Origin of the sequence: Pseudomonas sp. TE50-2 (assembly GCF_040813665.1) — a bacterium.
Classification (GTDB): Bacteria; Pseudomonadota; Gammaproteobacteria; order Pseudomonadales; family Pseudomonadaceae; genus Aquipseudomonas; species Aquipseudomonas soli.
Map to the genome: position 1 here is coordinate 5124817 of NZ_JBFNXN010000001.1, position 109644 is coordinate 5234460.

The 109644-nt window shown below is 65.9% G+C and carries 111 protein-coding genes and 2 pseudogenes (2 of these 113 cut by a window edge); 58 read left to right on the plus strand and 55 right to left on the minus strand.

Annotated features, from left to right (window positions below; translation table 11 throughout):
* On the plus strand, positions 1-1129 hold the 3' portion of the coding sequence (gene paaZ, locus AAHK21_RS23425) for a phenylacetic acid degradation bifunctional protein PaaZ (RefSeq protein WP_367858488.1). 920 nt of this gene lie to the left of the window's left edge; the window shows 1129 of its 2049 coding nt (coding positions 921-2049); its start codon lies off the left edge, out of view; it ends in the stop codon at positions 1127-1129.
* 201 nt (positions 1130-1330) lie between these two features.
* Positions 1331-1642, plus strand: a complete 312-nt coding sequence (locus tag AAHK21_RS23430; RefSeq protein WP_367858489.1) for a hypothetical protein — start codon at positions 1331-1333, stop codon at positions 1640-1642.
* Between the two features lie 17 nt (positions 1643-1659).
* Here AAHK21_RS23430 and AAHK21_RS23435 read toward each other — a convergent pair whose 3' ends face one another.
* The gene (locus AAHK21_RS23435; RefSeq protein WP_367858490.1) at positions 1660-3279 is read right to left on the minus strand and encodes a hybrid sensor histidine kinase/response regulator; all 1620 of its coding nucleotides are present in this window, start codon (positions 3277-3279) and stop codon (positions 1660-1662) included.
* A gap of 106 nt (positions 3280-3385) precedes the next feature.
* Here AAHK21_RS23435 and AAHK21_RS23440 point away from each other — a divergent pair, with 106 nt between their 5' ends.
* A complete protein-coding gene (locus tag AAHK21_RS23440; RefSeq protein ID WP_267302742.1) occupies positions 3386-4000 on the plus strand; it encodes a response regulator transcription factor in 615 nt (204 codons plus the stop codon).
* Positions 4001-4146: 146 nt separating this feature from the next.
* Positions 4147-4314 carry a hypothetical protein gene (locus tag AAHK21_RS23445; RefSeq protein WP_160291368.1) on the plus strand — a complete coding sequence of 56 codons (168 nt, stop codon included), beginning with the start codon at positions 4147-4149 and terminating at the stop codon, positions 4312-4314.
* Positions 4315-4390: 76 nt separating this feature from the next.
* Here the strand turns inward: AAHK21_RS23445 and AAHK21_RS23450 are convergent, their stop codons facing one another.
* Positions 4391-4612, minus strand: coding sequence for a DUF6555 family protein (locus AAHK21_RS23450; protein ID WP_046855649.1), 222 nt, complete (start codon positions 4610-4612; stop codon positions 4391-4393).
* 103 nt (positions 4613-4715) lie between these two features.
* A complete protein-coding gene (locus tag AAHK21_RS23455; RefSeq protein WP_046855650.1) occupies positions 4716-4925 on the minus strand; it encodes a general stress protein in 210 nt (69 codons plus the stop codon).
* Between the two features lie 324 nt (positions 4926-5249).
* Here AAHK21_RS23455 and AAHK21_RS23460 point away from each other — a divergent pair, with 324 nt between their 5' ends.
* A complete protein-coding gene (locus AAHK21_RS23460) occupies positions 5250-9380 on the plus strand; it encodes a CheR family methyltransferase (protein WP_367858491.1) in 4131 nt (1376 codons plus the stop codon).
* Between the two features lie 46 nt (positions 9381-9426).
* Here the strand turns inward: AAHK21_RS23460 and AAHK21_RS23465 are convergent, their stop codons facing one another.
* From AAHK21_RS23465 to AAHK21_RS23475, 3 genes are read right to left on the minus strand one after another with little or no spacing between them, the layout of a single operon-like run.
* Positions 9427-9978, minus strand: coding sequence for an ATP-dependent Clp protease proteolytic subunit (locus AAHK21_RS23465; RefSeq protein ID WP_367858492.1), 552 nt, complete (start codon positions 9976-9978; stop codon positions 9427-9429).
* Positions 9979-9992: 14 nt separating this feature from the next.
* On the minus strand, positions 9993-10388 hold the full coding sequence (locus AAHK21_RS23470) for a low affinity iron permease family protein (protein WP_367858493.1): 396 nt from the start codon (positions 10386-10388) through the stop codon (positions 9993-9995).
* Positions 10389-10401: 13 nt separating this feature from the next.
* On the minus strand, positions 10402-10533 hold the full coding sequence (locus AAHK21_RS23475) for a hypothetical protein (RefSeq protein WP_367858494.1): 132 nt from the start codon (positions 10531-10533) through the stop codon (positions 10402-10404).
* Between the two features lie 258 nt (positions 10534-10791).
* Here AAHK21_RS23475 and AAHK21_RS23480 point away from each other — a divergent pair, with 258 nt between their 5' ends.
* The 4 genes from AAHK21_RS23480 to AAHK21_RS23495 are packed head-to-tail and all read left to right on the plus strand — an operon-like array spanning position 10792 to position 14179.
* Entirely contained in the window at positions 10792-11565 is a 774-nt protein-coding gene (locus tag AAHK21_RS23480; RefSeq protein ID WP_367858495.1) for an endonuclease/exonuclease/phosphatase family protein, read from the plus strand.
* Positions 11562-12764 carry a cardiolipin synthase ClsB gene (gene clsB / locus AAHK21_RS23485; RefSeq protein ID WP_367858496.1) on the plus strand — a complete coding sequence of 401 codons (1203 nt, stop codon included), beginning with the start codon at positions 11562-11564 and terminating at the stop codon, positions 12762-12764. Before AAHK21_RS23480 ends, clsB begins: the two co-directional genes overlap by 4 nt.
* Entirely contained in the window at positions 12764-13723 is a 960-nt protein-coding gene (locus tag AAHK21_RS23490) for a lysylphosphatidylglycerol synthase domain-containing protein (protein WP_217869658.1), read from the plus strand. Before clsB ends, AAHK21_RS23490 begins: the two co-directional genes overlap by 1 nt.
* A gap of 27 nt (positions 13724-13750) precedes the next feature.
* On the plus strand, positions 13751-14179 hold the full coding sequence (locus AAHK21_RS23495) for a hypothetical protein (protein WP_023631785.1): 429 nt from the start codon (positions 13751-13753) through the stop codon (positions 14177-14179).
* A 339-nt stretch (positions 14180-14518) separates the two neighbouring features.
* On the opposite strand, the gene AAHK21_RS23500 is transcribed toward AAHK21_RS23495, so the two are convergent.
* The 4 genes from AAHK21_RS23500 to AAHK21_RS23515 form a co-directional block, all read right to left on the minus strand.
* Positions 14519-15697 (minus strand): integrase core domain-containing protein, encoded by a 1179-nt coding sequence (locus AAHK21_RS23500; RefSeq protein ID WP_367856464.1) that lies wholly within the window; start codon positions 15695-15697, stop codon positions 14519-14521.
* A gap of 174 nt (positions 15698-15871) precedes the next feature.
* Positions 15872-17235 (minus strand): IS3 family transposase gene (locus AAHK21_RS23505; protein ID WP_367856463.1). Its coding sequence is split into 2 segments (ribosomal slippage): positions 15872-16770 and positions 16770-17235, totalling 1365 coding nucleotides; the frame shifts between segments, so codons are not numbered across the junction.
* A 608-nt stretch (positions 17236-17843) separates the two neighbouring features.
* Positions 17844-18074, minus strand: a complete 231-nt coding sequence (locus tag AAHK21_RS23510) for a metallothionein (protein WP_367858497.1) — start codon at positions 18072-18074, stop codon at positions 17844-17846.
* Complete coding sequence (locus AAHK21_RS23515; protein ID WP_094012203.1) at positions 18074-18535, minus strand: phosphotransferase system, HPr-related protein; 462 nt, start codon at positions 18533-18535, stop codon at positions 18074-18076. The genes AAHK21_RS23510 and AAHK21_RS23515 overlap by 1 nt, the downstream gene beginning before the upstream one ends.
* A gap of 157 nt (positions 18536-18692) precedes the next feature.
* On the opposite strand from AAHK21_RS23515, the gene ligD reads away from it, so the two are divergent.
* Genes ligD through AAHK21_RS23540 form a run of 5 tightly spaced genes read left to right on the plus strand, consistent with a single transcriptional unit; the run spans position 18693 to position 24253 of the window.
* Positions 18693-21164, plus strand: a complete 2472-nt coding sequence (gene ligD, locus AAHK21_RS23520) for a DNA ligase D (protein WP_367858498.1) — start codon at positions 18693-18695, stop codon at positions 21162-21164.
* A 27-nt stretch (positions 21165-21191) separates the two neighbouring features.
* Positions 21192-22232, plus strand: a complete 1041-nt coding sequence (locus AAHK21_RS23525) for an acyl-CoA dehydrogenase (RefSeq protein ID WP_367858499.1) — start codon at positions 21192-21194, stop codon at positions 22230-22232.
* Entirely contained in the window at positions 22229-22984 is a 756-nt protein-coding gene (locus AAHK21_RS23530; RefSeq protein WP_367858500.1) for a PIG-L deacetylase family protein, read from the plus strand. The genes AAHK21_RS23525 and AAHK21_RS23530 overlap by 4 nt, the downstream gene beginning before the upstream one ends.
* A 10-nt stretch (positions 22985-22994) precedes the next feature.
* The gene (locus AAHK21_RS23535) at positions 22995-23594 is read left to right on the plus strand and encodes a class I SAM-dependent methyltransferase (protein WP_367858501.1); all 600 of its coding nucleotides are present in this window, start codon (positions 22995-22997) and stop codon (positions 23592-23594) included.
* Positions 23591-24253 carry a glycosyltransferase gene (locus AAHK21_RS23540; protein ID WP_367858502.1) on the plus strand — a complete coding sequence of 221 codons (663 nt, stop codon included), beginning with the start codon at positions 23591-23593 and terminating at the stop codon, positions 24251-24253. Before AAHK21_RS23535 ends, AAHK21_RS23540 begins: the two co-directional genes overlap by 4 nt.
* 13 nt (positions 24254-24266) lie before the next feature.
* Here AAHK21_RS23540 and AAHK21_RS23545 read toward each other — a convergent pair whose 3' ends face one another.
* The 4 genes and pseudogenes from AAHK21_RS23545 to AAHK21_RS23560 all read right to left on the minus strand — a co-directional run bounded on the left by AAHK21_RS23545 (position 24267) and on the right by AAHK21_RS23560 (position 25702).
* On the minus strand, positions 24267-25103 hold the full coding sequence (locus AAHK21_RS23545; protein WP_217869649.1) for a Ku protein: 837 nt from the start codon (positions 25101-25103) through the stop codon (positions 24267-24269).
* Positions 25104-25112: 9 nt separating this feature from the next.
* A complete protein-coding gene (locus tag AAHK21_RS23550) occupies positions 25113-25250 on the minus strand; it encodes a PSPA7_2676 family Cys-rich small protein (protein ID WP_177182941.1) in 138 nt (45 codons plus the stop codon).
* 81 nt (positions 25251-25331) lie between these two features.
* A pseudogene (locus tag AAHK21_RS23555) lies at positions 25332-25427 on the minus strand (NAD(P)-dependent dehydrogenase); the annotation flags it as partial.
* A 68-nt stretch (positions 25428-25495) separates the two neighbouring features.
* A complete protein-coding gene (locus AAHK21_RS23560; RefSeq protein ID WP_367858503.1) occupies positions 25496-25702 on the minus strand; it encodes a general stress protein in 207 nt (68 codons plus the stop codon).
* A gap of 255 nt (positions 25703-25957) precedes the next feature.
* Between AAHK21_RS23560 and AAHK21_RS23565 the strand changes: the two genes are divergently transcribed.
* Positions 25958-27166, plus strand: coding sequence for a multidrug effflux MFS transporter (locus AAHK21_RS23565; RefSeq protein WP_367858504.1), 1209 nt, complete (start codon positions 25958-25960; stop codon positions 27164-27166).
* A 5-nt stretch (positions 27167-27171) separates the two neighbouring features.
* Positions 27172-27768 (plus strand): TetR/AcrR family transcriptional regulator, encoded by a 597-nt coding sequence (locus AAHK21_RS23570; protein WP_367858505.1) that lies wholly within the window; start codon positions 27172-27174, stop codon positions 27766-27768.
* A gap of 31 nt (positions 27769-27799) precedes the next feature.
* Here the strand turns inward: AAHK21_RS23570 and hpaR are convergent, their stop codons facing one another.
* Together hpaR and hpaA are read right to left on the minus strand one after the other, a co-directional pair.
* Complete coding sequence (gene hpaR, locus AAHK21_RS23575) at positions 27800-28222, minus strand: homoprotocatechuate degradation operon regulator HpaR (RefSeq protein WP_023632900.1); 423 nt, start codon at positions 28220-28222, stop codon at positions 27800-27802.
* Between the two features lie 170 nt (positions 28223-28392).
* Positions 28393-29295 carry a 4-hydroxyphenylacetate catabolism regulatory protein HpaA gene (gene hpaA / locus AAHK21_RS23580; protein ID WP_367858506.1) on the minus strand — a complete coding sequence of 301 codons (903 nt, stop codon included), beginning with the start codon at positions 29293-29295 and terminating at the stop codon, positions 28393-28395.
* Between the two features lie 163 nt (positions 29296-29458).
* On the opposite strand from hpaA, the gene AAHK21_RS23585 reads away from it, so the two are divergent.
* From AAHK21_RS23585 to AAHK21_RS23620, 8 genes are all read left to right on the plus strand, one after another.
* Positions 29459-30133 carry a fumarylacetoacetate hydrolase family protein gene (locus AAHK21_RS23585; protein WP_367858507.1) on the plus strand — a complete coding sequence of 225 codons (675 nt, stop codon included), beginning with the start codon at positions 29459-29461 and terminating at the stop codon, positions 30131-30133.
* Complete coding sequence (locus AAHK21_RS23590; RefSeq protein ID WP_367858508.1) at positions 30130-30909, plus strand: fumarylacetoacetate hydrolase family protein; 780 nt, start codon at positions 30130-30132, stop codon at positions 30907-30909. The genes AAHK21_RS23585 and AAHK21_RS23590 overlap by 4 nt, the downstream gene beginning before the upstream one ends.
* Positions 30906-32366, plus strand: a complete 1461-nt coding sequence (gene hpaE / locus AAHK21_RS23595; protein ID WP_367858509.1) for a 5-carboxymethyl-2-hydroxymuconate semialdehyde dehydrogenase — start codon at positions 30906-30908, stop codon at positions 32364-32366. Before AAHK21_RS23590 ends, hpaE begins: the two co-directional genes overlap by 4 nt.
* A 141-nt stretch (positions 32367-32507) precedes the next feature.
* Positions 32508-33431 (plus strand): 3,4-dihydroxyphenylacetate 2,3-dioxygenase, encoded by a 924-nt coding sequence (gene hpaD / locus AAHK21_RS23600; protein WP_217869637.1) that lies wholly within the window; start codon positions 32508-32510, stop codon positions 33429-33431.
* A gap of 11 nt (positions 33432-33442) precedes the next feature.
* On the plus strand, positions 33443-33853 hold the full coding sequence (locus tag AAHK21_RS23605; protein WP_367858510.1) for a 5-carboxymethyl-2-hydroxymuconate isomerase: 411 nt from the start codon (positions 33443-33445) through the stop codon (positions 33851-33853).
* A 7-nt stretch (positions 33854-33860) separates the two neighbouring features.
* On the plus strand, positions 33861-34664 hold the full coding sequence (gene hpaH, locus AAHK21_RS23610; RefSeq protein WP_367858511.1) for a 2-oxo-hept-4-ene-1,7-dioate hydratase: 804 nt from the start codon (positions 33861-33863) through the stop codon (positions 34662-34664).
* 9 nt (positions 34665-34673) lie between these two features.
* Positions 34674-35474, plus strand: coding sequence for a 4-hydroxy-2-oxoheptanedioate aldolase (hpaI, locus tag AAHK21_RS23615; protein ID WP_367858512.1), 801 nt, complete (start codon positions 34674-34676; stop codon positions 35472-35474).
* A gap of 143 nt (positions 35475-35617) precedes the next feature.
* Positions 35618-36577 carry a ribonuclease Z gene (locus tag AAHK21_RS23620; protein ID WP_367858513.1) on the plus strand — a complete coding sequence of 320 codons (960 nt, stop codon included), beginning with the start codon at positions 35618-35620 and terminating at the stop codon, positions 36575-36577.
* A 31-nt stretch (positions 36578-36608) separates the two neighbouring features.
* Here AAHK21_RS23620 and AAHK21_RS23625 read toward each other — a convergent pair whose 3' ends face one another.
* The gene (locus AAHK21_RS23625) at positions 36609-38177 is read right to left on the minus strand and encodes a diguanylate cyclase (protein ID WP_367858514.1); all 1569 of its coding nucleotides are present in this window, start codon (positions 38175-38177) and stop codon (positions 36609-36611) included.
* A gap of 211 nt (positions 38178-38388) precedes the next feature.
* On the opposite strand from AAHK21_RS23625, the gene AAHK21_RS23630 reads away from it, so the two are divergent.
* Positions 38389-38889, plus strand: coding sequence for a DUF4142 domain-containing protein (locus AAHK21_RS23630; RefSeq protein WP_367858515.1), 501 nt, complete (start codon positions 38389-38391; stop codon positions 38887-38889).
* A 28-nt stretch (positions 38890-38917) separates the two neighbouring features.
* A complete protein-coding gene (locus AAHK21_RS23635) occupies positions 38918-39169 on the plus strand; it encodes a hypothetical protein (protein ID WP_367858516.1) in 252 nt (83 codons plus the stop codon).
* Positions 39170-39217: 48 nt separating this feature from the next.
* Here the strand turns inward: AAHK21_RS23635 and AAHK21_RS23640 are convergent, their stop codons facing one another.
* On the minus strand, positions 39218-40096 hold the full coding sequence (locus AAHK21_RS23640; RefSeq protein ID WP_367858517.1) for a LysR family transcriptional regulator: 879 nt from the start codon (positions 40094-40096) through the stop codon (positions 39218-39220).
* Between the two features lie 104 nt (positions 40097-40200).
* Here AAHK21_RS23640 and AAHK21_RS23645 point away from each other — a divergent pair, with 104 nt between their 5' ends.
* Positions 40201-41175: a polysaccharide deacetylase family protein gene (locus AAHK21_RS23645; protein ID WP_367858518.1), complete on the plus strand. Its 975-nt coding sequence runs from the start codon at positions 40201-40203 to the stop codon at positions 41173-41175.
* A 149-nt stretch (positions 41176-41324) separates the two neighbouring features.
* On the opposite strand, the gene AAHK21_RS23650 is transcribed toward AAHK21_RS23645, so the two are convergent.
* On the minus strand, positions 41325-41879 hold the full coding sequence (locus AAHK21_RS23650; RefSeq protein ID WP_367858519.1) for an ester cyclase: 555 nt from the start codon (positions 41877-41879) through the stop codon (positions 41325-41327).
* 129 nt (positions 41880-42008) lie between these two features.
* On the opposite strand from AAHK21_RS23650, the gene AAHK21_RS23655 reads away from it, so the two are divergent.
* A complete protein-coding gene (locus tag AAHK21_RS23655; protein ID WP_046855686.1) occupies positions 42009-42392 on the plus strand; it encodes a helix-turn-helix domain-containing protein in 384 nt (127 codons plus the stop codon).
* A gap of 61 nt (positions 42393-42453) precedes the next feature.
* Here the strand turns inward: AAHK21_RS23655 and AAHK21_RS23660 are convergent, their stop codons facing one another.
* The 19 genes from AAHK21_RS23660 to AAHK21_RS23750 form a co-directional block, all read right to left on the minus strand.
* Positions 42454-43305, minus strand: a complete 852-nt coding sequence (locus AAHK21_RS23660) for a CsgG/HfaB family protein (RefSeq protein ID WP_367858520.1) — start codon at positions 43303-43305, stop codon at positions 42454-42456.
* A 33-nt stretch (positions 43306-43338) separates the two neighbouring features.
* Positions 43339-43758: a curli assembly protein CsgF gene (locus AAHK21_RS23665; protein ID WP_023632251.1), complete on the minus strand. Its 420-nt coding sequence runs from the start codon at positions 43756-43758 to the stop codon at positions 43339-43341.
* Positions 43755-44150 (minus strand): curli production assembly/transport protein CsgE, encoded by a 396-nt coding sequence (gene csgE / locus AAHK21_RS23670; RefSeq protein ID WP_038706102.1) that lies wholly within the window; start codon positions 44148-44150, stop codon positions 43755-43757. Before csgE ends, AAHK21_RS23665 begins: the two co-directional genes overlap by 4 nt.
* Positions 44147-44668 carry a type II secretion system protein gene (locus tag AAHK21_RS23675; protein ID WP_267302724.1) on the minus strand — a complete coding sequence of 174 codons (522 nt, stop codon included), beginning with the start codon at positions 44666-44668 and terminating at the stop codon, positions 44147-44149. Before AAHK21_RS23675 ends, csgE begins: the two co-directional genes overlap by 4 nt.
* Positions 44643-45017: a type II secretion system protein gene (locus AAHK21_RS23680; protein WP_038706100.1), complete on the minus strand. Its 375-nt coding sequence runs from the start codon at positions 45015-45017 to the stop codon at positions 44643-44645. Before AAHK21_RS23680 ends, AAHK21_RS23675 begins: the two co-directional genes overlap by 26 nt.
* Positions 45018-45022: 5 nt before the next feature.
* A complete protein-coding gene (locus AAHK21_RS23685; RefSeq protein ID WP_046855689.1) occupies positions 45023-45496 on the minus strand; it encodes a type II secretion system protein in 474 nt (157 codons plus the stop codon).
* On the minus strand, positions 45493-47370 hold the full coding sequence (locus tag AAHK21_RS23690; protein ID WP_046855690.1) for a secretin N-terminal domain-containing protein: 1878 nt from the start codon (positions 47368-47370) through the stop codon (positions 45493-45495). The genes AAHK21_RS23685 and AAHK21_RS23690 overlap by 4 nt, the downstream gene beginning before the upstream one ends.
* Entirely contained in the window at positions 47367-47873 is a 507-nt protein-coding gene (locus AAHK21_RS23695) for a hypothetical protein (RefSeq protein WP_367858521.1), read from the minus strand. Before AAHK21_RS23695 ends, AAHK21_RS23690 begins: the two co-directional genes overlap by 4 nt.
* Positions 47873-48424 (minus strand): type 4a pilus biogenesis protein PilO, encoded by a 552-nt coding sequence (pilO, locus tag AAHK21_RS23700; protein WP_367858522.1) that lies wholly within the window; start codon positions 48422-48424, stop codon positions 47873-47875. The genes AAHK21_RS23695 and pilO overlap by 1 nt, the downstream gene beginning before the upstream one ends.
* Complete coding sequence (locus AAHK21_RS23705; RefSeq protein WP_046855693.1) at positions 48411-48953, minus strand: pilus assembly protein; 543 nt, start codon at positions 48951-48953, stop codon at positions 48411-48413. Before AAHK21_RS23705 ends, pilO begins: the two co-directional genes overlap by 14 nt.
* Before the next feature lies 1 nt (position 48954).
* On the minus strand, positions 48955-49737 hold the full coding sequence (locus AAHK21_RS23710; protein ID WP_367858523.1) for a hypothetical protein: 783 nt from the start codon (positions 49735-49737) through the stop codon (positions 48955-48957).
* Positions 49718-51436, minus strand: a complete 1719-nt coding sequence (locus tag AAHK21_RS23715; RefSeq protein ID WP_367858524.1) for a GspE/PulE family protein — start codon at positions 51434-51436, stop codon at positions 49718-49720. Before AAHK21_RS23715 ends, AAHK21_RS23710 begins: the two co-directional genes overlap by 20 nt.
* 54 nt (positions 51437-51490) lie before the next feature.
* Positions 51491-52024 carry a response regulator gene (locus AAHK21_RS23720; RefSeq protein ID WP_023631301.1) on the minus strand — a complete coding sequence of 178 codons (534 nt, stop codon included), beginning with the start codon at positions 52022-52024 and terminating at the stop codon, positions 51491-51493.
* A gap of 240 nt (positions 52025-52264) precedes the next feature.
* A complete protein-coding gene (locus AAHK21_RS23725) occupies positions 52265-52906 on the minus strand; it encodes a SurA N-terminal domain-containing protein (RefSeq protein WP_367858525.1) in 642 nt (213 codons plus the stop codon).
* Between the two features lie 19 nt (positions 52907-52925).
* Positions 52926-54407 (minus strand): ABC transporter substrate-binding protein, encoded by a 1482-nt coding sequence (locus AAHK21_RS23730; protein ID WP_367859023.1) that lies wholly within the window; start codon positions 54405-54407, stop codon positions 52926-52928.
* A 34-nt stretch (positions 54408-54441) separates the two neighbouring features.
* Positions 54442-55098: an SCO family protein gene (locus AAHK21_RS23735; RefSeq protein ID WP_046855698.1), complete on the minus strand. Its 657-nt coding sequence runs from the start codon at positions 55096-55098 to the stop codon at positions 54442-54444.
* Entirely contained in the window at positions 55095-55748 is a 654-nt protein-coding gene (locus AAHK21_RS23740; RefSeq protein WP_367858526.1) for an SCO family protein, read from the minus strand. Before AAHK21_RS23740 ends, AAHK21_RS23735 begins: the two co-directional genes overlap by 4 nt.
* Positions 55745-57724, minus strand: coding sequence for a cytochrome D1 domain-containing protein (locus AAHK21_RS23745; RefSeq protein ID WP_367859024.1), 1980 nt, complete (start codon positions 57722-57724; stop codon positions 55745-55747). The genes AAHK21_RS23740 and AAHK21_RS23745 overlap by 4 nt, the downstream gene beginning before the upstream one ends.
* A 190-nt stretch (positions 57725-57914) precedes the next feature.
* Positions 57915-58853 (minus strand): alpha/beta hydrolase, encoded by a 939-nt coding sequence (locus AAHK21_RS23750; protein ID WP_367858527.1) that lies wholly within the window; start codon positions 58851-58853, stop codon positions 57915-57917.
* Between the two features lie 586 nt (positions 58854-59439).
* Between AAHK21_RS23750 and AAHK21_RS23755 the strand changes: the two genes are divergently transcribed.
* The 7 genes from AAHK21_RS23755 to AAHK21_RS23785 all read left to right on the plus strand — a co-directional run bounded on the left by AAHK21_RS23755 (position 59440) and on the right by AAHK21_RS23785 (position 65708).
* The gene (locus AAHK21_RS23755; RefSeq protein WP_367858528.1) at positions 59440-60372 is read left to right on the plus strand and encodes a hypothetical protein; all 933 of its coding nucleotides are present in this window, start codon (positions 59440-59442) and stop codon (positions 60370-60372) included.
* Positions 60373-60628: 256 nt separating this feature from the next.
* A complete protein-coding gene (locus tag AAHK21_RS23760; protein ID WP_367858529.1) occupies positions 60629-61405 on the plus strand; it encodes an ABC transporter substrate-binding protein in 777 nt (258 codons plus the stop codon).
* A 24-nt stretch (positions 61406-61429) separates the two neighbouring features.
* Positions 61430-62119, plus strand: a complete 690-nt coding sequence (locus AAHK21_RS23765) for an ABC transporter permease (RefSeq protein WP_094012169.1) — start codon at positions 61430-61432, stop codon at positions 62117-62119.
* Positions 62120-62131: 12 nt separating this feature from the next.
* Positions 62132-62830: an ABC transporter permease gene (locus AAHK21_RS23770; RefSeq protein WP_367858530.1), complete on the plus strand. Its 699-nt coding sequence runs from the start codon at positions 62132-62134 to the stop codon at positions 62828-62830.
* A gap of 9 nt (positions 62831-62839) precedes the next feature.
* Positions 62840-63952, plus strand: a complete 1113-nt coding sequence (locus AAHK21_RS23775) for a succinylglutamate desuccinylase/aspartoacylase family protein (protein ID WP_367858531.1) — start codon at positions 62840-62842, stop codon at positions 63950-63952.
* A 19-nt stretch (positions 63953-63971) separates the two neighbouring features.
* On the plus strand, positions 63972-64736 hold the full coding sequence (locus AAHK21_RS23780) for an ABC transporter ATP-binding protein (protein WP_102685258.1): 765 nt from the start codon (positions 63972-63974) through the stop codon (positions 64734-64736).
* A gap of 66 nt (positions 64737-64802) precedes the next feature.
* Positions 64803-65708, plus strand: coding sequence for a MurR/RpiR family transcriptional regulator (locus AAHK21_RS23785; RefSeq protein WP_038706087.1), 906 nt, complete (start codon positions 64803-64805; stop codon positions 65706-65708).
* A gap of 4 nt (positions 65709-65712) precedes the next feature.
* Here AAHK21_RS23785 and arfB read toward each other — a convergent pair whose 3' ends face one another.
* Together arfB and AAHK21_RS23795 are read right to left on the minus strand one after the other, a co-directional pair.
* Positions 65713-66126 (minus strand): alternative ribosome rescue aminoacyl-tRNA hydrolase ArfB, encoded by a 414-nt coding sequence (gene arfB, locus AAHK21_RS23790; RefSeq protein ID WP_367858532.1) that lies wholly within the window; start codon positions 66124-66126, stop codon positions 65713-65715.
* 46 nt (positions 66127-66172) lie between these two features.
* On the minus strand, positions 66173-67399 hold the full coding sequence (locus AAHK21_RS23795) for an NADH:flavin oxidoreductase/NADH oxidase family protein (protein ID WP_367858533.1): 1227 nt from the start codon (positions 67397-67399) through the stop codon (positions 66173-66175).
* Between the two features lie 204 nt (positions 67400-67603).
* Here AAHK21_RS23795 and AAHK21_RS23800 point away from each other — a divergent pair, with 204 nt between their 5' ends.
* On the plus strand, positions 67604-68557 hold the full coding sequence (locus AAHK21_RS23800; protein WP_367859025.1) for an acetoacetate decarboxylase (ADC): 954 nt from the start codon (positions 67604-67606) through the stop codon (positions 68555-68557).
* A 42-nt stretch (positions 68558-68599) separates the two neighbouring features.
* On the opposite strand, the gene AAHK21_RS23805 is transcribed toward AAHK21_RS23800, so the two are convergent.
* Positions 68600-69025 carry a MerR family transcriptional regulator gene (locus AAHK21_RS23805; RefSeq protein ID WP_367858534.1) on the minus strand — a complete coding sequence of 142 codons (426 nt, stop codon included), beginning with the start codon at positions 69023-69025 and terminating at the stop codon, positions 68600-68602.
* Positions 69026-69147: 122 nt separating this feature from the next.
* On the opposite strand from AAHK21_RS23805, the gene AAHK21_RS23810 reads away from it, so the two are divergent.
* From AAHK21_RS23810 to AAHK21_RS23845, 8 genes are all read left to right on the plus strand, one after another.
* Positions 69148-69978: an alpha/beta fold hydrolase gene (locus AAHK21_RS23810; protein ID WP_367858535.1), complete on the plus strand. Its 831-nt coding sequence runs from the start codon at positions 69148-69150 to the stop codon at positions 69976-69978.
* 121 nt (positions 69979-70099) lie between these two features.
* Positions 70100-71110 (plus strand): ligase-associated DNA damage response exonuclease, encoded by a 1011-nt coding sequence (locus AAHK21_RS23815; RefSeq protein ID WP_367858536.1) that lies wholly within the window; start codon positions 70100-70102, stop codon positions 71108-71110.
* Entirely contained in the window at positions 71110-72765 is a 1656-nt protein-coding gene (locus tag AAHK21_RS23820) for an ATP-dependent DNA ligase (protein ID WP_367858537.1), read from the plus strand. Before AAHK21_RS23815 ends, AAHK21_RS23820 begins: the two co-directional genes overlap by 1 nt.
* The gene (locus AAHK21_RS23825) at positions 72762-75359 is read left to right on the plus strand and encodes a ligase-associated DNA damage response DEXH box helicase (protein ID WP_367858538.1); all 2598 of its coding nucleotides are present in this window, start codon (positions 72762-72764) and stop codon (positions 75357-75359) included. The genes AAHK21_RS23820 and AAHK21_RS23825 overlap by 4 nt, the downstream gene beginning before the upstream one ends.
* A gap of 4 nt (positions 75360-75363) precedes the next feature.
* Positions 75364-76044 carry a ligase-associated DNA damage response endonuclease PdeM gene (gene pdeM, locus AAHK21_RS23830; protein WP_367858539.1) on the plus strand — a complete coding sequence of 227 codons (681 nt, stop codon included), beginning with the start codon at positions 75364-75366 and terminating at the stop codon, positions 76042-76044.
* 366 nt (positions 76045-76410) lie between these two features.
* The gene (gene cprA / locus AAHK21_RS23835) at positions 76411-77568 is read left to right on the plus strand and encodes a cationic peptide resistance protein CprA (RefSeq protein WP_367858540.1); all 1158 of its coding nucleotides are present in this window, start codon (positions 76411-76413) and stop codon (positions 77566-77568) included.
* Between the two features lie 380 nt (positions 77569-77948).
* Positions 77949-79247 (plus strand): FAD-binding oxidoreductase, encoded by a 1299-nt coding sequence (locus tag AAHK21_RS23840; RefSeq protein ID WP_046855715.1) that lies wholly within the window; start codon positions 77949-77951, stop codon positions 79245-79247.
* Positions 79248-79277: 30 nt separating this feature from the next.
* Entirely contained in the window at positions 79278-79643 is a 366-nt protein-coding gene (locus tag AAHK21_RS23845; RefSeq protein ID WP_023631207.1) for a cupin domain-containing protein, read from the plus strand.
* 84 nt (positions 79644-79727) lie between these two features.
* Here the strand turns inward: AAHK21_RS23845 and feaR are convergent, their stop codons facing one another.
* The 5 genes and pseudogenes from feaR to AAHK21_RS23870 all read right to left on the minus strand — a co-directional run bounded on the left by feaR (position 79728) and on the right by AAHK21_RS23870 (position 85075).
* Positions 79728-80699, minus strand: coding sequence for a transcriptional regulator FeaR (feaR, locus tag AAHK21_RS23850; protein WP_367858541.1), 972 nt, complete (start codon positions 80697-80699; stop codon positions 79728-79730).
* Positions 80700-80806: 107 nt separating this feature from the next.
* Positions 80807-81370 carry a DUF3156 family protein gene (locus AAHK21_RS23855; protein WP_367858542.1) on the minus strand — a complete coding sequence of 188 codons (564 nt, stop codon included), beginning with the start codon at positions 81368-81370 and terminating at the stop codon, positions 80807-80809.
* Positions 81351-82850 carry an APC family permease gene (locus tag AAHK21_RS23860; RefSeq protein ID WP_367858543.1) on the minus strand — a complete coding sequence of 500 codons (1500 nt, stop codon included), beginning with the start codon at positions 82848-82850 and terminating at the stop codon, positions 81351-81353. The genes AAHK21_RS23855 and AAHK21_RS23860 overlap by 20 nt, the downstream gene beginning before the upstream one ends.
* Before the next feature lie 502 nt (positions 82851-83352).
* Positions 83353-83835: pseudogene (locus AAHK21_RS23865) on the minus strand (flavin reductase family protein); the annotation flags it as partial.
* Positions 83836-83905: 70 nt separating this feature from the next.
* Positions 83906-85075 carry a p-hydroxyphenylacetate 3-hydroxylase oxygenase component gene (locus tag AAHK21_RS23870; RefSeq protein ID WP_367858544.1) on the minus strand — a complete coding sequence of 390 codons (1170 nt, stop codon included), beginning with the start codon at positions 85073-85075 and terminating at the stop codon, positions 83906-83908.
* Positions 85076-85318: 243 nt separating this feature from the next.
* On the opposite strand from AAHK21_RS23870, the gene AAHK21_RS23875 reads away from it, so the two are divergent.
* From AAHK21_RS23875 to AAHK21_RS23895, 5 genes are all read left to right on the plus strand, one after another.
* Positions 85319-86806 carry an aldehyde dehydrogenase family protein gene (locus tag AAHK21_RS23875; protein WP_367858545.1) on the plus strand — a complete coding sequence of 496 codons (1488 nt, stop codon included), beginning with the start codon at positions 85319-85321 and terminating at the stop codon, positions 86804-86806.
* A gap of 128 nt (positions 86807-86934) precedes the next feature.
* Positions 86935-87753 (plus strand): molybdenum cofactor biosynthesis F family protein, encoded by an 819-nt coding sequence (locus AAHK21_RS23880; RefSeq protein ID WP_367859026.1) that lies wholly within the window; start codon positions 86935-86937, stop codon positions 87751-87753.
* On the plus strand, positions 87750-88541 hold the full coding sequence (locus tag AAHK21_RS23885) for an SDR family NAD(P)-dependent oxidoreductase (RefSeq protein ID WP_367858546.1): 792 nt from the start codon (positions 87750-87752) through the stop codon (positions 88539-88541). Before AAHK21_RS23880 ends, AAHK21_RS23885 begins: the two co-directional genes overlap by 4 nt.
* Positions 88538-89305 (plus strand): SDR family oxidoreductase, encoded by a 768-nt coding sequence (locus AAHK21_RS23890; protein WP_367858547.1) that lies wholly within the window; start codon positions 88538-88540, stop codon positions 89303-89305. Before AAHK21_RS23885 ends, AAHK21_RS23890 begins: the two co-directional genes overlap by 4 nt.
* Before the next feature lie 168 nt (positions 89306-89473).
* The gene (locus AAHK21_RS23895) at positions 89474-90760 is read left to right on the plus strand and encodes a hypothetical protein (protein WP_367859027.1); all 1287 of its coding nucleotides are present in this window, start codon (positions 89474-89476) and stop codon (positions 90758-90760) included.
* Positions 90761-90838: 78 nt separating this feature from the next.
* On the opposite strand, the gene AAHK21_RS23900 is transcribed toward AAHK21_RS23895, so the two are convergent.
* The gene (locus AAHK21_RS23900; RefSeq protein WP_367858548.1) at positions 90839-91717 is read right to left on the minus strand and encodes a Dyp-type peroxidase; all 879 of its coding nucleotides are present in this window, start codon (positions 91715-91717) and stop codon (positions 90839-90841) included.
* Between the two features lie 173 nt (positions 91718-91890).
* On the opposite strand from AAHK21_RS23900, the gene AAHK21_RS23905 reads away from it, so the two are divergent.
* The gene (locus AAHK21_RS23905; protein ID WP_367858549.1) at positions 91891-92781 is read left to right on the plus strand and encodes a bile acid:sodium symporter family protein; all 891 of its coding nucleotides are present in this window, start codon (positions 91891-91893) and stop codon (positions 92779-92781) included.
* Between the two features lie 116 nt (positions 92782-92897).
* Here the strand turns inward: AAHK21_RS23905 and AAHK21_RS23910 are convergent, their stop codons facing one another.
* Entirely contained in the window at positions 92898-93917 is a 1020-nt protein-coding gene (locus tag AAHK21_RS23910) for a LacI family DNA-binding transcriptional regulator (RefSeq protein ID WP_102685268.1), read from the minus strand.
* 206 nt (positions 93918-94123) lie between these two features.
* On the opposite strand from AAHK21_RS23910, the gene AAHK21_RS23915 reads away from it, so the two are divergent.
* The 3 genes from AAHK21_RS23915 to AAHK21_RS23925 all read left to right on the plus strand — a co-directional run bounded on the left by AAHK21_RS23915 (position 94124) and on the right by AAHK21_RS23925 (position 96538).
* Entirely contained in the window at positions 94124-94663 is a 540-nt protein-coding gene (locus tag AAHK21_RS23915) for a gluconokinase (protein WP_102685267.1), read from the plus strand.
* Positions 94664-94777: 114 nt separating this feature from the next.
* Positions 94778-96130 (plus strand): GntP family permease, encoded by a 1353-nt coding sequence (locus AAHK21_RS23920; protein ID WP_038706074.1) that lies wholly within the window; start codon positions 94778-94780, stop codon positions 96128-96130.
* A gap of 108 nt (positions 96131-96238) precedes the next feature.
* Entirely contained in the window at positions 96239-96538 is a 300-nt protein-coding gene (locus AAHK21_RS23925; protein ID WP_367858550.1) for a hypothetical protein, read from the plus strand.
* A gap of 80 nt (positions 96539-96618) precedes the next feature.
* Here AAHK21_RS23925 and AAHK21_RS23930 read toward each other — a convergent pair whose 3' ends face one another.
* The 4 genes from AAHK21_RS23930 to AAHK21_RS23945 form a co-directional block, all read right to left on the minus strand.
* Positions 96619-98046 carry a sigma-54-dependent transcriptional regulator gene (locus tag AAHK21_RS23930; protein WP_367858551.1) on the minus strand — a complete coding sequence of 476 codons (1428 nt, stop codon included), beginning with the start codon at positions 98044-98046 and terminating at the stop codon, positions 96619-96621.
* Positions 98015-99508, minus strand: coding sequence for a sensor histidine kinase (locus tag AAHK21_RS23935; protein WP_367858552.1), 1494 nt, complete (start codon positions 99506-99508; stop codon positions 98015-98017). The genes AAHK21_RS23930 and AAHK21_RS23935 overlap by 32 nt, the downstream gene beginning before the upstream one ends.
* A 293-nt stretch (positions 99509-99801) precedes the next feature.
* Positions 99802-101247: a PAS domain-containing sensor histidine kinase gene (locus AAHK21_RS23940; RefSeq protein WP_367858553.1), complete on the minus strand. Its 1446-nt coding sequence runs from the start codon at positions 101245-101247 to the stop codon at positions 99802-99804.
* A 108-nt stretch (positions 101248-101355) separates the two neighbouring features.
* Positions 101356-101955, minus strand: a complete 600-nt coding sequence (locus AAHK21_RS23945; RefSeq protein WP_094012142.1) for a lytic transglycosylase domain-containing protein — start codon at positions 101953-101955, stop codon at positions 101356-101358.
* A 186-nt stretch (positions 101956-102141) separates the two neighbouring features.
* Between AAHK21_RS23945 and gspG the strand changes: the two genes are divergently transcribed.
* Together gspG and AAHK21_RS23955 are read left to right on the plus strand one after the other, a co-directional pair.
* A complete protein-coding gene (gene gspG, locus AAHK21_RS23950; RefSeq protein ID WP_038706070.1) occupies positions 102142-102567 on the plus strand; it encodes a type II secretion system major pseudopilin GspG in 426 nt (141 codons plus the stop codon).
* An 11-nt stretch (positions 102568-102578) separates the two neighbouring features.
* A complete protein-coding gene (locus tag AAHK21_RS23955) occupies positions 102579-103757 on the plus strand; it encodes a type II secretion system F family protein (RefSeq protein WP_367858554.1) in 1179 nt (392 codons plus the stop codon).
* Positions 103758-103779: 22 nt separating this feature from the next.
* Here the strand turns inward: AAHK21_RS23955 and xerC are convergent, their stop codons facing one another.
* On the minus strand, positions 103780-104694 hold the full coding sequence (xerC, locus tag AAHK21_RS23960; protein ID WP_367858555.1) for a tyrosine recombinase XerC: 915 nt from the start codon (positions 104692-104694) through the stop codon (positions 103780-103782).
* A 216-nt stretch (positions 104695-104910) separates the two neighbouring features.
* On the opposite strand from xerC, the gene AAHK21_RS23965 reads away from it, so the two are divergent.
* On the plus strand, positions 104911-106092 hold the full coding sequence (locus tag AAHK21_RS23965; protein ID WP_367858556.1) for an NnrS family protein: 1182 nt from the start codon (positions 104911-104913) through the stop codon (positions 106090-106092).
* Between the two features lie 69 nt (positions 106093-106161).
* The gene (locus tag AAHK21_RS23970; RefSeq protein WP_102683921.1) at positions 106162-106818 is read left to right on the plus strand and encodes a DUF1345 domain-containing protein; all 657 of its coding nucleotides are present in this window, start codon (positions 106162-106164) and stop codon (positions 106816-106818) included.
* Here AAHK21_RS23970 and AAHK21_RS23975 read toward each other — a convergent pair.
* Complete coding sequence (locus tag AAHK21_RS23975) at positions 106735-107964, minus strand: pyridoxal phosphate-dependent aminotransferase (RefSeq protein WP_367858557.1); 1230 nt, start codon at positions 107962-107964, stop codon at positions 106735-106737. The two genes, AAHK21_RS23970 and AAHK21_RS23975, sit on opposite strands and share 84 nt — an antisense overlap.
* 292 nt (positions 107965-108256) lie before the next feature.
* Here AAHK21_RS23975 and AAHK21_RS23980 point away from each other — a divergent pair, with 292 nt between their 5' ends.
* The gene (locus tag AAHK21_RS23980) at positions 108257-108520 is read left to right on the plus strand and encodes a DUF1652 domain-containing protein (protein WP_367858558.1); all 264 of its coding nucleotides are present in this window, start codon (positions 108257-108259) and stop codon (positions 108518-108520) included.
* Here AAHK21_RS23980 and AAHK21_RS23985 read toward each other — a convergent pair whose 3' ends face one another.
* On the minus strand, positions 108521-109644 hold the 3' portion of the coding sequence (locus AAHK21_RS23985) for a putative bifunctional diguanylate cyclase/phosphodiesterase (RefSeq protein ID WP_367858559.1). It continues 964 nt past the right edge of the window; the window shows 1124 of its 2088 coding nt (coding positions 965-2088); the start codon falls outside the window, past its right edge; it ends in the stop codon at positions 108521-108523.

Sequence of the window (109644 nt, forward strand, 5' to 3'; positions counted from 1 at the left end):
CAGGCACATCGACGCGGTGGCCACCCGCCTGCGCGAACGCCTGCGCAAGGTGGTGGTGGGCGATCCTTCGGTGGAAGGCGTGCGCATGGGGGCGCTGGCCTCCCATGACCAGCAGCGTGATGTCGCCGAGCGCGTGCACCAGTTGCTGGCCACCTGCGAGCAGCTGCTGGGCGCCAGTGACGGTTTCACCCCGGTCGGCGATGGCGTGGCCGAGGGCGCGTTCTTTGCCCCGACCCTGCTGCTGGCCCGCGACCCGCATGCCGAGGGCGGTGCCCATGATATCGAGGCGTTCGGCCCGGTCAGCACGCTGATGGCCTACGACGACCTCGACGAGGCCTTGGCCTTGGCCGCCCGCGGCAAGGGCAGCCTGGTGGCGAGCCTGGTCACCGCCGACTGCGCCGTGGCGGCCAAGGCCATCCCGGTGGCGGCGGCCTGGCACGGGCGGTTGCTGGTACTCGACAGCGAGGCGGCCAAGGAGTCCACCGGGCATGGTTCGCCATTGCCGCAGCTCAAGCACGGCGGCCCCGGTCGTGCCGGCGGCGGCGAGGAGCTGGGCGGCCTGCGCGCGGTCAAGCACTACCTGCAGCGCGCCGCGGTGCAAGGTTCGCCGAGCATGCTGATGGCAGTGACCGGCGAGTACGTGCGCGGCGCCGAGGTGATCGAAACCGAAGTACACCCGTTCCGCCGCCATTTCGACGACCTGCGCATCGGCGAGTCGCTGCTGACCCACCGCCGCACGGTGACCGAGGCCGACCTGGTCAACTTCGGCTGCCTGTCGGGCGATCACTTCTACATGCACTTCGACGAGATCGCCGCCAGACAGTCGCAGTTCGGCAGGCGCATCGCTCATGGCTACTTTGTGCTGTCGGCGGCCGCCGGGTTGTTCGTCAGCCCCGGCGAAGGGCCGGTGCTGGCCAACTACGGGCTGGACACGCTGCGCTTCATCACCCCGGTGGGCATCGGCGACACCATCCAGGCGCGCCTGACCTGCAAGCGCAAGATCGACCAGGGCAAGACCAGCCCGTTGGGGCAGGCGCAAGGGGTGGTGGCCTGGGATGTAGAGGTGACCAACCAGCTGGGTGAGCTGGTGGCCAGTTATGACATTCTGACCTTGGTGCTCAAGCGCTGACTGCGAATGGGCGGCGAGATGCCTGCATGCAGTCAGATGGCAGGCATCCCGCAACCCGATCAAGGCAAAATGCCACCTCGCACATCCGCCCTACATCGCGCAACGTTTCCCTGGCGCTATAGTCGGCCCAGCGTCCCACCGCCAGCCCCCTTCCTGGCGGCGCGGGCGCGGTACCGAGAACAATGCCAAGGAAGCAACGCGATGATCCTCAAGTCCTTCTCCTTCAAGTCCCTCGTCCTGCTCGCCGGCCTTGCCGCCGTGGCTGGCTGCCAGACCGCCAGCCCCAGCGCCGACACCCTCAAGCAACGCACCGAGGTCACCCTGGGCGTGCCCGTGAGCAAGGTCAGCAACCTGCGCAGCGACTCCAACACCACCTACTTCACCGCCAGCACCAGCAAGGGCCAGTACGACTGCCAGGTGCCCAGCGGCGGCCTGGTGGCCGTGGCCGGCATGGGTATCTACACGCCATCCCCCACCTGTTGGAAAGAAGGCCAGGCGCCGGTATTCCAGTGATGGTCGACGGCGCCGGCCTAGACGACCGGCGCCGCCACGCTCTCACGCAAACCCCGCAGCGCCGCGCGCAGCTCCGCCGGTCGCACCGGCTTGGCCAATACCGCGATACCCCGTGCCTGCAGGGCGCCCTGCAGCCTGTCGATATCATGGCCGGTCATGATCAGCGCCGGCACTTCGGCGCCGCGTTGCGCGCGCAACTGGTCGATGCAGTCGATGCCGGTGGCCTGTGGGCCCAGGTCGTAGTCGGCAACGATCACATCGCAGTCACTGGCCAGGCCAAAGGGCGAGCTCTCGGCCTGAACCTCGCAGCCCCAGCGTTGCAGCAAGGCACTGGTGGCCTGCAGGACGTTATGGTCATCCTCCACCAGGCACACCCGCAAACCGGTGAGCATGCCGGCCTGCACGGCCTGGTCGGCAACGGCCCGTGGCACCTGTGCCGGCACCTTGGGCAACCCTTGCAAGGTCAGCGTGGTGCCATGCCCCTGGCGCGAGCGCAGGCTGACCGTCAAACCCATCAGTTGCCCCAGTCGCTTGACGATGGCCAGCCCCAGGCCGACGCCCTCGACGTCCTTGTCACGTGCCTCGCGCACCCGGTAGAACTCTTCGAACACGTGACCCTGGTGCTCCTCGGCAATGCCCCGACCCTGGTCGCAGACGACGATGGCCAGCCCCTCGCCGCGTGGCCGCACGCCGATCAGCAACGGGCGCCCGGCGGCGTACTTGAAGCTGTTGGACAGCACGTTCTGCACCATGGTCGCGAGCATCCCCGGGTCGGCGCGTGTCCAGTGGCGGCTGGGCACCAGGCGTATCTCGACCCCAGCCCAGCGCGCCGCCTCGCTGTTCTGGCGCAACAACTCGCGCAGGAAACCGTCCACGGCGAAGGTTTCCCACTTCGGCTGCACCCGGCCGTTGTCCAGGGTGTACAGGTCGAGGATCGAGCGGAACAACTGCGAGACGTTGAGCAGGGAGCGGTCGATGCTGTCCACCAGGCGCCGCTCCTCCTCGCCCAGCCGCGCTTCGCGCAGGCAGGCGGTGAACAGGCCGATGGAGTGGATCGGCTGGCGCAGGTCGTGGCTGGCCTGGGCCAGGAAGCGCGACTTCTCGCGGGTCGCCGCCTCGGCCAGGGCCGTGGCCTTGCGCGTGCGCTCCAGCAGCAGGTGGGCATAGAACGGAATCAGGGTGCTGGTGGTCAGCAGCATCGGCAGCAGGAACGGCTGTTCCTGCCAATAGGGGGTCAGTTGCCACACCACAACCAGCGCGGCCAGGGCCAGCACGGTGGCGATGGCCAGGTAGCGCGAGCCGAAGCGCATGCCGTTGCCCAGGTTGATCCAGACCATCACCGCATACAGCGGCAGCGCGGTTTCACCGCCGACCACCAGGCCGAAACTGGTGCCGGTGTAATCGCCCAGCATGCCGAAGATGCGTCGCGCCGGGTAGTGCCCGGGCCAACGCTTGATGGCCTGGCGCATGCCGATCGACACCACCACGAACCCCGCGTAGTAGAGCAGTACCGGCAGGTAGGTGGCAGGCGAGCGGCCCGGCAGGAAACCCAGCAACGCCACGTAGGTTATCGCACAGGAGGCGACGATGATGCGCAGGTTGGCCTGGTCCAGCTCGTTGTTCTTCTCGAACTTCATGGGTAACGTCCTTGTGCGCCAGTCGGCATTTGCGGCACGCTGCGTGGGAAAAAACCGCAGGTGACTGCTAAATTAGCATGTGTCGGCTGACAGGGAGTTCCACGACGTGAGTTGCCGCATCATCGTGGCGGATGACCATCCGCTGTTCAGGGAGGCCATGGTCAACACCGTGCGGCGCATCCTGCCCGAGGCGCGCCTGGAGGAAGCCGGCAGCCTGGCCGATGTGCTCAGGCTGGCCAGCATGGGCGAGACGCCCGACACCCTGATCCTCGACCTGCGCTTCCCCGGCCTCACCTGCATCGGCCGCCTCGCCGAACTGCGCCGCCAATTGCAGCGCACCACGCTGATCGTCGTGTCGATGGTCGACGACCCGGAGGTGATCTGCGAAGTCATGGCCGCCGGCGTCGATGGTTTCATCGGCAAGAGCGTCAGCCCCGAAGCCATCGGCGCGGCCATCCTCGCCATTCGCGACGGCGAAGTGGTGGTCGACTACGCGCCCAGCGGGTTGCTGCCACAGCTGGATGCCCCCAGCGAGCTGGAACAGCTCACCCACCGCCAGCAGGACGTGCTGCGCCTGATCGCCCAGGGCAAGACCAACAAGGAGATCGCCCGGGCACTGGACATCTCGCCATTCACCGTGCGCATCCATGTGTCGTCGCTGCTCAAGACCCTCAATGTGCCGACCCGCACGGCCGCTGCGGTGAAATATTCCGGAAACTGAGCGACCGCTGGTCGGCGCACCGTGGCATGCAATCGACCCTTCAAGTGCTTTGCAACCTCCCAATCCATGAGGGTGGCGATGTTCACTCCTGTGTTCGGCCTGCCCGAGCGTGGGCCGTTTTTTCACTCTGAGGAGAGGATGACGACATGAGCACGAAACACTGGATGGGCGGTGGCGATGTGCAGAGCGACTGGCCGGAACTCGAGCCAGACCGCCGCAACGATCAGGCCGACGACCCGGATGCCGACCCGAACCTGACCGAGGAAGAGAACCGCCCCGCGGTTCCGGCCAGCGACCCGGAGTCAGGCGCCTGAGTGTGCATGGCAGTGAAAGAGCGGGCCAGGCCCGCTCTTTCACTGAAGTCTATTGCCTGCCCAGATCCACGCCGCTTCAGACCCGCCAGCGCACATCGGTTATCCCATGCCGTTCGGCCATGGGCCGGCTGACTTTCTTGATGCGCTCGCGTCCGAACTTCGGAATGATCCCCAAACCCGCGTCGCAACTCGCCCAATGCCAGGCCTCGGCATTGTCCATGTGTTCCTGGCGGATGATGAAACGCCGTGGCTGACCGTGCAGCAGGTATTCGATGGTAAACAGCTGGGGACTTGGCATTGACGCAGGCCCTCCTCTTCTCCATGGATGACTTTCTGACAGATCACGTCGTTCCATGAAAATTCAAAAAATGTCCGGCAACAGCAAGGGAGGGCCCGTAAGGTCACGAACCGCTGGCGCTCCCGTGGCTGTTGCGGCCACCCTTGCGGCCGGCCTCGGAGGCGCGGGCGCGGTCATTGGCGAAGTTGCCGCCAGAGTTGCGGCCACCCTTCTGGCCCGCCCGCGAGGCCCTTTCACGGTCGTTGGCGAAGTTGCCGGGGTTGGTTTCCTTGGTGCCGCCGCGTTGTCCGGTCTGATCCTGGTCACGAGCCATGACGTTTCTCCTTTACGCTGGGTTGGACGTGCCGCGCGAAGATGCCGTGCACTTAATTACGAACAGGGGCGCAGGCCAACGGCTCATTTGTTGTACCGAGGTTCTGACCGACGGCACTTATCCGCCTGGCCAAGGGTCACAGCTCTGACTACTGACGGTGGACGAAGGAGACGCCCCCATGCACCTTGCTTGCCGACCGCTTAGCCTCGTATACCGGCCCTTGCTCGGCGCCAACCGCTCGTCGCCGGGATGAACAGCAGCCTATAATCTGCGCCCAGTGCCCGACCAAGCGGGCCATTTCCAGGTCCGTACAAGGCTGATGCCATGAAGTCCTCCAGCAAAACGTCCCTTGCCTCGCCGCACAATCCGGCACTCAGCCCGAGCCACCTGGATTTCCCCGTGGTCGGCATCGGCGCCTCGGCCGGCGGCCTGGAAGCAATCCGCACCTTCTTCCGCCACACCCCGCAGGACTGCGACATGGCGTTCGTGGTGGTGCTGCACCTGTCGCCGGATCACCAGAGCCAGGCCGACCGGATCATCCAGGCGGTGACCGGCATGCCGGTGCGCCAGGTCAGCGAACCGGTACCGATCGAACGCAACCATGTCTATGTGATTTCGCCGGCCAATCGCCTGTCGACCAACGACGGTTACCTGCGCGTCAGCCCGGCCAAGCGCAGCCGTGGCGACCATGTTGCCATCGACCTGTTCTTCCGTGACCTGGCCGATGTGCACAAGGACCATGCGTTCTGCGTGGTGCTGTCGGGCACCGGCAGCGACGGCGCCGTGGGCCTGTCGCGGATCAAGGAACAGGGCGGCGTGACCCTGGTACAAGCCCCCGAGGACGCCGAATACCCCGAGATGCCGCGGGCGGCGCTGGCCACCGGCATGGTCGACCTGGTGCTGCCGGTGGCCGAGATGCCCGCCCGCCTGGTCGAGCTGTGGCGCACCGCCCGCCAGGTGACGTTGCCGCGCATCGACGACGACAGCCTGCCGCCCGCGCTGGGCGAGCGCGAGGGCGACCCGGCGGCGTGCGACCCGCTGCTTGACGAAATCCTGTTGTCGCTGCAGGACAACACCGGCCACGACTTCAGCCATTACAAGCGCGCCACCGTGCTGCGCCGCCTGGAGCGGCGCCTGCACGTCACCGGCCAGACCGACCTGGCCGGCTACCGCGACTACCTGCAATGCCACCCGGAAGAGTCCCGGGCGCTGCTGGCCGACATGCTCATCGGCGTGACCAATTTCTTCCGCGATCGCGAGGCCTTCGAGGCTCTGCAGCGCCATGTGATGCCAGGCCTGGTGAACCGCGAAGGCAACGAAGAGCCGGCCCGCGAGGTACGCGTGTGGTCGGCTGGCTGTTCGACCGGCGAGGAGGCCTACAGCCTGGCCATGCTGGTGAGCGAACAGCTGGCGATCGAACGACGCAGTGCCCAGGTGCAGATCTTCGCCACCGACCTTGACGACCGCGCCATCGGCATCGGTCGCGGCGGGCAGTATCCGGACGCCATCGCCACCGATGTGTCGCCGGCCCGGCTGCGCCAGTTCTTCCTCAAGGAGGACCAGCATTACCGGGTGCGCAAGGAGATCCGCGAAAAAGTCCTGTTCGCCCGCCACAACCTGCTGTCCGACCCGCCGTTCTCGCAACTGGACCTGATCGTCTGCCGCAACCTGCTGATCTACCTCGACCGGGATGTGCAGCGCGACATCCTGCGCCTGTTCCACTTCGCGCTGCGCCCAGGCGGCTATCTGTTCCTGGGCAGCTCCGAGTCCGCCGACCTGGCGGCCGATCTGTTCGTCGCCGTGGACAAGCGCAACCGTATCTTCCGTGCCCGTGAAGTGGCGGCCGTGCGTCATCCGGCGCGCCTGCAAGCCCCCGAGCCTGCGCTCGCCCCGGCGCCGGCCCGGGCACGCGCCGCCCGCAAACTGTCCTATGCCGAAATCCATCACCGCGCCCTCGCCCGCTGCACGCCGCCGAGCCTGGTGGTCGATACCGAGGGCAATATCCTGCACATGAGCGAGGGCGTGGGGCGCTATCTGCGCCATGCCGGCGGCGAGCTCAGCCACAACCTGCTCAACCTGGTCCTCACGCCGCTGCGTCCGGCCCTGCGCAGCACCTTGCTGCAGGCCCAGGGCAGCGGCCAGGCTGTAACGTCGCGCACAGTTGCCCTCGACCTCGACGAGCATACCGAAGGGGTACGCATCCTGGTCCAGCCGCACCAGGACGAACCCAGTGGCAGCGAGTGCCTGCTGGTGGTCTTCCAGAGCGGCGAAGCCGACAGCGCGATCACCCGGGCACCCGCCGTCGAACAGACCGAAGGGATGCTGTTGGGCAACCTGGAGCGCGAACTGCACCGCACGCGCCTGCAGTTGCAGGAAACCATCGAGCAGTCGGAGTTTTCCAGCCAGGAGCTGACCGCCTCCAACGAAGAGATGCAGGCGATCAACGAGGAGCTGCGCTCGGCCAGCGAAGAGCTGGAAACCAGCAAGGAAGAGCTGCAGTCGATCAACGAAGAACTGCTGACGGTCAACTACGAACTCAAGACCAAGGTCGAGGAAACCGACAAGGTCAACGACTACCTGAGCAACCTCATCGCCTCCACCGACATCGCCACGGTGTTCGTCGACCGCAACCTGTGCATCCGCTGGTTCACCCCGCGCGCCACCGATATCTTCAGCATGCTGCCGGTGGACACCGGGCGCTCGCTGCTCGACATCACCCACCGCCTCGATTATCCGGGCCTGGCCGATGACGCCCGGGCCGTGGTCGAGCGCGAGACCACCATCGAGCGCGAAGTGGTCGGCCACAACCAGCACTGGTACCTGGCCCGCCTGCTGCCGTATCGGGCCAGCGAGCGCAACGTCGACGGCACCGTGCTGACCTTCATCGACATCAGCCAGAGCCGCGCCGCCGAGGAACGCCTGCGTCAGGGCGAGGAGCGCATGCGCCTGGTCGCCGAGAGCACCCACGACTTCGCCATCATCCTGCTCGACGAGCAGGGCCTGATCACCGACTGGAACACCGGCGCCGCGCTGATCTTCGGCTATGGCAAGGACGAAGTGCTCGGCCACCATTACCAGCTGATCTTCACCGAGCAGGACCAGGCGAGCGGCGTGCCAGAGCGCGAGCTGCGCAGCGCCCGCCTGCACGGTCGCGGCCAGGACGAGCGCTGGCATGTGCGCAAGGACGGCAGTCGCTTCTACTGCAGCGGCGAAGTGTCACGGCTCAAGGGCAGCAGCCTGCGCGGCTACGTCAAGATCGCCCGCGACCTCACCGGGCACAAGCGCCTGCACGACGAGCAAAGCAAGCAGCTGGCCGAATCGCAGAACACCAGCCACATGAAGGACGAGTTCTTCGCGGTCATGTCCCATGAGCTCAAGCACCCGCTGAACCTGATCCAGCTGAATGCCGAAATCCTCCGTCGCTCCCCGTCGGTGAAGAGCAACGGTGTCGCCAGCAAGGCAGTCGGCACCATCTGCGACGCAGTCTCCAGCCAGGCGCGGATCATCGATGACCTGCTCGATGTAGCGCGTATCCGCACCGGCAAGCTCAAGCTCAAGACCCAGGTGCTCGACCTGTGCGCGGTGCTGCAGGCCATCCAGGCCGTGCTGGCCAACGAGCAGCACGCCTGCGAGGTGCGCCTGGCGCTGCCCGCCGACGGCGCCCCGGTGTATGTCGAGGCCGACAGCACCCGGCTCGAGCAGATCGTCTGGAACCTGCTCAACAATGCGCTGAAATTCAGCCCTGCCGGCAGCGAGATCCGCCTGGCGCTGGCCCGCCACGGCAACCAGGCGCGCCTGGAGGTGATCGACCAGGGTATCGGCCTGACCGACGAAAGCCTGGAAAGCATCTTCGACTTGTTTTCCCAAGCCGCGCCACAGGCCTCCGGCAACCACCGCGACGGGCTCGGTATCGGCCTGTCGCTGGTGCGCCAGCTGGTGGAAGCGCATGGCGGCACGGTCAGCGCGACGTCCGCCGGCCTGGGTTGCGGCGCCACCTTCACGGTATGCCTGCCGTTGTCCGACCCCGGCCAGCAGGCCCAGCCGGATACCAGCGACGACAACATCGAGGGCCGCTTGAACGGCGTCAGGGTGTTGCTGGTGGACGACTCGGTGGAAATCCTCGAGGTAATGCAGCAACTGCTGGAGATGGAAAGCGCCGAAGTCGAGGCCTACAGCGACCCGCAGGCCGCACTCGAGGCGGCCGCCCAGGGCCGCTATGACATCATCCTCTCCGATATCGGCATGCCGGTCATGGACGGCCACGCCCTGATCAAGGCCCTGCGGGGCCTGGAGCACCTGCGCTACACCCCGGCCATCGCCCTGACCGGCTACGGGGCCAGCGCCGACCAGTACCGCTCGCGCCAATCGGGCTTCGACCGGCACCTGAACAAGCCGGTGGGCTACGACGAGCTGATCGAGGCGATCGAGGGTCTGAGCGGCTCGCTACCCTACTGACGCCCTACCCGCCCCGGCCTGGCTATGGCCGGGGCGCCGCCACGCCTCAGGCATGGACGCTCCACTGCACGGCATCGGCCTCGATCGGCAGTTCGTCCACGGCATGGATCATCCCGCTGTCGAGCGCTTCTTGGGGCCCCAGGATCCGCGGATAGGCCATCAGATAGCGCGTCACATCGAGCCGCTCGCTGGCACCCTCGGTGCGCTCGGCGACAATCTGCGCATACAGGCGCAGGTCATAGTCCAGGCTCATGGCGTACTCGGCCATCCGTGCATGGTCCACCGACCCGTGCAGGGTCCAGTGGAACGGGTGGAACAGGAACTTGCTGTAGGCGCAGGCGGTACGGTGGCTGCCGGCCAGGAACAGGATGTTGCCCATCGATTCGACCGTGCCCAGGTTGTGGGTGTGCACCGGCACCGGCAGTGAGCGCAAGAAGTTATACAGGGTGAAACCGTAGCTGCATTCGCCGCCCATGGTGGCGATGTTGATCTGCAGCACCTCGGCGCCCTGTTGCAACGCCTTGGAACAGGTGTTGATGAGGTTGCCGCAAGTCGCGGAATTGATCGGGCCGGTGTAGTGGATGATGTGTCTGGCCATGCCGTCCTCCAGGGTCAGTCAGGGGTGTCCTTGGCCGGTGCATCTTTGCCCGGCGCCGCTTGGTCGTGCTCGCCCAGTTGCTGGTACTGCTTGCGCAGCGCATGCAGTTCGGCCGGCCCCATGTCCTCGAGGTCGAGCAGGGCCTTGTGCGCTCGCTGGGTGGTGCGCAGCAGTTCGTCGATCTTGATGTGCAGTTCGTCGTTGTCGCGGTTCTGGGTGTTCTGGATCAGGAACACCATGAGGAAGGTGATGATGGTGGTCGAGGTGTTGATCACCAGCTGCCAGGTATCGTTGAAATCGAACAGCGGTCCGCTCACGCCCCATACGATGATCAGCAGCAATGCCACGGCGAAAGTCAGTGGACGTCCGCTGCGGTTGGCCAGCCATTGGGCGAAACGATCGAATTTCATGGCTAGCGCTCCCTCAGGCCGGCTGCCGGGTTTCTCCGGGCAGGCCCTCGATGTCAGGGTCGTCCGGGAGCACCTCGGGTTCTTCGTCGTCTGCCTCGGTCGGTGCTGGCGGCTGCACTTCTCGCGGTTCTGTCTCGCTGTTCATCGGCGTTGCCTCCATTGGCTGCTTCCCTCTGTGGTGGAGGGCCGCAGGGCAGGCAAAGTTCCAGGTTTTGCGCCACTGGCCACTCGTCATTCCTGCTGAACCCTGACACCGCGATGCCGGTCGCTAGTCAAGAGTGCACGAACGAAAGGGAGCCCTCGTGAGCGAGATCCGCATTGGTATTTCCGGTTGGCGCCATGGCCCATGGCGCAAGGACGATGAGCTGGTGACCGAACCCGGCGTCGAGCCCCGGGAGCCACTATGAACGGCACCCTGCCCGCCCCAGACTGCATCATCGCCAAGGCGACCGCCGTACACCGTCTGACGGTGCTAACCCTTAACGTGCACAAGGGCTTCACCCTGTTCAACCGCCGTTTCATCCTGCCGGAACTGCGCGAGGCGGTGCGTGCCACCGGCGCCGACCTGGTGTTCCTGCAAGAGGTGCACGGCAGCCATCAGCGCCATGCCGAGCGCCATCCGACCTGGCCGCAGACTCCGCAGTACGAGTTCCTCGCCGACAGCATGTGGCCGCAGTTCGCCTACGGACGCAATGCGGTCTATCCCCATGGCGACCATGGCAACGCGTTGCTGTCCAAGTTCCCCATCCGCGCCTACGACAACCTCGATGTGTCGATCCATGGCAACGAGGAGCGCGGCCTGTTGCACTGCCAGCTCGAAGTGCCCGGTCATGAGCAGGTGCATGCGATCTGTGTGCACCTGGGCCTGCGCGAGGAGCACCGCCAGCGTCAGGTCGATCTGTTGCTGGCCTTGCTCGAACGCCTGCCGCCGGAGGAGCCGGTCATCGTCGCTGGCGACTTCAACGACTGGCGCCTGAAGGCCGATGCGCGGCTGTCGGTATCACTGAGCGAAGCCTTCGGCACGCCGGCGCGCAGTTTCCCCGCGCGCCTGCCGCTGCTGCGCCTGGACCGTATCTACCTGCGCAATGCCCAGGCGAGCGAGGCACGGGTGTTGTCCAGGTATCCATGGTCGCACCTCTCCGACCATGCTCCACTGGTAGCGCAGGTGACGCTATGAAGCAGGCCTGGAGCGACGGCAACCACGTCGAACTGCTGATCAATGGCGAGCAGTACTACCCGCGCGTGTTCGAGGCGATAGCCCAGGCACGGCAGGAGATCCTCCTGGAAACCTTCATCATCTACGACGACAAGGTTGGCCAGCCGCTGCGCCTGGCGCTTATCGACGCGGCGCGGCGTGGCGTGCGGGTGGAGGTGGCGGTTGACGGCTACGGCACCGCCGACCTGCCTGACGAGTTCATTGCCTCGATGACCGAGGCCGGGGTGCGCTTTCATGCATTCGACCCGCAACCGCGCCTGGCTGGCATGCGCACCAACCTGTTCCGGCGCCTGCACCGCAAGATCCTGGTGATCGACGGCCAGCGCGCGTTCATTGGCGGTATCAACTACAGTGCCGACCATCTCGGCGACTTCGGCCCGCAGGCCAAGCAGGACTATGCCGTGGAAGTCACAGGCCCAGTGCTGGCCCAGGTGCACGCCTCCAGCTGCCGCATGCTCGCCCCCGTGCTGGACGGCCCAAGCGCGGTAGTGCCGGGCGGTGACGCCGCAGGTTCGGCCAGCGCCGTGCTGGTGGAACGCGACAACCGTCGCCATCGCACCGACATCGAGGCGTGCTACCTGCAAGTCTTCCGTGAAGCCCGGCAACGCATCGTCGTCGCCAACGCCTATTTCTTCCCCGGCTACCGCTTGCTGCGCGAGCTGCGCAACGCTGCCCGGCGTGGCGTGGCGGTGACCCTGATCCTCCAGGGGCAACCGGACATGCGCTGGGTACGCGCGTTGTCGCGCCTGCTCTACAACTACCTGTTGCGCGACAATGTGCAGATCCATGAGTACTGCCAGCGCCCGTTGCACGGCAAGGTGGCACTGGTGGACGACGAATGGTCCACCGTGGGCTCGAGCAACCTCGACCCGCTGAGCCTGTCGTTCAACCTCGAAGCCAACCTGATGATCCGCGACCGCGCCTTCAACGATGGCCTGTACCGCCACCTGAGCGAACTGACCACCGCGCACTGCAAGCGCGTGACCCTGGAACGCATGGTGCGTGGTTACTGGTGGCGCGCGCCGTTGATCTTCCTGGGCTTCCACATCACCCGCTACTTCCCGCGCATCGCCGGCTGGTTCCCCGCGCACCGGCAGCGCCTGCAGTCGCTGCAGGGGGACAACGAAGCGCCGGCGGACTTCAACGGGGGCAAGACCTGATGGCCAAGCCACGCTGGAAGACCTGGGGCATGCGCCTGCTCACCCTGCTGTTCCTGGTATTGATCCCGGTGCTGCTGTTCACCCTGGCACGCAACCTGGACTGGAACGAAGTGCGCCAGTCGTTGCTGGCCTACCGGCCCTCGACCTTGGCCCTGGGGCTGTTGCTGGCCCTGTGCAGTTACCTGGTGTTCGCCAGCTACGACCTGCTCGCCCGCGCCTACACAGGGCACCGCTTGCCGGCCCGCCAGGTGCTGCCGGTGGCGTTCGTCTGCTATGCGTTCAACCTCAACTTCACCACCTGGGTTGGCGGCGTGGCCCTGCGCTACCGCCTGTACAGCCGGCTGGGGCTGGACACCGCGACCATCACCCGCATCCTCACCCTGGGGCTGTTGACCAACTGGATGGGCTATCTGCTGCTGGCCGGCACGGTGTTTGCCCTGGGCCTGGTCAAGCTGCCGGCAAGCTGGGCGGTGGGCGCTGGCGGCCTGCGCCTGATCGGCGTGCTGATGGTGGCGGTCGCGGCCGGCTACTTGCTCGCCTGTGCCTTCGCCAAGCGACGTACCTGGCACCTGCGCGGGCATGAAGTGACCCTGCCGAGCCTGCGCCTGGCGTTGTGCCAGGTGGCGCTGGGCGCGAGCAACTGGGCGTTGATGGCGGCGCTGATCCACCTGCTGCTGCCGCCGGAGCTGTTCTATCCGTCGGTACTGGGGGTCTTGCTGATCAGCTGCGTGGCGGGAGTGGTGGCGCATATTCCTGCCGGGCTGGGGGTGCTGGAGGCGGTGTTCCTTGCCCTGCTGCACGGGCAACTGGGCCAGGGCACGCTGGTGGCCGCATTGCTGGGGTATCGGACGTTGTACTACCTGATCCCGCTGTTGCTGGCGGTGATCACCTACCTGATTCTGGAGAAGCGCGCCAAGGCCCTGCGCCGACAGGCCGGGCCAGCCCTGGACAAGCGCTGAGGGCCCCACCGGCCCGGGAGGTTCGTCATGCGGTTCATTCTGTGTGTGGCATTGCTGGGCAGCCTGCTCAGCGGGCAAGTGCTGGCCGAGGGTTGCGACGTGGTCACCCGCTCGTCCAGCGAGGCGGTCAAGCCGGTGCAGCAGCATACCTGCTACAGCTACGGCAACATGCCTGCCGAAGCGATTGCCTGGTCGTGCAGCAACGAGAGCAAGGAAATGCTCAACAGCCAGAAACGCAAGGTCGAGCGTTGTGCCGATGGCAGCGTGGGCAGTTGCATCGCCCCGCTGACCCAGGAGACCCTGGCCAATCCTGATGCCGCAGGGCGCGGCGAGCCCTCGACCCGGCCGGCTGTGCCCAAGGATGCGCGGATCATCACCTACTACTACGACACCCCGAGCCTGGGGCAGGCGCGCAGTGATTGCGAACGCAACAATGGGATCTGGCAGACGCATTGACGCGAACGCGTGGGGTCGATGCCGTTGCCGTTGCCGTTGCCGTTGCCGTTGCCGTTGCCGTTGCCGTTGCCGATCAGGAGTCTAGCGCCCTACCCAGCTAGCGACAGCTGCGTCATCCCAGGCGCCGCCCGTAACTTCGCGACTTCAGGAGGCCGAACGCAGGTCTTGCGGAGGGAGGTGACGGGCATGGATGCCCGTCAAGCGCTGCGCCCCAGGATGGGGCGTTCAGCGCGGTCCTCCCGGGAGCAAGGCCGGAGTGAGGGGACCCGGAGCGAAGCGGAGGGCCGGATGAATGGAGCGCATGTACGGATCACCCACATGGGTTACACAAAAGTTCACTCACATAGGTGACAACACCTTGAGTGTTACATAACCATCAGTGGCATCCCGCACATCGACCCTGCCAAGGATGATGGGGCCGAAAATAACATCCCAGATGCCATCCCCAACCTGCTCCAGTCCAATGGTCTGGTGCTTGAGCACATAACCTACGTAGATCCTCAAGCCCCGGCGATTGATGATGCCGGAGCTATCAGCCGGCAAGCTCTCGATATGACTGGGATAGGTCATTTCGGGGAGCTTTTCAGGGAATGGGCGTGGAGATGGCTGGTAGCAAGACGCCGGTGTTTTCTGCTTCAGCGCTTCATGCAAGCGCTCATGATTGTAGTGCTGCCGAAAGCGATCAAAGTGCCGTTGTTGAGCCTCCCAGGCCACTGCCGGCGGCGATGGGAGCGTGCTTTTGAGCGTTCGATGCATGCGCTCGTGGCGGCCATTTTGTTCAGGCCGACCAGGCGCAATACGCTCGGGAATGATGCCTAGACGCAGCCACCAGATCGACAGCTGAGAAAGTCCCGCACGCCCCTTACTGGCAAACGGCACACCGTTATCGGTACGAATCCGCTCAGGCAAGCCATTCTCTCGGAACACTTGGGTGAAAACGGCCTGGGTTTCCAGCAGGTTGGTATTGGGCATGCTGTGACAGGCGAGCAGGAAACGACTGGCGTGATCCATGATCGTCAGCGGATAGCACCAGACGCCTGCACCTGTCAGGAATTGACCTTTGTAGTCCGCACTGAACAGCTGGTTAGGCGACTCGGCCTTCTCCAGGGGCTTGGGATAGACCGCTACACGCTGACGTAAGCGGCGTGGTTTGACCAATTCGGCTTTCTTGAGGATGTTGTAGATCGCTGTCTTCGAGGGCGGCGCCTGATCAGGGAAACGCTCCTGCAGCGCAGCCTGGATCTTTTTCGGCCCCGGTTCCGTTTCGCCTCGACTGCGCAATTCGATGATGGCTTCGCGAACTGCGGCGGGTACGACCCAATCCTGGTTCAACCGGCGGCGGCTGCGTTCTTCCAGCCCCGAAGGCCCCTCTTTCTCATATCGCTCGACCCATTTGTAGCCGGTCTTTCGGCTGATCTCGTAGGCCTGGCACAGGGCGCTGAAGCTGGGCGGCCCCTGCAGGTAATCCGCGATGAAAAGCATTTTAAGGTCCATAGGTTTCAGCTCTCGCCAAGGCATGGTCAGATCCTCGAAAACCGACCCTGCCAGTTAAAGACTGTTACCTATGTGCGTGAACTGATTTGTAACCCATGTGGGTGAGTCATACCCGCAGCGTTTTTTGGTTACTTTTTGTCGCGTTTGACAAAAAGTGACTCGCCGTTGAACTGACCCCCGAAAGTTGGACAGGTAGCGCTATGCGGCCAGCGCTTGGGTTCGGAATTCTACCGGACTCAAGCCATTCAGTCTGAGACTGATGCGTTCTTGGTTGTAGTAGGCGATGTAATCCTCTAGCCCTGATGCCAGTTGCTCAACACTTTCAAACGATTCCAGGTAAAAAAACTCGCTCTTGAGCGTGCCGAAAAAGCTTTCCATGGCGGCGTTGTCCAGGCAATTGCCCTTACGTGACATGCTCTGCTCGATATTCTTCCCAGCCAGCATATGCCGGTAAGTTGGCTGTTGATATTGCCAGCCTTGATCGGAATGCAGTATCGGTTTGTCACCTGGATTCAGCCGCTCGAAGGCTTGCTCCAGCATTGTCGAAACCATCTTGAACTCAGGACGCCGGTTGATCTGATAAGCAAGGATCTCGCCGTTGTACAGGTCCATCACAGGCGAGAGAAACAGCTTCTGCCCCTTTACCTTGAACTCTGTCACGTCGGTTGCCCATTTCTGATTGGGGGCTTCTGCCTTGAATTTGCGTTTGAGTAGATCAGATGCAACAACCCCCTCGGAGCCTCGGTACGAGCGATATTTCTTAACTTTGACCAGAGATTTGAGGTCCATCAACTGCATCAGTCGCTGCACCTTCTTGTGGTTGACCACCTCGCCATTGTGCCCGAGGACCGCAGTGATACGACGATAGCCGTACCGCCCCTTATGTCCGTGATAGAGGCTGTTGATGCGCTCTTTGAGAGCAGCATGCTTGTCAGCCACCAGCACTTTGCTTTGGTAATAAAAGGTACTGCGTGCCAGCCCTGCAGCACGTAGCAGCAGAGCAAGTCGATGCCCGCGCCTCAATCCTTGGATAGCCTGCGTTTTCTTGCCTGCGCAGTTCGAGGGTCCGCTTGGATCAAGGCATCGAGCTTTTTTAGATAAGCATTCTCCGCGCGCAGGTATTCCAGCTCTTCGAGCATTTGCTTTGGTGTCAGCTCGCTGTCCGCTGGGGTGGGCGGGCTTGTGCTGGACTGTTTTGATGGCTTGCGGGGCATGCTGAACTCTCGGGTACGGCGCGGGTGAAGGGCTTCTACTCCGCCTTTATCGTACAACCTTTTCCATTGCCTGATGCTACTCGGGCCGCGGATATCAAACTGCACGCAAGCTTGCTGGGCGGACAGTCCGTCTTGCTCAATGCACTGCAAAACCTTCAATTTGAACTGCGCGTCGTAGTGGCTGTACTTGGCAATCAAACCGGCTGCACCGTGTTGCTCGTAGCCCTTTACCCAGCGGCGTAACAGCGATGGACTCAGGTCATGCTTGAGCGCCACCTCATGAACACTGCGGGCAGAAAGGCACTCTTCGATGAGTGCCTGCTTGAGTGCCAGGTTGTATTTCGTCATGGAACACCCTCCGGTTGGGGATAAGGTGTCCAACTTTCGGGGGTCAGTTCACGTAAGGGCGAAAAGGTGACTATGCGTCAGTATAGCCAATGAATGCGCTTACAACTGTAAAAACCCACACCAACCGCATTTGACTTTGACTTTGACTTTGACTTTGACTTTGACTTTGACTTTGACTTACACAGTGTGTGTTTTGAAAGTTATATGCGCATTCAGTTGCGATGGTGACGCATAATCACCTTTCCGCCCTTACGGCGGGTCCCTTTTTGAAGGATCAAAAAGGAACCAAAAAATCCTCGCTCCATTCATCCGGCCCCTACGCTTCGCTCCGGGGTCCCCTCACTCCGGCCTTGCTCCCGGGAGGACCGCGCTGAACGCCCCATCCTGGGGCGCAGCGCTTGACGGGCATCCATGCCCGTCACCTCCCTCCGCAAGACCTCCGTTCGGCCTCCTGAAGTCGCAATTTGTGTCGCCTGAACTATCGCGCACTTAGAAGCAAAAGCAGAGCAAGAGCAGAACGTTTTAGTGTGGGTGAAGGTATGTAATTTTAGTGGGCAGCAGCCCTATCGTCGAGTTAATTGGCGACAGGGCTGCTGTATAAAAAAATATCAAGGCGAAATAGGATCACTCGCCGGAAAAGTCTCATCCAACGCGTTATCGACATTACTCTCTTTCGCCTGACTCACCTCCCCACATTTGCAATCCCCCATGCGACAAGGCTCACCATTACGGTGCCCCGTCGCACACGCTTCGCAGCAGTAAGCCTTGCCATCCTGGACCACGGCATTGGCATCCACGGTGCAGGAACAGTGGTTGCAGGAACAACGTTGCTCGTTCATCAGCGTTCTCTCCGCTCGTCTTCAGGGGTGACCTCGTCGGTCCATGGCTCGCCGTCCAACGGCGCCGAGCGGGCCAGTTCGGCCTCGTCCAGGCCGATGCCGCCACCAATCTCGTGGGCCTCGACATGACGCAGGGTCTGGTCCGCCGGACCGCCCGCCATGCCCGGCTCATCCGGATCGCGGGCACCGGTTTCGTCCAGCAGCGTGTCAGGGCTCAGGTCATCGAGGGTGACATTGTCCTCGTGCAGGCTGTCACTCAGCGCCTCGCCACCGGTCATGCCACTTTCGGCAACGCGTCTCGGTGGATACTCCTCCTCCACCTCCCGCGCCGGTCGCTCGTCGCCAATACGACCCCGGCGCTCATCGCGGCGTTCGCTGAAATCCAGCTCATGGACACTGCCCATGCGGTCTTGCGTGTCGTCGATCTCGACCGTCGGCTTGGGGTCTTCGGGGATGGGCATGATCGCTCTCCGATTTGTGGGCTCATCCGGTCGACTGCCCCGGCCAGCCAATGATTCAGAGTTTCTGCAGACAGCACCTGCCGACGCTTTTTTTGAACTCCGCCCAGCACCCTCGCCTCCCAACCTAGAGACCTCGTGAACCGTTTCGGAGCCCGTGATGGCCAAGCCCCTGCAGGAGTACCAGCGCAAGCGCGACTTCAACGCCACGCCCGAACCTGCCGGCAAACGCGGCCGCACGCGCAAGGCACATGCCTTGCAGTTCTGCATTCAGAAACACGACGCCAGCCACTTGCACTACGACTTTCGCCTGGAGCTCGATGGCACCTTGAAAAGCTGGGCCATTCCCAAGGGCCCCTCGCTCGACCCCAAGGTCCGCCGCCTGGCCGTGCATGTTGAGGATCACCCGCTGGACTACGCCGATTTCGAAGGCAATATCCCCGAAGGCCACTACGGCGCCGGTGACGTGATTGTCTGGGATCGTGGTATCTGGGAGCCCGAGGGCGACCCGCGCCAGGCCTACGCCAAGGGCAAGCTGCGCTTTCGCCTGCAGGGCGAGAAGCTGTCAGGTGTCTGGAACCTGTTCCGCACCCACCTGGCCGGCAAGAAGGAGCAGTGGATGCTGGTCAAGTCCCACGACGGCCAGGCCCGCAGCGAAACCGACTACAGCATCGTCGAAGCCTTGCCGGACAGCGTGCTTAGCGACCGTACCCTGCTGCCGCGCCAGCCGGCGAAAACAGCCACTGCCAACCAACGCAAGGCCAAGGCCAGCCCCGTCGCCCTGCCGGACAGGCTCCAGCCGCAACTCGCCACCCTGGTCGATTCGCCGCCCAGCGGTGACTGGCACTACGAGGTCAAGTTCGACGGCTACCGCATCCTCGCCCGCATCGAAGGCGCGGATGTGCGCCTGTTCACCCGTAATGGCCACGACTGGACTGCGAAGATGCCGCGTCAGGTCGAGGCCTTGAAAGCGCTGGGGCTCGATTCGGCGTGGCTCGACGGCGAGATGGTGGTGGTCGACGACCAGGGTGTGGCCGACTTCCAGGCCTTGCAGAACGCCTTCGACACCGAGCACGACGAATGCATCACCTATTACCTGTTCGACCTGCCCTACCTGGGCGGCGAGGACCTTCGCCAGCTACCGCTGCAGGCGCGACGGGGCACGCTGGCCCGGCTGCTGGAAAACACGCCCTCGGACCTCCTCAAGTTCTCCGCCGACTTCACCGAACCGGTCGACTCGCTGCTCGACAGCGCCTGCCGCCTCAAGCTCGAAGGACTGATCGGCAAGCGCGCCGACAGCCCCTACGTGGGCCGGCGCAGCAGTGACTGGATCAAGCTCAAGTGCAAGCAGCGCCAGGAGTTCGTAATCGTCGGTTACACCGACCCCAAAGGCAGCCGCAACGCCTTCGGCGCTCTGCTGCTGGCCCTGCACGACACCGACAGCGGCCAGCTGCGCTATGCCGGCAAGGTCGGCACCGGTTTCAGCGCCACCACGCTGGACAGCCTGCATGCGCGCCTCAAGCCCCTGGAAGTCGACAAGCCGGCCTTGCCCAAGCCGCCCCGCGGCGCCGAAGCCCGTGGCGTGCACTGGCTCAAGCCGCAACTGCTGGCCGAAGTCGCCTACGCCCAGATGACCCGCGAAGGCATCGTGCGCCACTCGGTGTTCCACGGCCTGCGCGACGACAAACCCGCCACCGCCATCGACCTGGAGCGTGCCATGCCCGCCAAGCGCGCCGCGCAGCCGCCCGCCGAGCACCTCGGCAGCCTGCGCCTGACACACCCCGACCGCGTGGTCGACGCCAGCACCGGCACCACCAAGCGCCAGGTCGCCGAGTACTACGCCCAGGTCGCCGACTGGTTGCTGCCGCAGCTCAAGGACCGCCCCGTGGCACTGGTGCGCGCACCGGACGGACTGGGTGGCGAACTGTTCTTCCAGAAGAACGCCGGCCAGTTGCACATCCCCGCGGTGCGCAGCTACAGCAAGGCGCAGGCCGGCCAGGCGGCGATGGTGCTCAACCGCGCCGACAGCCTGTTGGGCGCGGTGCAGATGAACATGCTCGAACTGCACACCTGGAATGCCACCGACAAGGATTTCGACAAGCCCGACCGCTTCGTCCTCGACCTCGACCCCGATCCGGCACTGCCCTGGAAAGCCATGCTCGAAGCGACCCAACTGACCCTCTCTCTGCTCGATGAGCTGGGCCTGAAGGTGTTCCTCAAGACCAGCGGTGGCAAGGGCATGCACCTGGTGGTGCCGCTGACCCGCCGCGCCGGTTGGGACAAAGTGAAGGACTTCAGCCATGCCCTCGTCGAGCATATGGCGGGCCTGTTCCCGGAGCGGCTCAGCGCCGTCTCCGGGCCCCGCAACCGGATCGGACGGATCTTCATCGACTACCTGCGCAACGGCAAGGGCGCCACCACGGTCGCGGCGTATTCGCTGCGTGCCCGCGAGGGGCTGCCGGTGTCGGTGCCGATCTGGCGTGAAGAGCTGACCCAGCTCAAGGGCGCCAACCAGTGGCACATCGGTAACTTGCAGGCGCGGCTGGCCGAGGTGGACGACCCATGGGCGGACATGGCCAAGACCCGGCAGTCCATCACCGTGCGCATGCGCAAACAGCTGGGCATCGACTGAACTGAGGCCAAAGGGGGGACCGTATTCATGAGCATCGTACAGGACTTCGACCTGACCAACCTCGACCGCCTGCTGCGCCGCTTCGGCGCCCGCCCGCAGGCCATCGACCTCGACACCTTGCTGCCGGAGCTGCTGCAGGCCATGCAGGCCGACCACCTCGACCTGTTGCCCCTGCCCGGCCAGGGCCAGACCCTCAAGCGCTGGCAGACGCTCGCGCGGGTCGCCGGTTGCGACCTGACCCTGGCCAAGCTCTATGAAGGCCATACCGATGCCTTGGCGATCCTCGCCGAGTGCGGCGCCGCCCATCATGCCCAGGACGGGATCTGGGGGGTGTGGGCCGCCGAGCCGCCGGACGCCCGTGCCCGTATCGTCGAGCGGCACGACGGGCAGGTACGCCTGCAGGGGCGCAAGGCCTGGTGCTCGGGCGCGCTGCAGATCGACCGGGCACTGATCACCGCCTGGGAGAATGACCAGCCGCAACTGGTGGCCATCGAGCTGTCGCACCCCAGCCAGCGCATCCAGGCCGACCAGTGGCAGGCGGTGGGCATGGCCACCACCACCAGCGTCAGCATCGAGTTCGACGACACGCCCGGGCTGGCCATCGGCCTGCCCGGCCAGTATCTGGCACGTCCTGGGTTCTGGCACGGGGGCGCTGGCATCGCCGCGTGCTGGTACGGCGCGGCCGAGGCCCTGGCCGACTACCTGCGCGAGCATTGCCGCATGCCTCGTCCCGATCCGCACGCCGATGCCCATCTGGGGGCGGTGGATGCCGCCTTGTACGGCGCCCGCGCCGCCCTTCGCGAATGCGCCGCCTGGATCGACCTGCAGCCCCATGCCGACGCCAGCTTCGAAGTGCGCCGTGCCCGCGCCCAGGTCGAACAGGCCGTCGAGCAGGTGATCCGCCATGTCGGCAGGGCGCTGGGTGCCACACCCTTCTGCCGCAGCAGCCATTTCGCCCGGCTCAGCGCCGACCTGCCGGTCTACCTGCGCCAGAGCCATGCCGAACGCGACCTGGCCGAACTCGGCAGGCAGGTGACCGGCATGCCGGCGGGAGCCTGGCAGCTATGAGCGAGAACCGTATCCAGGCGGCTGCCGGCACCCCTTGGCGCGACTGGCAGCAATCCGCGCACCTGGCCCGCGCCAAGTGGCTCAAGCCCGAACAGCTCTGTCCCCCCGGCCGGCGCCTGGTATTGCTGGCCCCCCACCCGGACGATGAAATCCTCATGGCCGGCGGACTGCTGGCCGGTTTCCACGGACGCGAGCAGGATCTGGTGCTGATTTCCGCCACCAACGGCGAAGGCAGCCATCCCCATTCCGCCCACTGGACCGAGCACCGTCTGCGCCACCAGCGCCCCCAGGAAAGCCGGCACGCCCTGCAACAGCTGGATCTGGACCTCAACCGCCTGGACTGGCGGCGCCTGAACCTCAAGGACGGCGCCCTGCCCCGCGACGAAGCGTTTTTGGCCAACTACCTGGAGCAACTGCTCGAACCGGACGACCTACTGCTGACTACCTGGCGCGGCGACGGCCACTGCGACCACGAAGCGGCCGGCCGCGCCGCTGCCCAGGCGGCCCAGGCGCGCCGGGTGCAACTGGCCGAGGCGCCGGTGTGGGCGTGGCATTGGGCGATGCCCGATGACCCGCGCCTGCCCTGGCCCCAGGCCCATCGGCTACAGCTCGACGACACCCGCCTGGCGCGCAAACGCCAGGCACTGGCCGCCCACGCCAGCCAGTTGCAGCCAGACGGCGAGCATCCTCCGGTGCTGCCCGTCGCCCTGCAGACCTGCCTGTTACAGCCTTTCGAACTGGTCTTCCTGTAATGGAGTCGCCATGAGCCTCGACGCGCAGTATTTCGCCGACCTGTATGCCGGCAACGACGATCCATGGGCCTTTCGCACCCGCTGGTACGAACGCCGCAAGCGCGACCTGGCGCTGGCCAGCCTGCCCAGCCAGTGCTACGGCCGGGTGTTCGAGCCGGCCTGCGCCAACGGCGAGCTGAGCGTGCAGCTGGCCGAGCGCTGCGCCAGCCTGCTGTGCCAGGACATCGACGCCACTGCCGTGAGGCTGGCCCGGCAACGCCTGGCGGGGGTCGACCATGCCCGCGTCGAACAGGGGCACCTGCCGGGCGATTGGCCGGGCGGGCAGTTCGACCTGATCGTGCTCAGCGAGATCGGCTACTACCTCGATCCCACCGACTGGTTGCAGGTGATCGAACAGTCCGTGGCCTGCCTGGCCGGCGACGGCGGATTGCTGGCCTGCCACTGGCGCCATCCGATTGCCGGCTGCCCGCAGGACGGCGGCCAAGTGCACGCCCTGCTGGCCAGGCACCTGCCACTGTATCCCCAGTTGCGCCATGAAGAGGCGGACTTCCTGCTCGAGTACTGGTCGTGCCAGCCCCGGGTGGTCGACCTGGACGAGACCTGCCCATGATCGCGGTGATCATTCCCGCCCATAACGAGGCCCGGCGCCTCGGACACTGCCTGAAGGCCGTGCGGGTGACAGCTGCGCGGGCCGAAGCCGCGGGCCTGGAGGTTGAGGTGCTGGTGGTGCTCGATCGCTGTACCGATGCCAGCGCGCGCATCGCCAGGCGCCATGGCGTGCACACGCTGGCGCTGGAGGCCGGCAATGTCGGCATTGCCCGCCGCCTGGGGGCGGCCTGGATGATCGAGCGCGGCGCCCAATGGCTGGCATTTACCGACGCCGACAGCCGCGTGCCTGGCCACTGGCTGCTGTCGCAGCTGCAATGGCATGCCGACGCGGTGTGCGGCACGGTACATATCGAGCGCTGGCAACCCTGGCAGGGTGTGGCCTTGCGTCAGCTGTACCACAGCCGCTACCAGGCAACGGAAGGCCACCGGCATATCCACGGCGCCAACCTTGGGGTCTGCGCCAAGGCCTATGCCAAGGTCGGCGGTTTCCAGCCGCTGCCGGCCCACGAGGATGTGCAACTGGTGCTGGCGTTGGAGGCCATCGGCGCGCAGATCGTCTGGACCGCCAGGCACAGCGTGGCCACCAGCAGCCGTCGGGACAGCCGGGCGCGGCAGGGATTCGGCGATTACCTCAGGGGATTGGAAGGCCAGATCCTGTAGACCGGCGCTCGGATCACGACGCCTTGCGTGGGCGCTTGGCCGCAGGCTTCTTCGCCTTGCTCTTGCCACCCAGGCTGCGCTTGAGCAGCTCGGTAAGGTCGATGATGTCCGCGCCCTTCTCCGCCGTGGCGCCCTCGCCTTTTTCCACGGTCTCGATCTTGCCCTTGCTGGCCTTCTCCTCGACCAGGTCGAGGATGGTCTGGCGGAATGCGTCGTGGTAGTCATCAGGCTTCCACGGCCCGCTCATGTCCTCGACCAGGCGCTTGGCCATGTCCAGCTCGCGCTTGTCGACCTTGCTGTCGGTCACGCTCTTGTCCAGCTCCAAGGTCTCCAGCCCACGCACTTCCTCCGGCCAGCGCAGGGTGATCATCACCAGCGCTTCATTGAGCGGGCGCAGCAGCGCGAGGTGCTGGCGGGTATGCAACACCACCGTGGCCAGGGCCACCTTGCCGGTGCTGGCCAGGGTCTCGCGCAGCAAGGCGTAGACCTTGCCGCCCCGGCGGTCCGGGCTCAGGTAATACGGCGTGTCGAACTGTTGCAGGGGGATTTCCCCGGCTTCGACGAACGAAAAGATATCGATGGTCTGGGTCGCCTCGGGCCGGGCCTTGCGGATTTCCTCCTCGCTGATCACCACGTAGCGGCCCTTCTCGTACTCCACGCCCTTGACGATGTTTTCCTTGTCGATTTCCTTGCCGGTGACCTTGTTCACCCGCTTGTAGCCGACCGGCTCCATGCTGCGCTTGTCCAGCCAGTCGAAATCCACCCGCTCGCTGCGTACGGCGGTGTTGAGGGACACGGGGATGTGCACCAGACCAAAACTGATCGCGCCTTTCCAGATAGCCCTGGCCATGGCTGGCTCCTATGCATTCGAGGACAGGCCGGGCTGGCTGTAGCGCAACGCGCCACAGCGTTCGCAGCACTGGCATTGCAGTCCGGCAACTTCACGGATCAACTGGCTGCGCCATTGGCAGCCACGCAGCAGGCAGACAAGTTTCATCAGCCACCTCCCTGGCCCACATCGACGGGGCGCTTACAAGGACTGACTGCGCGGCGCGCGGAAGGTTTATTCGGCTTTGCCCTACGGCAGCGGATTGCCCCCGGTGACGCCGAAAATCTCGGCGGTGATGTAGCTCGACTCCTGGCTGGCCAGCAGCGCGTAAAACAGCGCGCACTCGGTACGCATGGGAACCTCCTGGTGGGGTGTGCGCGGTGCCAGGCGAACCCGGCACCGCGTGCCCTCACTTACGAGCGGCCGCCCTTGTGGCCGGACTCGCTCTGGCGATTGCCGCCGCCGGAGCTCTGCCCGCCCTTACGACCGGCTTCGGACGCTTTTTCGCGGTCATTGGCGAAATTGCCTGGGTTCTTCGTTCCACCCTGGCTGCCGGTCTTGTTGGCGTCCTGCTTGGTGGTGTCCTGGCGACCGGTCATGTTGCTGTTTTTGTTGGCCATGGTTGCAAAAACCTCGTGTGGCTAAGGGTTGCACGGCGAGGTGCCGTACATGGATTGGGAGTACGGCGATAAAGAGGGATTCGGATTATTCCGAGCGGATCGGACCGGTGGCGCTAAACAAGCGGCGACGGTGTATTTGGGGCGCAAGCGGTTGCCTGGTGGGCAGACTTTGCGTTGACCCCAGGCGGAGATCTGGCATACTTCGCCGACCTACCGGTCGGTAGGTTGCTATTTTGCTTGCACGGACTTTCGCTCATGCCCGCTTCACATTTGCGCTTCGCCGCCTCCCTCGCCCTGATCGGCGCCCTTGGCCCGTCTGCCATCGACATGTACCTGGCCAGCCTGCCGGAGATGGCCCGCGACTTCGCCACCGGCTATACCCAGGTTCAGCTGACGCTGACCGTGTTCCTGCTGGCCATGGGCGCCGGGCAACTGCTGTTCGGGCCACTGGTGGATGCCTTGGGTCGGCGTCGCCCGCTGCTCGCCGGCCTGCTGGTGTTCTGCATCGCCTCCCTGGCCGCTGCGGGCGCACCGTCGCTGGACACGCTGCTGCTGGCGCGCCTGGTGCAGGGCCTGGCCAGCGCGCTGACGCTGGTGGTGATCATGAGCATGGTCCGCGACAGCGCCGATGGCGCACGGGCGGCGCAGATCTTCGCCCTGCTGATGACCATCGAGGGCCTGGCGCCGATCCTCGCCCCGGCCCTGGGCGGGGTGATCGACGCGGCCTATGGCTGGCGGGCGATCATGCTGGTGCTGGCCGGCCTCGGCCTGCTGACCCTGGTCAATTCGGCCATGACCCTCGATGAAACCTTGCCGCCGGCGCATCGGGTGCGCCTGGCACCGGCCACGGTATGGCGTACCTACGGCCGCATCGCCGCCGACGGCGCGTTCCTGCGCCCGGCCCTGGCCCTGTCGGCGGTGTTCTTCTTCCTGTTCGCCTACATCGCCGGCTCGGCTTATGTGTACCAGCAGCACTTCGGCCTCTCCAGCACGCACTTCGGCCTGCTGTTCGGCGGCTGCGGCGTTGCCATCCTGCTCGGCGCGGCGCTGTCCGGCTATTGCGTCAGCCGGCACGGCGTGGCCCAGGTAGCCTGGTGGGGGGCGCTGTGCATGGGGGCCGGCGCAGCACTGGCGGTGATTGCCGGCCTGTCTGGCGCAGGCCTGCCGCTGCTGCTGGCGGGCGTGGTACTGGCGCTGTTCGGCCTGGGGGTTTGCGAGGCCACCTTGATGGCCCTGGCGATGTCATCGCAGCAACGCGATGTCGGCTCGACGGCGGCCCTGCTCGGCGCGCTGCAACTGGTGATCTCGTCCAGCGCCACGCCCCTGGCCGGGCACCTGGCTACCCTGGGCCCGCTGGCCTGGGCCTGGTTGCTGGCGGCGTCGGCCGTGGTCATCGTCGGTTTGACCCGCGCCGCCATGGCAAAGACAATCAGCGCCTCGTCCTGCAGCGTCAACCCGGAGTGACCGCCTTGAAAGCCCTGACCCCATCCGCCGCGCGCATCTGCGAGCATGCCGTGGAGCATTTCGCCGAGCACGGCTACGACGGCTCGTCGCTGAGCGAGATCGCCGCCCTGGCGGGCATGCGCAAGGCCTCGCTGTACGCCCACTTCGCCAACAAGGACGCGTTGTTCGTCTGCGCCTTCGAACGGGCCCTGGCCGATGAGACCACCTACGTCGAGGCAGGCTTCGGCCATGAAGCGGCGGGCCGCGAGGCGCCGGGGCACTGGCATCCGCTGCACCTGGCCGAGCGCTACGCGGCCTCGGCCAACCTGCGCTTCGTACTGCGCAGTGCATTTCTGCCGCCGGCGCCGGTCCGCTCGAATGTCACCAGCGGCTTCGAGGCGTACCTGGAGCGAATCCGCCTGGGCTTCTGCCAGGCCCTGCGCGACCGGCATGCCTGGGCCCGCAGTGATGGCAACAAGCTGGAGCTGTATGGCGATGCCTACCTGGGGATCATCGACAGCCTGCATGTGGAGCTGCTGTACGCGCCCCCGGCGGTGTATGCGCGGCGGGCAGCGTCGTTGCTGAAGATTCTCGATGATTCGCTGCAGTTGGCCGGGCAGTAGACCCTGGGGCCGCTGTGCGGCCCCATTGATTTCAGGGCCTGACCTTCTTCAGCTCGTTCAACAACCCCATCAACTGCTCCAGCTTGTCCGCGCCGAACTGGCGCTGGATTTCCTGGTAGTTGCGCTCCATCTCCTCGCTCATCGCCAGGAACGCCTGCTGCCCGCGCACGGTCAGGCTGATGAAGATGCGCCGCTGGTCTTCCGGCGACTTGCGCCGCGCCACCAGGCCGTCGCGCTCCAGGCGCTTGAGCACGCCGCTCATGCTCGGTTTGAGGATGCAGGCCTGGTCGGCCAACTGGTGGCTTTCCAGCTCGCCCTGCTGGCGCAGGATACGGATCACCCGCCATTGCTGCTCGGTCAGGTCGTGGGCATTCAGGGCCGGGCGGAAGAACGCCATGGTCGCTTCGCGGGCCTGCAGCAGGGTCAAGGTCAGGGAGGGTCTTGGTTGGGTCATCAGGGTCAAGGGCTGTTTTATTAAGATATTAATAAAGTGAAATACATTTTCACCCGGGCTGTCCAGCCCTGTGAAAAGTACCAGTGCTCCTGGCAATCACCCATTCCCGCGCTGCCTTCCCCATAGCACGATCTGCCGACAGCCAGCCGCCCGGAGCCCGTCGCCACATGTCAACGCAAACCCGCCTGGCGCTGGCGATACTCACCCGGCGTCATCTGCGCATGGCGCTGGAAGAAGCGGCTGAAGTACGCCGGGTCCTTGAACCCCAGGCGGTAGCAGATCTCGTTGGCCGAGCCGCCGGTGTACAGCAGCAAGCGCCGCGCCTCCTGCATCAGCCGCTCGAACACCAGGCGCTTGGACGGCAGGTCGGCCATGCGCCGGCATACGTCGTTCAGCCGCGCCTCGGTCACGCCCAGGGCCGCCGCGTAGGCCGGCAAGGTCCAGTGGTCGAGGTAGTGGCGCTCGATCAGTTCGTTGAAACGGTGAAACAGCTGCAGGTCCTCGTGCCGCGCGGGCGTGGCCTCCAGCGAATTGGCGCACAGGCGCAGCAGGCTGATCATCACCAGGCGCGCCAGATCCTGCACCGCGGTGCCCTGCCCGGCCTGGCCATGGCCCAATTCGCCGCCCAGCAGGTCGAACAGCTGCTCCAGGCGCCGCACCTCTTCGGCCGCCGCCCCCTGCAGATGACCGAGCGCGACACACGCAGGCTGCAGACGCGGCGCGAGCGCCAGTGCAGGCTCGGCCTGCAGCAGTTGCCAGACCAGTTGCTGGCGCACGGTCAGCACATGGCCGTCGGCATCGGGCTCGGTGACGAAGGCATGGGGAATGGTCGGCGGGGTCAGGAAGAACATCGGCCCCGACTCGTGGTAACGCTGCTCGTCCAGATACACCCGCACGCTGCCGGTCTTCACGTAATGCACCTGGAAGAAGCGGTCGTGGCGGTGCACCGGCATGTTGCGGCCGAAGAAACCGGCCAGGTTGCCCAGGCGGTCGTAATGCACCTCGCTGTCGCTGTAGCGCTGGTCGTAGACCTGACCGATGTTGATGTTGGGGATCGGCTGTCGTTCTTTCATTGTTGTTCTCGCAGCGGTGAAACGCGCCGGGGGAAATCATCCTAGCACCACCGGCCAGCGGCGAATGCCTTGACGATCGTTAACATATTAAATATAACGTTAACACATTAACAAAAACACCACGAAGCGCCCCCGGTCGCTTCGCCCACCGCAGGAGAAATGCATGAGCCGTGCCTTGCACGAGGTCGCCAGCGGCAGCCTGTTCGGCGTCGCCCTGAACTACCAGGGCCTGCTGCAACAGCATCTGGCGTCCTTCCACGAAGCGCCGTACCAGCAGCCGCCGGTCAAACCGGTGCTGTTCATCAAGACGCCCAATACCCGCAACGGGCACGCCCGGCCGGTGACCTACCCCTCGGCAGTCGAACGCCTGCAAGCGGGCCCTGCCCTGGGCGTGGTCATCGGCAAGGACGCCAGCCGCGTCGGCCTGGAACACGCGCTGGAGCATGTGGCGGGCTACACCATCGTCAACGAGTTCAGCCTGCCCGAAGACAGCTACTACCGCCCGGCGGTCAAGGCCAAGTGCCGCGACGGCTTCTGCCCGCTCGGCCCGCAGCTGGTGCCGGCTGCGCAGGTCGGCAACCCCGACGCGCTGGGCATTCGTCTGTGGGTCAACGGTGAGCTGCGCCAACAGAACAATACCGCCAACTGCGTGCGCGGCGTGGCCCGGCTGATCGCCGAGATCAGCGAGTTCATGACCCTGCATGCCGGCGACGTGCTGATCACCGGCACCCCGGAAGGCCGTGTCGATGTACTGCCCGGCGACCAGGTGACGGTCGAGATCGACGGCCTCGGCCAACTGACCAACCCCATCGTCGCCGAACAAGGACTTGTCTCATGAAGCACGCCCGTATCCAGTTCGACGGCCAGGTCCACGCGGTCACCGTCGAAAACGACCAGCGACTGCGCCTGGCCGATGGCCGTGTGGTCGACGCCGACCAGGTCACCTGGCTGCCACCGGCTACCGGCAGCATGTTCGCCCTGGGCCTGAACTACGCCGACCATGCCGCCGAGCTGGCCTTCACCCCGCCCACCGAGCCGCTGGCCTTCGTCAAGTCGCCCGGCACCTACACCGGGCACAACCAGGTCAGCTGGCGCCCGGACAACGTCAAGTACATGCACTACGAGTGCGAACTGGTGGCGGTGATCGGCAAGCCGGCGCGCAACGTCAAGCGCGAGGACGCCCTCGACTACCTGGCCGGCTACACGGTTTGCAACGACTACGCCATCCGCGACTACCTGGAGAACTACTACCGCCCCAACCTGCGGGTGAAGAACCGTGACGCCACTACCCCGGTGGGCCCTTGGATAGTCGACACCGCCGATGTGCCGGATCCGTCGAACCTGACCCTGCGCACCTGGATCAACGGCGAGCTGAAACAGCAAGGCACCACGGCCGACATGATCTTCGACATCCCCTACCTGATCGAATACTTCTCCAGCTTCATGACCCTGCAACCCGGCGACATGATCGCCACCGGCACCCCGGAAGGCCTGGCCGACGTGGTCCCGGGCGACGAAGTGGTAGTGGAAGTGGAAGGCGTCGGCCGCCTGGTCAACCGGATCGTCAGCGAAGCCGAGTTCTTCGCCCGCAACGCACAAGAGGCAACAGCATGATCAAGCACTGGATCGATGGCCGCGAAGTCGAGAGCCGCGACACCTTCGTCAACTACAACCCGGCCACCGGCGAGGCCATCGGCGAAGTCGCCAGCGGCGGCGCCGAGGAAGTCGCCCTGGCCGTGGCCGCGGCCAAGCAAGCCTTCCCGAAATGGGCCAATACACCGGCCAAGGAGCGCGCGCGCCTGATGCGCCGCCTGGGTGAGCTGATCGAGCAGAACGTGCCGCAGCTGGCCGAGCTGGAAACCCTGGACACCGGCCTGCCGATCCACCAGACGCGCAACGTGCTGATTCCCCGCGCCTCGCACAATTTCGACTTCTTCGCCGAGGTGTGCACGCGCATGGACGGCCACAGCTACCCGGTGGACGACCAGATGCTCAACTACACGCTCTATCAGCCGGTGGGCGTGTGCGCGCTGGTGTCGCCGTGGAACGTGCCGTTCATGACCGCCACCTGGAAGACCGCGCCATGCCTGGCCCTGGGCAATACCGCGGTGCTGAAGATGAGCGAGCTGTCGCCGCTGACCGCCAATGAGCTGGGGCGCCTGGCGGTCGAGGCCGGTATCCCCAATGGCGTACTCAACGTCATCCAGGGCTACGGCGCCACAGCCGGCGATGCCCTGGTGCGTCACCCGGACGTGCGCGCCATCTCCTTCACCGGCGGCACCGCCACCGGCCGCAAGATCATGCAGACGGCCGGCCTGAAGAAGTACTCCATGGAACTGGGCGGCAAGTCGCCGGTACTGATCTTCGAGGACGCCGACCTCGAGCGTGCGCTGGATGCCGCCTTGTTCACCATCTTCTCGCTCAACGGCGAGCGCTGCACCGCCGGCAGCCGCATCTTCATCCAGGAAAGCGTGTACCCGCAGTTCGTCGCCGAGTTCGCCGCCCGCGCCAAGCGCCTGATCGTCGGTGACCCCACCGACCCGAAGACCCAGGTCGGCTCGATGATCACCCAGCAGCACTACGACAAGGTCACCGGCTACATCCGCATCGGCCTGGAAGAAGGCGCGCGCCTGCTGGCCGGTGGCCTTGAGCGCCCGACGGGATTGCCGCCGCACCTGGCCAAGGGGCAGTTCATCCAGCCGACGGTGTTCGCCGATGTGAACAACAAGATGCGCATCGCCCAGGAAGAGATCTTCGGCCCGGTGGTGTGCCTGATCCCGTTCAAGGACGAGGCCGAGGCGCTGCAACTGGCCAACGACACCGAGTACGGCCTGGCTTCGTACATCTGGACCCAGGACATCGGCAAGGCCCATCGCCTGGCCCGTGGCATCGAGGCCGGGATGGTGTTCATCAACAGCCAGAACGTGCGCGACCTGCGCCAACCGTTCGGCGGCGTCAAGGGCTCGGGCACCGGCCGCGAAGGCGGGCAATACAGCTTCGAGGTCTTCGCCGAGATCAAGAACGTGTGTATATCCATGGGTAGCCATCACATTCCGCGCTGGGGGGTGTAACGCGGGGCTGCTGGGCAGCCCATCGCCGGCAAGCCGGCTCCCACAGGGATCACCGCACACTGTGGGAGCCGGCTTGCCGGCGAAACGAGGGCGAAGCCCTCGCCATGGATACATAACAACAACCCGTTACCGGAGATTCCCATGGGCACACTCGCTCTCGCCGCCAAGATCACCCACGTGCCGTCGATGTACCTGTCCGAACTGCCCGGCCCGCGCCAGGGCTTTCGCCAGGCGGCCATCGACGGCCACCTCGAGATCGGCCGGCGCTGCCGCGAACTGGGCGTCGACACCCTCGTCGTGTTCGACACCCACTGGCTGGTCAACGCCAACTACCACATCAACTGCGCCGCGCACTTCGAAGGCTTGTACACCAGCAACGAACTGCCGCACTTCATCGCCAACATGAACTACGGCTTCCCCGGCAACCCCGAGCTGGGACGCATCCTCGCGCAAGAATGCAATCGCCTGGGCGTGGAAACCATGGCCCACGACGCCACCACGCTGGCGCCTGAATACGGCACCCTGGTGCCGATGCGCTACATGAACACCGACCAGCACTTCAAGGTGATCTCGGTCTCGGCGCTATGCACCTCGCACTACCTCAACGACAGCGCCCGCCTGGGCTGGGCCATGCGCAAGGCGGTCGAGGAGCACTACGACGGCAGCGTGGCGTTCCTGGCCAGCGGTTCGCTGTCCCACCGTTTCGCCCAGAACGGCCAGGCCCCGGACTTCGCCACCAAGGTCTGGAGCCCGTTCCTGGAAACCCTCGACCACCGCGTGGTGCGCATGTGGCAGGACGGCGACTGGGCCGATTTCTGCGCGATGCTGCCCGAGTACGCGGTTAAGGGCCATGGCGAAGGCTTCATGCACGACACCGCCATGTTGCTCGGCGCCCTGGGCTGGTCGCAGTACGACGGCAAGGCCGAGGTGGTGACGCCGTACTTCGGCTCCTCCGGCACCGGCCAGATCAACGCGATCTTCCCGGTCACCCCGCAGGACGGCAGCGCGATCCCCGCCGCCCAGGCCTCGAACCCGGCCGGGGTCACCTCCACAAGCCGCCTGTAAGGAGCACCACCATGCCCCATCTGGTCCTGCTCTACAGCCCGGATATCGAAGCCGACGCCGATATGCCCGGCCTATGCCGCGCCCTGGCCGACTGCATGCTCGCCCAGCGCGACGAACACCATCGCCAGGTGTTCCCCACCGGCGGCACCCGTGTGCTGGCCTACCCCGCCGCCCATGCGGCAATCGCCGATGGCCGCGGCGCCTACGGTTTCGTCTACGCCAACCTGCGCATGGGCGGCGGACGCAGCGCCGCAGTGCACCAGCAGGTCGGCGACGCGCTGCTGGCGGTGTTGCGCCGGCACCTGGATACGCTGCTGGAACGTCGCCCGGTCGGCGTGACCCTGCAAATCGACGAAAGCCAGGCCCAGGTGTACGACGCCAAGCACAGCAGCCTGCACCCTCTGTTCACCCGCCAGCCCTGAGGTCTCCATGCTCGACGCCCGCATCATCCAGCAAGCCGCCGCCCGCCTCGACCAGGCCGAACGCACCCGCGAACAGGTCGGCCAGTTTTCCCTGGAACACCCCTCGATCGGCATCGAGGACGCCTACGCCATCCAGCGTGCCTGGGTGGCACAGAAGATCGAGGACGGCCGCAAGCTGGTCGGCCACAAGATCGGCCTGACCTCCCGGGCCATGCAGGTCTCGTCGAACATCACCGAGCCGGACTACGGCGCGCTGCTCGACGACATGCTGTTCGACGAAGGCAGCGACATACCCTTCGAGCGTTTCATCGTGCCGCGGGTCGAGGTGGAACTGGCGTTCATCCTCGGCAAGCCGCTCAAGGGGCCGAACGTGACCCTGTTCGACGTGCTCGACGCCACCGAGTGGGTGATCCCGGCGCTGGAAATCATCGATGCGCGCATCCAGCAGGTCGACCCGCTCAGCGGCGCCACCCGCAAGGTGTTCGACACCATCTCCGACAACGCCGCCAACGCTGGCGTGGTGATGGGCGGGCGCGCCGTGCGCCCGGGCGATATCGACCTGCGCAAGGTCCCTGCGGTGCTGTACCGCAACGGCGTGATCGAGGAGTCCGGGGTGTCGGCAGCGGTGCTCAATCACCCGGCCAAAGGCGTGGCCTGGCTGGCCAACAAGCTGGCGGCGCACGACGTGGGCCTCGAAGCCGGTCAGGTCATTCTCGGCGGCTCGTTCACCCGTCCGGTGGCAGCCCGTCGCGGCGACACCTTCCACGTCGACTACGACCAGCTCGGCTCGATCGCCTGCCGTTTCGTCTGAGGAGCGCCCATGGACATGCCCATCAACACCTTCAAGCAACGCCTGCGCAGCGGCCAGGCGCAGATCGGCCTGTGGCTTGGCCTGGCCGACCCGTATTGCGCGGAGCTGGCGGCCAACGCCGGCTTCGACTGGCTGCTGCTCGACGGCGAGCACGCGCCCAACGACCTGCGCAGCCTGCTCGGCCAGTTGCAGGCCGTGGCCCCCTACCCGGCCCAGCCCATCGTGCGCCCGGTGATCGGTGATACCGCGCAGATCAAACAGTTGCTCGATATCGGCGCACAGACCCTGCTGGTACCCATGGTCGAAAGCGCCGAGCAGGCGCGCCAGCTGGTACGGGCGATGCGCTACCCGCCCCACGGCGTGCGCGGAGTCGGCAGCGCTTTGGCGCGGGCCTCGCGTTGGAACAGCATCCCCGGCTACCTGGACCAGGCCGACGACCAGATGTGCCTGCTGGTGCAGGTGGAGAACCGCGAAGGCCTGGCCAACCTCGATGCAATATGCGCCATCGAAGGCGTCGATGGCGTGTTCATCGGCCCCGCCGACCTCAGCGCCGCCATGGGCCAGCGGGGCAATCCGGGGCATCCCGAGGTGCAGGCGGCCATCGAGGACGCCATCGTGCGCATCACTCGCGCCGGCAAGGCGGCGGGCATCCTCAGCGCCGACACAACGCTGGCGCGACGCTATATCGAACTGGGCGCGACGTTCGTCGCGGTCGGCGTCGACACCACGGTGCTGATGCGCGGCTTGCAGGGGCTGGCGGGCATGTTCAAGGCAGGGACCGCCGCCATTGCCCAGGGCGGTGTCTACTAGCCTGGCCTTGTAGCGCGTAAGCTCGATGTTGGGGCGATCCGGTGATGACAGAAAGCACTACTGGCCCGCCCGGCAGCACCATGCTAGCCTCCGCGCGCCCCGCCCTGCGGGGTCGCGACAACGTCGAATCAAGGAGTCAGGCAATGGACCTGCAGTTTCTGGGCACCTCTTCCGGGGTGCCCACCAAGGCCCGCAACGTCAGCGCAACAGCGGTCATAGAAGCCACGGGTAACGGGTGGTACCTGGTCGATTGCGGCGAAGGCACCCAGCACCAGTTGCTGCGCAGCCCGCTGTCGGTGCGCGACCTGCGCGCCATCTTCATCACCCATGTGCACGGCGATCACTGCTTCGGCCTGCCGGGGCTGCTGGCCAGCGCCGGCATGTCCGGGCGCAAGGAGCCGCTGGTGCTGGTCCTGCCGGCAGACCTGCACCCATGGGTCCGGCAGAGCCTGGCGGTCAGCGACACCTACCTGCCCTTCGAGTTGCAGATGCAGGCGCTGGAGACCTTCACAGGCTTGAACCACGGCAATATCCAGGTCGGCGTGGTCGAGCTGTCGCACCGGGTACCCTCCTACGGCTTCGTGTTCGAGGAGCGCGACCCGCAACCTCACCTGGACACCGAGCGCCTGCGCGCCGACGGCATCCCGGCCGGGCCGCTGTGGGGGCAGATCGCCCGTGGTCAGACAGTCGAGCACGAAGGTCGCCAGATCGACCCGCTGGCCTACCTGCAACCGACGCGTCCGGCGCAACGCATCATCGTCTGCGGCGACAACGACCGCCCTGAGCTGTTGAGCGAACTGGCCGCCAACGTCGACGTGCTGGTCCACGAAGCCACCTTCACCCAACCGGTGGTCGAACGCACCCAGGCCAGCTTCGGTCACAGCACCGCGGCTGCGGTGGCGCGCTTCGCCGAGATGGCGGCGGTGAAGAACCTGGTGCTGACGCACTTCAGCGCCCGCTACCAGTCAGGCGGTGGGCGCGGCGGTTCCATTGAGGAGGTACGCGAAGAGGCGCTGGCGCACTACAAAGGGCACCTGACCCTGGCCCGGGACCTGGCGCGCTATCGGATTGGCCGTGACGGGGTGCTGGTCGAGGTGGAGTAACGCCCCACCTTGCTGCCATGACAGCCCTCGATCAATGCGCCGGATGCTGCTCCACACTGGCCGCCAGGCAGTAGCGATCGCGCCCCTGCCGCTTGGCCTGGTAGAGCGCTCCGTCCGCCGCTGCCATCAGGTTTTCCGGGGTCACCGTCTCCAACGTCGGCGCACCCACCGCGATCCCGGCGCTGGCCGTGACATGGCCGAACGGACTGCCACCGTGCTCGATGGCCTGCCGACGCAGCAACTGCAGGATCTCCTGCACGATCTGGCTGGCCCCCGCGGCATCGGTATCGGGCAGCAGCAAGGTAAACTCTTCGCCACCATAACGCACCGCCAGGTCGCCCGGGCGTTTCAGCGCCTGGCGCAACAGTTCGCCGAAGCGGCGCAGGCACTGGTCGCCGGCCGGATGCCCGTAGCGGTCGTTGTAGGCCTTGAAACAGTCCAGATCGAGCATCACCAGGGCCAGGGCATAGCCCTGTCGCCGCGCCCGGCGTATCTCCGGTTCCAGCACCGCATCCAGCCGCCGGCGGTTGCCCAGCCCGGTCAGGCTGTCGGTCAGGGCCAGCGCCTTGAGGGTCTGGTGGGCCTGGTGCAGGGCACGCTCGATGGCGATGCGCTCGCGCAACTGGCGCAGGACGATCCAGCCGAAGCCAGCCAGGCCGATCAGTACCAGGACCAGCACCGCCACCGACTTGAGCATGTCGTGGCGCCACGGCGCGATGATCGACTCGCGCGACAAGCCCGCCTCCACCACCAGCGGGTAGCTGCTCAGCGAGCGAAACCCGTACAGGCGAGGTGTGCCGTCGACCACCGCCACCGCTTCGGCCACTCCTTCGCTGACATGGGGCAGGTACTTGCGGAAGATGTCGCTGGCCGCCAGGCTGCGGCCGATCACCTGCTCGACGAATGGCCGGCGCACGAGGATGGTGCCGTCGCGCTTGGCCAGCACCAGGGCGCCACGCTCGTCGATCTTGAAGTCGCCGTAGTAGCGCACGAACCAGTCGACCTTGATGGTGCCCAGCAACACCCCGGCAAAGCTGCCGTCGGCATTTTCCAGGCGCCGCGAAATGGGGATGATCAGGTCGCCCGTGTAGCGGCTGCGCACCACCGAGCCGATGCGCACCTGGCGGTCGGGATGGGTGCGGTGATAGATGAAATAGTCGCGGTCGGCATTGTTGGCGCCCGCTGGCACATCATCCTTGTCGGTGACGATCCAGCCGCCGTCCGGGCCATAGACGAACAGCCCGTGCAACTGCGGCATGATCTGCGCCTGCTGCTTGAGCAACGCATGCAGGCGCGGGCGGTCGACATGATCGAAACCATCGCCTTCCAGGCGCTCGGCCAGGGCTGCGGTGATGGCGTCCACCTGGCGGATGGCATCCTCGGCATGCTGGGCGGTGGCCCGCGCCAGGTTGCTGACCGCGTTCTCGGCATTGCTGAACACTTGTCGGTAGTCGCGCCAGATCCGCCAGCCTTCGACCAGCACGAAAGCCAGCATCACCACCGCCATGAAACTGAGCATCAGGCGGAACAGCGACACGGCGCGGCCCTCGCCCGTCACCGGGAAGAGGCCGTCCTCGGTCTGTTTCCTGACTGCGCGCATTGAAGTCCCTTGTCATCGACCCTTGGCCGCCAATGACTATAGTTCAGCGCCGCTTGCGTGTGCCGAGGCTGATCCACACCGGCGCATGGTCGCTGGCGTGGGCCTCGTTGCGTACCCAGGCGTCCTTCAGTAGAAAAATTAAACCTTTGCCCGCCGCCGGCCCTCAACCGTACGCGACACTGACGTCGCGCCAACGGATAAGGAGTCACACATGTGCAATCTGTTCCTCAAGCGGGTCGGGTTTTCCATGGTGCTGGGCATGGCGTCGCTACAGGCCATGGCCGCCTCGTCGGATGACTTCGTCGACGCCGCCACCGAGGCCGGCATCGCCGAAGTGGTGACCGGCAAGCTGGCGCTGGACAAGAGCAAGGACCCGCAAATCAAGACATTCGCCCAGCAGATGGTCACCGACCACACCCAGGCCAACCAGAAGCTCGGCGACATCGCCCGCAAACTGGACATCAGCGTGCCCGATGAAGCGGCGCTGACCGACAAGGTCAAGAAGATGATCCTGGAATGGCGCGACGAGTCGTTCGACCGCTCCTACGTCAACAACCAGGTCGAGGCCCACGAGAAAGCCGTGGAACTGTTCAGGAAAGAGGCCGCCTCGTCCGACAAGGCCGAACTCAAGGCCTTCGCCGGCGAGACCTTGCCCAAGCTCGAAGAGCACCTGAAGCATGCCAAGGAACTGCAGGCCAAGCACGGCCAGTAACCCGCCCCACTGACAAAACGAGGCTCCCATGAGCAATGATGCACTGCGTTCGGAAGTCCTGACCCGTCTGCTGCACGCCCACCCGCAAGGGTTGGGCAAGGAAGTGCTGGACAACTACCGCGGCGAGAAAGCCGTGGCCGGCATGCTCAAGACCCTGCAGGAGCAAGGCTTGATCCACGATGGCAGCGTGAATGTCGAAGCCGGCCACACGCTCAGCGTCAACTACCCGATCAAGCTGTCGTCCGCCGGTGTCGAGGCCGCCAGACAAGCCGAAGGCTGATGTCGGTCCGCCCTGTGGCAATGGCTCGGCCAGCTGCCACGGGGCGCGCTAGCGCAGGCCTTCGATGATCGCCTCCATCAACGCCCGCACTCGTCGTGGCTGCACTCGCGTCGGCGGGTAGACGATCTGCAGGGCCACCTGGCCGGCGCTGAAGTCTGCCAGCACTTCGACCAACCGGCCGTTGTCGAGGTCGTCGCGCACATCGCGAAGCGATTTCAAACACAACCCGTGCCCGTCCAGCGCCCAGCGCCGCACCTGCTCGCCGTTGTTGGCGATCCGCCGCCCGCGCACGCTCACCGGGTAGGCCACGCCATCCAGGCGAAATGGCCAGACCCGTTCGGCGTGGATGCCGAAGCGCATGACGATGCAATCGTGACGCGCCAGGTCGTCCGGGTGCAGTGGCGTGCCGTGGCGGCGCAGATAGTCGGGCGCGGCGCACAGCACCCGACGGTTGTCGCCCAGGGGCCGTGCGCGCAGGGAACTGTCGGCCAAGGTGCCGTAGCGAATGGCGAAATCGATGCCCTGCCCCACCAGGTCGACGTAGCCATCGGTCAGGTCCAGGTCGATCGAGACTTGCGGATGTTCGGCGAGGAAGCGGTCGAGCAGCGGCACGATACAGTGCTGGCCGAGGTCTACCGGCGCGCTCAGGCGCACCAGTCCGGAGATCTTCTGCTGGCCGTCTCTGAGACGGCTTTCCAGCTCGTCGGCCTCGGCCAGCAGGCGCCGTGCGCCCTCGGCGAGTTGCCGGCCGGCGTCGGTGAGGCTCAGCGAGCGGGTGCTGCGGGTCAGCAGCGTCACCCCGTAATGCGCCTCCAGCGCCGACAGGCGCTCGGATACCGTGGCCGGTGACAGCCCGCGCTCGCGGCCCGCCGCCGACAGGCTGCCTTTTTCGATGATGGTCAGGAACAACGCCAGGTTATCCAGCATGCTTTTCGACTTTTCCGAAATATGATTTTGGCTTTCGCCTGATTATTCGCGATTTCCTCGCTAATTACACTGCCCGGCATCGACACCCGCACAGGAGCAACCCGATGACCAGCAGAAGAGATTTCATGAAAGGCACCCTCGCCGGCGGCATCGCCGTCGCGGCGGGCGCGGTACTGGCGAAAGAGCCGGGCAGCAGCACCGGGACGCCGCCCGATAGCGGCGATGGCAAAGGGTTCTGGCCCAATGGCGCGCAACTGGTGATTTCCGTGTCGTTGCAATTCGAATCCGGAGGCCAGCCGGAACACGCCGAAAGCCCCTTCCCGCCCCTGGATTCACGCTACCCCGACACCATCGCCCCCAGCTGGTACCGCTATGGCCCGCTGGAAGGCGTGCCGCGCCTGCTCGCGCTGTTCGACCGGCACGGCATCAAGGTCACCTCGCACATGGTCGGCAAGGCTGTGGAGGCTTACCCGGAGCTGGCGGCCGAGGTGGTCAGGCGCGGCCACGAAGCCGCCGGCCACGGCCTGCACTGGGCGCCGCAGTACAGCCTGACGCCGGCAGAGGAGCGTCGTCAGTACGAGCAGGCCAGCGCCATCATCGAGCGCGTCACCGGCCAACGCCCGGTGGGTTTCAACGCATTCTGGATGCGTCACTCCCGCGAGACCCTGAACATCCTCCAGGACCTCGGCTTTCTCTACCACATCGACGATCTGGCCCGCGACGAACCCTCGATCACCCCGGTGCGCGGCAAGCCGTTCGCCGTGGTGCCCTACACCCTGCGCAACAACGACATCGGCCGCATCGCTGGTTCCTCGGCGATGACCGGCGCCGCGCTGTTGCAGGAGCTCAAGGACGAGTTCGACGTGCTCTACGCCGAAGGCCGCCAACGGCGTCGGCTGATGTCGCTGTCGGCGCATGACCGCATCGGCGGCACGCCTACCGTGGTGCATGCGCTGGATCAGTTCTTCGCCTATGCCCGCGGCCATGCCGGCGTGGCGTTCATGCGCAAGGACGAGATTGCCCGTTGGGCCCTGGCCCAGGCCGATACGCCGGTCAATCCGCCACGTGTGTTCGACTGACCGACCGGGGGCGCTTCGCGCCCTTTCGCCGGCAAGCCGGCTCCCACACCGAACGCGCAAATGTCACGCCATGCACTGTACCTGTGGGAGCCGGCTTGCCGGCGATGAGGCCAGCCCTGGTAACCCTGGATCAAGGCCAGCCCGTGTGTTCAGCGCCCCACCAACCCCGCCTGGCGCATGAACGCGAGGTTGTCCTCCAGATGCCAGTCCTCGGCGATCCGGCCCTCGGCGACACGGTAGATATCCATGGCGATGAAATCGATGGCTTGGCCCTGCCCCTGGTGCTCGCCCAGCTTGCCGCTGAAGTGCCCGGTGAAACGCAGCGCCGCGGTGACCCGATCGCCCGCGACGATCATCTGCAGTACCTCGCAGCGCAGGTCCGGCACCGCTGCGCGGAATGCCCTGGAAGCGCTCAATGGCCCTTCCACGCCCTGTGGCCGTCCCGGTGGCAGTGTGTTGTCGCGAAAGTCGCTGGCCAACGCGGCGCGGGCCATGGCCTCGTCGCCGGTGTTCCAGAAGGTGTCGTAGCGGCGGGCGGCGAGGATCTGCTGCTCCAGCTGGGCCTTGGGCAGGCTCTGGTCCACGACCAGGGTAGCCGGAGTCACCAGCTCGCCGGCATTGCCCGGATTGGCCGCCGCGCTCAACAACAGGAGGGTGATCCAGCGGCCAGCACGCAGCGCCGAAGCCTTGGGTTCGGTGTTCATCTCAGTTTCCTTCAGTGCATTCAACGGGTGGGTATGGCGCGGCCGCGAACCATGGATAAAAGCCTAACCAGTCCCGCCCAGGCGCTCAAGAAGGCACTTTTCACTCACCTGATTACCTTGGAGTAACCCATGGCCCATTACCGCGAATGCCCCGCCTACGACGTATTCGCCCCAAACTGCCCGGCCCGCCTGGTGCTCGACCGCCTCGCCGACAAATGGGTGCTGCTGCTCATCGACCGCCTCAGCGCCGGCGAGCGGGTGCGTTTCAACCAGCTGCGCCGGGATATCGCCGGCGTCTCGCAGAAGGTGCTGTCGCAAACCCTGAAGCGGCTCGAACGCGACGGCCTGGTGGAGCGCCAGGTGTATCCGACCGTGCCGCCCACCGTCGAATACGCCCTCACCGAGCTGGGCGCGACACTGGGCGGCACTGTGGAGCGTTTGGCGCAGTGGGCGGAGTCGAACATGCCGGCGATTCTTCTGGCGCGCCAGCTGTACGACCAGTGCGGCGAATGATTCAGCCCTCTTTTTCGACATCCCTCGGGGGCATCGGCGGACCACATGGCCCCGCAGATCGCTACTGCTGCTGGTACTGACTCAGGTACTTGTCCAACACCGCCTTGTCCCCCGTCCCTTCACCGGCCACCTGCCACAGCCGCCGCTCGATGCCCTGGGCCAGCAGGTGGCCAACCGCGGCTTCGATGGCCGACAGCACGCACAGTTGCGCCGGTTCGTTGGTGGTGTAGCCGACCTCGGCCTCGAGCAGCTTCTTGAACTCGATGAACTTGAACACCCCGGCGTTCTGCCCGACCGAGTAGATGGTCTTGCTGGTCATCACGTTGGCCAGCACCTGCCCGGTGCGTACGTCCACCGCCCGCAGGTTGACCGTGACCTGGTCGACCCGGTACTCGCGGGACAGGCCGATGCCCAGGTAGCGGGCGCCCTCGCCGCCGCTGCGCACGTTGGTGTCGTAGGCGATGATGCCACCCTCGAGCATCAGGTTGGCCGCTTGCAACGGCGGCAGTTCGCCCTGGATGTTCTCGGCAACGTCAGGCTTCTTCTGCGAGGCGCGGATGATCTTGCGCTCGGTCAGCAGGTTCTGCAGGCCTTCACGCTCCAGCACCACGAACCAGCCGCTGGCGTTGAGGGCGTCCATCAGCATGCTCGCCGCCCCCTGGGTGACGCTGGTGGAGAACGAGCTGGCCGGGGTCGGCTTGTACTGCCCGGTCTGGTCGCGGAAGCCGTACACCACCGCCATCAGCCGACCGCGTGGCCGCGGCATGTTGACCAGGTCGTAGTAGGTCGAGGCCCGCGGCGTCAGCGTCGGGGTCTCGGGGTCTTGTTCGGCGGGCATCGGCTCGCGCAGGCCGCAGCCTTGCAGGCCAGCCAGGGCGGTGAGGATCAGCAGTGTGCTCAGCAGGCGTTTCATGGCGTTCTCTCCCCAATAAAAGACCCGTCCCTCTCAGGGGTTCAGGCCGCTGACCTCGATGATCGAGACTTCCCCGGTGGCCCGGTCGGTGACCTTGATGCTCAGCGCCCCGGAATCGTCGATCACGTCGATCAGGAAGGCGTCGGTGGACATGCTGCCGGTGTTGCCGTTGCTGATGTTGTCCAGCAACTGCCCGAGCAGGCGCGACTCGAGCTGGTTGCTGAAGCGCTCCAGGGCCGAGGTGCCGGCGAATGCCGAACTGCGGTCCTTGAGGTCGGGGTCGTCGTAGTCGTTCTGCGCCTGGGCGTTGTTCAGCAGCCAGGCGCCATTGATCGGGTTGCCGCCGAAGGACGGGTTGACCGGGGTGTACACCAGCTCCGTGGCCAGGGCCTGGCCACCAAGGCCGGCGGCCAGCAGGCAGGCGGCGATGCGTCGTGCAAGGTGGTTGCTCATAGCTCGTCCCTCTCCAGATCGGTTGTGTCCTGCAGCAGCCGTTGCAATTTGCGCTGGATGATCTGCTGGCGGACCAGGTCGGCGGCCGCGATGGCCTCGTCGTTGAGTTGCGTGGTGTTGGGCGGCAGGAAGCGCCGGTACAGCACCTCGCGTTCGTACTCCACCGTCACCAGGCTGCCCCAGCGGGCATCCGGGCGTTCGCGCACCACCAGGTTGAAATCCAGCCGGCTGGTGGCGCGCAGCCGGTCGCTGAAGGCGTGATAGAAGTCGTGGCCGATGTGCGAGATGGTGTTGTCGACGATGAAGCCCATCATCTCGTCCTCGGCTCCTGCCTGCGCCTGACCATGCAACAGGGCCAGGCACAGGCACACCCACGCGGCCAGGCGTTTCATGGCGCCTCCCCCAGGCCGGCATGTGGACGAGCGCCAGCGGCGCTTTCGGCGAAGGCCTGTTCGGCGACGAACTGCCAGTCGCTGTAGTGCTCCAGCCCCTCGAAGGCACTCCACTGGGCGTCGAAACCGCTGCGCTTGAGCGGCGCGGCGTCGGAGCGGCTGTACACCCCGGTGATGCGGCCATCAACCGCGCGCAGCAGGCCCCATTCCTCGCCGCCGCCGACAGGGTCCGGGTAGAGCCGGCGCAAGTGGCGCTGCGGCGACGGGAAACGGTTGTCTTCCACCAGCTCCGCAAGGTCCTGCGGGTACTGGGCCAGGCCCGGCGAGGCGCGGTAGTAGCTGCGCAGCGCCTGGGCGTACTGGCCGCCCACCCACAGCAACTGGCGCTCGTGCTCGCGCTGCAGGCTGGTGGCCCACAGGGTGCCGGTGGCCGCCAGGGCCACGCTGCTGACGGCGATCAGCAGCAGCACGCCCAGGTAGGTGAAGCCGGCTTCACCATTCGGCATAGAGGCTGCCATCGCGCGCCCTCCCGGTTGCTCCGCTCTTGATGTCGGCCACCGCGCCGGCTACGCCCTCGGGCGGCGGCACCAGTTGCCAGGCATCGCGCCGCTCGGTGATCGGATCGACCGGGGTGTTGCGCAGGTAGCGCTGCTCCACCAGCTGATCGATCGAATCGGGGTAGTGCCCGGTGTCGCCGTAGTAGTGGTCCAGGGCCTCGCGCAAAACCGCCAGGCTCTGGCGCAAGGTGGCCTCGCGGGAGGCCTCCAGGCTGTTGAAGTAGCGCGGCATGGCGATGGTCATCAGGGTGGCGATGATCGCCATTACCACCAGCAGTTCGATGAGGGTGAAGCCTCTGCTCGCTTTCATCGCCGTCACCATTGCCCGTAGGGCACGTTGTTCAGGCCCTTGCCGCTGGCCTTGGAATACACGTCGAACACATCCTCGCCTTCGCGTGGGCTGTCGGCCGCGCTGTCGTAGGCACGCAGGCCCCAGCCACCCTGGTCGTCGTCCTTGGCGGCGCGCAGCGGGTCGTGGGGGATGCGGCGCAGGAAGTAGAACTTCGCGCCCTTGGCGCTGCGCACATCGCGCACGCCGTCCACCAGCACCTGCAGGCTCGGCGGATAACCGCTGGCGTTCAGGCGCTTCTCGATGTAGCCGGCGTCGAAGGCGCGCTTGTAGGCGTCGATGGCGTCGCGGATCTGGTACAGCGCCTCGCGCAACTGCTGCTCCTTGCCCCGGCGCACCACGGTCTCGGTCAGGGGCGCGGCCATGCTGGCGAGCAAGCCGAGCAGCGCCAGGGTCAGCACCACCTCGATCAGGCTGAAACCCTGCTGGCGGCGTGTCATGGCCGTGGCCTCGCGGCGGCAGGCACCACGGCCATCTGCCCCTCGACCAGCGGCGCCGCGGCCGGCTCGTCAGCCGGGGCGTCGGCGGGCAGCGCGCTGGCCGGCGCCGGTTGCGCCAGCTGACGCACCTGCAGGGCCGATTCGGTCCCGGTGGCGAACTCCATGTCCGACGGGCTCTGGTACGGCAGGTTGCGCACGATGCGCGGGGTGATCGCCAGCACCAGCTCGGACTTGCTCATGTCGTCCTTGTTGCTGCCGAACAGCCGGCCCAGGCCGGGAATGTCGCCCAGCCCCGGGATCTTGTTGCCGCTGGCGTTGTGATCGTTGCGCACCAGGCCGGCCAGCACCTGGGTCTCGCCATCGTGCAGGCGCAGGCTGGTCTGGGCGTTGCGGGTATCGACCTGGACCGGAATGGTGCCCTGGCGGGTGGCCTCCAGGGGCGTTGCGTTGCTCACTTCCAGGGCCACCTTGATCGCCACCTCGTTGTTCAGGTGCACAGTGGGCTGCACTTCCAGCTTGAGGCCGACATCCAGGTAGGTGACGCTTTCGGTGATCACCGGGCCTTGGGTCGAGGGCACCGAGGTGGCGCTGATGATCGGCACCCGCTGGCCGATGTGGATGCGCGCCTGCTCGCGGTTGCTGACCCGGATCACGGGGCTTGCCAGGGTGTTGATGTCCTTGTCCTGGGCATTGATCTTGGCCTGCGGCGCCGGCGAGATGCTGATGCGGCTGGAGTCGATGCCGCGCAGCTGGTCGAGCACGCTGACCGACTTGCCGTCGCTGGTCAGCACGCCGAAGGTGTTGGGCCATTGCAGGCCGAGGTCGAGGATGCGCGAGGTGGCCACTTCCATCACCTCCACTTCCAGCACCACCTCGGGGTTGGACTGGTCCTGGGACTGCAGCAGCTTCTCGGCCATGCGCACGGCGTCGGGGGTGTCGCGCATGGTCAGGGTGTTGAGGCGTTCGTCGACGAACACGTCGCGGGTCTTGAGCATGGTCTTGACCATGTTCAACGCGGTGTTGGCGTCGATGCTGGTCAGGTAGAAGGTGCGCATGACCAGTTCCTGGTAGTCCTTGGTCTTCTGCGGCGAGTCCGGGTAGAGCAGCAAGGTGTTGTCGTTGACGATCTTCTGGCGCAGCTGGTTCTGCTCCAGCAGCAGGGCCACGGCGTCCTCGATGCGCACCTCGCGCACGAAGATGGTGGCCTTCATGTCCGGGCGCAGGTCCTTGTCGAAGATGAAGTTGATCCCGGCGACCTGGGCCAGCACCTCGAAGATGGTCTTCAGGTCGGCATCGCGAAACTCCAGGGTGACCGGGCGCTCCAGCTTGCTGCGCAGTTGCGGGTACGGCGTGGCGGTACGGGCCTGGACGTTCTCGATGTCGCTGCGCAGCATCTGGCCCTTCTGGTTCTGCGGGTCGAGGCGCAGCACCTCGCGCATGTAGCGCTCGGCGCCGAACAGGTCGCCCTGGCGCAATGCAGCCTGGCCAAGGGCGACACGGTCGTCGAGGGTGCGGATCAGCTCCAGCTGGCGGATGCCCTCCTGGGCGCGGCGGTTGTTCGCCTCGATGGTCAGCACCCGGCCGTAGCCCATGCGCGCGCCGGCGAAGTCATGGCGCACGCGGTCGCTGTCGGCCTGGGTCAGCAGCGCCTCGACCGCGGCCTGGCGGCCGTGGGCCAGGGCGATGTTCAGTTCGGTGTCGCGCGGATCTTCGCGCAGGGCTTCCTCCAGGCGAGCGATGCCGGCCTCGTACTGGCCTTCCTTGATCAGTTCCTGGCTGTCCTTGCGCGCGGCGCTCGAGCCGCATCCGGCGATGGCCACGCACAGGGCCAGGAGCACGAACGGCGCAGGCTTGCACAACTTCGACGGTTTCATGGTGCGCTCCCGACAGACAGGGTCTGTGGCTGATGCAGTGGCAGGTAGACCAGGCTCAGCTCGGTGGCCGAGACGCGGTCCAGACGGTAGGTGTCGTCGATCACATCACCCTGGCGCACGACGTAGAGCTTTTCGCCGCTCTGCAGGAAGATCTGCAGGTCGTCGCGCTCACCCATGCGACCGATGAAACGAAACGGCAGCGTCGGGGCGGTAGGTGCCGCGGGCTCCGGGGTAGTGACCACGGGTTGTTCGGTGACGGTGGCCAGGGCCTGGGGTGGGGTCCATTGCTGGACCGGGAACAGATCTCTCGAGGGCGGCGCCGCCCCGATCGACGGTGAGTCGGCTGCCACTGGGTTGCTGGACGCTTCCGGCGCTGTGGGAGCCGGCTTGCCGGCGATCGGGGCCGCCTCGTCCTCAACACCAAACCAATGCCCCGGCGCCCACGCCAGCGCCGCGCTCAACCCCAGGAACCCGGCCCATATCACCGCACGCTGAGTGTTCATCACGACCTCGACAGGTAAAGGGTCATGCGTACACGACCGGTCAGTTCCCGGTCACCGATCCGCTTGCGTTGCAGTTCCAGGTCTTCCAGCACCAGCGTCGGCAACTGGCCGAGCAGCGCCTTGAGGAAGCCACGGATCTGCGGGTAGCTACCGCGCACCGGCAGGACGATCTGGTAGCGCGCCAGCTGGGTCTTCGGGTCCACGCCCAGGGCGTACTCGCCACGGGCCAGGCTGATGCGCTCGGCACTGGCCAGGTGGTACAGGCGCTCGATCAGCTCGCTGGCCTGGGGCTGGCCGGGCAGCTGCTGACGCAGGTCGTCCAGCGCCTGCTGCTCGGGCTTGGCCTGCACCTTGAGCTCACCACGCGCCAGGCGCTGCACCTGGGCACTGGCATCGGCCTCGCTGGCACGCAGTTCGCGCACCGCCTGCCACTGGGGCAGCACCCCGCCCAGGGCGACCGCCAGGGCCAGGCCGCCGACCAGCACCGCGGCCAGCCCTGCCCGGCCCAGGCGGCGCAGCGCTTCATGGACGATCAGGCTACGGACGCGCATGGCCGGTCTCCCAGGTGGCGGTGAGGTTGAAGCGCACCGGATGCTCGACCTGCCCGGCCACCACCTCGTGGTTGAGCAGCGACACGTCCGACAGCTCGGCGCTGCGCTCCAGGCGCTGGTGGTACTGCAGCATGGCCTCGAGGTTGCGCGCCTCGGCACTGATGCGTACCTGGCCCTTGCGGGCATCGGGGGTCAGGCTGAGCAGCGCCACGTCTTCCTGTGGCATCGCCTCGAGCATGGCGAACAGCTGCTGCCATGGCCGCTGCAACTGCTGCGAGACGCTGCGCATCTGCGCCAGGCGCTCGGCCTGCTCGCGGATCACCGCGCTGCTCTGCACTGCGGCGGTGGCCGGGCGCCGGCCAAGCTTGAGTTCGAGTTGGTGCACGCGGCCTTCCAGGTGCACCTGCTCGCTCACCAGTTGCTGCTGGGCCAGCACCAGCACGGCCAGCACGGCGCCGCCGAGGGCGAGCAACGACCAGGCCAGGGGGCTGCTGTGGCGGGGTTGGAATTCCAGGTCGAGGCGGCGCATGTCAGGCCACCGCTCGCCACATGGCGCACAACGGATCGGATTCGGCGCTGGCGGCGCACAGTTGCACCGCGGCCAGCTGCGAGGCTGCCGTGCGCCCCGGAGCGTGCAGGTACACCCGAGGCAGCTGCTCGCCATACAGTTCGCAGGTACGCTCGATCAGCGCCTGCAGCGCCTGGTCGTTATCGGCGCAGCCCTGGGCCAGCACCTGTTGCCAGGCACCGCCTGAAGCCAGCAGCAGCACGCTGCGGCGCGGCTCGGCCAGCACGAAGAGGAAGTCGCCTTGGGTCAGTTGCGCCGAGCAGCGGTTGTAGGCGGCCATCAGGTACGGCTGCACCGAGCGCAGGCTCAGACGGCTTTCCCGTCCCAGGGCCTGCAGGCCCTGGAGCAGTGCCTCGGGCAGCGCCGTGGCGATGCGCGCGGCGCCGGCCGGCTCCGGCGAAAGCACGATGCGCCAGTCGTCCAGAGGCTGCCCGTAGAGGTTCTCGAAGCAGGCCCGGGCGTAGGCGTCGAGTTCGCGCGGGGTACCGATGGCATCGCTCCAGGGCACCAGGCAGAAGCGGCTGTAGCGGGCCGAGAGCAGCACGCGCAACTGCGCGCCGCGTGCCGGATGCTCACCCAGCAGCCCCGCCAGGGCCTGCAGTGCCGGGGCCCAGGCCGGCTGGGCGGCGTCGCAGGCAAACGCGCGGCTGCCCAGCCATTGATGCTGCCGGCCGTGCCAATGGCCCAGGCCGACACCCTCGGCGCCCAGCACCGCGCAATACCGATCAGGCGATAAATGTGACACGGTTGATCTCCTCGAGTGTGGTACGGCCATCGCGGACCAGGTCCACGGCCGAGGCGCGCAACAGGCGCAGGCCGCGTTGGCAGGCCAGCTGCTTGATCTGCGAGAGCGGGCGACGTTCGACGATCATCTGCCGCAGGTCGTCGTCCAGGTGCAGCAGTTCGGCAATCGCGCTGCGCCCGCGGTAGCCGCTGCCACGGCACTGGCCGCAGCCCTGGGCACGCACGAAGCGCCAGCCGGCCACCGCGTCACGGGCCAGGCCCGAGGCGGCCAGCAAGTCGTCATCCGGCTCGCAGGCCTGCGCGCAGTGCGGGCAGGCCAGGCGCACCAGGCGCTGGGCCAGCACGGCATTGAGCGCCGAGACGAAGCTGTAGGGGTCGACCTGCATCTGGCTGAAGCGGCCGATCACGTCGAATACGTTGTTGGCGTGGATGGTGGTGAACACCAGGTGCCCGGTAAGCGCCGACTGCACGGCGATCTGCGCGGTGTCCGGGTCGCGGATCTCGCCGACGAGGATCTTGTCCGGGTCGTGGCGCAGGATCGAGCGCAGGCCACGGGCGAAGGTCAGGCCCTTCTTCTCGTTGACCGGGATCTGCAGCACGCCGGGCAGTTGGTACTCGACCGGATCCTCGATGGTGATGATCTTGTCCATGCCGTGGTTGATCTCGCTGAGCATGGCGTAGAGGGTGGTGGTCTTGCCGCTGCCGGTGGGGCCGGTGACCAGGATCATGCCGTAGGGCTCGGCGGCCAGCCGGCGCAGGGCCTGCAAGGTGTGCGCCTCGAAGCCCAGGGCCTGCAGCTGCACGCCGCTGACCTGGTCGGACAGGTCCTGCTTGTCCAGTACCCGCAGCACCGCGTCCTCGCCGAAGATGCTCGGCATGATCGAGACGCGGAAATCGATCTGCCGCTCGCCGATGGCCACCTTGAAACGACCGTCCTGGGGCACGCGTTTCTCGCCGATGTCCAGCTCGGCCATCACCTTGATCCGCGAGATCACCTGTTCGGCGAAGGCGCTGCCGCTGGCCTTGCCGGCACCGTTGAGCACGCCGTCGATGCGGTACTTGATGGTCAGGCCCTGGCCGGTCATGCCTAGGTGGATGTCGCTGGCGTGCAGCTTGAGGGCGTCGTACAGGGTGGAGTTGACCAGCTTGACCACGCGGCTCTGGTCTTCGCTGATGCTGGTCAGCGACAGGCGCTGCAGCGGGTCGGCCTCGTTGCCGGGTTCAGCCTCGTGGCCGAGGGCATCGACGGCGTGGAAGCTTTCCTCGTGGCGGGCCAGGAATGCGGCGAGGTCGGCGGCGTGGGCCAGGTACAGCGGCGCGCCCTGCAGGCAGTCGTCGATCCAGGCCAGGCGGGCGCTGTCGAAGGGGTCGGCGAACACACCGACCCGCTCGCCGTCGTGTTCGACCAGGGCGAATTCGTGTTTCAGGCACTGCGCCAGGCTGACCCGGTCGAAGGCCGGGGCGCAGGCGAACAGGGCCTGGGTGGCGAGCACCGGGTAATGCAGGGTGGTGGCCAGGCGCTGGGTGAAAGTGGCCGGGGTGTCGCTGGACAGGTGTTCCAGGCAGGCCAGCAGGCGCTCTTGGCCGGCTTGCTGGCGGGCCTGGGCCAGGAGGTCGCGGGGGTATGGAGGATAAAGGGGTGCCTGCTCCGGATTGCCGGCGACGAGGCCTTTACTGCTTGCATCGAATGCCTGGGACATGGCCTGCGACTCCGCTCAGGGGCGGCGCCGCGGGCTTGGGGGCCTTGGGCGCCGCTATTCCCCGGTGAGCAGTTGTTCGTCGTCAGGTTCGGTGGGCTTGCCGCCATTGCGTCGGCGGTCGGCCAGGACCCAGCTGCCATCGTACAACTGCAAGGGGAACGACTCGTTCCTGTTCTGGCGTCGTTCGACGTACCCTTCGGCCGGCTGGTCGGTGCTCCTGCGCTGGCGCTCGATGCCCATCAGGTCGAAGACGGCGCGGGCCAGTTCCATCAGCGGGAACGGCTTGAACAGGACATGGGTCACGCCCAGTTCGGCGGCCCGCTCACGGACCTCGGCGGTCGGGTGGGCAGTGATCAGCACGAAATGGCATTGCCTGTTCCTGCGCACGGTCTCCAGGACCTGAAACCCCTCCATGTCGGGCAAGCGGTAATCCAGCACGATCACGTCCGGTGCCTGTCTCTCGGCCTCTTCGATACCCGTGGCACCGTCGTGGGCGAGATGGACCTCCAGGCCTTGCGCTTGCAGATAAGCTTGCAGGTTCTGCGCAAGGGTCTGTTCGTCATCGACTACCAATACTCTGTTCACCAAGGTCCACTCCCATGAACTGCCCGGTTTCCCGGTCTGCGAAGTGCGGCCTTGTAGAGGCTTGAGCAGGCTTCGTGCCAGGCATGAAAAATCAGTGCTTACCGCTTTCAAGTCGTTGATATCGTTGAAGCTTGTCTGTCACCTCAGAGCTTGCGGGCGGGTCGTTCCCCATATCCGGGGAAGATGATGGCACATTGCCCTGAAGCGTTTCCCCAACTATGGGGGGAACGCCCTGCCCGCCCTTCAGTCGGCGCGCTCCACTGTAGCGGAATCACGCAAACGTTGGCGTACGGCTTGCCGGGCCTGGCCCTGGAGTTGCGCGACGAGCGCATCCCTGGCCAGGCGCAGGCCGTGTTCTGGTAGGACAGAAGTATTATCACTTTGGTTCTGCATTCCTTGCAGTCTTTGCCAGTTGGCCTGATGGAAGGCTGCAACTTCGGCGCTGCTGGGTTCTTCGACCGCGCTCAGCCGGGCGAAAACCTGCTGGGCGGCCATCTCATGTCGAGTGTAGTCAGCGAAGCCTGCCCGATCGAAGCCGGCTTGCGCCAGGCGCTGCTCGAACACCGCAGGGCTGCCGAAGGCCGCCTCGACCTCGCCGACCCGCGCCGTCACCTGCGCATCGCTGATGTCTATGCCCTGGCGCTGGGCCTCCTGCCAGAGCAGTTCCTTGTCGATCAGTTCATCCAGGGCCTGCGCGCGCAGGCGCTGGTAAAGGTTGGGGTTGCGGATGCTCGCCACCGCCCGCCCCTGGGCCTGAAGGTATTCGCTGAAGTAGCGTTCCAGGCGCAGCACCCCGATCTCCACGCCATTGACCCGCGCCGCCGGGGTGTCGGCGTGGCTGACCAGGGCGAGCAGCGACAACAGGCAGGCAATCAGGGTGCGCATGGTGATCTTCTCCTGAATCTCAAGGGCTATCCGGCACCGCTCGGTACGGTGCCACTTCAATGAAACCAGGGCCCGGCAGGCTTACCTCCACCACATGGGCACCTGTCATGCCCTGGCGGCGTCCGGGGCCGAAACCCAGCAACGGCGTGAGGCCGGTATCGATGTCATGCAACTGCTCCAGGGCGACCAACAGCTGCTCACGGCTGGCGTCGCGCCCGATCTGCTTCAAAGCTTCGACCAACAATTGCCAGGCGCACAGGGTACTGACCTGCAACGACGCCTGGCGCGGCTCCAGCCCCTGGCGCAACTGCACCCCGGCAAGGGTCGCCCGGCCTTGCGCGGTCCAGTCGCCGGGTACGAAGGGATAGGCCAGCAGCACCCGCCGCGACCATGATGGTGGCAATCCCGGCACGGCGCCGGCCACCTGGCCCGAGGCGGCGAACAGGTAGGGGTTGCGCCCGCTTGCCTGCAGGCTCGACGCCAGCGCGGTGAATGCCTGGGCGTGGCCGAGGAAAAGAATGCCCTCGCCGTCCGGGGCCTGGCCCATGAACGCCAGGGGCGGCGTGGTAGCGAACCCCAGTTGACGCAAACGCTGCTGCAGCACCTGCGCCGCATCGGCCTGCTCTGCGCCGGCATACACCACCCGCAAGGCCGCGGGCGCCAGGCCAAGGGCATCACGGGCATGCAGCGCCACGCTGAGCAATTGCCCGGGCACGCCCGGCAAGGGATCGAACACCTGCGCGTTGCCACCGCTACGTGGCGTGGCACCGATCAGCGGCAGGCCGGCTTGCTCCAGCTGGCGGCTGTCGAGCAGTGGCGCCAGGGGCGCGACCAGGGCGAACACCCGTTCTCGTTGCATCAGCGTGTCCAGTGCCTGTGCGGTGCTGGCCGGGTCCTGCCCTGGGTCCAGCGCGACCAGCTGGAGGCGTCGCCCATGGATACCCCCCTGCTGGTTCAACTGCGCGACGCCATCCTCCAGCACTGCCCGCACCGTCCGCCCGGCCTCGGCCAGCGGGCCCTGCTCGGGCAGCAAGGTGCCCAGGCGCAAGGTGCCCTCCTCCACGCCGGGGTCGCGGTCCTCACCCAGGCGCTTGAGGTAGGCGGTGAGATTGCGTTGGTCGGCCAGGCTCAGGTCGAAGCGTGGCATTGCCGGGTCGAGGCGATTGCCGGCGGGGTCGGTGCCGCTGCGGATGACCCGCGCCAGGCTGGCATCGGTGTAGGCCGGGTAGCGCCGGTTGTTGGCCTCGCGGTTGCCAGGGCCAAGGGCCAGGCGCTGCCAGTCCAGGCTCGGCGGGCGCACTCCGCCTTCGCTGCGGCCGCGCCCGTCGTTGCCATGGCAACCGGCGCAGGGCAGCACGCTAGCCGGCACACTCATGTCGCCGGGGCCGACCCGGGCCAGCAACTGGGCGTCGCTGCTGGAGACGCCTTCACGGTAGAGGCGTTTGCCGGCGAGTTCCTGTTCGCTCAGTTGCACCGCCCCGCACAGGCACCACCACAACATGAGCAGGACCAACTTGAGAGCGGCGCTCATGATGTCAGCGCCCCGCCAACGGCTGTGCCAGCAGTTGCATGCGCTGGGCGATCGCCGCAGGCGGCGCGTCCGGGCGAATCTTGCTCCAGCGCTTGCCCGCCACGTCACCGGCAATCAACTGCGTCGAGTGCTGCTCGGGGCTGGGCAGGAACTGACCCAACCGCCCCAGCACCAGGTCGACACTGGCCTTGTCGCCGGTCAGGAACAGCCAGTTCGGCCCATCCACTCCCTGCTTCTGCGCAAACGCCTTGAGCACCTCTGGCGTGTCGTTCAGAGGGTCGCTGCTCAACGACACGAACGTCACCTGCGCCGCCAGTGCCGGCCCCATGGCCTCGCGCACCTCGCGCAATTTGCGGGTGATCAGTGGGCAGGCATCGTTGCAGTGGGTGAAGATCACGTTGAGCATCACCACCTTGTCCTTGAGCACATCGCTGTAGAAACGCAGCTCGCGGCCGTCCTGGTCCTTGAGCACGGTGTCGGTGAACCAGGTCTGCGCATCGCGGGTGCCGCCGCCACTGGTCATGGTCTGCGGCGCCGGTTGTGGCGTAGGCGCGTGGCCCTCGTGGGCGAACGCCACCGAGGCGAGGATCCACAGGCAGGCGCCGAGCACCAGCCAGTCGAGACTGCGCATGCTGGCATGGCGGGAGGTGTGGACGCTCATGGTTGTACCTCCTGGCCGGCGATGGCCGTGCTCTTGGCATGCACCCGGCGCGCGCTCAGGCGGTTGACCTCGCCGATCAGCACATTGGGGTCGGTGAAGCCATAGAAACGCGTCCAGTGCCCGCTGCGCCCGTCACCCACCAGGATCAACGGCGGGTGTTCGCTGAGGTTGGCGCTGAAGCTGCCGAGCCCCTTGAGCGTTTCGCTGATGGCATAGGGCGAACCGGTCAGCCAGCTCCACCCCGGCCCGTGCTGGAATGCCCGGGCGTAGCCGGCCAGGCGCCTGGAGTCGTCACGCTGCGGATCGACGCTGATCGACACCAGGCGGATCTCCTCGCCCACCCGCCCACCCAGCTGCTGCTGGACCTTGCTCATGATCGACGACACCACCGGGCACACCGTGGTGCAGCTGGTGTAGATGAAACCCATGACCACCAGGTGATCGCCCACCAGATCCTTTTCCAGGCGCACTGGCATGCCGTCCTGGTCGAGCAGCGCCACATCGGCGAAGCGCACGCTGGCTTTCTCCTGGTGAGCGGCCGGCGGTTGCTCGGGAGCGCCGCCGTGATCGTGGCCGGCGTGGGCCAGCGCCAGGTTGCTGGCCAGCAGCAGGCTCAGGCCCAGCAGTTTTCCACCATGCAGACGGTTCATCGCACACTCCTGGGTTCCCCTTGGGAAGCGGTGGGCTTTGCTGCGGCCGGCAGGACGCGCAGGCTGGTGTAGTTTTCTTCGGTGAAGGCCCGCCCGAGGCTCGGCGACTGCACGTGCAGGTACCAGGCCCCGGCCTCGGCCAGCTCCAGCGGCGCCTGGTAGAGCCCCTCGCCCACTTCGACCAGCGCGACGTTGCGCGGCAGCGACGAAGGCGCCAGGAAGTAGCGCAGGCTCAGGTCGCCAAGCCCCAGGCGCGGCTTGCCGTCCTCGCCGACAATGCGCACCCGGGCCAGGTAGGGGGTGTGCTGCAGCAGCGGCTGGTCGGTGCCGATGAACTCGGCGTGGGCCCGCTTGAGCACCCCCGACTGCGGCAACGCCGCGACCTCGGTGCTGAAGCAGTGGATGATCTGCGGCTGGTTGAGCAGGAACGCCACGTCGAAGGTGCCGGCGGCCGGCAGCTTCACCGTCGAGCCATACACGCCGGGCGCCAGCTCGCGCAGGCTGCGGTCGATGACCAGCGCGGCGCGGGCCTGGTGGCCGCGGTTGTTGTAGCCCGACATCGGCGCGTTCATGCCCTCGGCATAGAAGTAGGTGGTGTTGTCGACCGGGTTGACCACGAACACCGCATTGTCGTCGCGGGAAATGCTCACCCCCTGGGCCAACGGCAGGTCGCCGGCCTGGCGCGGCGCCGCCGGGCCAGCCTCGAAGCCCTGGACGATCGGCTCGCGCCCCTGCCCGAGGCTTGCCAGGTTGATCATGCTCACCTTCGGCGAAGCCAGCCCACGCACGTAGGCGTAGGCCTTGGTGAAGGTCAGCTGGTACGGCTCGGCGGCCACCGGGATGCGATGGAGCAACTGGTCGGTACTGGCATCGATCACCAGTGCCTGGTTCTCCAGGGTGTTGAGCACCACGCCGTAACGACCATCCTGGCTGAAGCGCATCGGCCCCAGGCCCTGCTCGGCCTTGACCGTGTGGCGCAGGGTGTGGCTGCGGGCGTCGATCACCCGCACCGTGCCCTCCTGACCATCGACCACGTACACCGCTTGCGACAGCGGCGAATAGGCCACCGACAACGGGTGCGGGCCAACCTCGAGGGTCTTCACCAGGCGCATCTGCGCGGTGTCGATGACGCTCAGGGTGCCGCCATCGCGGTTGCTGACGAAGGCGAAACGCGAGTCGGCGCTGAAGGCGATCTCGTGGTGGCCGGAGCCGGTGGCGAACGACTTGAGCGTGGTGCGGCTGGGCACATCGATCACCGTCACCCCACCCTTGGCCGGGTCATGGCTGTTGTTGCCCACCCACAGCAGGCGCTGGTCCGGTTGCAGCGCCACCCGCAGCGGCTGCTCGCCGGCCTCGAGGGTGGCCACGCGAGTAAACGTCTCGGTGTCGATCAATGCCACCTGGTTACGCTCGGGCATGGACACGAACACCTGCTTGTCATCGCCGGTGGCCACCCAGTCCATGGGCCGCCCCGGAAGGTCGATGCGCGCCAGCGTGCTGGTGACCCCACCCACCGACACGGTCGGGTCGATCACCGTCAGGCTGGCATCCTTGTTCAGCACCAGCAGGAAGTAGCTGTTCAGGTCGAGCAAAGGGCGAGCGCCGATGCTGCTCTTGAGAAACAGCGCCACACGCGCCTTGCAGCTGCTGTCGCGATCGCCGACCGGCGCCGACTGCGCGGGGTCGAGCCAGGCGCCCGGGGCCATGCCCGACAGCGGCTGGCCACTGCTCTGGTCGCTGACCTTGAAGCGGATATTGGCAAAGTCGCCCTCGCGCAGTTCGCCGCCGGCCAGGGGCCGCGCCTCGAACTCCACGGTGACGCCGTCGCGGCTGAGGGTGTGCAGGGCCTGGGGGTCGGCGGCCTCCTGCAGCAGTTCGCGGGGGTCGCACCAGAGCTTTTCGTAGGCCACGCCGAGGCCGATCAGCGCGGTGCCCAGCAGCAAGCCCAGGTAGGCAGGGCGAAGCTTGCGGTTCATGCCGGCACGCATGGGGTAGCGCCTTCGAGGGGAATGATCATGCTGCACCTCCACAGGACTCACGGGTTCTGTGGAGGGTGGAAGCAAGCGTTATGCCATTAAACAAATTCCTTTAAATCAACAGGTTGCCAAAACAACCCGAGAACAATGGGGAGGAGGCCCCAATACCGGGGGCTGCCAAGCCTGCACTTTACGAAAGATGCTTGCGCAGGAATGGCACCATCTGCGCCATCGCCTGGGCGACGGGCTCGGGCTTGTCGTACAGGTCGTAGTGCGACCAGCCTTCGGCCACGAACATCTGCTTGTCGGTCGAGGCCGCCCGACCATAGATTTCCCAGCCATCGCGGTAGGCACCGAAACCGCCCGGCTTGTCGCCCATGACCACCAGCAGCGGTTGGGTCAGCAGCACCTCGGCATGCAGGAACGCGTCCCAGCCGAACGCCGCGCTGTTGAAGGAGAACAGGCCGCTGGTGGCACCGTTGGGCTGCTGGCCGCGCGGCGTCCTGTAGTACTCGGTCGCTTCCAGCACATCGATATCGGTGATGCCTGCCTTGCGCCCCTCCTCGACCGATGCTGGCAGGTAATTGATCACCTGCCGGGCGCCACCCCGTGCTTCGGCGGTGCGTTGGGCGGCCATGGCCTGCAGGGCAGAGAGCGGATCGAACTGGCTGAAGCCTTCGCGAACCAGACGTCCGAAGTTGACCCCGGTGATCGACACCAGCGCCTTGATCCGATGGTCGGTGATGGCCGCATGCACGGTGTAGGCGCCACCACCGCAGATGCCGATGGCACCGATGCGCGCCGGATCGACATAGGGCAGTGTCGCCAGGTAATCGATGGCGAAGCGGATATCCGAAACGCGGATCGATGGGTCTTCCATGAAGCGCGGCTCGCCACCGCTCGCGCCCTGGAAGCTGGCATCGAAGGCCAGCACCACGAAGCCCTCCCTGGCCAGGCCTGCGCCATAGACATTGCCCGACGTCTGCTCCTTGCAACTGCCGATGGGGTGGGTGCTGACGATGGCCGGGTATTGCCCGGCAGGATCGAAACCGGCGGGCAAGTACAGGTTGGCGGCAGTGTCCCAACCCAGGTTGCGGTAATTGATGTGCTTGATCGTGATATCGCTCATGTGTTCCTTCCCTATTGCCGTGTACGCGGCGAGAAATGACCTGAAGGGTGAGCAGATCGCCCCTCGTGGCAGCCAGTATAGGAAGGTGAGGCTTCTGCTCATTTGCCTGATCCGGCGCCGTACTTGCCCATTCCCACACTCGGTGTGGCGTTGCGCGCGAGCCTATCGTTTAGTACACGAACAGTACGTATTCAGCTCGCGCTATTCGACTGACACAGGCTGCCTCTGGAAGTCATGATACGTACTACATAGTATTTTTGAGAGTATTCCGCTGCCATTCCAATAGGTATCGCGCCCTACCCGGTGTGCTTATAGCGAACGAACCTCGCGCGACAGCACCCAGTCAAATTACTGATTGTGCGAAATATATAAATCCGACGCATTAGTTACAGAGATGGGTTACCTGCAACGCCAAATGAATTCTCACACTTGAATAGTCGCAAAGTTTTATTTTTGAGTAGTTGCACACTCAACAATCGCGATTATGCCAAATCAATATACTTGGCGACTTACAGCTGGCTACCCTTCTCCTGCCGAGCCACCGGCTACCGTGGCAGCCATCACTCACACAACAAGGAAGACAATCATGGGACGCAGCAAAAGCCTGGAGAAAATGCTGGCCGAGGACAAACGCAACAAAGAACGTCTCGATGAAATATCCGCTGAACTTGATGTGCAATTGAAAGGCGCTGACGAAGCACTTCGAAAGGAAGCTAAAAACTTTTATCAGAACGACGGTAGAAACTGGAAGTACAGCGAATACATTTCCGGTAAACAGTCCGACTTCCAGCTGGAGGACAGTTGGTCGCTGGAGAACCTGTCGAAAATCATCGACAAGATCTCCTCCGCCGTGGTCGGCACCGTGACCGGGCAGATCACCAATGTGCCAGAGGGCACCACCGTGGCGCCCGATGCTGAGAAGATCAACAAGTCCGGTGACCTGACCGCCGACACTCGGCTGCTGGTGGCCACCAACTGCTTCAACTTGCTGTCGGGCATCGTCAACTCATTCGGCAGCATCAGCAAGGTCCAGATCAACACCGCTTCCAGCACCATACCAATCGGCCAGGGGCTAAGGGTGTTTGCCTCTGTCGCCACCAACGTCAGCCAACAGCGCTCGTTCTTCAGCAACAAGATTCTCTGCACCTACCGTTATGTCTACTTCGTGCCGTACTCGCTGGATGAATTCCACGAGCAGGCCGAACGCACCCTGGTCGCACAATACGAACGCACGCTCAACGCTCTGAACAAGGCGTCCCTGCAGAACGACGACAAGTTCTCCAGCGGCAGCATCGATCTCGAGCAGTACCTGGAGACCGCCGACAGGCTGGAGGCCAGAACGCTGGATGTAATCCGCAAGATCGAGCAACTCAGGAAGAAGGATGGCGACCTCAAGGCGATCGCCGAACTGCACATGCGGCAAACCGCCTTTGTGGTGGGACGCAAGATCGAGTTGGCCCGTACCAAAAACCTCGCGCAACGTTTCGACAAACTGCTCCAGGCACTGAAGTCGGCATAAGCTGACTCACTCGCGGCACCGGCCAGCCTCGCCTTGTCCTGGGAGGCTGGCCCTCCCTTGCATCACTGCAATCCTTCTCTCCAGGTCGCCTGAACGCCCGACTGGGTCATCGAGCAGGACTCCTCCGGCTCCGATCTGACACAATTATTTTCACTATGTTGATTTGTGAAATGATTCATGTCATTTTCAGGCCGTACCCAAGCCATGGTTCCTTTCAAGCCATGGTCGGTAACGTCCCCCCACCGGAGTCAACAACATGAATAAAACCGGACTTCTCGGCGCACTGACGCTCTGTGCCTGCAGCCTGCTGGCCCAGGCCGACGACGCCAGCCTGCGCATCGGCATCGAGGCCGCCTACCCGCCCTTCTCCTACCGCACCCCAGAAGGTGAGCTCGCCGGCTTTGACTACGACATCGGCAACGCGCTGTGCGCGCAGATGCAGGTCAAGTGCCAGTGGGTGATCCAGGAGTTCGACGGCATGATCCCGTCGCTGAAGGTACGCAAGATAGACGCCGTGCTGTCGTCGATGTCGATCACCGAGGATCGCTTGAAATCGGTCGATTTCACCGACAAGTACTACCACACCCCCGGCAAGTTCGCGATGAAGGCCGGCAGCCGCCTGGACACCCCTGCGGTGGACCTCAAGGGCCGCAAAGTGGGCGTGCAGCGCGCCTCGACCTACGACCGCTTCGCCACCGAACAACTGGAACCGGCGGGCGTCGAGATCGTGCGCTACGCCTCGCAGAACGAAGCCTTCCTCGACCTGGTTTCCGGGCGCCTGGACGCCACCCTCGCCGATATCGTCAACACCGAGGAGAGCTTCATCAAGACCCCGGCGGGCCAAGGCTTCGCTCTGGTCGGCCCGGACATCAGCGACCCGCACTATTTTGGCCGCGGCGCCGGGATTGCCGTGCGCAAGGGCGACAGCGCCAACCTCGCGCGGCTCAACGCTGCCATCGCCGCGATCCGCGCCAACGGCACCTATCAGCAGGTGCAGCGCAAGTACTTCCCGTTCGACATCTACGGTCAGTAACGCCGGCCGACGAGGGTTTTCATCATGCTTCATGGCTATGGATCGAGCATTCTCGATGGCGCCTGGCTGAGCGTCAGCCTGGCACTGCTGGCGATGGCATTGGCCATCGGCCTGGGCCTGTTCGGTGCGGCCTGCCGCTTGTCACCGTTGCGATGGCTGGCGGCACTGGGCGAGGTCTACGCCACGGTGGTACGCGGCATCCCCGACCTGGTGCTGATCCTGCTGGTGTTCTATGGCGGCCAGGACCTGGTCAATCGCCTGGCCCTGGCGCTGGGCTACCAACAGTACATCGACATCAACCCGTTCGTTGCCGGGGTATGCACCATGGGCTTCATCTTCGGCGCCTACCTCTCGGAGACCTTTCGCGGCGCCTTCCTGGCGATCCCCAAGGGCCAGGCCGAGGCTGGCGCCGCCTACGGCATGAGCGGACTGCAAGTGTTCTGGCGGATCAGCCTGCCGCAGATGGTGCGCCTGGCGTTGCCGGGCTTCACCAACAACTGGCTGGTGCTGACCAAGTCCACCGCGCTGATCTCGGTGATCGGTCTGCAGGACATGATGTTCAAGGCCAAGAACGCCGCCGACGCCACCCACCAGCCGTTCACCTTCTTCCTCGCCGTGGCCGCGCTGTACCTGCTGCTGACCAGCGTGTCGCTGCTGCTGTTGCGCGGCGTGGAACAACGTTACTCGGTCGGCTTCAAAGCCGCCGAACTCTAGGGGAGCTGCCCGATGACGCTCGACTATCAATTGATCTGGCAGAACCTGCCGCTGTACCTGAACGGCGTTGGCCTGACCCTCAAGGTGCTGCTGATTTCGCTGGCCTGCGGCCTGGCGTTGGCGATCCCCCTGGCGCTGATGCGCGTCTCGCGCACGTGCCTGCTGCGCTACCCCGCCTGGCTCTACACCTACGTGATCCGCGGCACGCCGATGCTGGTGCAGCTGTTCCTGGTGTACTACGGCCTGGCCCAGTTCGAGGCCGTGCGCCAGAGCCCGCTGTGGCCGTACCTGTCCAGCGCGACGTTCTGCACCTGCCTTGCCTTCGCCATCAACACCAGCGCCTACAGCGCCGAGCTGCTGGCAGGAAGCCTGCGCTCGACGCCCCGGGGCGAGGTCGAGGCCGCCCGAGCCATGGGCATGTCACGCCTGACGCTGTACCGGCGCATCCTGCTGCCTTCGGCCTTACGCCGCGCCCTGCCGCAGTACAGCAACGAGGTACTGATGATGCTGCAGACCACCAGCCTGGCGTCGATCGTCACCCTGGTGGACATCACCGGCGCGGCGAAGACCTTCAACGCACGCTACTACCTGCCTTTCGAGGCCTTCATCACCGCCGGGCTGATCTACCTGGCCCTGACGTTCATGCTGGTACGCCTGTTCAAGCTGGCCGAGCGCCACTGGCTGGCCTACCTGGCCCCGCGCAAGCACTAAGGAGCTTTCATGCAGCACATTGACCATACCCTGCCCTGGAGCGCCTGCGGCACCGAGCGCTCGCTGCGCGTGCTGCGCTTTGGCAGCGGCCCGCGCAAGGCCTATATCCAGGCTTCGCTGCACGCCGATGAACTGCCCGGGATGCGCGTGGCCATCGAACTCAAGCGCAGGTTGCTGGAGCTCGAGGCGCAGGGCCGCCTGGACGCGGTGATCGAACTGGTGCCCCTGGCCAACCCGATCGGTATCGGCCAGATGTTCCAGGCCACCCACCAGGGCCGCTTCGAGTTCAACAGCGGCAAGAATTTCAATCGCGATTTTCCGGCGCTGACCGAAGCGCTGGCCGCGCACCTGGAAGGCCGCCTGGGCGGCGATGGCCAGGCCAATGTCGCGACCATCCGCCAGGCCATGCTCGAACTCCTCGACGAACTGCCCGCGCCACACTCGGAGCTCGATGGCCTGCGCCGCCTGCTGCTGCGCCACGCCTGCGACGCCGACCTGGTGCTGGACCTGCACTGCGATTTCGAATCGGTGATGCTGCTGTATGCCATGCCGCAGCACTGGGCGCAGCTGCGTCCGCTGGCGGCTCGCCTTGGCGCGCAAGCGGCGCTGCTGGCCGAAGGCGCCGGTGGCGATGCCTTCGACGAAGCCTGCGCCGCGCCCTGGCTGCACCTGCGCGAGTACTTCCCCGAGGCCGAGATCCCCCTGGCCTGCGTGGCGACCACCATCGAGTTGCGCGGCATGGCCGACACCGAACGCGAGCAATGCCAGGCCAGCGCCGAGCAGATCCTCGGCTACCTCGCCGACCAGGGCATGATCCGCGGCCCGTGGCCGGCCGCTCCGGAAAACTGCTGCCAACCCACGCCCTTCGCCGGCGCGCAATACGCCTACGCCGAGCACCCGGGCGTGGTCAGCTACCTGCAGCCACTGGGCGCGCAGGTGCGCGTGGGCGATCCGCTGTTCGAAGTGCTCGACCCGCTCAGCGACCGCCACAGCGTGGTCAGGGCCACCACCGACGGCATCCTCTACGCCCGTGAACGCCTGCGCTTCGCCCAGCCCGGCCTGTGGCTGGCCAAGGTCGCCGGCAACACCTCCATCCGCCAAGGTCGCCTGCTCAGCGACTGAACCCTGCGAGTACCGTCTGATGAACAAACTGCATATCCACGAGTTGCACAAAAGCTACGGCAACCACCAGGTACTCAAGGGCGTTTCGTTGCAGGCCGATGCCGGCGACGTGATCAGCATCATTGGCTCCAGCGGGTCGGGCAAGAGCACCTTCCTGCGCTGCATCAACCTGCTCGAGCAACCCAACGCCGGGCAGATCCTGGTCAACGGCGAACAGCTCAAGCTGCGCGAGTGTCCCCGCGGCGGGCTGCGGGCGGCGGACCCACGCCAGTTGCAGCGCCTGCGGGCGCGGCTGAGCATGGTCTTCCAGCACTTCAACCTGTGGGCGCACATGAGCGCCCTGGACAACGTCATGGAAGCCCCGGTGCACGTGCTCGGCATGAACCGCAAGGAGGCCCGCGAGAAGGCCGAGCACTACCTGGCCAAGGTCGGCGTCAGCCACCGCCGCGACGCCTACCCGGCGCACATGTCCGGAGGCGAGCAGCAGCGCGTGGCCATTGCCCGGGCCCTGGCCATGGAGCCCGAGGTGATGCTGTTCGACGAACCGACTTCGGCGCTCGATCCGGAACTGGTCGGCGATGTGCTCAAGGTCATGCAGGACCTTGCCCAGGAGGGCCGGACCATGGTCGTGGTCACTCACGAGATGGGCTTTGCCCGCGAGGTGTCCAACCAGCTGCTGTTCCTCCATCAGGGCCTGGCCGAGGAACGCGGCGACCCGCGCGAGGTGCTGGCGCGGCCGCAGTCCGAGCGCCTGCGCCAGTTCCTCGCTGGCAGCCTGAAGTAACCCCGAGGCGCTCCGCGGAGCGCCTTCGGATACACTACCGGCAATTCACAGGGAGCTTCGCGCCGGATGTCGAGCCATACCAAGAACACCACCGTCTACGCCGCGCCGGTCATGCGCAAGCTGTCGGAGAGCCTGGCCGAACTGCCACCGTCGTTGCGCAAGGTCGCCGAGTACATCCTGCGCCACCCGCTGAAGGCCGCGACCCTGACCATCGAGGACATGGCCCAGGCCACCGCGACCTCGCCGGCGGCGGTCAATCGCCTGGCCAAGGCCCTGGACCTGGGCGGTTACAGCGGCATGAAGGCCGAGCTGGTGAGCACCCTGCAACAGATGGTCTCGCCGGTGGACAAGCTGCGTAACGAACTTGCCCTGCGCCCAGCCGGCGACTTTGGCCTGCACGAACAGATCCAGTGCGCCAGCAGCAACCTGGCGACCACCGCCAGCAACAACCAGGCCGACACCTTCGAGGCGTTCGTCGGCTGTCTGCTCGAGGCGCGCAAGGTGTATGTGCTGGGCTTCGGCAACAGCGTCTACCTGGCCGGCTTGGCCGCCTCGACCCTGGTGCCGTTCTGCAGGGACACCTGTGCCATCAGCATGGAAGGTGGCAACGAGAATGCCGCCTACCGCCTGGCGGCGATCACCGAGCAGGACGTGCTGCTGGCCATCGCCCTGCCACGCTATTCGCAGGACACCCTGCAGCTTTCGCGGTTCGCCCAGGAACGCAACGCCACGGTACTGGCGATTACCGACTCACCCGCCTCGCCGCTGGCGCCCATGGCCCACCATGTGTTGTACGCGCCCGCCGATCATCCGGTGCTGACCAGCTCCAACATGGCGGTGCTCGCGTTGATCGAGGGGCTGGTGGCCGGGGTCATGGCACGCAACAAGGAGGCGGTGAAACTGGCCACGGAGCTGACCGAAAGCGTGATGTCGTATCTGCATGTGCCAGGCGGCAAGACGCTGAAACCGTAGTCGCCTAGAAGTCCACCTTGCCGCGCCCCGCCTTGATCGAGCCGCGCCTGGATTTCGTGTCGAGGCGCCGGGTCTTCGAACCCAGGGTCGGCTTGGTCGGCCGGCGCTTCTTCTCGACCTTGACGGCACCGATGATCAGCTCGGCCAGACGCGCCAGGGCGTCCGCGCGGTTCTGTTCCTGGGTGCGGTACTGCTGGGCCTTGATGATCAGCACGCCGTCAGCGGTGATGCGGCTGTCACGCAATGCCAGCAGCCGCTCCTTGTAGAATGCCGGCAGTGAAGATGCCTGGATGTCAAAGCGCAGGTGCACGGCGCTGGAGACCTTGTTGACGTTCTGGCCACCGGCGCCCTGCGCGCGAATATAGCTCAGCTCGATCTCGGCATCCGACAGATGAACGTTGTTGGAGATGGTCAGCATGGTGTCTCTCTTGTGATAGCCCGACCATTATCACATCTCCTTGCATTCACTGCCGCGCCATGTGCCGCCGGTATTGCCTGGCACGGGCCGCGTCGCTCAGTTGCTGGCGCAGCAGCGCCCACCAGGGCGCCACCTGGGGATCGGGCGCCTTGGCTTCGCTCAGCCTGCGCAGCTGGAACTTGACCATGGCCATGTTGCCCAGCGAGGCCAGCGCCTTGTTCTTCCAGGTGATCGGGCGCAGTTCCGGCACCGCCTCCTCCCCCGCCTGCCAGTCACGGGGCAAGGCCGGCGCGATGGCCAGCGCGGTACCGATACCGACCATCTCGACGCCGCTGTGCACTACCTGCTCGGCAACTGGTCGGCGGCGGATGCCGCCAGTGACCATTACCGGCATCTTCGCCACCGTGCGGATGTCCCGGGCGAATTCAAGGAAGTACGCCTCCCGCGCCAGCGTGCGGCCATCTCTGGCCTGGCCCTGCATCGCCGGGGCTTCGTAGCTGCCACCGGACAGCTCCACCAGGTCGACCGCCAGCTCATTGAGCAGGACCACCACCTGCCGCGCATCGTCTGCGCTGAAGCCGCCACGCTGGAAGTCCGCCGAGTTGAGCTTGACGGCCACGGCGAAGCCGGGCGACACCACTGCACGCACCGCCTTGACCACCTCCAGCAGCAGTCGCGCACGATTTTCCAAGGTGCCGCCCCACTGGTCGGTGCGCTGGTTGCTCAGGGGCGAAAGGAACTGGCTGAGCAGGTAGCCATGGGCCGCGTGGATTTCCACCCCACTGAAGCCCGCCTGCTCCCCCAGCCGCGCGGTGTTGGCAAAGCGGCGGATCACATCCTCGATCACATCGTGGGTCATCGCCCGCGGGGTGGAGAAATGCCTGGACATGCTGCCCAGCTCCAGCGCCACGGCCGACGGGCCCCAGGTTTCCTGCCCCAGGCTCGCGGGCATCTGCCGGCCGGGGTGGTTGATCTGCAACCAGAACTGCGCGCCCTTCGAGCGGCCGATGGCGGCCCACTGGCGAAAACGCTCCAGGTGTCGATCATCCTCCAGCACCACGCCGCCGGGGCCGGTCATGGCGCGGTTGTCGACCATGACGTTGCCGCTGATGAGCAAGCCGGCGCCACCCTGCGCCCAAGCCTTGTACAAGCGCATCAGCCGGTCGGAGGGCGCATGGTCGGCATCGGCCATGTTTTCTTCCATGGCAGCCTTGGCGATACGGTTGGGGATGACCGCGCCATTGGGCAGGGTCAGGGGGGAGAACACGTCCATCGGCGTTACCTCAACAAAGTTCGTGCCGCAGACGTTAGCTTTAAAGTCAACTTTAAGGTCAAGCCCTGAACCGGCCGAAAATTCGGCATTGACTCTCAAGTTGGGTTGAACGTTAGGGTGATTACGCAGCCCCGACATCATCCCCCCTGGAGATACAGCACCGTGAAACTCGGAACCGTCACCGCCTTGGCCGGCGCCCTGCTGATGCCCGTCACCCACGCCGCCAACGGCCTCCCTGAGCATGCCGCTACCACGCAGATCGACATCGCCGGGCACCCGGTGCCCGTGCTCAAGGGCGGGCTGTACGACCGTTACCGCTCCAACCCGCCGCTGGCGGTGATCCAGGCCGAGGCGCCGGATATCGACCTGAGCTGGTTCAAGGGCCTGGAGAAGAGCCGGGTCGACATGGGTTTCGAGTCGTACTCACCGAACTTCTACTACCGCAACAGCCGTGTCACCGCCGTCTACACCGCCGATCTCGAACGCCTGCGGGCACTGATCCCCGCCGCCGTGCTGGAGCAGGTGCAGCCACTGCAGGTCTGGCCTGGGCGCGGCCTGGTGGCGTTCACCGCCTACACCTACGACTACTGCGACAACGACAGCTACAACGAGGTTGCCGTGTCGATCATTACCAACAAACCCGGCAAGGCGAACCTCGGGCCCTTCTCGCTGGTCGGGCAGTCGATGGCCAAGGATTTCTGGGGCTATGTGCTCAAGCTGCCGGTCAACACCGAGCTGGCACGGGTGCGCGGCGTGGTGGGCTACAACCTGCCCAAGTGGCTGACCGGGATCGACCGGCGCGAGGACGCCCAGGCGGTGACCTACGATATCGTCGATGCGCGGTCCGGCAAGGTGGACGTGGTGTTCAGGGCCAGGAAGCTCGACGGATTGTCCCACGAGCCAGGCCTTGTCACCAACAGCTTCACCAACCTCGATCATCAGGGCCGCCTGGCCTTCGGCTACGCCACCTCGCGGCAGGTCAGCCATGCCTCGAGCATGCAGGCTGATTCAGCGGAACTGGTGCTGGGTGATGGCGAGCTGTCGCGCTATATCCGAGAGTTGCAGTTGGGACGGATGGTCAAGTACGAGTACGTGCCCGAGTTCCAGAGTGCCTTGTACGCGCCCAGGCCGCTGGCAGCGCTGGCTGCGGGTAACTGAGGCGAAACGCGATTGCTTGATGTAACGCGGACTGCGTGAGCGCTACAACTTGGATTGCTGGGCCATTTCCTCACGCAGCCGCTCCAGCACCCGCTGCGAATTGTCCACGCACTGCATGCCTTCGGGCTTGCTCTCGATGCCCTCGATCACCAGCAGCAGCTGCGCCTTGTTGCGTGCCAGGCGTTCCTGCAGGCGCTCGATCTCCTCGACCTTGCGCCTGAGCCCGCCCAGCAGTTCATCGTGCTGCCAGCCCTTGGCCTTGGCCGGCAGCAACCGGCGAATCTCCTCCAGCGAAAACCCGGCAGCCTGGGCGTTGGTGATCATCTCCAGCACCCACACGGCATCGGCGTCGTAGTCGCGGTAGCCATTGGCCTTGCGCTCGACCGAGCTGATCAGCCCGCTGGCCTCGTAGAAGCGGATACGCGACGGGGCCAGGCCCGTAAGCTTGGCCAGCTCTCCTATTCTCATGCAGCACCTTTGCAATTGCATTGACCTTGAAGTGCACTTTAATCCTAGAGTTGTCCGGTGGCCAGTGAACCCTCAATGGCCCGCCTTCACTAGCTCCTCACCCAAGAATCAGGAGACGCGAAATGGCATACGTCACAACCCCGGAAGGACTCGAGATCTTCTACAAGGACTGGGGCCCCCGGGACGCCCAGGTGATCTTCTTCCATCACGGCTGGCCGCTCAGCGCCGACGACTGGGACGCGCAACTGCTGTTCTTCGTCGCCGAAGGCTACCGCGTGGTCGCCCATGACCGTCGTGGCCATGGCCGTTCGAGCCAGGTCTGGGACGGCCACGACATGGACCATTACGCCGACGACGTGGCGGCGGTGGTCAAACACCTGCGGGTCGAGGGGGCGATCCATGTCGGGCACTCCACCGGCGGTGGCGAAGTGATCCACTACATGGCCCGCCATCCCGGGGACAAGGTGCCCAAGGCCGCCATCATCGCCGCCGTGCCGCCGCTGATGGTCCAGACCGCCAGCAACCCGGGTGGGCTGCCCAAGTCGGTGTTCGACGACCTCCAGGCCCAGCTCAAGGCCAACCGCGCGCAGTTCTACCAAGATATCCCGTCGGGGCCGTTCTACGGCTACAACCGTCCCGGCGCCAAGGCAGATCAGGGCGTGATCCTCAACTGGTGGCGTCAGGGCATGATGGGCGGCGCCCAAGCACATTACGACGGCATCGTCGCGTTCTCCCAGACCGACTTCACCGAGTCGCTGAAAAAGGTGACGGTGCCGGTGCTGGTCATGCATGGCGACGACGACCAGATCGTGCCTTACGACAATTCGGGGCCACTGTCGGCCAAGTTGCTGCCCAATGGCACGCTGAAGACCTACAAGGGCTACCCCCATGGCATGCCCACCACCCACGCCGACGTGATCAACCAGGACCTGCTGGCGTTTTTTCGTAGCTGATAAAGGGTGACCCCTGGTCGGCGTCACATTTGGCGCCGGCCCATTACCCCACTGACAGGAACAATGAACCTGGCGCGCCTGCCGACGCTCTGAGCTGATAACCCCCAGGCCAAGGTGAGCCATGGAGCTGATCGTCGCGCGCCCCGAAGGGCTTTATTGCCCACCCGGTGATTTCTACATCGACCCCTGGCGGCCGGTCGACCGGGCAGTGATCACCCACGCCCACGGCGACCATGCCCGGCGCGGCAATCGCCACTACCTCGCCGCGGCGCCCGGCGCCGGGATACTGCGCGCCCGCCTGGGCGAGGATATCGACCTGCAGACCCTGCCCTATGGCACGCCGCTGGAGCACCACGGCGTGACCCTGAGCTTTCACCCCGCCGGCCATGTGCTCGGCTCGGCCCAGGTACGCTTGGCATACCGCGGCGAGGTGTGGGTCGCCTCCGGCGACTACAAGGTCGAGCCGGACGGCACCTGCGAAGCCTTCGAACCGGTGCGCTGCCACACCTTCATCAGCGAATCGACCTTCGGCCTGCCGATCTACCGTTGGCAAGCCCAGGCCTGCATCTTCGCCGACATCGACGCCTGGTGGCGCGCCAATGCCGCCGCCGGGCGTCCGAGCGTGCTGTTCGCCTACGCCTTCGGCAAGGCCCAGCGGATTCTCCACGGCATCGACGCCAGCATCGGCCCGGTGCTGGTGCACGGCGCGGTGGAACCGCTGAACCAGGTCTACCGCGCCGCCGGTGTGCGCCTGCCGGAAACCCTGCCCGCCACCGCGACCAGCAAGGGCGACCCATTGCTGCGCCAGGCGCTGGTCCTCGCCCCGCCCTCGGCGGGGGGCAGCACCTGGATGCGCCGCTTCGGCGACTACAGTGACGCCTTCGCCAGCGGCTGGATGCTGCTGCGCGGGGCGCGGCGTCGGCGCGGCGTCGATCGCGGCTTCGTGCTCTCCGACCACGCCGACTGGCCTGGCCTGCTCTGGGCCATCGAGCAGAGCGGTGCCGAGCGGGTGATGGTCACTCACGGCCAGGTCAATGTGCTGGTTCGCTACCTGACCGAACGCGGTCTGGATGCCCGAGCCTTCCAGACCGAGTACGGCGAGGAAGACGACAGCCTGGAGCCGACCAACTGATGAGAGCCTTCGCCGAACTCTACGCCCGGCTCGATGCCACCACCTCGAGCAATGCCAAGCTCGCCGCGCTGCAAGAGTATCTGGCCACCGCACCACCTGCCGATGCCGCCTGGGCGGTGTACTTCCTCGCCGGCGGACGCCCCCGCCAGGTGGTGCCGACCCGTGTGCTGCGCGACCTGGCGATCTGCCTGTGCGGCCTGCCCGAGTGGTTGTTCGAGGAGAGCTACCAGGCCGTCGGCGATTTCGCCGAAACCCTTTCGCTGTTGCTGCCAGAGTCGACCCATGTCGCGGATGAAAGCTTGCAGTGGTGGCTGGAGCAGCTGCTGCCGCTGCGCGGCCTGCCCCCCGAAGAACTGGCGCCGCGCCTGCAGGCACTGTGGACGCGGCTCGACCGGCAAAGCCTGATGGTCAGCCTCAAGCTGCTCACTGGTGGTTTTCGGGTCGGCGTCTCGAAGCTGCTGGTGACCCGCGCCCTGGCCGCGTTGGCCGGGGTCGACGCCAAGCGCGTGGCGCAGCGCATGGTCGGCTACACCGACCTTGCGCACCAGCCGACGCCTCAGCGCTATCTGGCGTTGGTCGCCCAGGAGTCGGCCGAGGAACATGCCCAGCGTGGCGGCCAGCCCTACCCGTTCTTCCTGGCGCATCCGCTACAGGAGCCGCCCGAGCGTTTCGACGCGGTGCTCGGCCCGCCCCAGGAGTGGCTGGTGGAATGGAAGTGGGACGGCATCCGCGCCCAGCTGGTGAAACGCGATGGGCGTGCCTGGCTGTGGTCGCGGGGCGAGGAGCTGATCACCGAGCGTTTTCCCGAGATTGCGCAACTCGCCGCCGCTCTGCCCGACGGCACCGTACTCGATGGCGAGCTGGTGATCTGGAAGGAGCCATCCGACAGCGGCGAACAGAGATTCGGCGTCCAGCCCTTCGCCCTGCTGCAGCAACGCATCGGCCGCAAGACCTTGGGCAAGAAGCTGCTGGACGAGTTGCCGGCGGCGCTGCTGGCCTACGACCTGCTGGAATGGCAAGGCGAAGACTGGCGCAGCCGCAGCCAGGACCAGCGTCGGGCACAGCTCGAGACGCTGGTCGATAGCATCGGCGATGCCCGCCTGCGCCTGTCGCCGCGCGTGACCGGCGACGACTGGCAGGCGCTCGCCCGCCAGCGCGAGGCCTCGCGCCAGCTGGGTGTCGAGGGCATGATGCTCAAGCGCCGTGACTCGCTGTACGGCGTGGGCCGTACCCGTGACCTGGGCCTGTGGTGGAAATGGAAGATCGACCCGTTCAGCATCGATGCGGTGTTGATCTATGCCCAGCGCGGCCATGGCCGGCGTGCCAGCCTGTACAGCGACTACACCTTCGCGGTATGGGACGACAGTGCCCCGGGCGAGCGGGTGCTGGTGCCCTTCGCCAAGGCCTACTCCGGCCTCACCGACGAAGAGATGCGCAAGGTCGACGCCATCGTGCGCAGGACCACGGTGGACAAGTTCGGCCCGGTACGCAGCGTCACCCCGACCCTGGTGTTCGAACTGGGCTTCGAAGGTATCGCCCTGTCCAAGCGCCACAAGAGCGGCATCGCGGTGCGTTTCCCACGCATGCTGCGCTGGCGCACCGACAAGACCATCGAGCAGGCCGACACGCTGGCCACCTTGCAGGGGCTGCTGTGACGGTCAAGCGCCGCCAGCCTTCCAGCCGCTGGTTCGCCGAGCGCGGCTGGAAGCCGTTCACCTTCCAGAAGGCCGTCTGGCAAGCCGTGGCCGACGGCGAATCGGGGCTGCTGCACGCCGCCACCGGCGCCGGCAAGACCTATGCGGTGTGGTTCGCCGCGCTGGATCGTTTCGCCGGGCAGTGTGCCTCCCTGCCCACGTCAGCAGGTCGCGGCAAGCCTGCCATGGCGCCGCTGACCGTGCTGTGGATCACCCCCATGCGCGCCCTGGCCACCGACACGGCCAGGGCGCTGCAGGCCCCTCTGGATGACCTGGGGATCGCCTGGAGCATCGGCCTGCGCACCGGTGACACCGGCAGCGCCGAACGCGCCCGCCAGGCACGGCGCCTGCCCAGCGCCCTGGTCACCACACCGGAAAGCCTGACCCTGCTGCTGACCCAGGCCAATGCACGCGAGGCGTTCGCCGGCCTGCGCATGCTGGTGGTGGACGAATGGCACGAGTTGCTCGGCAACAAACGGGGCGTGCAGTTGCAACTGGCCCTCGCCCGCCTGCGCTGCTGGCAGCCGTCGCTTATGGTCTGGGCGCTTTCGGCCACGCTGGGCAACCTGGAGCATGCCCGGCAAGTGCTGATGCCGGCGGGCCGCCTGGTGCAGGGGCATGACGCCAAGGACCTGCGCATCGACACCTTGCTGCCGGCCGCCATCGAACGCTTCCCCTGGGCCGGGCACCTGGGCCTGCGCATGCTCGGGCAAGTCGTCGAACAACTGGAGGTCAGCGCCACCACGCTGGTGTTCACCAACACCCGCTCGCAGGCGGAGACCTGGTACCAGGCACTGCTGCAGGCGCGGCCCGACTGGGCCGGGCTGCTGGCACTGCACCATGGCTCGCTGTCACGGGAGGTGCGCGACTGGGTGGAGCTGGCCTTGAAGAAAGGCCAGCTGAAGGCGGTGGTGTGCACTTCAAGCCTGGACCTTGGCGTGGACTTCCTGCCCGTGGAACGCGTGCTGCAGGTCGGTTCGGCCAAGGGGGTGGCGCGCCTGATGCAGCGCGCCGGGCGCTCCGGCCACGCCCCGGGCCGGCCCTCGCGTGCCACGCTGGTACCTACCCACAGCCTTGAGCTGCTGGAGGCGGCGGCAGCACGCAGGGCGGTGGCGCAAGGCAAGGTCGAGGCGCGCCAGGCCCCCGAACGGCCACTGGATGTGCTGGTCCAGCACCTGGTGAGCATGGCCCTCGGCGATGGCTTTGATGCCCAGGACATGCTCGCCGAAGTGCGCAGCGCCTGGTCGTACCGCGACCTGAGCGAGACGCAATGGGCATGGGCCCTGGCGTTCATCCGCCACGGCGGTCTCTCGCTCACGGCCTACCCCGATTTCCGCCGCGCCGAGCCGGACGCCGAAGGCCGCTGGCGGGTGCCCGACGCACGCCTGGCACGCCGTCACCGCATGAGCATCGGCACCCTGGTCAGCGATGCCAGCCTGACCGTGAAGTTCTGGGCCCGCGGCGGCAGCGGATCGCTGGGCAGCGTCGAGGAAGGCTTCATCGCCCGCCTGCGCCCGGGCGACCACTTCCTGTTCGCTGGCCGCACGCTTGAGCTGGTGGAAGTGCGCGACATGACCGTCTACGTGCGCCGCGCCAGCGACCGCAAGGCCGCCATTCCGCGCTGGAACGGCGGGCGCATGCCGCTCTCGGGCGAACTGGCCGAAGCGCTGCTGGCCGAGCTGGACGCGGCGGACCAGGGGATGTACCAAGGCCCGGAAATGCGCCTGCTGCGCCCGTTGCTGGAGGTGCAGAAAGCCTGGTCGGCGCTGCCTGGCAAAAACGTCCTGCTGGCCGAGACCCTGAAGTCCCGCGAGGGCTGGCACCTGTTTCTCTATCCCTTCGCCGGGCGCTCGGTGCACCTGGGCCTGGCCAGCTTGCTGGCCTGGCGCCTGGCGCGGGATACGCCGCTGAGTTTCTCCATCGCGGTCAACGACTACGGCCTGGAACTGCTGTGCGCCAGCGCCATCGACTACGCCGGTGCCCTGACCCCGGCGCTGTTCGACAGCCAAGACCTGTTGCCCGAGGTGCTAGCCAGCCTCAATGCCGGTGAACTGGCGCGCCGGCGCTTTCGCGAGATCGCCCGGATCGCCGGACTGGTGTTTACCGGCTACCCCGGTGCGCCGAAGAGCACGCGCCAGTTGCAGGCTTCCAGCGGGCTGTACTTCGATGTGTTCAGGCAGCACGACCCGGACAACCTGCTGCTGACCCAGGCCCGCCAGGAGGTGCTGAGCCAGGAACTGGATGTGCAACGCCTGCACCAGACCCTGCAGCGCTTGCAGCCTCTACCGCTGCAACTGCGGACCATCAGGCGCGCCACACCGTTCGCCTTTCCGCTGATGGTCGAGCGCTTTCGCGAGAGCCTCAGCTCGGAAAAACTCGCCGACCGGATCCGGCGCATGGTCAGCGACCTGGAGCAGGCCGCAGGTGCCGGGGCACAGGAGCCTGCGGCGCTGACCACGCTGATGGTCGAGGATGACACCCGTGAACCTGGCCGCGCGCGCAAGGCCAGGCGCAGCAAGGACGGCCGGCCACGCCCGGCCAGGCAGCGGTCCTGAGGCCATGGCCAGCACCCCTCCCTCGCACATCAGCGTAAAGGTGGCCGGCACCGAACTCTGCCTGCTGGCGGAAAAGGCCCTATGGTGGCCAGAGCGGCAGACCCTGCTGATCGCCGACCTGCATCTGGGCAAGGCCGCCGGCTTCCGGGCACTGGGCCAGCCGGTGCCCAGTGGCACCACCGCCTGCAACCTGCAACGCCTGGATGCCCTGCTGCAGCGCTTTGCCTGCCAGCACCTGGCATTTCTCGGCGACTTCCTGCACAGCGCCAAAGGCAGAACCCCGCAAACCCTGGCAGCGCTTGCCGAGTGGCGCGCCCGCCATGCGACGCTGCCCATCACCCTGGTGCGTGGCAACCATGACCGGCACGCCGGTGATCCGCCGGCCGGGCTGGGCATCGAGGTGGTGGCCGAGCCGCTGCCGCTCGGCCCGTTCGCCCTGCACCACGAGCCCTGCTCGCATCCGCAGCGGCATGTACTGGCGGGCCATGTGCATCCGGCATACCGCCTGCGCGGCCGTGGCCGCCAACAGGTGCGCCTGCCCTGTTTCCTGGTCGGCGAGCACCTGACCTTGTTGCCGTCGTTCGGCAGCTTCACCGGCGCGATGACGCTGCAGCCGGGAACGGGTCAGCGGGTCTATGTCATTGGTGATGGAGGGATCTGGGAAGTGCCCGGACAATTGAAGTGACACGAACAATTAACCGCGTGCAAATTTAAATATATTTACACATTCGATACAGCTGCTTACACCTGCTCATAGCCCATTAAAATTGTTTCACCAAAAACCTGCATAACTGCGCCAACAGTTAATTGAAATAACCATCGCCCCGCCAGACAATGACTCGCCGCCCCGCTCTTCGCCGCTATCTGCCTGCGGGGTTCAGGGCCATGAATTCCATACAACGCGCTTGCCGACGTGATATCGGCTCGCGCCATGTTTATCAAAAACCCAATAGCTCCGGACTTGAATTAGTCGCACGAGCAAACTTTTCACGTAACTTTCACACCCATTCCAAAGAATGAAGCACTGGCAAACTACTTGCCGAGGAAACCTATGAACACCCCCGCCATTCATACGCCCACCCTCCCGTGTCCAGCCCAGGAGCGTATTCTGCTGACCGGTGCCACAGGTTTTCTCGGTGGCGCCGTCGCCGCCCAGATGATCGCCGAAGGGCATGCCGAGGCCCTGTGCTTCCTCGTTCGCGCCGATAACCCGGCGCAGGGCCTGCAACGCCTGCGCGACAACCTGCGCCAGCATGGTGTCGACGACAGCCAGAGCCAGGCCCTGAGCGAAGCGCAGATCCTCTGCGGCGACTTCCTCGACACCGCTTGGCTGGCTCGCGAGACCCCGCGCCTGATGCAGGTCGACCGGGTGATCAACTGCGCCGCCGTGGCCTCGTTCTCGAAGAACCCCAATATCTGGCCGGTAAACGTCGAGGGCACCTACGCCTTTGCCCAGGTGCTGAGCCGCTCAAGCCGTCTCAAGCGTTTTCTCCACGTCGGCACCGCCATGTGCTGCGGCCCGCAGCGCGAGTCACCGATCAGCGAATCGTGGGAGTTCCCCGAGGCCGCGCAGCAACTGGTGGACTACACCGCCTCGAAGGCGGAGATCGAACGGCGCATGCGTGAAGAACTGCCCAGCCTGCCGCTGGTGGTGGCGCGGCCATCCATCGTGGTCGGCCACCGCAGCCTCGGCTGCCAGGCCTCGGGCAGCATCTTCTGGGTGTTCCGCATGGGCTTCGCCCTGGAAAGCTTCACCTGCGGCCTGGACGAGCAGATCGACGTGATCCCGGTGGACTACTGCGCCGAGGCGCTGATCGGCCTGGCGCTCAAGCCCCGCCTGGGTCATGACCTCTACCATATCTCCGCCGGCCATCATTCGGCCTGCACCTTCGCCGAGATCGACCAGGCCTTCGCCTTGGCCAATGGCGCGGAGCCGGTGGGCGAGCGCTATCGCAAGGTCGAGGCGGACGACCTCAAATCGCTCGCCAGCCATTTCGAAACCCGCATCGGCCCGGCCAACCCACGGCTGGTGCTGCGCGCACTGCGCCTGTACAGCGGCTTCGCCGACCTCAACTACCTGTTCGACAACAGTCGGCTGCTGGAAGAAGGCATTGCCGTGCCGCCACGCTTCACCGACTACCTGGACGTCTGTGTCAGGTCGTCCAGCGGTGTGAGCATCGCCACGCAGATGCAGTGGGATTTCAAGTAATAAGCGTCACTGGGGCTGCTACGCAGCCCATCGCCGGCAAGCCGGCTCCCACAGGGACCGCGCAATTAGTGAGGCCTGCGCTGTATCTGTGGGAGCCGGCTTGCCGGCGATGGGCCGCAAAGTGGGCCTGACTGGCATTAGCCAAAGAGGGTGATTTACTTAACATATTCATGAGGCGCATGATCACCACTTCTCCCGTGGAGGTCATGCTGCCGCCGTATGCCTACGGTGTTGGACGCGATGGACAACTTGGCAGCCTGAAGCAAAACCCTGGCAGTCCCAGGCAAGACACCTACCTTTCGTTAGGTGCTCAATACCTGCAACCGCCAGCGCTTGTGCAAGCCGTGCTGTCCAACAATTCCAACTGTCCAGGCTGCGCCATGATCAACATCGAAACGCCGACGTACTACACCGCCACCAAGAAGTACAACCTCAGCTTCCCCACCCTGGAAAGCGACATCGAAGCCGATGTCGTGGTGATCGGCGGCGGTTTCTCGGGCATCAACACCGCCCTGGAACTGGCCGAGCAAGGCATCACCAATGTCGTCGTGCTCGAGGCTCGCTACCTGGGCTTCGGCGGCACCGGGCGCAACGGCGGGCAGATCATGGCCGGCATCGGCCACGACCTGGAGAAGATCAAGAGCAGCGTGGGCGATCAAGGCCTGCGCGAGATCTTCGAGATCAGCGAGCTGGGCGCCGGCATCATCAAGGCGCGCATCGCCCGCTACCAGATCGACGCCGACTTCTGCCACGGCTACGGCTACATGGGCTTCAACGCCCGCCAGGAAAAGACCCTGCGCGCCTGGGAGAAGGACTTCAAGGCCATCAACGGCAAGGACGAGATCCGCTTCCTCGGCGGCTCGGAGGTCAGGCAGATCATCGGCTCCGACGCCTACAGCAGCGCCCTGCTGCACATGGGCGGCGGCCACGTGCATTCGCTGAACCTGCTGCTTGGCGAGGCCCAGGCCCTGGTCGGCCACGGTGCGCGGATCTTCGAGCACAGCCCGGCCCTGGAAGTGCACTACGGCGAGCGCATCACCGTGCGCACCGGGCGCGGCTCGGTCAAGGCAAGCAAGCTGCTGTGGGCCTGCGATAGCTTCCTCAACAAGCTCGAACCCGAACTGCATGCGCGCACCGTCAACACCTATGCCTTCCAGTTGATGACCGAGCCACTATCGGACGAGCTCATCCAGCGCATCAGCCCGATCCGCGGCGCCTACAGCGATATCCGCCCGGTGATCGACTACTACCGCGTCACCCGCGAGAACCGCCTGCTGTTCGGTGCCGCCACACCGTTCGTGGAGCACATCCCCAAGGACCTCAAGGCCTGGAACCGCAACCTGATGCTGAAGATCTTCCCCTACCTCAAGGACGTGCGCATCGACCTGGCCTGGGGTGGACCGATGGCCACCAGCGCCAACCTGTTCCCGCAGATCGGCACCCTCAGCAACCGCCCCAACGCCTTCTACGTGCAGGGCTACTCGGGCTTTGGCGTCACCCCCAGCCACATCATCTGCAAGATCCTCGCCGAAGGCATGAGCGAAGGCTCGGCCCGCTACGACCTGATCAGTTCGGTCAAGCACGCGCGCATCCTCGGCAAGGACCATATCCGCCCACTGCTGCTGACCGCCGGCAAGACCGTGCATCAGCTGTCGGGCTTCTTCAACGGCCGCCGTTGATTCTTTTTGAACAAGACCAGGAGAACCACCATGACCCTCACCGCCGTCCGCCAGGGTGTGCAGCTGTCCGAACTCGACGCCTGGGGCACCGTTGCCGACCTTGGCTCGACCATCCTCGAAGGCGAGGTCAAGTGCTACGGCAAGATGACCCACGGCGCCCCGACCGACCCGGTCAGCAGCGCCTATTTCGGCACCACCCAGGGCAAGTTCCGCATGGTCTATCCGTTCAGCGAGCAAGCGGTGATCGTGACCGGCGAGATTCAACTGACCGATGAATCCACCGGGCAGGTGACGCGCTACAAAGCGGGTGATGCCTGGTTCGTGACCAAGGGCACGCCGGTGCTGTGGGAGGTGTTGAGCGAGACCTTTGTGAAGCATTACCTTGCGCTAGCCTGATTACATCCTCGCGACCGCTTCGCCGGCAAGCTGGCTTCCACAGGGGACGCATAACCTGTGAGAGCCGGCTTGCCGGCGATGCTTTTAGCGCCCTGCCGTCAACGCCATGGCCCTGAAATCCTTTGGCGACTGCTCGAACTGCTTCTTGAACGCCCGGCTGAAATGCGCCGAGTCGGTGAAGCCCCACTTGTAGGCGATCGAGGTGATCGACTCGCGCTTAAGGAACGGGTTGGACAGATCATCGGCGCTGCGCTTGAGCCGTGAGCGCTGGATGTAACGGCACACGCTGTCGCCCTCCTCCTCGAACAACCGGTACAGGTGGCGCACCGAAATGCTCAGGCGCTCGGCCAGGTTCGCCGGGGTCAACCCGGGCTGCCCCAGCGACTCGTCGATGACCTTCTGCACATAGCCGCGCAGGCTGACACCGCCGAGCCCGACCAGCGAGCCGGGATTGTCATCAGCGTGCTCGAAGCCCGGCTCCAGCAGGGCGATGAAAGCCGCCTGCAGCGCCTCGCCCTGGGTTGCCCCGGCCTCGTCGCCTTCACGGCACAGCTGATCCATAAGCAGATGCAGCATGCGCCCGCAGGCGTTGGTCGAGGAGATCTTGCCGAAGGTCGTGCCCTGCTTCGCAAGATGTTTGCGCACCTGCTCGCGGGACAGTGACAGCGAAACATGCTCGATCAGGCCGAACGGGGTGATCTCGCACGGCCCCACCGAGTCCATCAGCAGCAGCTCGCCCGGCGACAGTTGGATGCTCACGCCCTCCTGGGTGATCTGTGAATAGCCCATGCGCTGGCTGACCAGGAAGCAATGCTGGTCGTCGTCACGGTCAGGGTTGTCGCCCAGGCGGCGGATATTGCCGGCATTGGTGCGCAGATTGGCCAGGGCCAGGCCGGCGCGGTTGTAGGTCGATATCTCGCCGATGAACAGCGAGCGGTTGAAGGCAAGTTCGGTCTGGAACTGGCCGCAGACTTTTTGCATGGCCGTCGTCCAGCGCTCCAGGCCGTCCTGGGCCGGACTTGCGCTGTGCACTGAAGCGGGCTGGGGCATGGGCATGGCGACCTCCACAGCAACGGTTGTTGTTATGGGGACAATTGTTAACATGTTATCAATGAAGGTACAACTGTCATCTTTCCAAGCCGCTGCCAAAGGTTCGCGGAGAGTCAGAGGTCGCGCAGGGTGCACGCCAACCCGTCGAACGCCAGCCAGAGATGGTGGCGCTGTTCGGTTGTGAGGGGAATGTAGCGACGCAACGTCGGCATCCGGTTGACCACCTCGCTGGCGCCCATGTGCTCCAGGGTCACCTGCCACTGACCGTTACTGCAGTCGATGGCCAGGCGCTTGAAGTCCAAGGGCATCAGGGCGGCCTGCACTGCAGCCAGGCGAGCTTTGAGCGCCTCGAACAATAGCGGGTCACCGCCGCGCAGGCGGCATCCCAGCCCGCTGCGCCGCAGCATGCCGGTGTGGTGCAGTTCGGCGCGCAGCGTGCCCTGGCCACTGGCTGGCACGCGCAGGATGAACTCGCACATCACCAGATGCATCAGCAGGTGGCTTTCGGTGCGCTCACGCACCTCGATACGCGGACCATCCTCGCGGTAGGTAAAGGAAGCTGCGGATTGCAAATCCGCCAATCCGAGGTTGCGCCCCAGACAGGCCAGGGTCGCCCCGGGCCGATACCCGGCCGGAGCGCGTGGCCCGGTCAGGCGCTCAAGCCAGCTTGCCGACATGGCGCACCTGCTCGCTATGAGGTTGGCCGGGCTCGGCGGCGAACTCCTTCTCCAGCACATCCTCGACCCTGGCCGGCCGGAACGGGTTGACCTTCTGCACGCACAACGTCCAGAACAGCGCGTAGACGGCGGTGGCGCCAAGCATCACGGCGAACGGCACATACACATCGGCCGGGTTCATGCCCGGCGGGGTGATGAACCACATGCCCAGCAGGATGCCGATGCTGGAGACGATCTGCGGCAGCGGGAACAGCGGCGAGCGATAGGCCCGCGGCAGGTCCTGGCGACGGATGCGCAGGATCACCACCGACAGGGTCACCAGCAGGTACGCGGTGCTCCATGCACATACCGCCGCCAGCACCAGGTGCAGGATGTTGTCGGTGTTGCCACCCAGGTACCAGGCATGCAGGCAGGGGATCAGCGCCACCACCAGGATGCACAGCAGCGGGGTCTTGAAGCGCGGGTGCAGATAGGTAAACACCTTGGGCAATGCCCCATCCACCGCCATGCCGTAGAGAATCCGCGGCACCCCGGCCATCAGCGTGTTGATGGTGGCGGCGCCGGCGAAGAGGAAGCCGATGCCCAGCCACACCGGGCCGATATCGCCCATCACCTGCTCGGCGAAACGCGGGATGGCCATGGGGGTGTCCAGCAGGTGCACGCCGCTGGCGGCATCGAGCACCACGTTTTCCACCTGCCGCTTCATCGCCGCGCCGTAGATGAACATGCAACTGGCCACACCGAACAACCCCAGCGCCATGGCCTTGGGCATCACCCAGGCCGAACGGCGCAATTCCGGGGCCAAGGGGGTGACGAACTCGCAGCCGACGAACATGAACATGGCCATGCCTACCAGCGACAGGATGGTCATCAGGTCGGTGCCGACCAGCGACACGCCGAATGGCCCTTCCAGCTCGACGGCGGGCGCTGCGATCAGGCCGAGCACGCCGAACACCATCAGCGTGGTCCACATGCCGAAGGTCAGTACCACCTCGGCGCGGCCGAAGGCACTTACGCCAAAGGCGTTGAGCACGCCGAACACCAGCACGAAGCCCACCCCCAGCAGCCAGGAGCCGCCGGCCGATTCGGCCAGGGTGTTGAGGTGTTCGAAGTTCACCAGGGCCATGACCCCGGAAAGGATGGTCTCGGCGGTGCCGGCGAACACATGCACGATCAGGTAGGCCGACAGAGTGCCAGTGATGGCGAAGAAGCGGCCCAGGCCGCAGTTGATGTAGTCGTAGACAGAGCCGGTGGTGGGCAGGATCGCCGCCGCCTCGGCGAAGGTGGTCGATTGCGCCAGCATCATCACTGCGGCGATCAGCATGGCCACGGCGAAGGCGCTGCCGCCGATGCCGAAGCCCATGGTCGCGGTGAGGATCACCGGGCTGGCCATGATCAGGCCGACGGTGCTGGCCAGCGCGGTGGGGAAGCCGACGCTGCCGCGGTTCAAGTGCTCGGTGAGCTTATTATTGGTTGTCATGGGTGGGCCCTGGGTGGACGAGAGAAAGATGACCGCTTGCCCGGCGCGCCGCAAGTGCTGGCGTGCGCCGGGTCTTCCCCGTCACTTTGCGGCCTTCACCCAGGCAGGTCTTGCCACTGCCTGCCGCCGACCTTGATCCGTGTTGCCAGGTGCCAGGCGATAGCCTTGCAGCGCTCTTGAGATCGAGCGCCGCCCGCGCGGCGCATCGCTGGCAAGCCAGCTCCCACATCTGTTTCTGGCCAGTTATGCCTGCGCCGCCGCGGCTGTACGCCTTGTTGGTCCGACGCGGTTTCAGCGTGGGCACGACTGCCGCCCCGCAGGTCTCAAGGCATGCACCCGGGCGGACAGCGATGACCTCACAGGATTGATTGGCCCGAAACAAATGTGGGAGCTGGCTTGCCAGCGATGCGCCGCGCGGGCGGCGCTCGATTTCACAGGCACTGCAACACTGGCGTCGAACACCTCGACGCAGTTACCCTTGCACGCAGCGATCCGTCAGCTCATGCGGCAGGACCCTGGAATAGGCGCCTTGGTGATAGAGCAGCGGCGCCCCCCCGAGGTCGTCGAAGGCTAGCACCCGGCCAATGAGAATCCAGTGATCACCGCCATCGATCTGCTGGAACTTTTCGCAGCGAAAACGCGCCGAGCAGCCTGGCAACAAGGGTGCGCCACCCTCGCCGGTCTCGTGTTCTATGCCGGCAAAGCGGTCTTCGCTGGGGCGGGCGAAGGTGTTGGACAGGTCGACCTGGTCGGCCGCCAGCACATTCACGGCAAAGTGCCCGGCAGCCTCGAACACCGCATGACTGCTGGAGCGCTTGTCGATGCTCCAGAGCACCAGCGGAGGCTCGAGAGACACCGAGTTGAAGCTGTTGGCGGTGACCCCGACCTTGCGCCCCGAGGGGTCGCTGGCGGTGATCACGGTTACGCCGGTGGCGAAGTTGCCCAGGGCGCGGCGGAAGGCGCGGCTATCGAAGGGAATGGACATGCAAGGCTCCATCATGGTTGTTGGGCTGGGTCACACCCACAGTGCTCCAGCGATGTTCATCGGTTGAAGCTCAGGTCATCGCCGGATCCGGCTCCAGCCCCATCAGCTCGCGGCCAAGGATCTGCGCGCAGACGTCATAGTCGGTGTAGGCATGCGCCCCGGTCATGTGCGCATCGCGGAACAGCCGCTGCAGCTCGTTACCCTCAAACCAGGCGCCACCGCCGGCCGCCTCCATCAGCCGATCCACGGCCTGGATGCACAGCTTGACCGCGTAGCCCTGGTTGGTGCGCCAGTAGGCCAGCTCCGTGCGCGTCGGGTACTGACGGCGGGCGCTGCACTCGGCGATCTGCTCCCAGCTTTTTTCCAGCAGCGCCCGCGCCGCAGCCACCTGGTGGGTGGACTCGGCCAGGCGCATCAGCGCCGGGGTGGCCGCACCGACGGCGGCGCCGGTATAGGCGCGTACGCGGTTGCGGGTCTTGTCCCTGAAGACCTCGAGCATGCGCTCGGCGATGCCCAGGCTGACCGTGGAGAAGCCGCTGGCGAAGTAGGGTCGGTACGGGTTGAAGTAGATCGCACTGTCCGGGTACAGCCCGAAGCCCGCCGACTGGCCCTCCATCATGTCCCGGGCCTTCTGGATGCGGTGTTCGGGCACGAAGGCGCGCTCGACGATCAGCGTGCGGCTGCCACTGGCGCGCATGCCGGCGGCGAACCAGTCGTCGCGGATCTGGTAGTCGCTGCGCGGCAGCACGGCGAAGCAGTAGTCCTGGCCGCCTTCAGGGCTGCTCCGGCGAAAGCCCATGATCGCCCACTCGGCGTGGTCGCAGCCGCTGCTCCAGCCCATCTCGCCACTGAACAGCACGCCGCCCTCGACTTCTTCGATACGACCGAACGGGGCGATGCTGCTACTGGCGGTGGCGTCCGGGTCGTTGCCCCAGATCTCGTCCTGCAGGCGTGCCGGGAACATCGCCAGCTGGTGGCTGTGGGTGCACAGCAGGCTCATCGCCCAGGCGGTGCTGGCACAGGCGCCGGCCAGCGCGGCGATGCATTCGGCGAACTGCGGCAGGCTGATTTCCAGGCCGCCGTAATGTTTGGGCAGGAATGCCTTGTGCAGGCCGATGGCCTTGAGCGCGGCGATGTTTTCGGCGGGCACGCTGCGCTCGCGCTCGGCCTGGTCGGCGCGGGCGGCAATGGCCGGCAACAGGGGCTTGAGGTCTTCGAGCAGGGAGTTTGGCTTTTTCATGGTCTGGCTCATTGTTATTGGACCCTGGCGAACGGTGCCTGGAAGCGGACGTTCGCTGATGAATGCCGGGTCAGTATGGGAGCCGTGGGCAGGCCGGAAAATGCAACTTCCGCACCTCGGATTGCACTTTTCATGGGCCTGGCAGGCTGGGTCATGGTGGCTGGCATAGGCAGACAAGAACGCCGGTTTGCCGCGCTCTAACCTGCGCAAATCGGGCCGCTGCGGCCCATCCGGAGCCCTGTCATGAGCGATATCCCCCTCCTCCCCAGCGTCAGCGCCTTCCTCGCCCGTGACCACGGCCTGTACATCCACGGCGCAACGGTGCCCAGCCAATCCAGCGCCCGCATCACCGTGCACAACCCGGCCAACGGCGAAGCCATCGCCCAGGTCGCCGACGCCAACCTGGCCGATGTCGAGCGCGCCGTCGCATCGTCCCGTCAGGGATTTGCCAGCTGGTCGCGCACCAGCCCTGCCGCGCGCGCCGCGGTGCTGTTGCGCCTGGCCGACCTGCTCGAGGCCTACCGCGAGGAGCTGGCCCAGCTGGAAACCCTGCAATCGGGCAAGCTGATCGGCATCGCCCGCGCCTTCGAGGTGGAGCAAGCCGCGCACTTCCTGCGCTATTACGCCGGCTGGGCCACCAAGATCACCGGCCAGACCATCACCCCGTCGCTGCCCTCCTTCGCCGGCGAGCGCTACAGCGCCTTTACCCTGCGCGAGCCGGTGGGCGTGGTGGTGGGCATCGTGCCGTGGAACTTCGCCACCATGATCGCCCTGTGGAAGCTGGCTTCGGCACTGACCACCGGCTGCAGCATCGTGCTCAAGCCCAGCGAGTTCACCCCGCTAACCCTGTTGCGTATCGCTGAACTGGCCAGCGAGGCCGGCCTGCCTCCGGGCGCCCTCAACGTGCTGACCGGTGGCGGCCAGGTGGGCAAGGCGCTGGTCGAGCACCCCGGCACCGACAAGGTGTCGTTCACCGGCTCCGTGCCCACTGGCATCGCCGTCGGCCAAGCGGCCATGGGCGCCAGGCTGACCCGGGCGACCCTGGAACTGGGCGGCAAGAACGCCGTGGCGTTCCTGCCCGATGTCGCCGTCGACAAGGCGGTGGACGGCATCATCGAGGCCGGTTTCCTGCATTCCGGGCAGATCTGCGCCGCCGGCGAGCGCTTCTACGTGCATCGGTCACGCCTTGAGCCGTTGCTCGACGCGCTGTCCCAACGCCTGAGCCAGCTGAAGATCGGCTCGCCCCTGGACGAAACCACCCAGTTCGGCCCTGTCGCCAACAAACCGCACCAGCAGAAGCTCGGCGAGCTGTTCGCCACCGCCCGCGCCGAAGGTAACCGCATCGTCCATGGCGGCCGCCTCGGCGAAGGCCCGGGCTGCTTCGTCGAGCCCACTGTCATTCTCGCCAACAGCGCGGGCGACACCCTGCTCAACCAGGAAACCTTCGGCCCGGTGGCGACCTTCCTGCCCTATGACCACGAGGACGAACTGATCCACCTGATGAACGCCTCGCCCTACGGCCTGAGCGCAAGCCTGTGGACCAACGACCTGGGCAAGGCCATGCGCCTGATCCCGGAAATCCAGGCCGGCACCCTGTGGGTCAACATGCACACCCTGCTCGACCCGGCGGTGCCGTTCGGCGGCATCAAGGCGTCCGGCACCGGCCGCGAGTTCGGCTCGGCCTTCATCGACGACTTCACCGAACTGAAGTCGGTGATGATCCGCTACTGACCATGACCAGCGCCAACCACGACCTGGGCCACTACTGCCTGCAGGCCTTCAGCCAGCAGGTACCGGCGTCGCTGGCGGCGTTCTACCGCGTAAATGCCGGGCAGCATCCCAACACAGGAGTCAACGACATGCCGAAGCAAACCGACTGGATCACCGTGGGCGCCCTTGCCGAAGGCTTCGCACCTGAGGCCTTCATCCTGCCGCAACTGGCCGATCTGTCCGGGCGCTCGCTCACCCTGCACTTCGCCAATGGCTGGATCATCGAGCACCGCTTCGACAGCGAGCGCCTGCACTGGCACGCGGCGGACGGCCACAGCAGCGGCAACGCGGGGTATCGGGCCACCTCCGTGCGCCCCGGTATCTACCTGGTCGACTTCATCAAGCACGAGGCCGGCCAGGCCTGGTCGGTGTCGCTGGTGCTCGACACCTTGGCGCAGGCCTTCACCGCCGTGCTCGGCCGCCTACCCGACCAAGCCCGTACCCAGCGCGGCCTGTACGCCCTGGCCCTGGCCGGCGAAGCACTGACCGGCGTCGAAGCCAGCTTCCTGCACGGCAGCCTCGACCGCCCCTGGCAGGCCGGCGCCTGTCCCCACGCGCCGACCACCGAGCTGGTTGGCCTGCGTAACCACTACCGCTACAGCCCCACCGAGGAGTACGAGCACATCTACCTCAACGCCAACTACTACAGCTGGCAGTGCCTCAAGGGTGTCGAACAGGGGCTGTGCGACACCGACCGGGCGTACTACTACAAAATCGCCGAGCAGCTGTACCTGTTCGTCTGGTGCGAGAAGATCGTGCCCACCCTGGGCCTGGTGATGATCGACCTGGCGCGGCACCGCAGCGACGGCAAGATCTTCGGCTATCAGGGCGGCGGCTTCGATGCGCTGGCCAACTTCCCGGTGTCGTCCCACTGCCGGGTGCTCAACCGCACGGAGCATGCGCAGTGAGCCGCAGCGTGCTGGTCACCGGGGCCGGCAGCGGCATCGGAGAAGCCTGCGCCCTGCGCCTGGCCCGCCAGGGCTGGCAGGTGGCACTGGTGGGCCGCCGCCGTGAGGCACTGGAGCGCGTCGCGCAGCAGTGCGATGGCCTGGTGCTGGCCGGCGATGCCGCGGACAGTGTCAACTGGGTGGGGTTCATCGAGCAGGTAGGCACGCGCTTCGGCGGCCTCGATGCGGTGATAGCCTGCGCCGGCGGCCACGGCCTGGGCGCAGCCGAGCAGACCAGCGACAGCGCCTGGCGCGAGGCTATGCGTAGCAACCTCGACAGCGCCTTCCACACTGCCCGGGCATGCCTGCCGTTGCTGCGCGAGCGGCGTGGCAGCCTGGTGCTGCTGGGCTCCATCGCCGCGCTGGCGGCCGGGCCCGAGGTGTGCGGCTACACCACCGCCAAGCATGCCCTGGTCGGCCTGACCCGCTCGCTGGCCCGCGACTACGGACCATTCGGCGTACGGGTCAACTGCGTCTGCCCGGGTTGGGTGCGCACGCCCATGGCGGATAAGGAGATGCAGGCGTTGATGGACCACCACCAGGAGGACCTTGATGCCGCCTATCGCCGGGTCACCGCCGACGTACCGCTGCGCCGCCCGGCCAGCAGTGATGAAATAGCCGCCGTGTGCCAGTTCCTGGTCGGCGCCGAGGCCAGCATCGTCACCGGCGCGGTGATCGCCGCCGACGGCGGCTCGACCGTGGTCGACGTGCCGACCCTGGCCTTCACCCACCTGGAGCCGTCGGCATGAACGCGTGCTACGACTTCGAAGGTCGCACCGTGCTGGTCACCGGTGCGGCGGGCGGGATCGGTCAGGCCATCGTCGAGGGTTTCGCCCGGGGCGGTGCCCAGGTGCTGGCCGTGGATCTCGATTCGCCAGCACTTGAGCGCCTGATGGAGGCACAACGGGTCCTGGGTCACGACGTGCGGGGGGAAACGCTGGACCTGGCCGACCCCGTTGCGATCGACACCTTGCTAGCCAAGCTGGAACGTCTGGATGTGCTGGTGCACAACGCCGCGTACTTCCCGCTCACTGCGTTCGCCGAGATCGACCCGGCGCTGCTGCAACGGACCCTGGCGGTGAACCTAGGGGCGTTGTTCTGGCTCACCCAAGGCGCCTTGCCGCTGTTCCGCCGCCAAGGTGGCGGCTGCGTGCTGGCTACCTCCTCGGTGACCGGCCCGCGGGTGGCCTATCCAGGCCTGAGCCATTACGCCGCGTCCAAGGCCGCGGTCAACGGTTTCATCCGCAACGCCGCACTGGAACTGGCGCAGTTCAATGTACGGGTCAACGGCGTGGAACCGGGAATGGTGCGCACCCCGGCCATGGGCAACCTCGGCGATACCGGGCTGAACGCCCGGATCGCCGCGGGCGTGCCCTTGGGGCGACTGGGGGAACCCGCCGATATCGCTGCCGCGATGCTGTTCCTGGCCTCCGACGCCGCCCGCTACATCACCGGCCAGACCCTTGTGGTCGACGGCGGCGCCACGCTGCCGGAGACCGCCGCGCGCCTGTGATGGCGGCGACATGCAAGAGCGCTGGCAGCCACGGGCAAGACCACCGCCAGCGTTCCACGCGCTAATAGCCCGTCACCTTTCGACACTGCCTCCACAACAACGCGGCACTCAAGACCGCACACAAAAAACGAGGATCGATCCATGCGTCTCACTCCACGTCGCACCGCAATGGCCACGGCACTGACCCTGCTGGTCCATGGCCAGGCCAGCCCGGCCTACGAGCTGTACGCCGACGACGACAGCCACCTGAACGCCGATCTGCTCGCGGTCTGGGGCATGTTCAACAGCCGCCACAACTACGACGGCACCCCCGGTGGCTCGACCTGGCGCGAAGGTTTCATCAAGTACGGCCTCAGCGGCGACCAGGGCCTGGCCGGCAACGGCAGCCTGTATGGCGCCCTCAACTGGGTCAGCTCAGGCGCCTGGGGCGACGGCGACGCAGGCGGCAACCAGGACGGCTCCGAACGCACCACCAAGATCGAGGATGCCTATCTGGGCTGGCGCTCGGGCGACCTGTTCCCGTTGCTGGGCAAGGATGGCGTGGACCTGTCCGGCGGCCGCCAGGTGATCCGCCTGGGCAGCGGCTTCCTGATCAACGACGACGGGCCCAACCTGGGCAAGGGCCCGGCCGACGGCCAGCTCAACCGTGGTGGCGGCTTCTATCTGGGCGCGCGCCACGCCTTCGACCGCACTGCGGTGCTGCGCCTGGGCGGCCAGGAGGGGCTGCATGGCAGTGTGCTGTGGCTCAAGTCCGACAACCGCGCCCAGGCCGAAACCGAGCTGGCGGCCGGCACCCTGGACTACACCCATGGCCTGGGTACCCTGGGCCTGACCTATATCCACGGCATCGACGTGACCGACCAATGGGCCAGCGAGTTCCAGAAGGCCCGCGAAGGCATGGATGTATACAGCGTGCGGGGTGAAGGCAGTGCGGGCCTGGCGAACACCCGGCTGGCCTTCGAATATGCCTGGCAGGACAAGCGCGGCGGGCATGAGACGGCCTGGTACGGCGAAGCGGCCTACACCTTCGCCGACACCCCTTGGGCGCCGCAGCTGACCTACCGCTACACCCGCTACTCCGCAGGCTGGGACCTGCTGTTCACAGGGCTTTCCAGCGGCTATGGCACCTGGATCCAGGGCGAGGTCGCCGGCAACTACGCCGGGCCGTTCAACACCAACAGCGGCATCCACCATGTCGGCCTGAAGGCCACGCCACGGGACAATCTGACCCTCGGCGCGCTGTTCTTCGACTTCGACACGGTGCGTAGCCGCGACACCTTGAACCTTGATGCGCAGGAGCTGGACCTGTATGTGGAATGGGCGGTCAACGAGCACCTGATCGTCACCCCGCTGCTGGGGCTGTTCAAGCCGCGCAAGGATGAAAGCAATGGCGGCAACCAGGTGGGCAGCGGGACCAACGTCTACAGCCAGCTGACGGTGGCGGTGCCGTTCTGAGTCATCGCGGGGCAAGCCCACGCCGATGGGCATCAGGCCCGAGACGTGGAAGCAGGCTTGCCCCGCGATGAGGACCTGTCAGCCCAGCAACAGGCTCAGGTCTGCGCCCTGCTCACCCAGCGGCGGGCACCAGTAATAGCCGCCGCTCAACGGCCGGCTGAAGCGGTACAGGCCATCGACCACGCCATCCTCCAGCCCGCTCATGCGCCGCAGCTGCACCTCGAAGGCGTCCAGCGAGAAGCCCAGGGCGACGAACGCCAGGCCCGCGCCGCGCTCATCGGTCCACGCCACCGAGCGCCGCACCACGAACGCCTCGGGCGCGAAGCTCTCCTGGGCAGTGCGCTTGACGTGGGCCGACTCGGGCGCGTCGTCGAGCTCTTCGTTGTCGCTCAGGCGGCGACCGATGATATTGTCCTGCTCGGCCTGGGGCAGCGACTTGAAGTAGCCCAGGTCGTGCTTCCACAGCTGGAAGGCGGCGAAGCTCGAACCCGACAGGCCGGGGATGTCGCCCGGCACGATGGCGGCGGCAACGGCGTCTGCGTCCACTGGGTTCTCGGTACCATCTTCGTAGCCGGTCAGGTCATGGCCGCCGCGGTGCAGGAAGCCGTCGACGCTGTCGACCAGGCGCAGGGCCGGCGCCAGCGCCTGCTGCAAGGCCTGGGCGCGCAGGAACAGTTCGCCGCGCTCGGCACCGCGCAGCCACAACCACAGAGCGTGCTGGGTCGCCGGGTTCTCCACCACCGCGTCCAGTTGCGGGAAACTGCGCAGGCCCGGCACCTCACGGCCCAGGGCCTTGGCCAGCGGCGCGCCGATGGCCAGGATCAGGCTGTGGCCATCGACTTGCGGCAACAACTGGTCCAGTACGGCGGGCAGCGCCTCCAGGGAATCGAGGGCAAAGAACAGGTGACGGGCGTGGGCCGGCACCGGGGTGGCAAGCAGACCTTGCTGGAACGGCATGACGGGCTAATCCTCGGCAAAAGCGCGAATGCTACTGGCACAGGCCCGGCATCGCAACGCGACATGGCGTCATCAGGCCAGTAACAAACGGTTACCAAGATCGTCCAGACACGATTAGCTATCATTGCGCACCCACCTACACTCCTCGGGATCCTTCGCCCGAGAGACCGCCCATGACCGCCTCCCCCTTGCTCACCGCCCTCCTGCCGCTGGCCTTGGGCATCATCATGCTCGGCCTGGGCCTGTCGCTGACCCTCGCCGACTTCGCCCGGGTGGTGAAGTACCCCAAGCCGGTGGTGATCGGCCTGGCCTGCCAGATCCTGCTGCTGCCACTGGTGTGCTTCCTGATCGCCAACGGTTTCGGCCTGGAGTCGGCACTGGCAGTGGGCCTGATGCTGCTGGCCGCCTCGCCCGGCGGCACCACGGCCAACCTGTTCAGCCACCTGGCCCACGGCGACGTGGCGCTGAACATCACCCTCACCGCGGTCAACTCGCTGATCGCCATCCTCACCATGCCGCTGCTGGTGAACCTGTCGCTGATGTGGTTCATGGCATCGGACCAGGCCATCCCCCTGCAATTCGCCAAGGTCATGCAGGTGTTCGCCATCGTCCTGCTGCCAGTGGCCCTGGGCATGCTGATCCGTCACTGGGCGCCGCGTTTCGCCGCGCGCATGCAGAAGCCGATGAAGATCGTCGCGGCGCTGTTCCTGGCCTTCACCATCGTCCTGGCCCTGGCCAAGGACTGGCAGACCGTGGTCGAGTACGCGCCGATCGTCGGTGGCGCCGCGTTGCTGTTCAACCTGCTCAGCCTTGGCGTGGGTTACTGGGTGCCACGCCTGTTGAACATCCCGAAACGCCAGGCGATCGCCATCGGCATGGAGATCGGCATCCACAACGGCACCCTGGCCATCGCGCTGGCCCTGAGCCCGTCGCTGCTGAACAACGCGACCATGGCGGTGCCGGCGGCGATCTACAGCCTGATCATGTTCTTCACCGCGGCGGGGTTCGGCTGGTGGGTCAGCCGCGGGCAAGCACTGGAGAACGTGGCAGAGCAGCCATCGTGAGATAGTCGGATCCCAGGGACATGGCCAGAGCCTCGATCGTTATTGTTCAGGCCGGGTCAGGTCCATGGGTGGGGATGTCCGCATCCGTCTTGTGCAGGCAGAGCGCCTGTGGCCGTTCAGGAACTCTCCCGCACCATCAGCTCGAAGCCCAGGTCCTGCTGCCCGGTTGCCACCCGCTTGCCATCGAGCAACGCCAGCAGCGCCTGCGCCGCGCCGCGCCCGACCGCCGCGCGCGGGGTGCGGATCGAGGTCAGGCGCGGGACCATGTGCGCCGAGGCCGGCAGGTCGTTGAAACCGACCATCGCCACCCGGCGCGGCACTTCGATGCCTTCGCGCAGGGCCTGCAACACCGCGCCCTGGGCCAGGTCGTCGTTGCAGAAGAAGATGCCGTCGACATCCGGCGCCTGGGCCAGCAGGCGGCTGAACAGCGTGCCGCCCAGGCCGATTGACGAGGGTTGCGGGTCGAGCACTTCAAGCTCGGGGGCTTGCAGACCGGCCTCGGCGAGGGCCTGACGGAAGCCTTCGGCGCGCTGCATCACCCGAGGGTCGAGCTGCGCGGCGATGAACCCCAGGCGTCGGCGGCCACGCTCGATCAGGTGCCGCGCCGCGGCACGCCCGGCCGCGTGCTGGGAGAACCCTACCGACAAGGCATCGCCCTCGCCGCCCAGCTCCATCATGTGCACGCACGGTACCTGGCTCGCGGCCAGCATCTGCCGCGAGGCCTCGCTGCGCTCGAAGCCGGTGAGCAGCACGCCGCACGGCTGGTAGGCCAGGTAGTTGCGGATCAGGTTCTCTTCCTCGGCGACATCGTAGTGATAGTTGCCGATCAGCACTTCCAGGCCACGGGGGCGCATCACCTCGTGAATGGCCTCGAGGGTGTCGATGAACAGCTGGTTAGACAATGAGGGGATCAACACCACCACCGACTGGCTGCGCGCCGACGCCAGGGCACGGGCGGCCGGGTTGGCGACATAGCCAAGGCTCGCCGCCGCGGCCATGACCTTCTGCGCCAGCTCCGGTGCCACGGTGCTGACGCCACGCAGGGCGCGGGAAGCGGTGATGGGGGAAACCCCGGAAAGCCTGGCGACTTCCGCCAGGGTGGGACGACCAGTGGTACGCGAGCCAGTACGGGACATGAGTATCGTAATTTTACTGCTTGCAGGAATGGGGAACGGTCACTAAGGTAGCGCTGTCTCTGGATGCAGGCAATGCAATCTTGGTAGCAGGCATGCGTTCAGCGTCCATACTGCCAAAGACAAGATCAATAACACCCGGGAGGGTGGCGCATGGTTTCGGCTCGTCCCGACCGAGACAGCGCTATCTCACCCAGCAGGAGGTACAGATGAACCCTTCCCTGTCCGCGATCGTGGTCATGGGCGTGGCCGGCTGCGGTAAAAGCAGCGTCGGCGCCGCCATTGCCACCCGCAGCGGCGGCCGCCTGATCGAAGGCGATGCCTTCCACCCCGCCGCCAACATCGCCAAGATGAGCGCCGGCATTCCCCTGAACGACGACGACCGTGCCGGTTGGCTGGTGCGCCTGGGCGAGGAGCTGCAGGCCACCCTCGCTGCGGGTGAACGCCCGATCCTCACCTGCTCGGCCCTCAAGCGCCGCTATCGGGACACCCTGCGCCTGGCCGTGCCCGAACTGTGCTTCGTGTTTCTCGAGCTGACCCCGCAGGAAGCCGAGAAGCGCGTCCTGGCGCGCCCCGGTCACTTCATGCCGGCCAGCCTGATCGACAGCCAGTTCGCAGCGCTGGAGCCGCCGCACGCAGAGCCCCTGACCCTGGCACTGGACGCCACCCGCCCGCTGCCCACGCTGGCCGAGGACGTGCACCAGTGGCTAAAGCCTTGCGGTGAGCAGGCGCTGGCGCGGACTGCCTGACCCGGCGGTTTTTCCGGCTCACCAAAGACAGCGCTGTCTCCATGCCTTCGCAGGCGCAATGACGCAAGACACGCGATACCAAAACAACAACGAAAAGACCGAGGTTCACGAACCATGTTCGGACTGGCTACCGATACCTTCCTGCTGCTCGACGCGCTGGTCACCATCGTCGGGCTCATCCTGCTGATCACCCATTTCAAGGTCCACCCCTTCGTCGCCCTTACCATAGCCGCGGGCTTTCTCGGCCTGACCTCCGGCATGCCGGTGGCCAAGGTGATGAAGTCGTTCCAGGACGGCTTCGGCGGCGTGCTCGGCTTCGTCGGAATCGTCCTGGCCCTGGGCACCATGCTCGGCAAGCTGATGGCCGACTCCGGCGGCGCCGACCAGATCGCCCAGACCCTGATCCGCGCCTTCGGCAAGCAGAAGGTGCACTGGGCAATGATGTTCGCCGCCTTCCTGGTGGGCATCCCGCTGTTCTTCGAGATCGGCTTCGTACTGCTGATCCCGCTGGTATTCATCGTCGCCCGCCGCTCCGGCGTGTCGCTGGTGAAGATCGGCATCCCGCTGCTGGCGGGCCTGTCGGTGGTGCACGGCCTGGTGCCGCCACACCCGGGGCCGTTGCTGGCGATCGGCATCTTCCACGCCGACATCGGCAAGACCATCTTCTATGGCCTGCTGGTGGCCCTGCCCACGGCGGTGATTGCCGGCCCGCTGTTCGGTAATTTCATCTCGCGCTACATCCCGGGCAACCCGTCCCAGGAGCTGATGGACCAGATCGCCCGCGAGTCGAACCAGCAGAACCTGCCCAGCTTCAGCGTGACCCTGATCACCGTGCTGCTGCCGGTGGTGCTGATGCTGCTCAAGACCTTCGCCGACGTGGTACTGCCGGCCGAACACATCGTGCGCCAGTGGATGGACCTGATCGGCCACCCGATCACCGCCCTGCTCGCCGCCCTGCTGCTGGCCTTCTACACCTTCGGTTCGGCCCGTGGCTTCAACCGCCAGCAGATCATGAAGATGCTCGACCAGAGCCTGGCCCCCACCGCCGCCATCGTGCTGATCGTCGGCGCCGGCGGCGGCTTCAAGCAGATGCTGGTGGACACCGGCGTGGGCAACGTGATCGGGCAGATGGCGGTGCAGGCCGAGATCTCGCCGATCATGCTGGCCTGGCTGGTGGCGGCGGTGATCCGCATCGCCACCGGCTCGGCCACGGTGGCCACCATCACTGGCGCCGGCATCGTCGCCCCGGTGATCGACCTGGTGCCGGGGGTCAACCGCGAACTGCTGGTGCTGGCCACCGGCGCCGGCTCGCTGATCCTGTCCCATGTCAACGACGCCGGTTTCTGGCTGGTCAAGCAGTACTTCAACATGACCGTGGCCGAGACCTTCAAGACCTGGAGCATGATGGAGACCATCCTCTCGGTGGTCGGCATCATCTTCATCATGCTGCTGTCGATGGTGGTGTGACCGTTGGTCGCCGTGATGGCACCTTGCTGATGGGGTCATGGCCCATATGAGAACGAGGCCCTGCGCAGGCAGGGCCGACTTCTTGTCATCGCAAAGGAGCTTGCCCGCATGAAACGTTCCTTCCTGCTTGCCGCCCTGCTCGCCTCGCCCCTGGCCTTCGCCGCCGGTACCGGCGCCACCTACCCTGACGACCCGCACAACCCGGCGCCCAAGCCCGGCGTTGACAGCACACTCAACCCGATCGAAAAGCCCATGCCACGGGATACCGACCCGCGGATCAAGGGCAATGACCCGGACAGCCCGCCGGCCGAGCAGAACAATGATCGTGACCTGCCGGGGATGGGGGACAGCGGCTCGGAGGGGATGGGGCGTGAAGGCGGAGGCTCAGGCAACGGCGGCAAGCCATAAGCTTTGCGGGAGCGGCGGTGATGCGCCGCTCCCACGCCCTCCTTGTCACCGCAGCAGCAAATGCCGGTCTGCGGCCCGGCTCACCACTGGCGCTTGTCCGGCCGGGTCAGCCCAAGCTTCTCGATCTTGTAGCGCAGCATGTCCCTCGACAGCCCCAACAGCCGCGCCGACTTGGTGACGTTCCAGTCGGTGCGGTCGAGGGTGCGGCAGACCATGTCGCGCTCCATGTCCGGCAGGCTGGCGGCTGCCGGTGATTCATGGCGTGGCGCCTCGAATGCCAGCACCTGCGCCGGCTGCGCCAGCGGCTCGTCGACCAGGGTCATGCACAGGTTCAACTGGTGGGCGCCGATCACCTCGCTGGGCGCCAGCAACACTGTCTGCTCGAGCATGTTGCGCAATTCGCGCACGTTGCCCGGCCAGCTGTAACCCAGCATCAGCGCCTCGGCCTCGGCCGAGAAGCGCAGGTTGGGCTTGCCGTAGCGCCGCCCGTGGTGGGCCAGGAAGTGCCGGGCCAGGCGCAGGATGTCCTGGCCACGGGCAAACAGGCGCGGCACCTTGAGGGCGATGATGCGCAGACGGAAGAACAGGTCGCGGCGGAACTTGCCCTGCTGGACCATCTGCTCCAGGTTGCAGTTGGTGGCGCTGATCACCCGCAGGTCGACCTTGCGCTCCTTGACCGCGCCGATACGGCGAATGGTGCGGTCCTCCAGTAGCTTGAGCAACTTGGCCTGCAGCACCAGGTCCATCTCGCCGATCTCGTCGAGGAACAGGGTGCCGCCGTCGGCCGCCTCGACCAGGCCCACGCGACGCTCCTTGGCATCGGTGAAGGCGCCTTTCTCGTGGCCGAACAGCTCGGCCTCCAACAGGTTGGCGGGAATAGAGGCGCAGTTGAACTCGATGAACGGCCCCTTGGCCCGGCTGCCGTCGAAATGCAGGGCGCGCGCCACCAGCTCCTTGCCGGTACCGGTCTCGCCTTCGACCAGCACCGGCGGCAGATCGCCGCTGGCCATGCGCCGCTCGGCATCGAGCAGCTGCTGCAAGGTGTGCTTGAGGTCAAGCATGGCCGGCGACTCGCCGATCAATGCCTGCAATCCGGACTTCTGCGCCTCGCGCTCCTGGTAGAAAGACAGCGTGCGCTCCATGCGCTCGGCGGCCAGGGCCTTGTCCAGCATCAGCTTGAGCTCGGCCAGCACCACCGGCTTGGTGAGATAGTGGAACGCGCCCTCCTTCATGGCCAACACGGCGTCCTCGACGTTGCCGTAGCCGGTCATCATGATCACCTTGAGCTCCGGCGCCTGCGCCACCAGCGTGCGCAACAGCTCGTGGCCGCTCATGCCAGGCAGCGAATTGTCGGTCAGCACGGCGTCGGGCCGGGCGCGCTTGATCTGCTCCAGCGCCAGTTCCGCGCTGTGGCACACGGTGACCTCGAACCCTTTGAGGTTCAGGTAGGTGCGAATGTTGTCGGCAAGGATTTCATCATCCTCGACCACCAGGATGCTGTGCTCCATGGTCCCCTCCCGCTGCAATATTGAAAGTCAGGCTGACGCGGGTTCCTTCCTCTTCGCGGCTGGTCAGTTCGACCGCGCCGCCAAAGCGTTCCATGATCCTTTTGACCAGGGCCAGGCCAACACCCAGGCCGCCTTGCTTGGTGGTGAAGAACGGCTTGAACACCATGCGCCGCTGCTGCTCGCTCATGCCCTTGCCGGTATCGCTGAGCTGCAGTTGCGCCTGCTGCCCCTCCAGCTGGCGCACCTCGGCGCGCAGCTCGCCACCCTGGGGCATGGCCTCCAGGGCGTTGGCAAACAGGCTGTTGAGGATCTGCGTCAGTTGCAACGGCTGGCTGGCCACCCATTGCGTCGCTGGCCCGTCGAAGGCGAAGCGCACGTTGTTGCGCTCGATCTGCGGGGCGAAGGCCTGCCGCGCATCCTCGACGGCCGCCACCAGGTCGACCGACTCGGCTTCGTCGCTGGTCGGGCGCAGCGACACCAGCAGGTCGCGAACCCAGCGCGACATGCGGTCGACCTGGGTGATGATGTCGCCGATATTCTTCTGCGCCGCCGGGCTGGCGATGTCCTGGGCCAGTTCTGCGCTGGAGCGGATATTGGCCAGCGGGTTGCGCAGGCTGTGGGCCACCGCCGAGGACATCTCGCCCAGGGCCACATAGGTCTCGCTGGCGACCAGGCGGTCTTGCTGGTGATGCAGCAGGCTCGCGGCGCGGCGCACGATCCAGAACAGCCCGAAGTAGATCAGCGCCCCTCCGACCAGGGTGGAAGCCCAGATCAGCACATAACCGCGATGGATGCGCCGCACCAGGTCATGCGGCTCCTTGTAGATCTCGACCATCGCCAGCACCTGCTCGCCCTGGCTGTCGAACAGCGGGATGTAGTTTTCGATGAACAGGTGCCGGGGCTCGCGCTGGAACTTCTGTTCTTCGCGGTCCTCGTCGGCCTTGTGATAGCTGGCCGACACCGACTTGCGCGAACGAAAGGCGTGTTCCAGGTCGTCATCTTCATCGATGCGCTTGCCGATCAGGTGCGGGTTGGTCGACCACACCACTGTGCGGTCGCGGGCATAGACATTGGCCAGCAAGGTGTCGGGCAAGTGTTCGACGTGGTCGAGGAACTCCACTCGGGTCGACTCGGCCAGCTGAGGAGTGAACTGCAGGTGCTGCTGGTCGAGGCGCGGATCGAGCAGCTCGCCCATGGTGATGCCCGGGGGCAGCTGCGAGTGCCGCACCTCGGCCTGGGCCATGGCCTGGATGAACTGGGCGGTGAGCATGGCGTCTCGCTCGACGCTGTCCTGCACCACGAAACGCGTCGACACATAGCCCAATCCACCGGCCACCGAGGCGATGATCAGCAGGCTGACCAGCGAGAACCAGCGCAGCAGGTTGAACTCGTGCAGCGGCGTGGCCAACCCGCTGGCGGGAGGCGCGGCCTTGTCGGGGGCACCGTTTTCGAGCGTCTGCATCGCATCGTTCCCACCTGGAGGCCGATGAGGTTCACCGGCATGCGGCTCTGCTACCGGTGGTAGCAAAGTGATTCCACCGAACCTTTGCTGAAGGTGTCAGCGCAGGCTTGCGAGAGGTCTAGCAAAAAGCCAGCCAGCAATACAAATTTATAATTTTTCTTTATAAATCATTATGTTGCTTATCTTTATTAATCTTGTTTGTTGGATAAATCCCCACTTTTGGGTAACGGTTACCCAGTTCAGATAATTTCCTTATATATCAGCGCATTAGGCTCAAAACCTATACCTTAAGGTTAAGTTGATGCCACCCGAAAATTCAGCAGTACCCGGGTCCCTGACCCCTCACGGCTGCTCAACCGCACCGAGCCGCCGAAGCGCTCCATGATCCTCTTCACCAGCATCAGCCCCACGCCCACGCCGCCTTGCTTGGTAGTGAAGAATGGCCGGAAGGCCATGCGCTGCTGTTGCTCGTTCATGCCCTTGCCAGTATCCGAGAGCCGCAGGCTCAGATTGCGCCGATCATTGCGCACCACCTCAACACGCAGCTCGCCACCGGCCTCCATCGATTCAAGGGCGTTGGCGATCAGACTGCTGAAGATCTGCCCGAGCAGCGCCGGCTGGCCCAGCACCCGCACGCTTGGCAGCTCAGGCAGCAGCAACCGCACGCCACCGCGCTCCAGCGCCTGGGCAAACGCCTGCAAGCTGTCGCGCAGGCTCTGGGCTACATCTACCGCCACAGCTTCATCGCCAAGCGGGCGCAGCGATTGCAGCAGCTCGCGCACCCACTGCGACATGCGGTCGACCTGGCTGATGATGTCGCTGATGTTCTTCTGCGCCGGGCCATCGTCGAATGCCTGGGCCAGCTCGGCGCTGGAGCGGATGCTGGCCAGCGGGTTGCGCAGGCTGTGGGCCACCGCCGACGACACCTCGCCCAGGGCCACGAAGGTTTCGTTACCGATCAGCCGCTTCTGCTGCACCGCCATCAGCCGGGCGGCGCGGCGCATGATGCCGTACAGGCCGACATACACAAGGCCCGCACCCACGGCGATGGCCAGCCAGATCAGCAGCAGGCCGTGCTCGATACGCACGATCAGGTCGTGGGGTTCCTTGTAGATCTCGACCATCGCCGTGACGTTTTCGCCGTCGGCGTCGAACAAGGGGATGTAGTTCTCGATGAACAGTTGCTCGGGCGGGGTGACGAACTTCTGCTCGCTGCGCGCCTGCTCGAAGTCGTGGTAGCTGGCCGATACGCGCATCTTGTACTCGAAGGCCCGGTCGAGGTCGTCATCCGATTCGATGAGTTTGCCGATCAGCGCCGGGTTGCTCGACCAGATCACCGTGCGGTCGGGGGCGTAGATATTGGCCAGGAGCATGTCCGGCAGGTGCGCAATATGGTCGAGGAACTCGCCACGGGCCCGGCGCCGGGCCTCGGGATCGACATCGGGCAAGGCATGATCGGTGCGCGGGTCGAGCAGCTCGCCCATGGTGCGCACGTTGGGAATAGCTACATGGCGCACTTCGGCGTCGGCGATGGAGGTGATGAACTGGGCGGTGAGCAAGGCATCGCGCTCGACGCTCTCGTCGATGATGAAGCGGCTGGAGATCAGGCCCAGGCCAACCCCTACCGACAGGATGATCGCCAGGCTGACCCAGGCGTACCAACGCAGCAGGTCGAACGGCTTGCGCGCCGGGACGGCTTCGGTCGGCAGCAGTGTGTCGTGACGGGGGGCGAGGTCCATGGCGGGCTCCGCGGCTGGGCACCTCTAGAGGTTATAGCCCAAAGTTGGGGAAAGCATGGGTCATCAGGTGGTTGGCGCTGCAACACTTGCGGCGAACACCTTGCCCCCTCAAAGCGGCGCATCCCCAGCCAGCCCGCGCAGCAGGCGATAGTCACGCAACACATTCGGCACGTAGCGCTGGGTCTCGGCGAACGGCGGCACCACCCGCCCACGGCTGAGAACCGCCTCAGGCCCCGCGTTGTAGGCTGCCACGGCCAACGTGATGTCGTTGTCGAACAGCGTGAGCATGCGCTTGAGGTAGCGCGCCCCGCCCTGCACGTTGGCCTGTGGATCGAGTACATCCTTGACGCCCATTTCCTTCGCCGTGTCCGGCATCAGTTGCATCAGCCCCGCCGCGCCCTTGGCCGAGCGAGCCTTGGGGTTGTAGCCGGACTCGGCCTTGATCAGCGCGTGCAGCAACGCCTGCGGCACACCGTGGGCCAGCGCGGCGGCCGCCACCAGGTCGGCGTAGGGTCGCCCGGTGATCAGTTGCGCATTGACCGGCCCGCCCGCCGTCGGGCGTTCGCTGATGACCCGGTCGTAATGCCGGCCCGGCCGGTGCACGTTGGACAGCACGAAGCCGCCCTTGCCATCGCTCGAGACATAGATGTCGGCCTGGGCGGCGAATGCCATCAGCCCCGCCACCAGCCCCAGGATCAGTCCTCGCATGTCGTTCGCCTCCCGCCGCAAATAACCCAAGCGTGACCCCCGATGTGGGGGAGATGCCCCGTTAACCCGGGCTTTGCGACTACGACGCAAGCCGCGTGCCGCCTGCTGCGGCCCATGGCGCAAGGACCCGGAGCAGACGTGCACGGCTGTTGCATGGCAGGGGTAAATGCACCGGAGGGTTTCACCATGCAACGCAGCATCCGTACCCAACGCGGCTTCACCCTGCTCGAACTGTTGGTGGTGCTGGTGGTGCTGGGCCTGTTGGCCGGCATCGTCGCGCCCAAGTACTTCAGCCAGCTGGGCCGCTCCGAGGCCAAGGTGGCCCGGGCGCAGATCGAGGGGCTGGGCAAGGCCCTGGACCTCTATCGCCTGGAGGTCGGCCACTACCCCAGCAGCGAGCAGGGCCTGCAGGCCCTGGTAGTCGCGCCAGGTGGCGAAGCACGCTGGTCGGGCCCCTATCTGCAGAAGGCCGTGCCACAGGACCCTTGGGGCCGCCCCTACATCTACAAGCAGCCCGGCGAGAACGGCGGCGAGTACGACCTGCTGTCGATGGGCAAGGATGGCCAACCCGGTGGTGACGGCGAAAACGCCGAAATCACCAGTTGGCAATGAGGAACCCGGCCATGCGCTATCAGCTCAAGGCCCTGGGCAGCCAGGGCGTGGTGCAATTGCAGGTGGAGGCCGAGGACAGCGACCAGGCCCGGCGCCAGGCCGAGGACCAGGGGCTGCGCGTGCTCAGCGTGCGCAGCCAGGGCCTGGCCCTGCGACGACGCGTAGCGGCGTTCGATCTGATGCTGTTCAGCCAGGAGCTGACCACCTTGCTCGGCGCCGGCCTGCCGCTGATCGACGCCCTCGAGAGCCTGGCCGAGAAAGCCCCGGGCGGCGCCACGCGCAAAACCTTGGAGCAACTGGTGCGCCAACTCTATGAGGGGCGCTCGCTGTCCCAGGCCCTGGCCCTGCAGCCGCGGGTGTTCCCCACCCTGTACGTGGCCCTGGTGCAGTCCAGCGAACGCACCGGCGCATTGGGCGACGCCCTCACCCGCTACATCAGCTATCGCCAGCGGCTGGATCTGGTCCGCCAGAAGCTGGTCGGTGCCTCGGTCTACCCGCTGCTGCTGTTGCTGATGGGCGGCGGCGTGGTGCTGTTCCTGCTGGGGTACGTGGTGCCCCGCTTCAGCCTGGTGTTCGAGGGCATGGGCACCGAACTGCCGTGGCTGTCGCGGGTGCTGATGCAGATCGGCCTGTTCCTGCATGCCCAGCAACTACCCCTGGGGATGGGCACGTTTGTCGGCGTGGGCACCCTGGTCGCCCTGCGCCGCCACCCGGCCGTGCGCCGTGGCGCCGGTCGCCTGCTGCGCCGACTGCCCGCGCTGCACCAGCGCCTGATGATGTATGAGCTGGCGCGCTTCTACCGGTCGTTGGGGATTCTGCTGCAAGGGGGCATCCCCATCCTCACCGCGCTGGGCATGGCCCGCGGCCTGCTAGGCAGTACTGCGGCCGAGGGCCTGGAGCAGGCCAGTCAACGGGTCGCCGAGGGCCTGCCGTTGTCCGATGCGTTGCAGGCCGGCCAACTGGTGACCCCCGTCTCGCTGCGTCTGCTGCGTGCCGGCGAACAATCGGGCAACCTGGGTGAGATGCTCGAGCGCTGCGCCGACTTCCACGACCAGGAGATCGGTCGCTGGGTAGAGTGGTTCGTGAAATTGTTCGAGCCGTTGTTGATGACCTTTATCGGCCTGCTGATCGGGCTGATCGTGATCCTGATGTACATGCCGATCTTCGAGCTGGCATCAAGCATTCACTGATGCTCGCAGGCAAATGCAGTGATCAGTAGTCGAATCGCTCCACCGCCCTGCGCCGCTCGTTGTCGTCCCGTCGGTCATACCCGGCCGTGGTCTGGATATTGGCGTGGTGCGCCAGCTTCTGCGCGATCGACAGGTCGTGCTCTTCGATCACCCGGGTGATGAATGCCCTGCGGAAATCATGGGGCATGATCTTGGCGCCCACCTGTGCCCCGCGCTGGCGGGCGATGTAGTAGATGGCGTGCTTGGTGATGCGCGCGCGGGTGATGTGGCTGCCACGGCGGATGCGGTTGAACAGGAAGCTGTCGTCACGCTCGCCGGCCGGCAGGTGCTGGCGACGCAGGTCGAGCCAGGCCTGCAGCTTGTCGAAGGCCCAGGCTGGGGCATACTTGACCAACTGCCGGTTGCCCTTGGCCAGCACTTGCACGCTGCGCTCCTGGAAATCCACCTGGTCAAGGTTCACATCGACCGATTCCGATTTGCGCATCCCGGTGCCGTAGAGCAACGCCAGGATGGCTGCGTCTCGCACACCCTGTGGGCGCGGGTCGGCGGCGCACACGTCCATCAGCTCGCGGATCAGGCTGCGCCGCAGGTTGCGTCCCGGTGGCAGGCGGCTACCGGCGGCTGGCTTGACCTCGCGGATCATCAACAACTGTTCGTGCTCGATCAAACCCTGGCGCCAGGCCTCGTTCATCACCCCACGCACGGCATTGACGTACAACGACGATGTGTTGGGCGCATAACCATCGGCACGCAGCGCCGCGACCAGGGCGATCACATGGCCGGGCTCGAGGCGGTGCCAGGGCACCTCGGCGATATCACAGTCGGCAAACCCCAGGCGGTCGGCGGCGTCCTGCAGGATGTAGCGCATGGTCAGCTGGCTGGACGGGGCCAGGCGGGCGAGGTACTGCAGCAGCGGATTGCGCAGGAGGTCGATCACAACGGGGATCCTGTAGCAAAGCCGCCCTGGCGTATAGAGGCAAAGCGGCGCAAAACGAGTCATTTAAACCATGATCAAGGTCAAAATGACCAGAAACAAATAAAGTCATAATGACACAAAGCAGTGCCATCACCTTGATATTCAAGGCTTTTGAACGCTGGCATGGTTCGTGATGGTACCCCATTCAACCGTTTCGATCGAACCAAGGTCCTCGCCATGCTCGTCCAGCCGATCACCGCCCGCCCCCGCCAGGCCCTCTGGGCCCTGGGTTTTCGACCCTTCTTCCTCGGCGGCAGCCTGTTCGCCCTGGTTGCCCTGCTGCTGTGGGCCGGCGTGCTGGTCGGCGTATACACGCTCGAACCGGCCGGCGGGATGCTCGCCTGGCACCGTCACGAAATGCTGTTTGGCTTCGCTGTGGCTATCGTTGCCGGCTTCCTGCTCACGGCGGTGCAGAACTGGAGTGGCATCCCGGGTCTCAGTGGCCGACCACTGCAGGGGCTGTTCCTGCTCTGGCTGCTGGGTCGGGCAAGCTGGTTCCTGCCCTTGCCCGCCTGGCTACTGGTGCTGATTGAGGGCGCGTTCCTGCCCCTGGTGGCGCTGGCCCTGGCGCGGCCGATCATCCAGCGTCGGCTGCGCAACAACTACCCCATCATCGGCCTGGTATTGCTCATCGCGGCTTGCCAGTGGCTGACCCTTATAGGCTGGCTGCGCGACGACCCGCTGTGGCAACGGCGAGGCGTGCTGGCCGGGCTGTGGCTGGTGGCGGCGATGATGAGCGTGATCGGCGGCCGGGTCATCCCGTTCTTCACTCGCCGCGGCCTGGGCAACATGAGCCCGGCACTGGCCCGGCCCTGGCTGGACCGCGCCTGCCTGCTGGGCAGCGTGGCGCTGCCGCTGACCTATGTGCTGGGGCTCAACGATGCATCACACCCCCTGATGGCCGTGCTGTTCGCCGCCCTGGCGGTGCTGCATGGCATGCGCCTGGTGCTGTGGCACGACCGTGGTCTGTGGCATGTGCCGCTGCTGTGGTCGCTGCACCTGGCCTATGCCTGGCTGATTCCCGCCTGCCTGGGGCTGGCGCTGTGGCATGCCGGGGTGCCGATCAACCCTAGCCTGGCCGCCCATGCGCTGACGGTCGGCGCCATGACCGGGCTGATCGTGGCGATGATGGCGCGGGTCAGCCTGGGACATACCGGACGCCCTCTTCAGGTACCCCGCAGCATGAGCTGGGCATTCGCGCTGATCCAGCTGGCGGCACTGGCCCGCGTGATCGTGGCGCCGTTCACGCCGCTGGGGCTGGGGTTGTCGGTATTGTTCGGCAGCGCGGCGCTGCTGCTGTTCCTCTGGCACTACCTGCCTATCCTGCTGCGTGCGCGGGTGGACGGCATGCCGGGCTAGCGGGCTTGCCCCGCGACAGGGCCGCATCTGGTCTACAGTTGAAGCCACGTTCAACCGCCAAGGGACCGCATGGCCTTCCACCACCTCACCCGCACTCACCCACGCCTGAGTATCGCCACCCTGGCCGGCCTGCTCGGCGGCTGGCTGATCCCCGCCGGCGATACCGTGCAGCACATCCTCGTCGGCTGGAACATCGGCGTCTGGCTTTACCTGGCCATGGTCCTGTGGCTGAGCCTGCGGGCCAATGCCGAGCGGGTGCGCAAGGTCGCCCGCATCGAAGATGAAAACGCCGGCCTGGTGCTGATCACCGTTTGCGTCTCGGCCATCGCCAGCCTGGCGGCGGTCACCCTGCAACTGGTGTCCAGCCGCGGCCTGGAAGGCAGTGCGCTGGCCTTGCACTACCTGTACACCGGGCTGACGGTGGCTGGCTCCTGGTTGCTGATAGGCTGCATCTTCAGCCTGCACTACGCCCGACTGTTCTACACCGGTGACCGCCATGAGCCCCCGCTGCGCTTTGCCGATGGCGAGCGCAACCCGGACTACTGGGACTTTCACTACTTCTCGTTCACCATCAATGTCGCCGTGCAGACCTCCGACATCGGCGTCGGCGGGCGGGCCATGCGTCGGGTGGTGCTGGCCCACTCACTGGTAGGCTTCGTGTTCAATACGGCGATCCTGGGTTTCACCATCAATATCGCGGCCGGGCTGCTCGGCCAGGGCGCGTGAGGCACAGTTGCGGATGCGCTGGCATACCTGTGCCAGCACCTGCGCCTCGAGCACCAATCCCAGCCGCACATGCCCCGCTGCGCTGGGCCCGAAACCATCACCCGGCAACAGTGCCACGCCCTCTTCGTTCAACAGACGCTGGGCGAACGCCTGGGCGCTGAGCCCGGTGCCACGTATATCGAGCATCACGAACATGCCCCCGGCTGGCTGATGTGCATGGATGCCGGGGCAGTCCTCAAGCGAGGCGCACACCCGGTCGCGGCGCGCCCGGTACACCTCACGCATCCGCCGTACCTCATCTTCAGCCTGATCCAGAGCCACGCAGGCCGCCTGCATGACGAACTCCGGCAGGCCGAACAGCATGCTCATGACCAGGGTGCCGAGGTGTCGGGCGAACTCCGGCGGCCCGATCACCCAGCCGACGCGCCAGCCACTCATGGCGTGGGACTTGGACAGGCTACCGATCGACACACAGCGCTCGGCCATACCCGGCAGGCCCAGCGGATTCGGTGCCTCGCCGTCGTACAGCAGTGACTGGTAGACATCGTCGCAGATCAGCCACAGGTCGTATTCCTGGCACAACCGCGCCAGACACTTCAGATCGGCCTGGCCGATTGTCGCACCCGTGGGGTTGTGCGGGCTATTGATCAGCAGCCCGCGAGTGCGAGGGGTTATCGCCCGGGCCACAGCCGCTGGGTCCAGGCGGAACCCCTGCTCCGGCCGCACCGGCACCTGCACGGCGCGCGCGCCGCAGGCACCGAATACCGTGTGATAGGTGACGTACATGGGCTCGGCGACGATTACCTCATCATCGGCCTCGAATAGACACTGGAAGGTTGCGAACAGCCCGCACTGTGCCCCGGCGGTCACCACCACCCGCTCGGCGTCGACGGCCTGCTGGCTGTGGCGCGCAACGGCCTGGCGCAGGGCGAGGCTGCCGCGTACATCGCTGTAATGGGTTTCGCCCTGGCGCAGGCTGGCAATGGCGGCCTCGACCACCGGGGCTGGTGTGTCGAAGTCCGGATCGCCCACCGACAGCAGGAAGATCTCGCGCCCCAGGCGGCGCTGCTCGAGGGCCTGATAGTGGATGTCCCAGGCCGCGACTGCGTGACCGGCGATGCGTTGGGTGAGCGTGGAATACCGCATGACTGTCTCCCTGTCTGCCGGCCTGCACCGCTGGTCCGAAAAGCGCTGACGGTAAACATAGCAGAGCGCTGCTGGCTGCCAGGCGCTGGCCCACGGGGAAAACGTTTGCCTGCCCCCTGCGCGCCCACCGTTCATCGTGACAGGACTGTGACCGCCGTCATGCATTAGTACATCTGCCATATTTTCCAGCGAATACTGCCATGGCAGGTGCTAAGGTTAGAGTCCTGACGGCCAGGACGGCCTAGGCAGTTACCGCTTTGCAATCACCACGTTCACGAACAAGGAGGCTGGCATGAACAAGATGACGTTCCCCAACGCCTGCCAGGTGATGCGTTGGCATTTTCATCCGTTGGGTTTCGAAGCCAGCATGGATGCGCCGCGCAGCATGGTCGCCCGGCTGTTCGACCGGGCCACCGGCGAAACCCTGCTGGCCATTGCCGGCATTCCCTGCGCAACCATCATGCACGCCGCCGATGTCGAGCGGATCATCGAGGCCGTGGAAGCCGAGATGGAAACCTTCGACCTAATGGCCAGCCCGTTGCGCAACGCTGTCTAACTAACCTTCCTGGGCCTGACGCGCCTTGAGCGCCTGCAATCCTTTCATGAACTGCTCGGGCGGCACCGGCTGGCCGAGCAGATAACCCTGCAGCGAATCGCAACCCAGGCGGGTGAGAAAGTCCTGCTGGCCGTTGGTTTCCACGCCTTCGGCGACAATGCGCAAGCCCAGTGCCTGCCCCAGGGCGACGATGGCCGAGACGATCGCCGCGTCATCGCTGTCCTGCTCCAGGTCACGCACGAAGCCGCGGTCGATCTTCAGCTCGTTGGCCGGCAGGCGCTTGAGGTACATCAGGCTGGAGTAGCCAGTGCCGAAATCGTCGATGGACAGGTCCACGCCCATGTCGGACAGGCGCTGCAGCACGTGCAGGCTGGCGTCGGCATCGCGCATGGCGGTGGTTTCGGTGATTTCCAGGGTCAGGCGATTGGGCGGCAGGCTGTTCTCATCCAGTGCGCGGGCCACGCTGTCGACCAGCCCGGTATGGCAAAACTGGATGGCCGACAGGTTGACCGCGATCCGCCACTCTTCATTGCCCTGGTCCAGCCACTGGCGCATCTGCCGGCAGGCCTCACCCAGCACCCACTCGCCGATCGGGATGATCAGCCCGGTCTTTTCCGCAAGGCCGATAAAACGGTCCGGCAGCATCAGCCCATGTTGCGGGTGCTCCCAGCGCAGCAAAGCCTCGGCACCGATGGGCAGGCGCTGCACGGCGTCGAACTTGGGCTGATAGTGCAAGCGGAACTGGCCGTGCTCCAGGGCCGTACGCAGGTCCTGCAACAGTTGCAGCTGCTGGCGCGCGTTACTGTTCATCGACGCATCGAAGAAGCTGTAGCCGTTCTTGCCGGCGCTCTTGGCGTGGTACATGGCGGCATCGGCGTTGCGCAGCAGTTCGTGCTGGTCCAGGCCATTGCCGGGATACAGCACGATGCCCAGGCTCGCCGACAGCTGCAGGTCGTGCTCGGCCACACGGAACGGCTTGGCCATCAGGTTGACCTGCTTGGCCGCGACGTTCATGGCGTCGTCCGGCTCGTCCAGCTCCACCAGCAGCACGAATTCGTCGCCGCCGATGCGCGCCAGGGTGTCCTGGCTGTGCAGGTGACCGCGTAGGCGCGCCGCCACTGCCT

Excerpts from the sequence above, each read along its gene's own strand:
- AAHK21_RS23430 (WP_367858489.1), top strand. The coding sequence starts at position 1,331 with ATGATCCTCAAGTCCTTCTCCTTCAAGTCCCTCGTCCTGCTCGCCGGC.
- AAHK21_RS23435 (WP_367858490.1), bottom strand. The coding sequence starts at position 3,279 with ATGAAGTTCGAGAAGAACAACGAGCTGGACCAGGCCAACCTGCGCATC.
- AAHK21_RS23445 (WP_160291368.1), top strand. The coding sequence starts at position 4,147 with ATGAGCACGAAACACTGGATGGGCGGTGGCGATGTGCAGAGCGACTGG.
- AAHK21_RS23450 (WP_046855649.1), bottom strand. The coding sequence starts at position 4,612 with ATGCCAAGTCCCCAGCTGTTTACCATCGAATACCTGCTGCACGGTCAG.
- AAHK21_RS23455 (WP_046855650.1), bottom strand. The coding sequence starts at position 4,925 with ATGGCTCGTGACCAGGATCAGACCGGACAACGCGGCGGCACCAAGGAA.
- AAHK21_RS23460 (WP_367858491.1), top strand. The coding sequence starts at position 5,250 with ATGAAGTCCTCCAGCAAAACGTCCCTTGCCTCGCCGCACAATCCGGCA.
- AAHK21_RS23465 (WP_367858492.1), bottom strand. The coding sequence starts at position 9,978 with ATGGCCAGACACATCATCCACTACACCGGCCCGATCAATTCCGCGACT.
- AAHK21_RS23470 (WP_367858493.1), bottom strand. The coding sequence starts at position 10,388 with ATGAAATTCGATCGTTTCGCCCAATGGCTGGCCAACCGCAGCGGACGT.
- AAHK21_RS23475 (WP_367858494.1), bottom strand. The coding sequence starts at position 10,533 with ATGAACAGCGAGACAGAACCGCGAGAAGTGCAGCCGCCAGCACCGACC.
- AAHK21_RS23480 (WP_367858495.1), top strand. The coding sequence starts at position 10,792 with ATGAACGGCACCCTGCCCGCCCCAGACTGCATCATCGCCAAGGCGACC.
- clsB (WP_367858496.1), top strand. The coding sequence starts at position 11,562 with ATGAAGCAGGCCTGGAGCGACGGCAACCACGTCGAACTGCTGATCAAT.
- AAHK21_RS23490 (WP_217869658.1), top strand. The coding sequence starts at position 12,764 with ATGGCCAAGCCACGCTGGAAGACCTGGGGCATGCGCCTGCTCACCCTG.
- AAHK21_RS23495 (WP_023631785.1), top strand. The coding sequence starts at position 13,751 with ATGCGGTTCATTCTGTGTGTGGCATTGCTGGGCAGCCTGCTCAGCGGG.
- AAHK21_RS23500 (WP_367856464.1), bottom strand. The coding sequence starts at position 15,697 with ATGCCTTGGCGAGAGCTGAAACCTATGGACCTTAAAATGCTTTTCATC.
- AAHK21_RS23510 (WP_367858497.1), bottom strand. The coding sequence starts at position 18,074 with ATGAACGAGCAACGTTGTTCCTGCAACCACTGTTCCTGCACCGTGGAT.
- AAHK21_RS23515 (WP_094012203.1), bottom strand. The coding sequence starts at position 18,535 with ATGCCCATCCCCGAAGACCCCAAGCCGACGGTCGAGATCGACGACACG.
- ligD (WP_367858498.1), top strand. The coding sequence starts at position 18,693 with ATGGCCAAGCCCCTGCAGGAGTACCAGCGCAAGCGCGACTTCAACGCC.
- AAHK21_RS23525 (WP_367858499.1), top strand. The coding sequence starts at position 21,192 with ATGAGCATCGTACAGGACTTCGACCTGACCAACCTCGACCGCCTGCTG.
- AAHK21_RS23530 (WP_367858500.1), top strand. The coding sequence starts at position 22,229 with ATGAGCGAGAACCGTATCCAGGCGGCTGCCGGCACCCCTTGGCGCGAC.
- AAHK21_RS23535 (WP_367858501.1), top strand. The coding sequence starts at position 22,995 with ATGAGCCTCGACGCGCAGTATTTCGCCGACCTGTATGCCGGCAACGAC.
- AAHK21_RS23540 (WP_367858502.1), top strand. The coding sequence starts at position 23,591 with ATGATCGCGGTGATCATTCCCGCCCATAACGAGGCCCGGCGCCTCGGA.
- AAHK21_RS23545 (WP_217869649.1), bottom strand. The coding sequence starts at position 25,103 with ATGGCCAGGGCTATCTGGAAAGGCGCGATCAGTTTTGGTCTGGTGCAC.
- AAHK21_RS23550 (WP_177182941.1), bottom strand. The coding sequence starts at position 25,250 with ATGAAACTTGTCTGCCTGCTGCGTGGCTGCCAATGGCGCAGCCAGTTG.
- AAHK21_RS23560 (WP_367858503.1), bottom strand. The coding sequence starts at position 25,702 with ATGGCCAACAAAAACAGCAACATGACCGGTCGCCAGGACACCACCAAG.
- AAHK21_RS23565 (WP_367858504.1), top strand. The coding sequence starts at position 25,958 with ATGCCCGCTTCACATTTGCGCTTCGCCGCCTCCCTCGCCCTGATCGGC.
- hpaR (WP_023632900.1), bottom strand. The coding sequence starts at position 28,222 with ATGACCCAACCAAGACCCTCCCTGACCTTGACCCTGCTGCAGGCCCGC.
- hpaA (WP_367858506.1), bottom strand. The coding sequence starts at position 29,295 with ATGAAAGAACGACAGCCGATCCCCAACATCAACATCGGTCAGGTCTAC.
- AAHK21_RS23585 (WP_367858507.1), top strand. The coding sequence starts at position 29,459 with ATGAGCCGTGCCTTGCACGAGGTCGCCAGCGGCAGCCTGTTCGGCGTC.
- AAHK21_RS23590 (WP_367858508.1), top strand. The coding sequence starts at position 30,130 with ATGAAGCACGCCCGTATCCAGTTCGACGGCCAGGTCCACGCGGTCACC.
- hpaE (WP_367858509.1), top strand. The coding sequence starts at position 30,906 with ATGATCAAGCACTGGATCGATGGCCGCGAAGTCGAGAGCCGCGACACC.
- hpaD (WP_217869637.1), top strand. The coding sequence starts at position 32,508 with ATGGGCACACTCGCTCTCGCCGCCAAGATCACCCACGTGCCGTCGATG.
- AAHK21_RS23605 (WP_367858510.1), top strand. The coding sequence starts at position 33,443 with ATGCCCCATCTGGTCCTGCTCTACAGCCCGGATATCGAAGCCGACGCC.
- hpaH (WP_367858511.1), top strand. The coding sequence starts at position 33,861 with ATGCTCGACGCCCGCATCATCCAGCAAGCCGCCGCCCGCCTCGACCAG.
- hpaI (WP_367858512.1), top strand. The coding sequence starts at position 34,674 with ATGGACATGCCCATCAACACCTTCAAGCAACGCCTGCGCAGCGGCCAG.
- AAHK21_RS23620 (WP_367858513.1), top strand. The coding sequence starts at position 35,618 with ATGGACCTGCAGTTTCTGGGCACCTCTTCCGGGGTGCCCACCAAGGCC.
- AAHK21_RS23625 (WP_367858514.1), bottom strand. The coding sequence starts at position 38,177 with ATGCGCGCAGTCAGGAAACAGACCGAGGACGGCCTCTTCCCGGTGACG.
- AAHK21_RS23630 (WP_367858515.1), top strand. The coding sequence starts at position 38,389 with ATGTGCAATCTGTTCCTCAAGCGGGTCGGGTTTTCCATGGTGCTGGGC.
- AAHK21_RS23635 (WP_367858516.1), top strand. The coding sequence starts at position 38,918 with ATGAGCAATGATGCACTGCGTTCGGAAGTCCTGACCCGTCTGCTGCAC.
- AAHK21_RS23640 (WP_367858517.1), bottom strand. The coding sequence starts at position 40,096 with ATGCTGGATAACCTGGCGTTGTTCCTGACCATCATCGAAAAAGGCAGC.
- AAHK21_RS23645 (WP_367858518.1), top strand. The coding sequence starts at position 40,201 with ATGACCAGCAGAAGAGATTTCATGAAAGGCACCCTCGCCGGCGGCATC.
- AAHK21_RS23650 (WP_367858519.1), bottom strand. The coding sequence starts at position 41,879 with ATGAACACCGAACCCAAGGCTTCGGCGCTGCGTGCTGGCCGCTGGATC.
- AAHK21_RS23655 (WP_046855686.1), top strand. The coding sequence starts at position 42,009 with ATGGCCCATTACCGCGAATGCCCCGCCTACGACGTATTCGCCCCAAAC.
- AAHK21_RS23660 (WP_367858520.1), bottom strand. The coding sequence starts at position 43,305 with ATGAAACGCCTGCTGAGCACACTGCTGATCCTCACCGCCCTGGCTGGC.
- AAHK21_RS23665 (WP_023632251.1), bottom strand. The coding sequence starts at position 43,758 with ATGAGCAACCACCTTGCACGACGCATCGCCGCCTGCCTGCTGGCCGCC.
- csgE (WP_038706102.1), bottom strand. The coding sequence starts at position 44,150 with ATGAAACGCCTGGCCGCGTGGGTGTGCCTGTGCCTGGCCCTGTTGCAT.
- AAHK21_RS23675 (WP_267302724.1), bottom strand. The coding sequence starts at position 44,668 with ATGGCAGCCTCTATGCCGAATGGTGAAGCCGGCTTCACCTACCTGGGC.
- AAHK21_RS23680 (WP_038706100.1), bottom strand. The coding sequence starts at position 45,017 with ATGAAAGCGAGCAGAGGCTTCACCCTCATCGAACTGCTGGTGGTAATG.
- AAHK21_RS23685 (WP_046855689.1), bottom strand. The coding sequence starts at position 45,496 with ATGACACGCCGCCAGCAGGGTTTCAGCCTGATCGAGGTGGTGCTGACC.
- AAHK21_RS23690 (WP_046855690.1), bottom strand. The coding sequence starts at position 47,370 with ATGAAACCGTCGAAGTTGTGCAAGCCTGCGCCGTTCGTGCTCCTGGCC.
- AAHK21_RS23695 (WP_367858521.1), bottom strand. The coding sequence starts at position 47,873 with ATGAACACTCAGCGTGCGGTGATATGGGCCGGGTTCCTGGGGTTGAGC.
- pilO (WP_367858522.1), bottom strand. The coding sequence starts at position 48,424 with ATGCGCGTCCGTAGCCTGATCGTCCATGAAGCGCTGCGCCGCCTGGGC.
- AAHK21_RS23705 (WP_046855693.1), bottom strand. The coding sequence starts at position 48,953 with ATGCGCCGCCTCGACCTGGAATTCCAACCCCGCCACAGCAGCCCCCTG.
- AAHK21_RS23715 (WP_367858524.1), bottom strand. The coding sequence starts at position 51,436 with ATGTCCCAGGCATTCGATGCAAGCAGTAAAGGCCTCGTCGCCGGCAAT.
- AAHK21_RS23725 (WP_367858525.1), bottom strand. The coding sequence starts at position 52,906 with ATGCGCACCCTGATTGCCTGCCTGTTGTCGCTGCTCGCCCTGGTCAGC.
- AAHK21_RS23730 (WP_367859023.1), bottom strand. The coding sequence starts at position 54,407 with ATGTTGTGGTGGTGCCTGTGCGGGGCGGTGCAACTGAGCGAACAGGAA.
- AAHK21_RS23735 (WP_046855698.1), bottom strand. The coding sequence starts at position 55,098 with ATGAGCGTCCACACCTCCCGCCATGCCAGCATGCGCAGTCTCGACTGG.
- AAHK21_RS23740 (WP_367858526.1), bottom strand. The coding sequence starts at position 55,748 with ATGAACCGTCTGCATGGTGGAAAACTGCTGGGCCTGAGCCTGCTGCTG.
- AAHK21_RS23745 (WP_367859024.1), bottom strand. The coding sequence starts at position 57,724 with ATGAACCGCAAGCTTCGCCCTGCCTACCTGGGCTTGCTGCTGGGCACC.
- AAHK21_RS23750 (WP_367858527.1), bottom strand. The coding sequence starts at position 58,853 with ATGAGCGATATCACGATCAAGCACATCAATTACCGCAACCTGGGTTGG.
- AAHK21_RS23755 (WP_367858528.1), top strand. The coding sequence starts at position 59,440 with ATGGGACGCAGCAAAAGCCTGGAGAAAATGCTGGCCGAGGACAAACGC.
- AAHK21_RS23760 (WP_367858529.1), top strand. The coding sequence starts at position 60,629 with ATGAATAAAACCGGACTTCTCGGCGCACTGACGCTCTGTGCCTGCAGC.
- AAHK21_RS23765 (WP_094012169.1), top strand. The coding sequence starts at position 61,430 with ATGCTTCATGGCTATGGATCGAGCATTCTCGATGGCGCCTGGCTGAGC.
- AAHK21_RS23770 (WP_367858530.1), top strand. The coding sequence starts at position 62,132 with ATGACGCTCGACTATCAATTGATCTGGCAGAACCTGCCGCTGTACCTG.
- AAHK21_RS23775 (WP_367858531.1), top strand. The coding sequence starts at position 62,840 with ATGCAGCACATTGACCATACCCTGCCCTGGAGCGCCTGCGGCACCGAG.
- AAHK21_RS23780 (WP_102685258.1), top strand. The coding sequence starts at position 63,972 with ATGAACAAACTGCATATCCACGAGTTGCACAAAAGCTACGGCAACCAC.
- AAHK21_RS23785 (WP_038706087.1), top strand. The coding sequence starts at position 64,803 with ATGTCGAGCCATACCAAGAACACCACCGTCTACGCCGCGCCGGTCATG.
- arfB (WP_367858532.1), bottom strand. The coding sequence starts at position 66,126 with ATGCTGACCATCTCCAACAACGTTCATCTGTCGGATGCCGAGATCGAG.
- AAHK21_RS23795 (WP_367858533.1), bottom strand. The coding sequence starts at position 67,399 with ATGGACGTGTTCTCCCCCCTGACCCTGCCCAATGGCGCGGTCATCCCC.
- AAHK21_RS23800 (WP_367859025.1), top strand. The coding sequence starts at position 67,604 with ATGCCCGTCACCCACGCCGCCAACGGCCTCCCTGAGCATGCCGCTACC.
- AAHK21_RS23805 (WP_367858534.1), bottom strand. The coding sequence starts at position 69,025 with ATGAGAATAGGAGAGCTGGCCAAGCTTACGGGCCTGGCCCCGTCGCGT.
- AAHK21_RS23810 (WP_367858535.1), top strand. The coding sequence starts at position 69,148 with ATGGCATACGTCACAACCCCGGAAGGACTCGAGATCTTCTACAAGGAC.
- AAHK21_RS23815 (WP_367858536.1), top strand. The coding sequence starts at position 70,100 with ATGGAGCTGATCGTCGCGCGCCCCGAAGGGCTTTATTGCCCACCCGGT.
- AAHK21_RS23820 (WP_367858537.1), top strand. The coding sequence starts at position 71,110 with ATGAGAGCCTTCGCCGAACTCTACGCCCGGCTCGATGCCACCACCTCG.
- pdeM (WP_367858539.1), top strand. The coding sequence starts at position 75,364 with ATGGCCAGCACCCCTCCCTCGCACATCAGCGTAAAGGTGGCCGGCACC.
- cprA (WP_367858540.1), top strand. The coding sequence starts at position 76,411 with ATGAACACCCCCGCCATTCATACGCCCACCCTCCCGTGTCCAGCCCAG.
- AAHK21_RS23840 (WP_046855715.1), top strand. The coding sequence starts at position 77,949 with ATGATCAACATCGAAACGCCGACGTACTACACCGCCACCAAGAAGTAC.
- AAHK21_RS23845 (WP_023631207.1), top strand. The coding sequence starts at position 79,278 with ATGACCCTCACCGCCGTCCGCCAGGGTGTGCAGCTGTCCGAACTCGAC.
- feaR (WP_367858541.1), bottom strand. The coding sequence starts at position 80,699 with ATGCCCATGCCCCAGCCCGCTTCAGTGCACAGCGCAAGTCCGGCCCAG.
- AAHK21_RS23855 (WP_367858542.1), bottom strand. The coding sequence starts at position 81,370 with ATGTCGGCAAGCTGGCTTGAGCGCCTGACCGGGCCACGCGCTCCGGCC.
- AAHK21_RS23860 (WP_367858543.1), bottom strand. The coding sequence starts at position 82,850 with ATGACAACCAATAATAAGCTCACCGAGCACTTGAACCGCGGCAGCGTC.
- AAHK21_RS23870 (WP_367858544.1), bottom strand. The coding sequence starts at position 85,075 with ATGAAAAAGCCAAACTCCCTGCTCGAAGACCTCAAGCCCCTGTTGCCG.
- AAHK21_RS23875 (WP_367858545.1), top strand. The coding sequence starts at position 85,319 with ATGAGCGATATCCCCCTCCTCCCCAGCGTCAGCGCCTTCCTCGCCCGT.
- AAHK21_RS23880 (WP_367859026.1), top strand. The coding sequence starts at position 86,935 with ATGCCGAAGCAAACCGACTGGATCACCGTGGGCGCCCTTGCCGAAGGC.
- AAHK21_RS23890 (WP_367858547.1), top strand. The coding sequence starts at position 88,538 with ATGAACGCGTGCTACGACTTCGAAGGTCGCACCGTGCTGGTCACCGGT.
- AAHK21_RS23895 (WP_367859027.1), top strand. The coding sequence starts at position 89,474 with ATGGCCACGGCACTGACCCTGCTGGTCCATGGCCAGGCCAGCCCGGCC.
- AAHK21_RS23900 (WP_367858548.1), bottom strand. The coding sequence starts at position 91,717 with ATGCCGTTCCAGCAAGGTCTGCTTGCCACCCCGGTGCCGGCCCACGCC.
- AAHK21_RS23905 (WP_367858549.1), top strand. The coding sequence starts at position 91,891 with ATGACCGCCTCCCCCTTGCTCACCGCCCTCCTGCCGCTGGCCTTGGGC.
- AAHK21_RS23910 (WP_102685268.1), bottom strand. The coding sequence starts at position 93,917 with ATGTCCCGTACTGGCTCGCGTACCACTGGTCGTCCCACCCTGGCGGAA.
- AAHK21_RS23915 (WP_102685267.1), top strand. The coding sequence starts at position 94,124 with ATGAACCCTTCCCTGTCCGCGATCGTGGTCATGGGCGTGGCCGGCTGC.
- AAHK21_RS23920 (WP_038706074.1), top strand. The coding sequence starts at position 94,778 with ATGTTCGGACTGGCTACCGATACCTTCCTGCTGCTCGACGCGCTGGTC.
- AAHK21_RS23925 (WP_367858550.1), top strand. The coding sequence starts at position 96,239 with ATGAAACGTTCCTTCCTGCTTGCCGCCCTGCTCGCCTCGCCCCTGGCC.
- AAHK21_RS23930 (WP_367858551.1), bottom strand. The coding sequence starts at position 98,046 with ATGGAGCACAGCATCCTGGTGGTCGAGGATGATGAAATCCTTGCCGAC.
- AAHK21_RS23935 (WP_367858552.1), bottom strand. The coding sequence starts at position 99,508 with ATGCAGACGCTCGAAAACGGTGCCCCCGACAAGGCCGCGCCTCCCGCC.
- AAHK21_RS23940 (WP_367858553.1), bottom strand. The coding sequence starts at position 101,247 with ATGGACCTCGCCCCCCGTCACGACACACTGCTGCCGACCGAAGCCGTC.
- AAHK21_RS23945 (WP_094012142.1), bottom strand. The coding sequence starts at position 101,955 with ATGCGAGGACTGATCCTGGGGCTGGTGGCGGGGCTGATGGCATTCGCC.
- gspG (WP_038706070.1), top strand. The coding sequence starts at position 102,142 with ATGCAACGCAGCATCCGTACCCAACGCGGCTTCACCCTGCTCGAACTG.
- AAHK21_RS23955 (WP_367858554.1), top strand. The coding sequence starts at position 102,579 with ATGCGCTATCAGCTCAAGGCCCTGGGCAGCCAGGGCGTGGTGCAATTG.
- AAHK21_RS23965 (WP_367858556.1), top strand. The coding sequence starts at position 104,911 with ATGCTCGTCCAGCCGATCACCGCCCGCCCCCGCCAGGCCCTCTGGGCC.
- AAHK21_RS23970 (WP_102683921.1), top strand. The coding sequence starts at position 106,162 with ATGGCCTTCCACCACCTCACCCGCACTCACCCACGCCTGAGTATCGCC.
- AAHK21_RS23975 (WP_367858557.1), bottom strand. The coding sequence starts at position 107,964 with ATGCGGTATTCCACGCTCACCCAACGCATCGCCGGTCACGCAGTCGCG.
- AAHK21_RS23980 (WP_367858558.1), top strand. The coding sequence starts at position 108,257 with ATGAACAAGATGACGTTCCCCAACGCCTGCCAGGTGATGCGTTGGCAT.